Raw genomic sequence first — 115,343 nt, 5'->3', positions numbered from 1 at the left:
TCTTTATCCATATCCACATTGTTTCCATTTGCTTGATAGGAAGTGTTTCCTTGCTGGGTAATCACTCGCTGGGATGAATCGGAAAATGGGATATGTTTTGAATCAGTCTGATATGCTTCTAACTCGTTATGTAATAAATCTCGAAATTCACTCGTACGCGATACTGTTTTCGATTTATAATTTGGAGTATCAACGTTTGCGATATTTTGTGCAATCGTCTGCTGCTTTTGTGACGCGTAGCTAATTCCATTTTCAATTGTTTGAAAAGTAGTTGAAAACAAACTCAATTCTTACACCTGCTTACCTATTCTATTTTTCTCAAAAATGAGACAAATTTCGACTTTAGTACCATAGAACTTATTGTAAGAAAAACTTCATGCAATGTCTATCCTTTTTTAAGAACTTTTGGACTATAAACCAAAATTTTCATTCGATTTCCAAGCATATTTTAACATCAATGCTGTACTTTAGCTCTATTTTTTTAATTTAAATTCAAAATACATACCATAAGTCCTGAACAATATGTAATAAAAGTAACGATTTGTAATCAACTAGTATCTTTTTACTATTTAAAGATTCTATAATATAATTTTTAGATTTTTATATGAAGTTTGTTAAAGATTTATAAAAATAGTGAACGAATCGTCTTAACCCAGAGCGAACCTTTTCATACTGAGAGCATATAAAAAAAGCACACGGGCTTTGCCCGTGTGCTTTTTGGTTCATAAACTTAGTTAGATTTTAATTTTTCAAGCTCTACTAAGAATTTGTTGTTAAGAACTTTAATGTAAGTTCCTTTCATTCCTAGCGAACGTGATTCAATAACGCCAGCACTTTCTAATTTACGTAGCGCATTTACGATTACTGAACGTGTAATTCCAACGCGGTCAGCAATTTTACTTGCGACTAATAGTCCTTCATTTCCATTTAACTCTTCAAAGATGTGCTCAATAGCTTCTAACTCACTGTATGATAATGAGCTAATTGCCATTTGTACAACAGCTTTGCTACGTGCTTCTTCTTCAATCTCTTCTGCTTTTTCACGAAGAATTTCCATACCTACTACCGTTGCACCGTATTCAGCAAGGATTAAATCATCGTCTTCGAACTGACGGTCTAAACGAGATAGTACAAGCGTACCTAGACGCTCTCCGCCTCCGATAATTGGAACGATTGTTGTTAGTCCTGCATCAAATAAGTCTTTATTTTCAACTGGGAAAGCTGTATATTGACTTTCAATGTTTAAATTAGAAGATGTTTCTTGAATGTTAAATAGGCTTTGAGTATATTCTTCTGGGAACTGGCGTGCTTCTAACATATCTTTCATGCGCGCATTCTCAATTTGCTGTTTAACAGCGATTCCTAATAATTTACCGCGACGACTTACTACGAATACGTTTGATTCGATCACTTCGCAAAGTGTTTCAGCCATTTCTTTAAAGTTTACTGGTTTACCAGCTGCTTTTTGTAGCATTGCATTAATCTTTCTAGTTTTCCCTAATAAATCCATTAGTACTCTTCCTCCTGCGATTTCAGTTCTATAAAATAAATTGACTCAAATCTTTGTTTTTAGCGATTTTTTCTAATTTTTCTTCCACATACTGCGGAGTAATCACAATTTTCTCTAATGTTACTTCTGGTGCTTCAAACGATAAATCCTCTAGCAAACGTTCTAAAATCGTATGAAGCCTTCTTGCACCAATATTGTCTGTATCTTGATTTACCTGATATGCAATTTCTGCAATCTTACGTATAGCATCGTCAGAAAATTCAATTTGTATACCTTCAGTTTCCAATAATGCCGCATATTGCTTTAATAACGCATTATCTGGCTCTACTAAAATGTTTATAAAATCTTCAACGGTTAGCTTCGTTAATTCAACGCGAATTGGGAATCGACCTTGCAATTCTGGAATTAAATCCGACGGTTTTGATACATGGAAAGCACCAGCTGCTACAAATAAAACATGATCAGTTTTGACTGCACCATATTTGGTAACAATCGTTGATCCTTCTACAATTGGTAAAATATCTCGCTGCACGCCTTCACGTGAAACATCAGCGGAAGATGAATTACCACTTTTTTGAGCAATTTTATCAATTTCGTCAATGAAAATAATTCCGTATTGTTCTGCACGATTCACAGCTTCTTGCGTCACTTCATCCATATCAATCAATTTTTGCGCTTCTTCATTTGTTAATACTTTTCGTGCATCTTTAACAGTAAGTTTGCGCTTTTTTTGTTTTTTAGGCATAAAATTGCTTAAGGCATCCTGCATGTTCATGCCCATTTGTTCCATACCCGAACCTTGTAACATATCAAACATAGAAGGCTGTTGCTCTTCTACTTCAATTGTGACATAATGACTTTCAAGCTCTCCTAGAGCAAGCTGATGAGCAATCTGCTTGCGCTTCGTTGCAATATTCGTTTCCTCATCTTGATCAGGATCCGCATCGCTTGACTGTGTACCGTTTGAAAAAATCATTTCAAACGGATTTTTAAACGATTGCTGCTTCTTTTTGCTTGGAACAAGAAGCTCCACTATCCGCTTGTTTGCATTTTCTTCTGCACGATCACGCACGCCGTTCATTTTTTCTTCTTTCACAAGTCGAACTGACGTTTCCACTAAATCACGAACCATTGATTCCACATCGCGTCCTACATATCCAACTTCCGTGAATTTTGTTGCCTCAACCTTAATAAAAGGTGCACCGACAAGCTTAGCTAAGCGGCGTGCAATCTCGGTTTTACCCACACCTGTAGGACCAATCATTAAAATGTTTTTCGGCACAACTTCATCACGTAAAGATTCGTCTAGCAGACCGCGGCGATAGCGATTTCGCAGCGCAACAGCGACCGCTTTCTTTGCCTTCGTTTGACCAATAATATACTGATCGAGCTTTTCTACAATTTGTCGAGGTGTTAAATGAGAATTCATAAAAAAATCCCCTTTCCTACAGTTCTTCTACAATAATATGATCATTTGTATAAACACATATCTCACTTGCTACATCTAAAGCTGCTTTTGCAATTTCTTTAGCTGTTAAATGTTCGCCTGCATGTTGTTTTAATGCACGTCCCGCTGATAAAGCATAATTTCCGCCTGATCCAATTGCTAAAATGCCGTCGTCCGGTTCAATAACTTCACCCGTTCCTGATACTAACAGTAAGTTATCTTTGTTCATAACAATAAGCATTGCTTCTAACTTTCGCAATACTTTGTCACTTCTCCATTGTTTAGCAAGCTCCACGGCTGCACGCTGAAGATTTCCGTTATACTCTTCAAGCTTCGTTTCAAATAATTCAAAAAGAGTGAATGCATCAGCTACTGAACCTGCAAAGCCGGCAAGAACTTGCCCTTGAAATAGACGTCTTACTTTTCGAGCAGTATGTTTCATCACAACAGCATTTCCAAACGTTACTTGTCCGTCCCCAGACATGGCACATTGACCGTTATGCTGAACTGCAAAAATCGTAGTAGCATGGAAAGTAGACAAATTAACTCCTCCTTTTATGCGCGAGGATGGTGATTCATATAAACTGCCTTTAAACGATCCTTCGTCACATGTGTGTATATTTGAGTGGTTGATAAATGTTCATGACCTAGCATTTCTTGAACTGTACGTAAATCTGCCCCTTCATTTAACATATGAGTCGCAAAAGTATGCCGCAAAACGTGTGGACTAATATGTATATTCTCAGCGGTTTTCTTTACTAACTGATCAATGACTAAGCGTATGCCTCGGTCTGTCAACGGTGTCCCCTTATAATTTAAAAAGAGCGAATGAGTATCAGAAGGAGCCTTTTTTAAAAGAAGCTTTCTTCCATTATCTATATATACTCTAAGAGCGTCCTTGGCATAACAGCCAAATGGCACGTACCGTTGTTTTTTCCCTTTGCCATATACGAGCAAAGTTTGAAGTGAAAAATCTATATCGCTAAGCTTAATAGATGCACATTCACTCACTCGTATTCCGGTAGCATACAGCAATTCTAAGAGAGACTGATTACGCTGCCCTAACGGAGTTGTTAAGTCATTCATTTGAAATAATTTCACAATCTCCTCTTCATACAGGAAGCGAGGATTTCTCTCTTCCTTTTTAGGAAGGGTAACGAGCGCAAATGGATTATCTTCTACTAATTCTTCTCTATTTAAGTAACGATAAAACGTTCTCAAACAAGAAATTTTGCGTGACATCGATCTTTTTGAATACTGCTTTTCATATAGGCGTGTTAAAAACAGCCTTGCATCAGCATATGTAACACTTTGTAGGTTTTGTATTTGCTCTTCCTGCATAAAAGACATGAGGATACCTATGTCTTTTTCATAGCAGTCAACTGTATATTTTGAATAATTTTTCTCAATTTGTAAATATTCTAGAAAGGAATTTAATACATCTTTAACAAATTCCAATGTTATCACCTCACAAGGGCTACTAAATATTATCACAATTAAGTAGCCCTTGCAAACAATTTTGATTATTTTGTTGTAAAATTCTGAATAGTTTCCAATGCTCGTTTAGCCAGCGTTTCATTTCGTTCTTGTTTGTTTTTGATTCGCACTTCCAATTCTTTGAATAAGCCAAAGTTGGCATTCATCGGCTGGAAGTTTTTGGCGTTTGTATGTGTGATATAGTGAGCCATACTGCCAATCGCTGTTTCCTGCGGCAATACAACCAATTCTTCACCAAGCACAAGTCGAGCCGCGTTCATTCCTGCCATTAATCCGCTCGCAGCTGATTCTACATATCCTTCTACTCCCGTCATTTGTCCAGCAAAGAATAAGTCATCACGCTCGCGATATTGATACGTAGGCTTTAACAATTTAGGAGAATTAATAAACGTATTTCTATGCATAACCCCGTAGCGTACTACTTCTGCATTTTCTAAACCTGGGATTAAGCTTAATACTTCTTTTTGTGCTCCCCATTTTAAATGTGTTTGGAAACCTACAATATTATATAGTGTACCTGCTGCATCATCTTGACGAAGCTGAACAACTGCATAAGGTCGCTTTCCTGTTTTCGGATCTTCTAACCCAACTGGTTTCATTGGTCCAAAGAGCATTGTTTTTTCTCCGCGTGAAGCCATTACTTCAATTGGCATACATCCTTCAAAATAAATTTCCTTCTCAAATTCTTTTAAAGGAACCGTCTCTGCATTGATTAATGCTTCATGAAAGCGCTGGAATTCTTCTTTTGTCATCGGACAGTTTAAATAGGCAGCTTCCCCTTTGTCATAGCGAGATTTAAGATATACTTTATCCATATCAATGCTGTCTTTTTCAATAATAGGTGCAGCCGCATCGTAAAAATATAAATAATCTTCACTTGTTAACGCGCGCAGCTGTTCCGATAAATCTTTTGACGTTAGCGGACCTGTTGCAATAACAGTTGGTCCCTGTGGAATTTCCGTAATCTCTTCATTAACAACCGTTACGTTCGGATGGTTTTTAACGCTTTCCGTCACACGAGAGGCAAATTCGTGACGATCAACAGCCAGTGCTCCACCTGCTGGAACCGCACACTCGTCTGCTGAACGAATAATGACAGAGTCTAATAATCGCATTTCTTCTTTTAGCACACCCACTGCATTTGTTAATGTATTCGCACGCAGTGAATTACTACATACTAATTCAGCAAATTTGTCCGTATGATGAGCAGGTGTTTGCTTTACTGGTCTCATCTCATAAAGACGGACTTTCAAACCGCGCTTTGCGATTTGCCAAGCTGCTTCACTTCCAGCAAGACCTGCTCCAATAACATTAATTACTTGTTCATTCATTGTAAATCCTCCAACTTCATTTCTATCTTTTCTATCATTTTGCTTATTCATTCACTTGTCTTTTCCTTTTTTAACGGGACAAAGAAAATGCGACATTACTCAATGTCGCTAATAACGTTTCCATTTTAGCACATGAAGCAATGTCGCCGCATCTTATATAACTGCTATTTTTAAATTTAAAGTATGGGAATTCATCCCATTCTCTTTTACTGCTGAGCTTCCTCTTTATAATCACAACTTGTACAGACGACTTGAGTTCCTTTTTTCTGTTTCTTCTCTACAAGCAGATTTTCACATTTCGGACATTTTCTTGCAATCGGTTTATCCCAAGATACGAAGTCACAGCCCGGGAATCGATCACAGCCATAAAATGTACGCTTTTTCTTCGATTTTCGCTCAACGATATTTCCTTCTTCACATTTCGGACACTTTACGCCAATCTCTTTTACAATTGGCTTCGTGTTGCGACAGTCAGGGAAATTAGAGCATGCCATAAATTTTCCGTAGCGTCCCATTTTGTATACCATAGGTGAACCGCATTCTTCACAGTCTTCTCCGGCAGGTTCATCTTTAATCTCCACTTCGCGCATTTCTTTTTCAGCATGTTCTAAGCGTTTTTCAAAATCACTGTAAAATTCGTCAATAACACGCACCCATTGAACATTACCATCTTCCACTTCATCCAAATCGTTTTCCATTTTAGCTGTAAACTCTACATCTAAAATTTCCGGGAAAAACTCCAATACAAGCTCTAGTACAATTTCTCCAAGTTCTGTTGGAACAAAACGCTTGTTATCGAGCGCTACGTATCCGCGCTTTTGAATCGTATCAAGTGTTGGAGCATATGTAGACGGTCGGCCAATGCCTAGCTCTTCTAATGTCTTAACTAAACGAGCTTCTGTATATCTTGGCGGCGGCTGTGTGAAATGCTGCTTTTCATCGATGTCCTTAGAATAAGCTACTTCTCCTTCTTCTAAGTCTGGAAGAAGATTTTCTTTTTCCTCCACTTGATCATCATTGCCTTCAACATACACTTTCATAAAGCCTGGAAATTTAACTTTTGAGCCGTTCGCTCTAAATGTTACGTCTCCATTTTTCAAATCTACAGCCATTGTATCCATAATGGCAGGTGCCATTTGACTAGCAACGAAGCGCTCCCATACTAACTTATACAGTCGATACTGATCACGCGATAAGAACTCTTTTACCTCTCCTGGTTTACGAAGAGCTGAAGTTGGACGAATCGCTTCGTGGGCATCTTGCGCATTTGAATTCTTCTTTTCTTTACGCTTTTCCGTTGCCACAAACTGATTTCCGTACGCGTTCGTAATGTAATCTCTAGCTTCTGTTTGAGCTGTTTCTGAAATACGAGTAGAATCGGTACGCATATACGTGATAAGACCTACTGTACCTTCTTTTCCTAAATCAATTCCTTCATATAATTGCTGCGCAATCATCATCGTTTTTTTCGCTCGGAAGTTCAGTTTCCGCGCTGCCTCTTGCTGTAATGAAGACGTGGTAAAAGAAGGAGCCGCATTACGCTTTCGCTCACGTTTTGTTACTTTAGAAATTGAAAATTCGTTTCCATCTAATTGTTTAACAATGTTGGTTACATCATCTTCATTCGATAGCTCTACTTTTTTCCCTTGATATTCGATTAACTGGCCTTCAAACTGGTCGTTCCCTTTTTGAAAAGTTGCTTTTACCGTCCAGTATTCTTCTGGGATAAACTTTGCAATTTCTTTTTCACGATCAATAATTAACCGCACTGCAATTGATTGAACCCTTCCGGCACTTAATCCTTTTTTCACTTTTTTCCACAGCAATGGACTGATATTGTAGCCAACCAGCCTGTCAAGAATACGTCGTGCTTGTTGAGCATCTACTAAATCCATATTAATTGCTCGTGGATGTTTAAAAGATTCTTTAATCGCTTCTTTTGTAATCTCGTTAAACACTACGCGGCAGTCCGATGCAATGTCTACATCCAAACTGTGCGCCAAATGCCATGCAATCGCTTCTCCTTCACGGTCTGGATCGGCTGCTAGGTAAATCTTTTTTGCTTTTTTAGCCGCTGTTTTTAGTTCTTTTAAAACCGGGCCTTTCCCGCGAATTGTAATATATTTCGGGTTGTAATCTTGTTCAATATCAATTCCCATTTGACTTTTAGGTAAATCGCGAACATGTCCCATCGATGCTTTTACTTTATATTTCTTTCCTAAATAACGTTCAATTGTTTTAGCCTTTGCAGGCGATTCTACAATTACTAGGTAGTCAGACATCTATTTGTTCCTCCTCAAGAGGTAGAATAAAATCTTCATTATTATTAAATATTTGGTTCTTGTTTGTCAAATGTCAAAAAGATAAGTCATACGATTTTCCTACGTATCTCACTAGTATTTCATACCATGCAAGAATATGACTACTTTGAAACATTCATCTTATATACATCATTTCATCTGTAATATCAGCAGCGCTTTGCACAAGTTTTGCCCCTAATTGGATTAACTTATTCGTTCCACATGATGTTTCTTCAAAAATAGAACCCGGTATGGCAAATACTTCTCTTCCTTGCTGAAGCGCCTGGTCGGCGGTAATAAAAGATCCACTTCTTTCTTTTGCTTGCACCACCAACGTGCCTCCTGTTAATCCGCTAATGATTCTGTTTCTGCGAGGGAAAAACCATTTCGTCGGCTTCATAAACGGGGCATATTCAGAAAGCAGCAAATGATGCTGCGCAATTTCTCTTGCTAAATTTTGGTTTCCTCTTGGGTAAATATTATAAAACCCTCCGCCTAAAACTGCAATCGTTTTAGCTTTTTCAGCGATAGCCAGTTCATGAGCAGCCTGGTCAATTCCTAAGGCTAGCCCACTCACAACGACAAATTCTTCATGCAGCATCGGCTTAACAATACGAGTTAAAGCTGCAGTTCCATATGAAGTAGGATTTCTTGTTCCTACAACGCTTAAGCTTGCCGGAGCGTGTAAAAGAGACAAGTTCCCCCTTGCAAATAATACCCAAGGCGGATCATAAATATGGCGCAAAAGTTCAGGATATTCATCATCTAAGATGGTGACACATCGAATATTCTCAGCGTCATATTTATCTAGAATATCTCGTATTGGAATAGTTTGCAAATCTTTTTTTATTTGATTAGCACGTTCAATCGAGAGAGTCAATAGTTTTTGAAGCTGTGATGGAGAGTACTCGTAGAGATTTTGTAATGAAGAATTCTGTTGAAGTAGCGTAAAAATTTGTTTCCAATTAACAGATGGACAATGTGCTAAATGAATTAATTTTTCCCGTAAACCAGACATTCTACAATCTCCTTTTTAAATGGACAAAATAGCCCCCGGTCAAAGGAGGCTATATGTCTTCTATTAATGAGTCTTACACTGCTCGTAAATGCCTTGTTCTTTTAACACTTTAATAAGTGTTTCTCCCATAACAGATGGTGTTTCAGCTACTTGGATACCGCACTCATTCATTGTTTTAATTTTTTCAGACGCTGTCCCTTTACCACCTGAAATAATCGCACCAGCATGGCCCATACGTTTTCCTGGAGGCGCTGTTTGACCGCCAATGAAGCCGACAACAGGTTTTGTCATATTTGCTTTTACCCATTCTGCCGCTTCTTCTTCTGCTGTACCGCCGATTTCCCCAATCATAATTACTGCATACGTATCTTCATCTTCATTAAACGCTTTTAATACATCGATAAAGTTCGTGCCATTCACCGGGTCACCGCCGATACCAACAGCTGTTGATTGGCCAATTCCAGCTTCAGAAAGTTGGTGAACAGCTTCATATGTTAATGTACCAGAACGCGAAACTACACCTACATGACCTTTTTTGTGAATGTACCCTGGCATAATGCCAATTTTACATTCTTCCGGTGTAATAACACCTGGGCAGTTAGGCCCTACAAGACGCGTACGTTTTCCTTCCATATAACGCTTTACTTTTACCATATCTAATACTGGAATACCTTCTGTAATACAAATAACTAAATCTAAATCTGCGTCAACTGCTTCAATAATGGAGTCAGCTGCGAATGCTGGTGGAACATATACAACAGAAGCCGTTGCGCCTGTTTTTTCTTTCGCCTCGGCAACCGTATTAAATACCGGAACACCTTCTACTTCTAAGCCGCCTTTACCCGGCGTTACGCCACCAACAATTTTTGTTCCATATTCTAACATTTGCTGTGTATGAAAAAGGCCAACTCCGCCTGTAATTCCTTGTACAATTACTTTTGTATCTTGATTAATAAATACGCTCATTCCTATCCCCCAGCCTTTCTATTTCACTAGTGAAACGATTTTTTGTGCGCCGTCTGCCATAGATTCAGCAGCTGTGATATTTAAGCCTGATTTTTGTAAAATTTCTTTTCCAAGTTCAACGTTTGTTCCTTCTAAGCGAACAACTAATGGAAGGCTTAATCCAACTTGTTTTGTTGCTTCAACAACACCTGTTGCAATAACATCACATTTCATAATTCCGCCGAAAATATTAACGAAAATACCTTTTACATTTTGGTCAGATAAAATAATTTTAAATGCTTCTGTTACTTTTTCAGCAGTTGCGCCGCCCCCAACATCCAGGAAGTTAGCAGGGTCGCCTCCGTAATGCTTAATAATATCCATCGTTGCCATCGCTAAACCTGCACCGTTTACCATACAACCGATATTACCGTCTAGTGAAATGTAGCTTAAGTCGTATTTAGATGCTTCAATTTCTTTAGCATCTTCCTCTTCAAGGTCACGATATTCAAGAATATCTTTTTGGCGATACAGCGCATTTGAATCAAAGTTTAACTTCGCATCCAATGCCATAACGTCTCCGTCACCTGTTACAACTAGAGGGTTAATCTCTGCAATTGAGCAGTCTTTTTCAACAAATACTGTATATAAACCTGTCATGAATTTAACTGCTTTTCCAACTAATTCTTTTGGAATATTAATATTAAATGCAAGTCTGCGAGCTTGGAATGCTTGTAAACCAATCGCCGGATCTACATATTCTTTAAAGATTTTTTCAGGCGTTTTTTCCGCCACTTCTTCAATTTCAGTTCCACCTTCTTCAGAACCCATCAATACAACTTGAGACGTTGCACGATCAAGAACTAAACCGATGTAGTATTCTTTCTTAATATCGCATCCCTCTTCAACTAACAAGCGCTTAACTTCTTTTCCTTCAGGGCCTGTTTGGTGCGTTACGAGGGTCTTTCCTAAAATATCTTGTGCATATGTACGAACTTCATCTAAGTTTTTTGCTACTTTGACACCGCCCGCTTTACCGCGTCCACCAGCATGGATTTGTGCTTTCACCACTGATACTTGTGAACCTAATTCCTTTGCTGCTTCAACTGCTTCTTCAACAGTAAAAGCTACTCGACCGTTTGGTACTGCAACCCCATATTTTCTGAGTAGTTCTTTTCCTTGATACTCATGGATATTCATTTCCCATCCTCCTAACATAATCAACCACAAAACTATACTGCACAAAATAGACTGCGCTTTCATTGTATAAAAATAATTGTCTAATTGTCTACTATTCTAGTGAAAAATATTGAAATAATAAGAAAATTGATATTTTTATGGAGATAGTACTTAACCATACCTTATGAAGTAGATGAGGCTCTGCGGACGTTAAACGTGTGGTTGATCATGTAAATCAACCTTCATAACTAAAGCAGACTGAGAGGAAAATAATTTACGAATTTTTCCCGCTGCAATATCTCCGCTTACATAGGCTATATTCTTTTTAAGCCTAGAATCTCGCATTGAAACATGCGCTAAAAAGCAGAGATATGCTCGGGTATCATGTTCTAGTTTACTTGGTTTTTTATCGGTGCAAAAGATCGGCGGTGTTCTGGCAAAATTCCATATTGTTCGATTGCTTCTAAATGTTGTTTTGTTCCATATCCCATATGTTTTTCGAATCCGTATGCAGGATAGCGTTCACCAAGTTCTTTCATCATTCGATCTCGCGTCACTTTTGCAATAACAGAACTTGCAGCAATTGAAATGCTTGTAGCATCGCCTTTAATGATTGACTGCTGCGAAATAGGCACCGGCAGCTTCATCGCATCAATGAGCAGTTCATCAGGCTGAACTGCCAGCAGTTCAATGGCTTCAGTCATTGCCTTTTTTGTTGCTTCGTAAATATTAATAGAATCAATGACCTCTGCGTCTATAATCCCTATACCGATAGCGACAGCTTTTTTACAAATTTCTTCATAAAACGCTTCTCGCTTTGCTTCTGATAACTTCTTTGAATCCGTCAGACCAGGGAGAAAAAAATCGGGAGGCAAAATAACAGCAGCCGCTACTACCGGTCCTGCTAACGGTCCTCTTCCTACTTCGTCTACTCCGGCAATATAAGTTGCTCCTTGCCTATATAATTCATTTTCATATGCCATCATTTCACCAAACTGTTGCTTCAAGCGCTCAGCCGCTTCAAATTGCCTTTGTTTTTGAATAATAACCTGCTGCACACCTTTACGCTCATCTTGCGCATATGCCTTAAATACAGCATCTTCCGGGCTTCTCACTTGCTTTAGTTCCTCTTTTATTTCCTTAATACTCTTTTTCATTAGCTCCACCTTCTTTATATCAACATTTTCACGCGGCACTTTCACATAAAAAACGCCTCATGCTGAAAAGGCAGAGGCGTTTTTTGCTTCAGTTCGCAATGTGTTGCTTACAGCTGTTGTTCAGCTTCACTTGGATCATCAAATGTAAAGGTGCCAATTTTATCCGTTCGAATTTCTCGAAGAACAAGCTCAGCTGTTTTATCGTAATCCACCATGCCGCCACCCATTAAACAGCCGCGGCGCGACCCAATTGCATCAAAAAGCTCTACAATGTCTTCAGGGATTTCATTTAAATCATAACGCTGCTTTAATTGTTCTGGGTAATGGCTAGTTAAGAAGCGCAGCGCATAAACAGCGACATCTTGCATATTTAAAATGGTATCTTTGATAGCACCCGTTGTCGCAAGCTTATATCCAACTGTTTCATCTTCAAACTTAGGCCACAAAATACCTGGCGTATCAAGCAGCTCTAGCTCGTTTCCTACCTTAATCCACTGCTGTGCCTGCGTCACACCTGGACGATCTCCCGTCTTGGCGATTTTTTTGCTGGCAAGGCGATTAATTAGCGTTGATTTACCGACGTTAGGAATCCCTACAATCATCGCACGGATAGCGCGGGGTTTTTTAACTCCTTTTGCGCGCATGCGGTCAAACTTCTCTTGAAGAAGTTCTTTAGAAGACGAAACAATTTGTTTCATTCCTTTACCTGCTTGTGCGTCAATAGCTAAGGCATAAATACCTTGTTCTTTGTAATAATCTAACCACTGCTGAGTGACGCGCGGATCCGCTTTGTCCACTTTATTCAACAATACGATTCTGGGCTTGTTCACAATAATCTCATCAATCATTGGATTTCGCGATGATTGCGGAATGCGTGCATCAACCAGTTCGTATACAATATCAATCAATTTTAGCTTTTCAGTTACTTGTCTTCTGGCCTTGGCCATATGGCCAGGAAACCATTGAATTGTCATATTTTACTCACCTTTTATATTTTACTTTGCAAAACGCGCTTCTTTAATCGGCCAGTATACGGCACTCGTTTTACCAAGCACCTTGTCCATGCTCACAAAGCCAATCTGACGGCTGTCTTTACTGTAGCGTCGATTGTCTCCCATCACGAACAAATAGCCTTCTGGCACGGTCTTTTTACCCGTTACGTCTTCTAGTTTAAAATCTTCGGTTAAATTACCGTCAATCACTTCTTTTTTATACTGATCTAAATAGGGCTCTTTATAAGCTTTTCCATTTACATATAGCGTATCATTTCGATACTCAATATGATCACCCGGCAGTCCGATAATACGTTTTATGTAATCTTTTTCCGCTGTAGCATGAAAAACAATAATATCAAAGCGATCAGGATCACCAATCTTATAGGAGAACTTATTTACAATCATTCGATTTTGGTCATGCAGCGTAGGCATCATAGAAAGTCCATCTACTACAATCGGTGCAAACAAAAAATAGCGAATTACAACAGCTAACAGTACGGCAATGGCGATTGCTTTTATCCATTCCCACAGTTCATTTTTCTTTCGAGCCATCTTCAGTCCTCCAACTCTTATGTCATACCTTTATTTTAAACGATAATGTTTGAAACGCCTAATAAATAGAATAAAAAAATGATGACTTGTACGTCTATTTTTCACTGTCAGAGAACGAATCGTTCTAAAAAAACATTTGAAAAAAGGAGCTTGTATAAACAAGCTCCCCTTTACTATTATCGAATTTCTTTAATACGCGCAGCTTTACCACGTAATTCACGTAGGTAATAAAGTTTCGCACGGCGTACTTTACCGCGGCGCATTACTTCGATTTTTGCAATTTTTGGCGTATGAAGTGGGAATGTACGCTCTACACCTACACCGTAAGAAATCTTACGTACTGTAAATGTTTCGCTGATACCACCGCCACGACGCTTAATAACAACACCTTCAAATACCTGAACACGTTCACGAGTACCCTCAACGATATTTACGTGTACACGTACAGTATCACCAGGACGGAACGTAGGAAGATCTGTTTTTAATTGTTCTTTTGTAATCTCTTCGATTAATTTTTGCATCGCGTGTTTCAACTCCTTCCAACAGACGCTCATACCAATGCTTTTCAATCATTGCAGCGGAACATCGTTATAGGTGACCAGACATCTGCCCAAGCCACAAAATCTATCTTAGCACACTCTTATACCGTATGCAACAGAGTTTATGCATAAATTTTATGGATTTATGAAAGGTTGTTTTCCTCTTTTAATTGAGCTACTAGTTTCTTTTGCTCTTCCGTTAGCTCCATCTTTTCAAGCATGTCCGGTCTTCGAAGCAACGTGCGCTTTAAAGACTCTTTTTGGCGCCACTGTTCAATTTTTTTATGATTTCCTGACATAAGTACTTCAGGAACTGTTAAGCCTCTAAAATCAGCAGGACGCGTATAGTGGGGGTGCTCTAGTAAACCTGTACTGTGTGAGTCTTGCACAGCTGAATGATTATTGCCAAGGACATCAGGAAGCAGGCGAACAACGCTATCGATCACAACCATTGCACCAAGCTCTCCTCCAGTTAATACATAGTCACCAATTGAAATTTCATCAGTTACCAGCTGCTCACGAATTCGTTCATCATATCCTTCGTAATGACCGCAAATAAAAATTAAATGCTCTTCTGCTGCTAGTTCTTCTGCTTTTGCCTGTGTATAGCGTTCGCCCTGCGGACAAAGCAAAACTACCCGGGGCTTCTTAGCTGTTTCAGTCAGCTTTTCTACAGCGTCAAAAATAGGCTGAGGTGTCAATACCATTCCAGCACCTCCGCCGTAAGGATAATCGTCCACATTTTGATGTTTGTTCGTAGAATATTCTCGGAAATTAACTACATTCAGTTCAACCGCATTTTTTTCCTGTGCTTTTTTCAAAATTGATTCACCAAAAACACCGTCAAACATAGAAGGAAATAGCGATAGTACATCAATTTTCATTAGTCCAATAACCCTTCCATTACTGTAATAACAATCTCTTTTTCCTCTATATCAATAGATTGTACAACGTCGTCGATGTAAGGAATAAGAACTTCTTTTCCGCCTTTTTTAACGACCCACACATCATTAGCTCCCGGCGTTAAAATTTCTTTGACCGTTCCTACCTCTACTCCGTCTTCTGTTTTTACTGTACACCCAATAATTTCGTGGAAATAAAATTCACCGTCTTCTAAACCCGTTAGCTGCTCCTCAGGAATTTTCACTTCGCAGTTTTTGTACTGCTCAACATCATTTACGTTGTGATAGCCTTCGAATGTAAGCAGATCAAAATTTTTATGCCTGCGATGGCTTGCTACCGTTACTTCCACTGGCTCGCTTTGCTTTTCTTTAAAGATATAAAGTTTATTTCCTTTTTCATAGCGCTCATCAGCAAAATCCGTAGTTGATACAATACGAATTTCTCCTTTTACACCATGGGTATTCACAATTTTTCCAACCTTAAACCATTTCATTCTTCTTCACCTCTATCTAATCTCAACAACTTTGCTATCTTTTATAATAATTGTTTTACTTTCTTTTATCTTTTCCCAATCATCGCCGATTTTTACCTCTACTAAGGCATCTAGTTCCGTTTCAACGAGTTCGCTCCCTAAAGGAAGCTTTTCTAATTGCGTCAGCTGAAAGTTCAACACTTCAATTTTTTCAAGGCGAGCGGATTTTTCTTTTTCAAATTGACTATGTAATAAAGAAGAACCTTTATTGGCTTTTTCCATGTGCTTTAACTGAAATTTCAGCTGTTCCATTTCTTTTTCAAGCGCCTGCTTGCGGTTTATAAAACGATTTTCAAGATCTTGTTTGCTTGCTTCAGTTAACACTTGTTTCACAACCACTTTTTGAATAATGTTCAAAACGTTCCCTCCGCCCTCAAGATAGTGACCTTGTGCTTTTTACATGCGTATTGAAATAGCTGCTTCTTGCTCGCAAAAGACTTACTGTGATCAAAACGTTCATCTTATCATAACATAAAAAAAGGGCGAGGTTATCCCTCTCCCTTTTTGATTACTCTTGAATTTTCACATACACTTTTTTACCTTGCTGTGATGCTGCTGCATTCACAACAGTTCGAATCGCTTTTGCAACGCGGCCTTGTTTGCCGATTACTTTGCCGACATCTTCTTGGTGAACAGTAAGGATGTAAGTCACTTGACGTTCATCTTCTTGTTCCTCCACTTTAACATCAGCTGGATAATCAACAAGCGGCTTTACAATTGTTTCGATTAGTGATGTCATCTCGAGTGAAATTATTTTCCTAATTTAGCATTATGGAATTTTTCCATGATGCCTTCGTTAGAGAAAAGGTTACGAACTGTATCAGATGGTTTAGCACCATTTTGTAACCATTTAAGAGCTAGCTCTTCATCGATTTTAACTTCAGCTGGTTGAACTACAGGATTGTAAGTTCCAACTACTTCGATGTAACGTCCATCACGTGGTGAACGAGAGTCTGCTGCTACGATACGATAGAAAGGAGATTTTTTAGCTCCCATACGTTTTAAACGAATTTTTACTGCCATTTTATAAAGCACCTCCGAATATGTTTCAACAAGATAATATAATATCAAATAGGTAAAATGTTTGTAAAGGTTTTTTTCTTAACACTAGAAAAATATTTTATTTTCTTTGGTTTTTTCAGTTCAAATCAAGCATTTTATCATGAAAAGAATGGAAGTTTCATACCCTTTTTCTTGCCTTTTGACATATTTGTCATTTGTTTCATCATTTTTTTCATGTCTTCAAATTGTTTAAGCAAACGGTTGACTTCTTGTACAGAACGCCCGCTTCCTTTTGCAATACGCTTTCTTCGACTTGAATTAATGATTTCAGGGTTTGTTTTTTCCGCTTTCGTCATCGAACGAATAATTGCTTCTACATGATTAATTTGCTTTTCATCAACCTGCAGGTTTTTGAGCCCCTTTACTTTATTGGCGCCCGGAAGCATACCAATTAGCTCATCAAGCGGTCCCATTTGACGCACCTGAGCAAGTTGATCTAAAAAGTCATCGAATGTAAATGACTGCGTGCGCAGCTTAGCTTCAAGCTCTTTTGCCTTTTCAGCATCTACATTTGCCTGAGCCTTTTCGATAAGCGTCAGCACATCACCCATACCTAAGATACGGGAAGCCATACGCTCTGGGTGGAATGCTTCAATAGCATCCATCTTTTCTCCAAGACCGACAAACTTAATTGGTGTATCAGTTACTGCACGAATAGAAAGCGCTGCACCACCGCGCGTATCGCCGTCTAGTTTCGTTAATACAACGCCAGTTAATCCTAATTGCTTATTAAAGCTATCCGCAACGTTTACTGCATCTTGACCCGTCATCGCATCGACAACAAGGAAAATTTCGTCTGGGTTAGAAAGCTCTTTGATCTGTTCTAACTCCTCCATTAGATTTTCATCAACATGCAAACGTCCCGCTGTATCAATTAATACATAATCGTGATGCTCTTCTTTCGCATGAGCAATAGCTTGTTTCGCAATCTCCACAGGACTTACTTGATCACCTAATGAAAAAACAGACATGCTAAGCTGTTTCCCTAGTGTTTCAAGCTGTTTAATAGCTGCCGGACGATAAATATCTGCTGCTACAAGCAATGGATTACGGTTATATTTTTTACGTAATAAATTGGCAAGTTTACCAGTTGTTGTTGTTTTACCTGCACCTTGAAGTCCAACCATCATAATTACAGTTGGAGCTTTTGGAGCTACTGCAATCTTGCTTTGCTCTCCGCCCATAAGTGCAGTTAATTCTTCTTGTACAACCTTAATAACTTGCTGTCCAGGCGTTAAGCTCTTAAGAACGTCTTGACCTACAGCACGTTCGCTTACGCGCTTAACAAAGTCTTTTACTACTTTAAAGTTTACATCGGCTTCTAAAAGGGCAAGTCTAACTTCACGCATCATTTCTTTAACATCAGCTTCGTTAACTTTTCCTTTTCCTTTTAACTTTTGCAGTGTGCTTTGCAAACGGTCGGCTAATCCTTCAAATGCCATATACGCCGCCCCCTAATCTAATTTCTCGAGCGAATCAAGAAGAGAAGAAAGCTTACTGTTCTTGTGTAAGTCGGCTGCAAGTTCGTCTTTCAGTTGTTGAACAATTGATTGACGCTCTTGAAACCGTTGAAATAACAATAGCTTTTCCTCATATTGTTCAAGCATTTGCTCTGTACGTTTTATATTATCATAAACTGCTTGACGACTCACATCAAATTCTTCCGCTATTTCACCGAGGGAATAATCATCCAAGTAATAAAGTGACATATAACTTCTTTGTTTGGGCGTCAACAGCGCCTGATAGAAGTCAAATAAGTAATTCATTCTTGTTGTTTTCTCGAGCATATGTACGCTCTTTTCAACCATCTGACCGCCCCCTTGTTAAGTGAAAAGCCTTTACATGTTATTAGTTTAACTAGGCGAGGTTTGAATGTCAAGTTTTTTCCTTAACACCTCACATTTTTCCACTTAAAAGAGATGGAAACATAACTAAATTACTTCAATTTAAAGACGACTAAATATGAAACCTGCGTCCACCCTACTAATAAAAAGATCCGAACGATTAATCGTTCGGATCTTCCTTCAACGAAGATACTTTTATCCCAGCCTCTTTTTAGATTACGCCTCTTTTTCTGTTTCTTCTTCTACAGCATTGGCAAATAACCCATAGATATATTGCTCCGTGTCAAACGGCTGAAGGTCGTCTACTTTTTCTCCAAGTCCAACGAATTTAACAGGAAGCTTCAGTTCGTTTCGAATGGCAAGAACAATTCCGCCTTTAGCCGTACCATCTAGTTTTGTTAACACAATTCCAGTCACGTTCGTTGCTTCTGAGAATGTTTTAGCCTGACTTAAAGCGTTTTGACCCGTCGTCGCATCAAGTACGAGAAGCACTTCATGCGGAGCACCAGGAATTTCTCGCTCAATAACACGCTTTACTTTCTCTAATTCTTTCATTAAATTCACTTTGTTTTGAAGGCGACCTGCTGTATCACATAATAAAACATCTGCTTTTCGAGCCTTGGCTGACTGAACAGCGTCATACATGACAGCGGCAGGGTCAGAGCCTGCAGATTGCTTAATAACATCAACACCAACGCGTTCTCCCCATACTTCTAACTGCTCAATCGCACCGGCACGGAACGTATCTCCTGCCGCCATTACGACTTTTTTGCCTTCTTGTTTGAATTTATGTGCAATTTTCCCAATTGTTGTTGTTTTCCCAACGCCGTTTACCCCTACAAACAAAATAACCGTTAAATCATTTTGCTGCATATTTAATTCACCAATCTGCTCTTCACCAGATTCATAAATATCAATTAATTTCTCAGAGATGACAGCCTGTACATCTTGAGGGTCCTTAATATTACGGCGTTTCACTTCCGATTTTAAGTCATCAATTAAATCCAACACGGTAGCCACGCCCACATCAGCGCTAATTAAAATTTCCTCTAATTCCTCAAAAAACTCTTCGTCTACTTGACGATAGCGAGACACTAGATCATTCACACGTTCCGAAAAAGAATTGCGTGTTTTTGATAGTCCATCTTTAAATTTTTGTGTAACAGAATCCGTTTGCATTGTAATTTTTTCTTTTAATTTCTTAAAAAAGCTCATTCGTACCACCCTTTCATTCTATGAGTTAAACATATTGCTTTGATTCTTCTAAACGAACAGAGACTAATTTCGATACGCCAGATTCTTGCATTGTCACACCGTACAGTACGTCAGCTTCTTCCATTGTACCTTTTCGGTGAGTAATAACAATGAACTGTGTTTGATTACTAAATTTGCGTAAATACGTAGCGAAGCGATGAACGTTCGCTTCATCAAGCGCCGCTTCCACTTCATCTAGCACACAAAACGGCACCGGACGTACTTTCAAAATAGAAAACAGGAGGGCAATGGCTGTTAACGAACGCTCGCCGCCTGACAGCAACCCTAGATTCTGCAGTTTTTTCCCAGGAGGCTGGGCAACAATTTCCACCCCTGTATTTAATAAATCTTTCGGATCTGTTAATTTCAAATCCGCTTTTCCTCCTCCGAATAGTGAAGAGAACACTGTACCAAATTCATTGCGGATACGAGAGAACGTATCAGAAAAACGTTTCTTCATTTCCTCGTCCATTTCTTCAATCACTTGATACAGGGTATTTTTCGCTTCGTCGAGGTCAGCTCGCTGCGTATTTAAAAATTCATAGCGCTCTGAAACGCGTTCGTATTGTTCGATAGAACCTAAGTTTACGGTTCCTAATTCATCAATTGCCAGCTTAATGAGCTTGATTTTTTTCCTTGCTTCTTGAATATCTAATGTTAAAGGATACTTTTCTTTTGCTGCTTCAAAGCTAATTTCGTACTCTTCTGTCAGCTGCTGGAGACGGCTGTCTAGCTCTACGTCAATTCGATTGATTTTGACTTCTTCATCTTTTAAAGCATCCGTAATTTGTTTGTACTGACGCTGGAGCTCTTTTACAACCCTTTCTTCGTCTTCAAGCTTATTCTGGGCTTTCAACCGCTCTGATCTGCAGTCATCCATTAATTGCAACGTTTCTGTCTTTTCTTTTATTCGCTCATGCGCCGCTTCTTCGAGCTGAAGTTCACCCGAGTCGTTGCTCGTGATTTCACTCGTTAAAAGAGAAAGATCATCTGTAGCTTCAGACAAACGCTGAATGGTTTGATCAAGCTCAAAGCACACTCTTTCGTATTTTTCTTGCTGATTTGTGAGGAACTGTTCTTTTTTCGCAAGAAGCACTTTTACTTCTGTAAGCTCATGTTGAACCGTTTCTTTAGACGTTTGCTGTGTATGCTTGCGTGCAGCTAACTCTTCAATGTTTTTCTCTAATACATTTGCCTGCTGCTGATTTCCCTGCAAACTCGTATGCAGCTCATCAATTCGAGCGGACAAGCTTGTTTGATCTTGTCTAAAGCTAGCAATATCATGATCATACATGGTTAAGCGGTCATTCACTGCTTTTTCTTCGATGTCAATTTGCTTTACTTCTCGGTCAGATTCCTGCTCTTTGTCTTTCAAGCGTTCCACAAATGCCTGCTGTTTATTAATTTCCTGTTGAAGCTCTTCAATCTGTGACTTTTTATCTTTCACATCTTGCTCGAGCACAAGCGTCTTTTGTTCCATCTCTTCTATTTTTGCCGTAATGGCTTCCACTTCACGCTGACGGCCTAACAAAGAGTTGGACTTTTGCTTCATTGAACCGCCTGTCATCGAACCACCGGGGTTGACCACATCCCCTTTAACGGTCACAAAACGATAGCGATGCTGCACAAGGCGGGCAAGTTCATTCGCGCCTTTTAAATCATTGACAACAATAACGGTTCCAAGCAAATTTTTAATAACTCGGTCGTAGGTAGCTTCGTATTTAACAAGAGATGAAGCGATTCCTACATACGCTTCGTGACTCTCTAGCATAGAAATAGTTTGAGCCGGAACATAACGGTCTTTTACAGACGTCAGTGGTAAAAATGTAGCTCTGCCGTAACCGTTTTGTTTCAAAAAGCCAATTGCCTGACGGGCACTTTGTTCGTCTTGAACGACAATGTGCTGAGCTGCTCCTCCAAGCGCAATTTCAAGCGCTGTTTCATACTCTTTTGGGACATTAATTAGCTCAGCAATGGCACCTTTAATACCTGCAAGCTTCCCATCACGCGCTTTTAATACTTCTTTTACACCGTGAAAATAACCTTCATAGTCTTCTTGCATCTCTTCAAGCATTTCTTTTCGTGATTTTGTCTGTTGCACGTACTGATAAGCTTGATAAAGCGTAGACTCTTGTTTACGATAGGCTTGCCTTAATGACTCAAGCTTCTCTCCTTGCTGCTTATACACTTGTACAGCCTGCTGAAGCTCTTGACGAAACTGAGCGAGCCTTTTAATCGCCGCTTCTTTTCGCTGCGTTAATTCACGGCGCTGTTCGACGTATTGCTCGTTGGATTTTGTTAAGCGCTGCTCTTTTTCAAACGTTTGCATTTTTTGCTGCTCTAAAAATGAAATTTCATTTCGAGCGGATGTTTGAGCGTTCGCTAATTCAAAATATTCGCTTTTCATCTGTTCAAGTTTTTCTTCTAGATTCTCACTGTACTGCCTAAACAACTGTTCCTGCTCAGCAAGCTTCAAACGTATCTCTTGCACTTCTTTTTGAGATTGCTCAAGATCTTTTCCTTCGCTGTCTTTTGCTTTACTTAGCTCTTGATGCTTATGAGTATACTCTTTTACTAAACGTTCCAGCTGCTCTTTATTTTGAAAAGCATTTTTCTTACGCTCTTTTAATACTTCTTTTTTGCCTTCTAGCTTTTCTACTTCTTCACTTACATATAGTAGTTTTTTATGTAAAGAGTCTAGCTGTTCATCGATTTGCTGAATATGCGAACGAAGGGTCTGGATTTCTCCTTCACGCGTGCGAATATTGGTCGCGAGAGATTCTTCAAGCTGCTCGTGCTGAGCCATTTCAGCTTTTAATTTTTCCCATTTCTGATGAAGATCTTCAACTTCAAATACCGTAACAGCCACATCAATGTGCTCTAATTCTTCTTTTTTCTGCAAATAATCTTTTGCAATAGACGATTGAATCTGTAAAGGCTCTAACTGACCTTCAATTTCATGAAGAATATCTACTACTCGATTTAAATTTTCTTGCGTTTCGAGAAGCCGAAGCTCCGCTTTTCGTTTACGCGTTTTGTATTTTAATACACCTGCTGCTTCTTCAAAAATTTTACGGCGCTCGTCAGATTTACTGCTTAGTACTTCTTCTACTTTTCCTTGACTGATAATCGAAAAAGCTTCTCTTCCAAGTCCTGAGTCCATAAATAAATCGACAATATCTTTTAAACGGCACGGCTGGTTGTTAATAAAAAATTCACTGTCTCCTGAGCGGTACACGCGCCTTGTAATACTAACTTCATGATAATCAAGCGGGAGAAACTGGTCATCATTTTCCAAAGTCAGCGTTACGTCAGCCACGTTTACCGCACGGCGTGATTCGCTTCCTGCAAAAATAATGTCCTCCATTTTCCCTCCACGAAGCGATTTGGCTGACTGTTCTCCAAGCACCCAGCGTATAGCATCCGTAATGTTGCTTTTTCCGCTCCCATTCGGTCCTACTACCGCCGTTACACCTGGCACAAAATCTATCGATACTTTTTCTGCAAACGATTTGAACCCTGCAATATCTAATCGTTTGAGGAACATAGAAATCCCCCCTCACACATGTAATCTTTTCATAGCAAATCCCCCTTTATAACGAATGCGTTAAGAGGGGGATCATTTTATTTCGTTTGACTTGCTCTAATTTTCGTAATAGCTACTTGAGCTGCTTTTTGCTCTGCTTCTTTTTTCGAACGGCCTACACCAACGCCGAGCTCTTCACCATTTAACGATACGCGAGATAAGAATTCGCGATTATGCGCTGGACCTTTTTCTTGCAAAACTTTGTATTCTAATTGTCCAACTCCATCACGTTGAATCACTTCTTGAAGCTGGCTTTTGAAATCCATCACATGAGAAAAAGCACCTTCATTAATTTTTGGAAAGACAACTTTTTTTAGAATCGTTACTACCGTATCAAGCCCTTGGTCTAAATAAAGAGCTCCGATAAATGCTTCAAACACATCGGCCAGTAAAGCCGGTCTAGATCGGCCGCCCGTCATCTCTTCACCTTTTCCAAGTAACACTAGTTTACCAAAATCCATTTCATTTGCAAAAGTAACAAGCGACGGTTCACACACAACTGCTGCACGAAGCTTCGTTAACTCACCTTCACTCATCGTTGGATACTTTTTAAATAAAAATTGTGATACGGTTAGCTCTAATACGGCATCTCCTAAAAACTCAAGACGCTCGTTGTCTTCATACGGTCTTCTGCGATGCTCATTCACATAGGATGAATGTGTAAATGCTTGAAAAAGAAGCGCTTCATTTGTAAACTGAATACCAATTTCCTTTTGAAACTCGGCAAAATTTTGCTTGAATTTCACGTTCATCTTTCGATCTCGATTTGAATATTGTTTAGGCATAAAATACCTCCGCTTACCTGCTTCAATTGTTTCGTAGTTTTTCCCTACCATCTCTCATTATAAAACGAGGTATCCTAAAAGATACACTACCTTTTCAAAAAAAGAGGTCTTTTTTTGAAATTCTTAAAAAGAAGAGAAAGCCCCGCTGTTTAACGGGGCTTTTCATACATATACTACAGATTAAATTTGGCTCTGTATGTAATTAACTGCATCTCCTACAGTTGAAATTTTTTCAGCTTCTTCGTCAGAAATTTCGATATCGAATTCCTCTTCAAGCTCCATTACAAATTCAACTACGTCTAGAGAGTCAGCACCTAAGTCTTCTTTGAAACTAGATTCTAGTTTCACTTCACTTTTGTCTACACCAAGACGATCAACAATGATTGTTGTTACGCGTTCTAGTACCTCTGCCATTGTTCTTCACCTCCCCTCAAGTCATTATAGATGATTTCCATCTAAAATACTATGGTTGAATAATAAAGTTTATCGGTCGCCTAGTAAACGTCCCTTTGTACTTTATCACCAAATTGCACTTTTCGTAAAGTGCCTTTTTTACATCACCATTCCGCCGTCAACGTGAATCGTTTGACCGGTAATATAACGGCTTGCATCTGATGCTAAAAACGCAACTGCGTTCGCAACATCCTCAGGCTGGCCAAAACTTGCAAGAGGAATTTGCTTTAACATTTCCGCCTGAACTTCTTCATTCAATTTATCCGTCATGTCTGTTGCAATGAAACCAGGAGCAACTGCATTCACTGTAATATTGCGGCTTGCTAATTCTTTGGCAGTTGTTTTTGTTAAACCAATCACGCCTGATTTTGCTGCTACATAATTTGCTTGTCCAGCATTACCGCTGACGCCGACAATTGATGAAATGTTAATGATGCGTCCTGCGCGCTGCTTCATCATTTGACGAGTAACCGCTTTTGTACACAAAAACACGCCTTTTAAGTTTGTATTAATAACATCATCCCATTCGTCTTCTTTCATACGCATAAGAAGATTATCACGTGTGATGCCCGCGTTGTTTACTAAAATATCTACTGAACCAAATGTAGAAATCGCTTCTTTTATCATTGCTTGTACAGAATCACTTTCTGCCACATTTGCTTGTACAGCAATTGCATCCGTTCCTAGTCCTTTAATTTCATCCACAACTTCAAGAGCTTTCGCTTCGCTTCCAGAATAGTTTACAACTACTTTAGCACCAAGCTTTCCCAGCTCAATTGCAACGGCACGACCAATTCCGCGAGAAGCGCCTGTTACAACTGCAACTTTCCCTTGTAACATGTTATTCTCCCCCTTTTAGTGCGTCAATCGTTGATTTTAATGATGTAAGATCATTAACAGCGTAAACAGCCGCACGGCGATTTACTTTTTTCACAAGACCTGATAATACTTTTCCTGGTCCAATTTCAACAAATGTATCTACACCTTCTGCAAGAAGTGTCTCAACTGTTTCTTCCCATCTCACTGGAGAATACAGTTGTTCCACTAGCTTGTTTTGAATATCTTGACTGTCAGTAACCGGCTTTGCTGTTACGTTTGCTATGACTGGAACTTTCGCATCGCTAAAGCCCACTGTTTCTAGCGTATCACGTAATTTTTCAGCAGCTGGCTTCATTAAACTAGAGTGAAACGGACCGCTTACCACTAGAGGAATCACGCGTTTTGCACCTTTTTCTTTGGCAAGAGCTCCTGCTTTTTCTACGCCATTTACCGTACCTGAAATAACAATTTGACCCGGACAGTTAATATTTGCAAGCTGAACAGCTTCGCCTTCGTTTGTAATTTGAGCGGTAACGGCTTCTAGATCTTCCGCAGACATGCCAAGCACTGCTGCCATTGTACCTTGACCTGCTGGTACAGCTTCGTCCATATAGCGACCTCTTTTGTGAACAGCCACAACAGCATCTCTAAACGATAAAACCTCAGCAGCCACAAGCGCACTGTATTCTCCTAGACTGTGACCCGCAACAAAATCGGGTGTAATTCCGCTCGTTTTAAACGCTTCAAGCAGCATTGTACTCGTTGTTAAAAGAGCAGGTTGAGCGTGATAAGTTAAAGTCAATTCTTCTTGAGGCCCTTCAAAAATAATGTTTGAAAGACTGAACCCTAAAGCTTCGTCAGCTGTATGAATCAGCTTTCTTGCTTCCTCTGTTTCATCATATAAATCTTTTCCCATACCAACAGTTTGTGACCCTTGGCCTGGAAAGATAAAAGCAATTTTCCCCATTTCTTATCTCTCCTTTTCTTCATTAGCAGTTTGTTCGATTGCTTTTTGAATAGTGGAAGACACATTGTTTTCCACCATATTCACTGCTTGCTTAATCGCGCTAAATACTGCATTCGCATCCGACGAACCGTGCGCTTTGATAACAGGCGCATGCAATCCAAACAGCCCTGCTCCTCCATATTCACTGTAATCCATTTTCGCTTTTAAACCCTGCAGCTGAGGCTTGAGTACCGCTGCGGCTAACTTGCTTTTTAACGTGCTCATTAATTCTTGTTTAATCATTGAAAACAAGGAAAGCGCCGTTCCCTCAATGCTCTTAAGAGTCATATTTCCTGTAAAACCATCTGTTACAACCACATCGGCTACGCCGTTTAGCAAATCACGAGATTCCACGTTGCCTACAAAATTGAGATCAGCGTTTTTTAGTAGCTGAAAAGCTTGTTTGGTTAAGTCATTTCCTTTTTTATCTTCAGTTCCAATGTTCAACAGTCCCACTCTAGGAGCTTGAATGCCGCGTACTTTTTCGGCATACACCGACCCCATCACAGCGTACTGGAGCAAATGTTCAGGCTTGGCATCAACGTTTGCACCAACGTCTAGCATTAAAAAGCCTTTTCCATCTAGTGTCGGAAGCGTCGGAGCAAGTGCTGGACGTTCAATGCCTTTGATGCGACCTACAATAAAAAGTCCCGCTGTCATTAACGCACCTGTGTTTCCTGCTGAAATACAAGCATCAGCACGACCTTCGGCTACTTCATTTGCCATTAATACCATAGATGCTTGTTTTTTACGGCGCACAGCTCGCACTGGCTCATCAGTTGCATCAATGGTTTCTTCTGTATGAATAATCGAAATACGATCTGGATTCGTTAAATGCTTTTTTATTTCTGATTCGTTTCCAATTAACGTAATATGTAATTCTTTAAATTGAGCAGTAGCTTTTTCTACACCTTCAATAATGGCTTTCGGTGCATGATCTCCGCCCATTGCATCAATAGCTAGTTTCATGTTGCGTCTCATCCTTTTTATTATTTATCCTTTGTAGAACGATACATTTTAAAAGTGCCAGAGAACACTTGCTCTTGCCCTACATAGCTGTTTACCTCAACGGTGGTTCGCACTTCACTAGTTGACAGAACTTTCGCTTTTGCTATCACTCGTTCATGAAGCTTAACAGGGCGATGATAACGGATCGACGCATCTGCTGTGAGCGCTAGTTCGTTGTTAATAACAGCGACAGCTAACGAATTAGCCTGCGCAAAAAGGTGGTGACCACGAGCGATTTGATTACGCTGAAACACATGCTCTGTTTTCACATCAAAAATAGATATCGCTGATTGATCTAGTTCAATGTCGATAACTTCTCCAATGACTTCTTCAATCGGAAGCGAACGCACTTCCTCGTCTAGTTGTTTTGAAGCTACATGCTTAATACGTTCTCGCAGTTCAGGAATCGACAACTCTAGGCGGTCTAATCGAATTGTTTGAACGCTCACTGAAAAACGGTCTGCTAGTTCTTCATCCGTAATAAATGGGTTTTCTTCAATTGTCGTTTTTAATAGCTGCTGTCTTTCTTTTTTACTGCGCTTCATTGTCCACCATCCGAACTTTTAATACTAGGTACTAATAGCAGTATATAATCATTGCCTTCTAATTGCAACATTTTTCACATGCTATATTCTGTGCATCACACTATGGATATTCATGACTATTAACAGCCGCTAAAAGTATCTACATACATGAAACCGACGTTCACCCTACCAATGAAAAAATCCGAACGAGTTGGATTCTTCATCAAGAATCTCGATTCATCGTTCGGATTTCCCTTCAACTAAACTACTTTCAGCCTCTTTTACTAATCAAATTTTTCTCCAGTTAATACGCCCGTTGCTTCTAATTGTATTCTCAGCAGCGCAAACTGCTCTTCTGTCCAAAAACTGTCGGAATTTACAAGCTTAGCAGCATCTTCTCGAGCTACTTCAAGCGCACGGTAATCGTGCACCATGTCTGCTACTTTAAACTCAGGCATCCCGCTTTGTTTTCTACCAAAGAAATCACCAGGCCCACGAAGCTCTAAGTCTCTTTCTGATAATACAAATCCATCGTTTGTTTCCGTCATAATGGTCATTCGTTCTTTTCCAACTTCTGATTTCGGATCCGCGAGTAGAATACAATATGACTGTGCATCTCCTCGTCCTACGCGTCCTCTTAGCTGATGAAGCTGAGATAACCCAAAGCGCTCTGCATCATAAATGACCATTACGGTTGCATTCGGAACGTTCACTCCTACTTCTACAACCGTTGTTGATACTAAAATCTGCACGTCATTTACGCTAAACTGTTTCATCACTTCTTCTTTTTCATCAGGTGACAATCTTCCGTGCATGAGACCAACGCTTGCTTTTCCATTAAAATAGTGAGTGAGTGTTGCATGCACATCAATTGCATTTTGAACATCCAGCTTGTCCGATTCTTCAATCAACGGACAAATAACATAAGCTTGTCTGCCATCGTGTATTTCTTTTTCAACGAAATGTAAAATACGTTCAAGCATATCATGTTTTACCCAGTACGTTTCAATAGCCTTACGTCCTGCTGGCATTTCATCAATAATGGACACATCCATTTCTCCAAACACCGTAATAGCAAGGGTTCTTGGAATAGGAGTCGCCGTCATAAACAGTACATCCGGACTTTCTCCTTTTTCACGTAAAACCCGGCGCTGTCCAACTCCAAAGCGGTGCTGTTCATCCGTAATGACGAGCCCTAAACTATTATATATAACTTCGTCTTGAATTAAGGCATGTGTACCTACTAATACATGAACATCTCCGTCGCTCACTCGCTGAAGCAGCTCTCTTCTTGCTTTTCCTTTAACAGACCCTGTTAGCAAGCCTACGCTGATGCCTACCTTTTCAAGCATCGCAGTTAATGACTCTGCATGCTGTTCAGCTAAAATTTCAGTCGGTACCATTAAAGCACCTTGATGTCCCGCTAAAACAGTGGCGTATAAAGCAACCGCTGCTACGACTGTTTTACCTGACCCTACATCACCTTGCAGCAAGCGATTCATGCGATAAGGCGATTTCATATCGTGCGTAATTTCGTTTACTACACGTTTTTGAGCGCTTGTTAACGGAAACGGCAGCAAGTTCGTGAAGTTTACCAGCTCAGTTGAATCAAATGCTTGCTTCATTCCAGGCGTTTCTTCTCTTTCGCGCTTTCTCAGCGCCTGCATTTTTAATTGAAAAAGCAGAAATTCTTCATAGACAAATCGACGTCTCGCTTGTTTTAAATCTTCATGATCACGAGGTAAGTGAATACTTCTAACCGCTTCTTCACGCGTTACTAGTTTGTACCTAGAACGAATAGAGGCCGGGAGCATATCCTGAATGCTGCTGCCATAATTCTTCAACGCAAGAGAGACGAACTTCCGCATTCCTTTGACCGTTAAGCTGCCTTTAACTGAGTAAACAGGCTCAATCGTTTGATTTTTAACAAACGGAGAAAATTGAAGCTCCTGCAAGTTAATCGTTTGCCGATGCTGATCCCATTTCCCTGTAACCGTAACAGTTTGATCGATTTCTAACTTTGATTTATAGTAAGGGCGATTAAAACAAGTAACCGTAATCAAATAGCGGTTTACTAGCAGCCGAAACGTAAGGCGCGAACGTTTTTTGCCGTAATACGTAAGCGAGGGGACGCTGTGAACCTTTCCTTCTACGGTGACCTTTTCGTCGTGCTTTGCTTCAGCCAAATCTTTTAACTCATAATCTTCATAGCGGTATGGGAAATGTTCTAACAAGTCATGCACACTGTGAATATGCATATCCTCTAATGCTTGTGCTGTTTCATCTCCAATACCTTTAATGGTTTTAATTGAAATAGTTGTTAGTTCATTCACTTTTATTTAATGCAATACCAAAGATCTTCGCTTCAAGCTCGCGACCTGTTGGTGTTGCCGCTAAGCCTCCTTGTGCAGTTTCTCGTAATGCAACCGGCATTGTTTGACCAATTTTATACATAGCATCAATGACTTCATCACATGGAATACGACTTGTAATGCCTGCTAAGGCCATATCTGCTGCAATCATTGCATTCGCCGCTCCCATTGCGTTTCGTTTCACACATGGAACTTCTACTAGCCCCGCTACTGGGTCACATACTAATCCTAGCATATTTTTGAGAGTAATTGCCATTGCTTCAGCTGCCTGACTAGGTGTACCTCCTGCCATTTCAACGATCGCTGCAGCTGCCATACCTGAAGCTGAACCAACTTCTGCTTGACATCCGCCTGCTGCTCCTGAAATAGACGCATTATTGGCTACAACAAACCCAAAAGCACCTGATGTAAATAAAAATTCAATCATTTCTTTACGAGTGGGATTTAGCTTATGTTGCACTGCAAACAGCGTTCCTGGCACTACCCCTGCAGATCCAGCAGTAGGCGTTGCACAGATTGTACCCATTGCCGCATTTACTTCGTTTGTCGCTACAGCTTTGCTAACTGCATCTAAAATTAAATTTCCAGATAAAGATTTTCCGCTTTGAATATAGTTTTGAAGCAGCACTGCATCCCCGCCTGTTAAACCTGTAACAGACTGTACCCCTTTTAAACCGCGTTCAACCGCTTCTTCCATAACCGTTAAGTTCCGGTCCATTTTTTCCATGATTTCTTCACGAGTAACTCCCGTGATATCTATTTCCTGTTGAATCATAATCTCTGCAATTTTTACATTTTGACTTTCTGCTAATTCTACTAGTTCTGCTACATTTCGAAACATAGTAACCTCCGCTATTATTCTGTCTTATTTTCACTTTAGAACCATATATAATTATTCGATTTATTCTCCCAGGCCTTTCCTATTCAACCATTCTTGTTACTTGAATAATGTGAGGCAATGTTTTTAACTCTTCAATTACATCATCTTCAATATTCGTATCCATTTCAATTGCCATAAGCGCTACTTCGCCGCGCTCTTTGCGAGATACTTCCATATGTCCGATATTAATTGAATGTTTCATCAAAATATTTGTAACGGTCGCAATGGCACCAAATCGATCATTATGCACAACGAGAATAGCTGGATTCATGCCTGATAAATTTAATTCAAATCCGTTAAGTTCCGTAATTTGAATTTTTCCTCCGCCAATTGAAATTCCAACAACTTCAATTTCCTTTAATCCGTCGCTCATTTTGATGCGAGCAGTATTCGGATGGTCTGTGATTGCCGCTTCCTCAACAAATGTGACGTCAATTCCTTCTTTTTTAGCCAAGTCCAAAGACTCCGGAATACGCTGATCGAATGTATCAAAATCTAAAATACCGCCAATCAACGCTACGTCTGTTCCGTGCCCTTTATACGTTTGAGCAAAAGAACCGTACAATGAAACCACAACTTTTGTGGGCTGCTTACCAAAGAGTGTTCGGGCAACGCGTCCAATACGCGCTGCACCAGCCGTATGTGAACTAGATGGTCCAATCATTACCGGACCAATAATATCGAAGACAGATTTATATTTCATAAGGATTTTCCCCCTGCTATTTAGACATTGTTATTACTTATATGTTACTTGAGCTTTTGACTTTTTGGAAGCTTTGTTTCACGCTCTTAAAAAATTTAAAAATTCTCATTTTTATTAGAGATTCACGCACAAAAAAAGCGGTGTATTTATCCATAAAAATAGGATAAGCACACCGCTTTTTTTGCTATGTTATGCAGGAAAAGATGAATTACTTACGCTGCTTCTTGCTCTGAAGCTACATCGTCTACTGTTTTAATTTTAAAGTTTTTAAAAACAACTGAACCTATAAACCCAGCTAATGCTCCCGCTAGTGCACAAAGTACTGCACAAATTGTGACCTTCATAGGGTCATTAAACCCAAACATCACTGCAAGTCCTGCGATTGGCGTTGCCGTGCCTGCAGCATCATTTACTAATCCGAACAGAGCCACAACTACACCCGCTAGTGCCCCTCCAACAAAGTTGGTAATGTAAATAGGAATTGGATTGGCTGAAATAATATTCGCTTGTGTTAAAGGTTCAACTGCAACTGAAATGGTTGTACGACGATCCCCAATTTTTAATCGATCAAACAGCACATAGTTCATGAAAGAAGAACCAAACACAGCAAGAGCTCCAATCGCCATAGGCAATCCCGTTAACCCTAGCATAGCCGTTAAAGCCATTGAGCTAAGCGGAGCCGTTGCTACTACTGTAATAACTCCCCCTAAAATAATTCCCATCAAAATAGGGCTAGCACTTGTTGTATCTTTAATAATTCCTCCAATATTTAAAAGCGTCGCATCTACAATAGGTGAGAATGCATTACCAATTAATCTTGTTAAAGGTGCTGCAATTAAGATATTGCCTAATAAGTCTAGACCAGCAGGTGCCTTTTTCTCAATAAATTTCACTACAAATGCCATGAGGTATCCCGCAAAAAATCCAGGGAGCAAGCCTAGTCCCGAACACACCACGCCCATCATAAGAGCATATACAGGAGATACTCCTAACGCCAAAGCAACTAGTGCTGCCGCCGCAACTCCTCCCATTCCTCCTGCAGCCTTTCCAACTTCACCTAAGAATGAAATACCTAGTAAATCTCCTCCTACATATGACTGAAAGGCCTCTACGAGAAACGCAGCCACCGCTCCGCTTGCCAGAGCCCCCATCGCTTTCATGCCATAAGGTGCCTTGTTGCTAAACAACCAAAATAAAAATAAAACTAATAACAATAAACCTGTTCCTTTTAAAATATCCACTGTTGCCTCTCCTCTCATGCTGTTTTCTTTCACATTTGACTCAATCAGTTTTCAAAACTACCATACAAACGGGTTCTTTTCAACTAATATACCTAATATGCCGAACGATTACAACATGTAAAAATAAAATAGTTCGTATTTAACTTAAAAAACACAAAAAAGAAGCGCCCCTTGAGAGGAGTGCTTCTTTTTTTGTTATTCAATTGCAAAAATGTAAGAATATAAAGGTTGATCTCCTTTATGAAGCTCTACCTCAACTTCTTCAAACGTTTCTTCTACAAACGATGTTAGCGCTTCAGCTTCATCGTCTGAGACATCCTCTCCTTGAAGAATCGTAAGGATTTCCGCTTCGTCATCAATCATATAAGTCAATAGCTTTTTCGCTGCTTCTAATTTCTCTGAATCTTTTACGACGATTTTCTTTTCGGCAATACCCATAAAATCGCCTTTAGCTAATTCAAGACCATCAATATTTGTATCGCGAACTGCATACGTTACTTGCCCTGTTTTTACGTGCTGCAGAGCTTCTGTCATTGCTTCCTCGTTTTCTTTTAAGCTTTGCTGAGGATTAAATGATAGCAGCGCTGTCATTCCTTGAGGAACCGTTTTAGACGGGACAACCGAAACGTGACTGCCCGCAACAGCAGCCGCTTGGTTAGCAGCCATTACAATATTTCCGTTATTAGGTAAAATAAGTACCTGTTCTGCATTTGTTTCTTCAATCGCTTTGACAATATCCTCCGTACTTGGATTCATTGTTTGTCCGCCTTCAATGACAACCGTTGCCCCAAGGCTCTTGAACAATTCAGCTATTCCTTTTCCCATTGATACAGTAACAATGCCAAAGGGCTGTTTTTCAGCCTTTTTTACTGCAGGCTTTTCTTCATCTGAAACAATGCTGCTATGCTGTTCTCTCATGTTTTCAATCTTCATTTTAATTAAACTTCCATATTGCTGCCCGTAGTTTAACACTTCTCCAGGATGCTCGGCGTGAATATGAACTTTCACAATTTCATCATCAGATACTACAAGCAACGAGTCGCCCCATTTACTTAAATCTTGGCGAAACGTTTCTTCAGAAAATGTTTTAGCTGCGGGCTTATCCTCTTCCAGCCTTACCATAAATTCTGTACAATAGCCAAATTCAATATCTTCTGTATTCATATGGCTTTGCACATGCTTATGATGCTCAGCATTTACAAGTTCATTCATCGAAGGAGCTGACATGGGTACACCCGGAAGTTTTTCACCTTTTAATTCAGCTAAAAACCCTTCATAAATTAAAACAAGCCCTTGACCTCCGCTATCCACTACGCCTACTTCTTTTAACACGGGTAAAAGATCTGGCGTGCGATTTAACGAAGCATTAGCTTCCTTAAGTACTTCTTCCATGAACAGAATCATATCAGATTGCTTTTTAGCAACAGCCACTGCTTTTTTAGCAGTATCCTTAGCTACTGTTAAAATGGTTCCTTCGATTGGTTTCATAACAGCTTTATAAGCAGTTTCTACACCAAGCTCAAGAGCTTCAGCAAACTCAACTGTTGTAATCGCTGACTTTTGCTCAACCGATTTCGCAAAACCGCGGAATAATTGAGATAAAATAACTCCTGAATTACCGCGCGCACCCATCAATAAGCCCTTAGACAAAGCTTGACTCACTTGACCGATGTGATCAGATAGTTTATTTTTCACTTCTTTAGCACCAGACGTAATCGATAAGTTCATATTTGTTCCAGTATCACCATCTGGTACAGGAAAAACGTTCAGCGCATCCACGTAATCTGCATTGTTAGATAGATGCTGGGCTCCTTGAAGCACCATTTCTCTAAACCGCTTTCCGTCCAACCTTGTCATTGACACGAATCTTCCTCCTTAATTAAACGTTCGTTACACGAACACCCTGCACATAAATATTTACTGAATCAACCGTTAGACCAACCGTTTGTTCCAGCGTGTATTTTACTTTTGTTTGCACATTATGAGCAATTTCAGAAATTTTTGTTCCATAGCTTACGATAATGTACATGTCGATATGTACGTCATCCTCTTCTTGTCTTACCACAATACCTCGTGTAAAGTTTTCTTTGCGAAGAATTTCTGTAAGACCATCTTTAAGCTGATTTTTTGAAGCCATTCCGACAATCCCGTAACAATCAACAGCTGCTCCTCCAGCAATTGTTGCAATTACATCTGTAGAAATATCAATTTGACCATACTTCGTTTTCATTTCGATGGACATACTCGTTCCCCTTTCTACTTTCATAGGTTATAAATATTCTACTATAATCAATCTCGTTTTAAAAGAGGCGTCCAGCTTGTCCCTTTTAAAGATGACAGTATTGGGTATCAACTTGTCTTAAAATAAGTAATTGCCCAAGTTATACCTATTTCTACTCTCTATATTATTGAACATAGATTCATTTTATATGTCAAGGAAAATTTCTTGAAAGCTTTTCTCCAGAACTATTGCATTCTCTTTAAGGCTGTGATAAATTAATATAGTATTTCTCAAAACAGAATTGAGTAGTTTTTTTGGTGTTAGGAGGGAAAATCATGGCACGCAAATGTGTAGTAACTGGTAGAAAAGCTCGTTCAGGTAACGCACGTTCTCACGCAATGAACGCTACTAAGCGTAAATGGGGTGCTAACGTTCAAAAAGTACGTATCTTAGTGAACGGTAAACCAAAACGTGTGTACGTTTCAGCTAGAGCCCTTAAGTCTGGTAAAGTTCAACGCGTTTAATCTTTATAATGAAAAAGCACCATATTTTATGGTGCTTCTTTTATTATTCCGGCGTTGTTAATCTTTTTTAAACGAATTAAGCATGACCTTTACGATCCCACCTAAAAACTTTGGAAGTTTGATTGTATAGAATTTCATACTGTCCCTCCTAACCGTCTCCACACTTTATCTCCTTTTAAAGAAAGCCCTATGTCCTGCTCTCATTTTCCATACTTCATCACAAGCAACGTTTATCATTGCTTCTTACCATCATTAATATGCCTTTTGTAAATGAAAAAGTACCTCTTTGTTGAATAAGTTCATTGCTAATACATAAAGTTGAGCCGAGTTCTACTTCATGCTTATTGAGCGGATATTTGAAACCTTCTAGCGTAAGCTCTTTTACACCGCCTGCAAAAGGAACGAATGAAATATAGTGAAACTCCTTTAAACGATCAACATGATAAGTGCCTGGTTCAAACAATTGAATGATATTTTGATTGTCAATCATTTGTACATTCGCTTTCTTTTTTAAGCCTTTGTACAGGAGCTGAACGCTTCCAAACATGTGGTCAAGTCTTCCACCTGTTGCTCCAAAGATACAAATACTGTCCGGTTTTTGCTCTATTGCCCACTCAAAAGCAAGTTCCAAATCAGTTGCATCTTTTTCCGCAGGATATAATTCAACATCTTGTAATGCTTCTCTCACTCGCTTAAGCTGCGCATTTGTAATGGAATCAAAATCTCCGAATGCTTTCACGGGCAAAATGTCTTGTTGAAGAAGCAGGAATACGCCCCGGTCTACTCCTACCCACTTTACATCATTTGATTGGTGCAGGAGTGGCATATGTTCATCCGGTCCCCCTGCTAGAATATGAATTTTCATTATGTATATGCTCCTTTTCTATTAAAAAATGAACGAAATAAATATGTTTTCTTTATCCTAAAAGAAAAAGCTGCTGTGTACAAGTTCTACCCGTTGTACACAGCAGCTTTTATTACTTACGCTTGAACAGTTGTGCGAATTTGGCTGATTGCGCCAGCTCGATCTTCTTGATTATAAATAGCTGAGCCAGCCACTAAGACATTTGCTCCTGCTTCTACACATTTTCTTGCTGTTTCTTCATTAATTCCTCCATCAACCTCTACTTCAATAGAAAGGTGACGGATTTCAATAAGCTGAGAGATTTGCTCAATTTTCGGCAGTACACTTGGAATGAAGTTTTGTCCTCCAAAGCCTGGGTTCACCGTCATTAATAAAATAAGATCGATATCTTCTAAGATATGCTTTACCACGTCAATTGGCGTTGCAGGATTTAAAGCAACGCCTGCTTTCATGCCGTGCTCTTTGATTAATTGAATGGTGCGGTGCAAATGAGTACACGCTTCAGCATGTACCGTTAAAATATCAGCACCTGCCTTTGCAAACATTGGAACGTATTGATCTGGGTTTTCAATCATTAAATGCACATCTAATGGCAGTGTTGTGACAGGGCGTACAGCCTCAACGATAAGCGGTCCAATTGTAATATTAGGAACAAAATGGCCATCCATAACGTCTATATGGATGTAGTCTGCTCCACCTGCTTCAACTTCACGAATTTCTTCAGCAAGCTTTGAAAAATTGGCAGATAAAATGGAAGGTGCGATTTTTGTCATTTTTAATACCTCGGCTTTCTTTGCTTAATTTCCTCAACAAATTGCAAGTAATGTTCGTAGCGATAACTCGGAATTTTTTTTTGTTCGTATGCTTCTTTCACCGCACATTTTGGTTCTTTCACATGCAAACAACCTCGAAATTTACACTGTTCACTCAAACGCGACATTTCAGGAAAACAATCGGTCAACTCTTCTACTTCTAACGTTAAAAATTCCAGTGAGCTAAAGCCTGGCGTATCGGCTACTAAACCTTCACCAAACGAAATCAGTTCTACATGACGTGTTGTATGCTTTCCTCTTCCAAGTGACATTGAAATATCATTTGTCTTTAACTCAAGCTCTGGTTTAAGCGTATTTAGCAATGAAGATTTACCTACACCTGACTGTCCAGCAATAACCGTTACGCGATCTTCAAATAACGGCTGAATTTGTTCCATGCCTTTTTCTGTGACTGTCGACGTTAAAATGACCTCATATCCTATTTTACGATATTCTTCGGCATATTGCTCGATTTCTTGCTTTTGCTGCTGTGATAAAAGATCTACTTTTGAAATACAAATAATAGGTTCAATATGATTAGACTCCACTAACACTAAAAATCGGTCAAGAAGCATTGTACTAAAATCAGGTTCAATCGCTGAAAAAACAAGCAGCGCCTGATCAACATTTGAAATTGGGGGACGAACTAATTCATTTTTACGTTCTTTAATTTCAAGTATATATCCTTCAAGCTTATTTTCCGCCTGAAATACTACATTGTCACCGACTAAAGGCGTTACCTTCTTTTTACGAAAAACACCTCGTCCTCGACATTGCGTTACTTGTCCGTCATGAAGAACATAATAAAATCCGCTAAGGGATTTAATAATTCTTCCTTCTGGCATAACCTCACTCCTATCACTCTGGATATTCAACGTCTTTTTCTTCAATAACTTCCCCGTCTCGGACAATTTTATAAGACGCTTTTTCATTTTCATCAACTAAAACATCGAATGATTCTTTTGTTGTTTCAGTAATCGTTAGTTCTTTAGCAGGAACCGACATATCGTTATCTGCATCTTCGATATAAATTTGTACTTTTTGCGGCTTTGGCTTTTCCTCTTCTGTTTCAGTGGCATCGCCTGTTTCCGTTGCGTCGCCTTGTTCCGTGCTTGCTTCGGTGTCAGCCTCTTCTTTATACGGAATAGTCACATCCACTGACACCGTTTGAGGAGCTTTTGGCTCTTTGCCCATTGAGACCGTAATGCTGAGCTTATCACCTTGCTCGATACTCTGCTCCGCTGCAGGCTTTTGAGACATCACAAGACCTTTTTCAACGGTGTCGGAATACGCGGTTTTCACGTCCACTTCGATATCTTCATCTGATGCATAATCTTTTACGCTTTTTTCCGTCCAGCCCGAGAAATCCTTTAATGTAATCTTCGGCGGACCTTTACTTACCCATAGCGTAACCGTTGTATCTTCCGGCACGACTTGTTCGGTTTCTTTAGGCGTCTGATCTGTAATATTGCCTTTTGGCTCTGTGCTTTCAACTTCGATGGATTGGATATCTTTATAATTCTGCTTTTCTAACAGACTCTTTACTTCCGTAAAGCTTCTTCCAATGTACCGGTTAAATGCTTCTTTTTTCTTTCCTGTACTTCGATAAATAATGACGTTAGATCCTTCTTTGATCACGTCTCCCGCTTCTGGCATCGTTTTAACCACGTCGCCTTCTTCCACTTCATTATCGGATATATCTTTAGGATTCTTCACTTTAAAGCCTAAAGAAACTAAATCGGTTACTGCTGATTCATAATCTTGATTATGTAAATCAGGAACCTTTACGTCTTTTGGCAGTAATAAAGCCGGAATAAATGTAACGGCGGCTACGCTAGCAGCTGCCAGCAGCAAAAAAATTAAAACAAGCGTTACAATCAGCTTGCTTTTGCCTTTTTTCTTTTTCTTCTTTTTTTTCTTAGGCTTTAATTCTTCTTCTTCTTGTTCTTCACGCTCTAAGTGAGGTGGTTTTCTCACAGGTACGTGCGTTTCTTCAGATTCAACAAAATCCTCCTTAATAACTGGAATGGCTTTTGTCACTTCATCATCATCAGGCACCGTAAACCTTTGTTCATTATAACGATTTGGATGAACAGCAGACTGTAAATCCGCTTCGAGTTCTTCGACGGAACTGTATCGGTAAAATGGATCTTTAGTTGTTGCTTTTAATACAACATTCTCCACGCTTTGAGGGATAGATGGATTCCACCTTTTTGGAGAAGGTGTTTCTGTCTGTAAATGTTTTAATGCAATTGACACAGCCGATTCCCCAGAAAAAGGGACTCGACCCGTTAGCAATTCAAATAGGACGATGCCAAGCGAATAAATATCAGAACGCTTATTCGCAAGCCCTCCCCTTGCCTGTTCAGGAGATAAATAATGAACAGAGCCCAAAACAGAATTAGTATGCGTAATGGTTGTAGAACTTAGTGCTACGGCAATGCCGAAGTCAGTAACTTTAATGGTATCATCATGATCAATTAAAATATTTTGAGGCTTAATATCCCGGTGAATAATTCCGTACTGATGAGCATGGGCAATAGCTGATGTAATCTGCGTCATAATATGTATGGCTTTATCAAGAGATAATGGTGATTCTTGCAGAATGTATTGCTTTAATGTCATACCCGGTACATATTCCATGATGATATAGTAAATATCTTCTTCTTCTCCAACATCATAAATGCTGACAATATTAGGATGAGCAATACTCGTAGCAGATTGTGCTTCTCGATGGAAACGCTTTATAAACGCATCGTCACTTGCAAAGTCTAAGCGAAGCACTTTAATTGCCACATCACGATCCAAAATCATGTCGCGACCTAAATAGACGTTTGCCATTCCGCCTCCACCAATTACTTGCAATACCTTATAACGGTCGTTTAGCCGTCTACCTATTAGCAACACTCTCACCCACTTTCAGATGTAAAGTCCACAATTGCAAGTGTAATATTGTCTTCTCCACCAAGCTCATTTGCTAATTGAATCAGGCTCGTACCCTTTTCGTGAAGTGATGAACTTGTTGATAACGTGTCGTTCAGCTTTTGTTCCGTTACCTTATTTGTCAGTCCATCTGAACATAATAATAATCGATCTTCTTTTTCCACTTCAATTGTTTTTACATCTAAACTAACATTTTCTTCGGTACCTAGTGCTCGCAATAAGATATTTTTTCTCGGATGATGCTCAGCATCTTCTTTTGTGATTTGACCATTTTTTACGAGTTCATTCACAAGAGAATGATCTTCTGTTACTTGTTGAAATCCATATTCATTGGAAATATAGCACCTGCTGTCTCCTATATTCCCAATCGCACAAAACGTATCGGCGCATAAAGCAAGTACAACTGTCGTACCCATGCCTTTACACTCTTCATGCTCCTGAGCATACTGATAAATATCTTGATTAATTTGTGAAACATGCGTACGAATCCACTGGGTCGCCTCATCAGGAGACGTTACTTTGTCCGCTTCTTCCCACGCTATTTGCAATTTTTGAACCGCCATCTCACTGGCGATGTCGCCAGCTCGATGACCTCCCATACCATCAGCTACAATTGCAAGCAGCTGATTGTGTTGGTTCAAAAATACCCCTCCGTTATCTTCATTGTGTTGTCTAACTCTCCCTCGGTCTGTCATGAAGACAGTTGCCATACAATCACCTCGTCTCTTCTTTACGCTCCTTCGCACGTAATTGGCCACAAGCTGCATCGATATCATGACCTTGCTCACGTCGAATAGTCACGTTAACGCCACGCTTTTTAAGCGTACGTTCAAATGCAAAAATCTGTTCACGCGGTGTACGAACATAATCACGCTCAGGCACATAGTTTACCGGAATCAAGTTCACGTGACATTTAACGTCTTTAATCAAATCCGCTAATTCCTCCGCATGCTCTACTTGATCGTTTACTCCTCCGAATAGACCATACTCAAAGCTAATACGTCTTCCCGTTTTATCCGTATAATATTTAATGGCTTCCATCAAATCAGGAAGTTTATACGCACGGTTAATCGGCATTAAGCGTGAGCGGATGTCATTGTTTGGAGCGTGAAGTGAAATCGCAAAATTGATTTGCATTTTTTCATCAGCAAACTTATAGATTTTTGGAATGATTCCACTTGTCGATACTGTGATATGACGTGCACCAATATTTAATCCATCATCACTGTTAATTGTTTTTAAGAAGCGCATCATTTCATCATAGTTATCAAATGGCTCCCCAATACCCATAATTACGACAGAGCTCACGCGTTCTCCTTGTTCATCTAGCGCTTTTTGCACTTTTACTACTTGCGCTACGATTTCTCCAGCTTCTAAGTTACGCTTTAAACCTCCAAGAGTAGACGCACAGAACGTACAGCCGATGCGACAGCCAACTTGAGTTGTTACGCAGACAGAATTTCCGTATTCATGACGCATAAGCACCGTTTCAATCGTATAACCGTCATGGAGTTCGAATAAAAACTTCATCGTGCCGTCTCCAGACGTTTGCTGAACAACTGTTTTTAATGTCGTTAATGCAAATTTGTCTTTTAGTTGTTCACGTAATCCTTTAGATAAGTTCGACATATCGTCAAAGTCCGTTACGCGTTTAACATATAACCAGTCAAAAATTTGTTTAGCACGGAACTTTTTATCCCCGTGTTCCACTAACCAATTTTCTAGGTCGTGCATTTCTAATGAATAAATAGATGGTTTTTGCGTTTTTTCTTCTGCTTTTGCTTTTCTTTTAGCTACTTCTTCCATTTTTACACCTTCTTCTGTAAACATGCAATATAAAATCCATCGCTTTGTGCATCTGGCAGCAATTGAATTTCACCATGTTTTACGTTTTGTTTAAGTCTTTGCGGCATGCGTGCAGCAAGCGTTTCGTCTTTTTGAAAATCAGCATGATCTGCTAAAAATGCTGCTACAACATCCCCATTTTCATCCCGATCAATTGTACATGTACTATATACGAGGGTCCCACCTTTTTTTAATAAAGGCGCAACCGCATTTAAAATATCTTGTTGAATACGCGCCAGCTGCTTTACATCCTGCTCAGTTTTTGTATATTTCAAATCAGGTTTACGTCTCATCACACCAAAACCTGAGCACGGGGCATCTACTAAAATGCGGTCAAACATTTCTTTATCAAACTGTTCACCGGCTTTGCGGCTGTCTTGAACCGTTGGCTCAATATTGGTAAGATGCAGACGCTCTGCCTGCTGGGCAATCAGCTTTACTTTATGGTCATGAATGTCCAAGGAAATAACTCTACCACTGTTTTTAAGCTGCTCTGCAATATGAGTTGATTTTCCTCCCGGTGCAGCACAGCTATCTAAAATCAGCTCTTCTGCTTCTGCGCCTAGTGCATGAGCTACTAACATAGAGCTTTCATCTTGAACGGTAAACATTCCTTCACGAAATGCTTGTGTATGAGCTGCATTTCCTTTTTGAACTTCTAGCGCTTCTTCTACAAAATGGCCTGGTTCTACAACAATACCTTCTTTTTCTAGCGCTTCTTTTACTTCATTTTGCGTAAAGCGTGCACTGTTTACTCGGATTGTTTGTTTAGGGGCCATTAAATTAGCTAAACAGATTCCGCGTGTTTTGTCCAATCCATATTGTTCCACCCAGCGTTTTACAAGCCATACTGGATGACTCGTTTCAATTGCCAAGCGCTCCACAGGATTTTGTATTTCTTCTAAAGAAGGCGTGCCGCTGCGCTGAATATTTCGTAAAACGCCGTTTACCATTGAGGCAATTCCTTTGTGACCACGTTTTTTAGCAATTTCTACTGCTTCATGAAGGATTGCCCGGTCAGGTACTCGGTCTAAATACATCATCTGATAAAGAGATAAACGAAGCAGCACTCGCACCCAAGGCTGAAGTTTTTTGGGATTTTTCAAGAAAGGGGCTAACCCGTAATCTAACGTATCGCGTCTTTGAATCGTTCCATACACGATTTCCGTTAACAGCCCTGCATCTTTCCCTTGAATACCACGTTTTTGTATACTGTTATTTAACAATAGATTGCTGAATGCCTGATTTTTTTCAATAGCTAGTAAAATATCTAAAGCTATGTCTCGAACGTTGTACTTACTCATTGACATCCCCTAATACTGTTCCGACTTCAACAGATGTACCTCGTAAATACTGCGCTGCATCCATACGTTTTTTTCCAGCCGGCTGAAGTTCCGTCACTTTAATAGCTGTTTCATTTCCAGTTGCTACTACAAATCCGTCCTCTTCAAGTGATAAAACGGTACCCGGTTTGCCTGATGCGGATACTTTCTCTCCCCACCAAATTTTCATGACTTGACCGTCTGCTGTTGTATAAGCAACGGGCCAAGGATGAAGTCCGCGGATATGATTATAAATTTCTTCTCCTGTACGGGCCCAATCAATTTTCTCTTGTTCACGCTTAATATTGGAAGCAAATGTCGCTTCGCCATCGTTTTGTTTAACCGGCGTAATTTCACCTTTCACAAGAGAAGGAATGGTTTCTGAAAGCAATTTTGCACCAGCAGCGCTGAGTTTATCGTGAAGTGTGCCCACGTGATCACGTTCTTCAATCGGAACTTCTACCTGTGTTAAGATATCACCTGCATCTAATTTTTCTACCATATACATAATTGTAACACCAGTTTTCGGCTTACCTTGTAGAATTGAATAGTGAATCGGCGCGCCTCCGCGCAGTTCAGGTAACAGAGAAGCATGTACGTTAATACAGCCGTATTTAGGCGCTTCTAAAATAGGAGTTGGTAAAATTTGACCAAAAGCCGCTGTTACAATTAGGTCAGGCTCATACGCTAACACTTGCTGATATTCTTCTTCTAAACGAATCTTTTCTGGCTGCAGTACAGGTATTTCATGTTTTAACGCCTCAACTTTTACAGGAGGAGGTGTTAATACGCGCTTGCGTCCTTTTGGTCGGTCCGGCTGTGTAACCACTGCGACCACTTCATATCCATCTTTAAGTAATGTTTGTAAAACCGGCACTGAAAAATCCGGCGTTCCCATAAATACGACTTTCATCGTGTAAAACCTACCCTTCTAGTTCATCCTCTTCGTAATACTTTGTTACTTTTTCCGTGAACAATACACCGTGTAAGTGATCAATTTCATGTTGAATGGCTCGTGCTAAAAAACCTTTTGCTTCTATAAAATAAGGTTTTCCTTTACGATTTTGCGCACGTACTTTCACATAATCAGCTCGAGCCACGTCACCAAAAAGGCCCGGAAAACTTAGGCAGCCTTCTGGACCGATTTGTTCGCCTCGTTGCTCAATAATTACCGGATTAATTAACTCAATTTTACCGTGTCGATCGTCCACGTCTACCACTGCCACTTGCTGCAGAACTCCTACTTGAGGAGCAGCTAGACCCACACCGTCTGCTTCAAGCATTAAATCATACATGCCGTTTAGTAATTTCGCTAATTTATTATCAAAGTTTTTAACGACTTCACACTCTTGTTCAAGTACTTCATTAGGATGGTAAACAAGCTTAAGCTTAGCCAAATAGGCACCTCCTTTATTCTTTCTATTTATATCCAAAAAGCTTCTTCTTTAACGCCATCAAGACGACTAGTTACATCATCGAGTATGGATTCAAATCAATTGTAATCGTTAAATTTTCCTTCTGCATTTCCGCTTGATAACGTTCTAATATATATTTCAACAGCGGAATCAGGCTTGGTTCCAGCTTGTATTTTAACATGCATTGATAGCGATATCTATCTTTTATCTTAGCAATGGGAGATGCGACTGGCCCTAAGATTGTTGTTTGCGGCGAAAGTTTCTGACCCAGATACTGCGAAATTTTGTCTGTAACAGACACCACTTTTGCAATATTTTCATGAGATACCGTTACAAGCGCCAAGTAAAAGAAAGGCGGATATTTATGCATTTTACGAATTTCCATCTCCTGCTTATAAAACGCATCGTAATCATGCTGACTCGCAAGTTGAATGCTGTAGTGCTCAGGCGTGTACGTTTGAATTACTACTTCTCCTGGAAGCTTGTGGCGTCCTGCTCTTCCGCTTACTTGTGTTAAAAGCTGAAACGTTTTTTCAGATGCACGAAAGTCAGGTAAATTCAGCATCGTATCTGCTGTTAAAACGCCTACAAGCGTGACGTTTGGAAAGTCTAGCCCTTTGGCAATCATCTGCGTCCCTAGTAAAATTTGCGCTTCTCCACTTGCAAACTTGTTCAGGAGCTTTTCATGCGCGCCTTTTCGGCTTGTCGTATCAACATCCATTCGTACAACTCTAGCTTCAGGCAGCACTTTTGTTAATTCTTCTTCCACTTTTTGTGTACCAGATCCGAAAAAGCGGATATGTTCGCTGTGGCATTCTGGGCACTCAGTGTGTACATGTTCTTCGTGTCCGCAGTAATGGCACTTTAATTTATTTTGATAGCGGTGATACGTTAGTGAAATTTCACAGTGCTCACATGTCGGAACGTAACCGCAGTCCCTGCACATAACAAAAGAAGAATGGCCTCTTTTATTTAAAAATAAAACGATTTGCTCTCCTTTTTCCAAACGGTTTTTCATCTTTTCAAACAGCATAGTTGAAAACATAGAGCGATTGCCGCTGCGAAGTTCCTCTCTCATATCAACAATATCCACCGACGGCATCGATGACTTATTCATTCTTTGCTTTAACGTCAGTAGCTTATATACACCTTTTTGCGCTCTTGCAAAGGACTCAAGCGTTGGTGTTGCACTTCCTAAAATGACTGGACACTGATGATGCTGCCCTCGGTAAATGGCTACATCTTTTGCATGATAACGGGGGTTTTCTTCTTGTTTATAACTCGTCTCATGTTCTTCATCGATAATAAGAAGGCCTAAATTTTCAAATGGAGCAAATACAGCAGAGCGGGCCCCTACCACAACGGATACTTCTTTTCGCTGAATTTTTCGCCATTCATCGTATTTTTCTCCAGTAGACAAGCCGCTATGAAGCACAGCAACTTTTGAGCCGAACCGCTCTTTAAACCGCTTGACCATCTGAGGGGTAAGTGAAATCTCCGGAACAAGCATAATCGCTTCTTTTCCTTTTTTTAATACTTGATCAATCGATTGGAGATACACTTCTGTTTTTCCGCTTCCCGTTACTCCATACATTAAAAACACATCGTGAAGATTTTCTTCGATGTCCTGCAGAATCGGTGCAATTGCCTCAGCTTGTTCATCGGTCAATTGAAATGGCTTTGACGGTGTAAAGTATCGATCTTGATAAGGATCACGGTATATTTCAATTTCCGTTTCCTCTAAGAGTCCTTTGTTAATCAGCGCTTTTATAGGAGCGGAGGTAATCTGCAAATCTTCCGCTATTTCTTTTATGGCTACTTCTTCATTTCGCTCGAGCATAAAAGACAGCACTTGCTTTTGCTTTTCTGCCTGCTTATTTAACTCGTTCATAAACTGTTGAATGTCTTCAAGGCTTTGATTCAGTTTTACGCCTTTTGCCGTTTTTTTGTTTCCTTTGTTTTTCACCACGTAGACGACTTCAATTAGACCTTTTTGAATATCACGGTGAAAAGCAGGAGCAGCGGCTGTTTTTTCCACTTCACTCCACTTCAGCGAGGATCTTGACTGAAAAAACGGCTTGACTTGCTCATGAAGCTGTTCGTATGCCTCTTTTGAAAGGAGTGACAGTTCTTTATCATATTTTGCTTTCATCGCCGCAGGCAGCATGACTTGAAAAGCCGATATCATAAAACAAAGCGTTTTTTCTGTTAGCCAGTGCCCAATCTCTAACAGTTCAGGAGTCAGAACCGGCGTTAAATCAAGCAGGTCAGCGATTGGTTTAACACGCTTAACTTCAGCCTCTTCTTTAAGAGCCACCACAAACCCTTGAACTTTTCTTGGACCAAACGGAACGACAACTCGCATACCCGGAACAATAATTCCTTTCCATTTGTCAGGAATGGCGTAGTCAAAAGCTCGATCTGTTTGTTTAGCAGCCACGTCCACAATTACACTAGCTACACTCATTTTCTCAGCCCTTCTAACATTTCCTTCACTTCTTTTAACACCTCGGTAGCTACATCGTGTTTTGAAAGAATGGGAAGTTCTTTAGACTCTCCGCTTCGCTTATAGAGCGTCACAATATTTGTGTCCGTCCCAAAACCTGCTCCTTCTGTCGTCACGTTATTGGCTACAATCATATCCAAGTTTTTAGATGCGAGTTTCTTTTGTGCATATTCATCCACTTGTTCTGTTTCTGCTGCAAAGCCGACTAAAAGCTGGTGTTCTTTTCGCTCTCCAAGCGTGCGTAAAATATCTGTTGTTCTCTCTAGCTCTAATACTGCTTCACCAGGCTGCTTTTTCATCTTTTGATCAAACACATGCTTTGGTCGGTAATCTGCCACTGCGGCTGATTTAATGACAACATCTGCTTCATGATAGCGCTGCATAACAGCTTCAAGCATCTGCTGCGCACTTTCAATTTGAACAACCTGCACCCCTTTTGGATACTCTAAATTCGTCGGTCCCGTTACAAGTGTTACCGATGCACCTAACTTAGCAGCTTGTTCTGCAAGAGCATAGCCCATTTTCCCAGTAGAGCGATTGGTGAAAAATCGGACGGGATCAACGCGTTCTACCGTAGGTCCTGCTGTAACCAATACATTGATACCGTCAAAGATTTTTTGTGTATCTGATACTTTGGAAAAATAAGAGCCGATTAGTGAAACAATTGTTTCTGGCTCTTCAAGACGACCTTTTCCTACATAACCGCATGCTAAATACCCTTCTCCTGGTTCTACAAAAGAGTAACCAAATGATGAAAGAGTGCTCATATTTTTTTTAACAGCGGGATGATCGTACATATGAACATTCATTGCAGGCGCAATCCACACAGGTGCAGTAGCAGCCAGCAGCGTTGTGGAAATCATATCATCTGCAAGACCATTTGCTATTTTCCCTATCATATTAGCCGTAGCAGGAGCCACTAAAATTAAATCGGGCCAATCGGCTAAATCAATATGTGCAATCACAGATGGATCTTTTTCATCAAACGTATCTGTATAAACTGGGTTTCGAGACAGAGCTTGAAACGTAAGCGGCGTTACGAACTCGCGTGCTGAAGCAGTCATCATTACTTTAACTTCCGCTCCTGCTTGTACTAATTTACTTGTTAAAGCTACGGCTTTATATACGGCGATTCCGCCGCTAACACATAATAAAATTCGTTTTCCCTTCATCATTATGCCCCCATCTATTTATCCCGCTCAACCAGCATCCGCTTGTTTACTCGGGTAACTATCTAAAGCTTTTCAATTCAATTATTATACCATTTTTGTAGTGAGACATTCACTATCCTGCTTGAATACAAACAAAAGCATCAAAAAAATAACAACCTATAAAGTAGGTTGTTATTTTTTCACTTACTGATGTTTAGAATCTTCTTCTGCTACACCTTGCTTATAGCTTAATTGTTCAGCATTAATTTCTTCTAAAGCACAGCCTACAAACTTATAAGAAACCGGCTTTTCAATCGGCGTATCATTGTGAAGCTGTAATTGACGAGCGCGTTTTGCAGCTACTGTCACAAGCGTGTACTTAGAATCTAATTTTTCCATTAGGGAATCAATTGATGGATAAAGCATGTTTATTCTACCTCCAGCATTCTTTTATAGCGCGCAGAAATACGATCACGACGGCAGTGTTCAGCCGTTACGATAGCACGGATGCGAGCACAAGCATTTTCTACTTTGTCATTTTCTACAACATAATCGTAGGCGTCCATAAGTTCAATTTCTTCTTTTGCCACGCGCATACGGTTATTGATTAAGTCTTCTGTTTCAGTACCGCGGTTTACGATACGACTTTTAAGCTCTGATAAACTCGGCGGTGCCAAGAAGATGAACAAACCTTCTGGAAATGCTTCTTTCACTTGAAGAGCACCTTGCACTTCAATTTCTAGAAATACGTCTTTTCCTTCAGATAACGTTTGTTCTACATAATCAACCGGGGTACCGTAGTAGTTGCCTACGTATTCAGCCCACTCTAATAATTTCTTATTTTCAATCATGCGCTCAAACTCTTCGCGTGGTTTGAAGAAATAGTCAACGCCGTCTACTTCACCTTCGCGGGGCTTTCTTGTTGTTGCAGAGATAGAATACTGCAATTTAATGTCTTCTTGCTCAAACAATGCTTTTCGTACCGTTCCTTTTCCAACACCTGATGGTCCGGAAAGAACGATTAATAAACCTCTTTCAATCATCGGTTCAAGTGACCTACCCTTCTAATAATTCTTCTTTGTTTATAAGTCGCTGCGACACAGTTTCTGGCTGTACAGGAGCTAAAATAACATGATCGCTATCCATAACAATAACAGATCGTGTTTTACGTCCTTGCGTTGCATCTATTAAAGAGCCTCGATCTTTTGCATCTTGAATAATGCGTTTGATTGGAGCTGATTCAGGATGAACGACAGAGATTATACGATTAGAAGAAATAAAATTTCCAAATCCAACGTTCACTAATTTACCGCTCATAAGAAGCCTCCTGCTATACCAATATAATCTTTATCTTACACGAAGGCTATTCAATATTTTGAACCTGCTCTTTTATGCGTTCTAATTGTGCTTTCATACTAATAACATACTGAGCAATAGTACCATTATTTGCCTTCGCACCGATTGTATTCATTTCACGATTCAGCTCTTGAACAAGAAAATCCAGCTTGCGTCCCACTGAATCAGGTGTATTTAATGCTTGAATAAATTGTGAAACATGACTTTGAATTCGCGTAAGTTCTTCGCTAATATCTGCTTTTTCAGCAAAAATAGCTACTTCAGTCAGCACTCGCTGCTCATCGAAAGTACCTTCTAAATAGTCGCTCAGCTTTCTTTTAATACGCTCGCGATATTGTTCAGCAACTTCAGGAGCAAGCTGTGTAATTTTTTCGCGAATGTCTTGAATGTCCTGTAAGTATCCCATTAAATCGTGATACAGCTCTGATCCCTCTCGTTTCCGCATATCCACTAACTGATGAACAGCAGCTTCAACAGCTTCAAAGATTGCACCATGAATACTCGTCTGATCAGCTTCTTCTTCATAAGTTGTCATCACTTCAGGCATGTGTAAAATGTCTTGAATTTGAACAGATTGTGACAGCCCGTGCTTTTCTTTTACTTGCTGCAACGCATTCATGTATTCATCAAGCAGCTGCCAATCCGTCTGCAGTTTCTTTTTTGCCATTTCTTCACCTGAAATAGTAACAAATACTTCTACTCTACCACGTTTTATGTATGTTTGAACGATTTTTTTTATTTTATCTTCAATTTCAATTAATTGTCTTGGCATACGGATAACAATTTCACAAAAACGATGATTAACAGACTTCATTTCCACTGTTACTGATCGATTTTCCACTTCCGCTTTTCCGCGGCCAAAACCAGTCATACTTTTTATCATTATTATCACATCCACTATGTACATCTTACATAAAAAGTATCGTAAAAGAAAGTGTTAGCAAAAAAAAGAAATCTCTCTTCTTTATTCAACCTGTAAAGGCTGCCTTCATGAGTTTTCTCATTTGGGACAGCCTGTATTAAAGTATAGCACAATTTATGAAGGTTTTCTTGTTAAAAGTGAACCAGCAAGTAAAAAAGTTGGAAGGCTTGCAAGTCCTAAAATAACGAGCCATTCCCGCGGTGCAATGGCCATTGTATGGAAAATAGGCTGCAGCGGCGGATAGTAGATGGCCACCAGCATAAGGATAATAGATGAAATAACAGCCCCTACAAGATATAAGTTCTGAAATGGATTCCGATCAAAAATTGATTTTTCACTTCGGCAGTCAAATACGTGAATAAGCTGTGCCATGACAAGTGTGGCAAATGCAATCGTCTGAGCATACTGCAACCGATCTGGGTCATTGTCGTAAACAATCATAAACGCAGCAAGTGTAGCAGCTCCAATTAAAAATCCACGGCTGACTACTTTCCATCCTAATCCTCTTGCAAAAATACCTTCGCGCGGATGCCTTGGATGGCGCTTCATCACGTTGTCCTCTGGCTGGTCTAAGCCAAGAGCCATCGCAGGCAAACCGTCTGTTACTAAGTTTACCCATAGTATCTGAATGGGCACTAGCGGAAGCGGAAGTGCTAAAATCATCGCAAAGAGCATAACTAAAATTTCTCCTACATTTGATGCAAGCAAGTAACGGATAAACTTCCGAATATTTTCATAGATATTTCGCCCTTCTTTGATCGCTGATTTAATAGTGGCAAAATTATCATCAAGCAAAACGAGTGAAGACGCTTCTTTTGCTACGTCTGTCCCGGTGATGCCCATCGCAATGCCTATGTCTGCTGCTTTAATAGCCGGTGCGTCATTTACGCCGTCGCCCGTCATCGCTACAATGTGATCTTTTGCTTGAAGAGCTTTAACAATTTTAAGCTTATGCTCAGGTGATACCCTTGCATATACATAAACATCATCTACTACTTCTTCTAGCTCTTCCTGCGTCATTTTGGATAAATCCGTTCCTTCCAAGACTTGACCGTTTTTCGGTAAAATTCCGAGCTGTTTTGCAATCGCCTGTGCTGTAATAACGTGGTCACCTGTAATCATAACGGTTTTGATGCCTGCGTCTCGGCATTCTTTGACCGCTTGCTTGACCTCTGGTCTTGGCGGATCAATCATTCCTTGAAGCCCGAGGAAAGTCAGGTCTTTTTCTGCTTCCTTCTCTGTATGAACGCTCTCATGTTCTCCTAACGGTCGATATGCAATAGCAATGGTTCGAAGCGCTTGGCTAGCTAACTGATCAATCGCTCCTTTTACTTCATTATGAACCGTTACCGACAGCGTTTGTTGTCTGCTTTCCCACAAAATATTTTTGCTGTTTATAAGCAGCACATCCGGAGCACCTTTTGTTATCACATAGCGTTTATGAGATGCGTCTTCAATGACTACACTCATCATTTTACGCGTTGAATCAAATGGAAACTCTTCAATAATCGTAAACTGCTTTTGAATATTTTCTTTTGTCAGCCCCGCTTTCATCGCGGCAACAAGCAAAGCCGCTTCAGTAGGATCCCCGTCGATAACATATTCTTTATCTTTTCTCGAGATGGATGTTTGATTGCAAAGCAGACCAAACACCAAAAGCTGCTGAAGCGGTTTTTCACTCCGTGTATCAACTTCTCTTTCCTCTCGTGAAAATACGCCCGTAGGTTCATACCCTGTCCCTGATACTCTCCACGTCATTCCTCCCGACCAGAGGTGGGTAACCGTCATTTTATTTTGCGTTAATGTGCCCGTTTTGTCTGAGCAAATGACTGACGCGCATCCTAGTGTCTCAACAGCAGGAAGTTTGCGAACAATGGATCTTTGCTTAATCATGCGCTGTACACCAAGAGATAGCGCCACGGTTACGATGGCAGGAAGACCTTCGGGTATGGCAGCAACAGCTAAGGAAACTCCCGCTAAGAACATACTGTATAAATCATGCCCTTGCAGCACACCAATCCCAACAACTAATACAGTAAGTGCAAGAGCTACAACAATTAAAATTTTGCCCAATTGCTCTAACTTCCGTTGAAGAGGAGTAATCATGGCTTCAGCATTTTGAAGTAAATCAGCAATTTGCCCCATTGCTGTTTTCATTCCAATCCCTACAACGATACCTGTTCCGCTTCCTCTGGTTACAAGGGTACCCATAAACGCCATATTGTCCTGATCTCCAAGCGGCACTTCATCTCCTGACAATGCTTTTATTTGCTTACCAACAGGCAAAGACTCTCCCGTAAGCGCTGATTCTTCAATTTCTAGACTTTTGGCTTCCATAATCCGAAGGTCAGCTCCAATACGGTCTCCGCTCGAAAACTTTACAACGTCTCCTACTACCAGCTCTTTAGATGGTAACTTAACCCATTTTCCTTCACGCATGGCTGCTACTTGAGGAGCCGAAAGCTCTTTTAATGCATGAAGAGATTTCTCTGCTTTTCTTTCTTGGAAGAACCCAAGAAATCCATTAATTACCACAATAGCAATGATAGCAATTGCATCGATGTATTCTCCTAAAAGCCCTGAAATAAGCGTGGCAGCTAGTAAAACCAGTACCATAAAATCTTTAAACTGCTCTAGAAACACAAGAATGGCTGGTTTTTTCTCTCCTTCAGTCAATTCATTAAACCCTTGTTGCTGCTGACGTGCTTTTACTTCTTTGTGTGTAAGACCATGCTGCCTGTCTGTTTTTGTTACTTCTACTATTGCTTTTTCACCTAATTCATACCATTTCATTGCATCTTTTCACACCCTTTTATTTGTAAATGCACCTATTAGATTGTTACAATCTTATATCGTATGCTTATTCAGACTCGTCCTAAAAAATGCTATACTTTTCTATAGGACAATTTTCAATTACTTAAGGATGTGAGCACTGTGTCATTTGATGGTATTTTTACATATGGCATTTTACAAGAATTATCTGAGACCTTGGTTTCAGGACGAATTTCAAAAATATATCAGCCGTTTCCAAACGAGTTGATTTTACAAGTACGCGCTAAAGGTGAAAACCGCAAACTTTTAATCTCAGCTCACCCTAACTATTCACGCGTTCATTTTACAAATGAGCCCTATGAAAATCCATCTGAGCCTCCTATGTTTTGTATGCTTCTTCGCAAGCATTTAGAAGGAAGCATTATTGAACAAGTGTATCAGCTTGGATTAGACCGCATTTTAGTCATTGAAACAAAAGGACGAAATGAAATTGGCGACGTGACGTACAAGCAGCTTATTATTGAAATCATGGGAAGACATAGTAATGTTGTACTTGTAGATAAAGAAAAACAAACGATTATCGACAGTATTAAGCATGTTCCAATGGCCTTGAACAGGCATCGTACGCTTCTACCCGGAGCTCCTTACGTACTGCCTCCTAGCCAAGATAAGCTTCATCCATTTGAAGCGGACGAGGAAACCGTGGTTAAAAAAATTGATTTTAATAGTGGAAAGCTAGCCAGTCAGCTAGTGCAGACCTTCTCAGGGCTTTCTCCTTTAATTGCAAATGAAGTAGTGTTTCGCTCTGGCTTAGCGAATCGTTCTACCCTTCCAAAATCATTCGTCGAAACCATGACGCTGATCAAAGAAGGTCAGTTTACACCGACTCTGACAACCGTTAATCAAAAAGACTATTTTTATTTACTCGAATTAACGCATTTAGAGGGTACGAAAAAAACGTATGCAACTATCAGCGAGCTTCTTGACCGCTATTACTACGGGAAAGCAGAGCGAGATCGTGTAAAGCAGCAAGCGCATGATTTGGTACAGTTTATTTCCACCGAGAAAAAGAAAAATGAGAAAAAAATAAAAAAACTTGAGCAAACGCTGCAAAATGCAGAAAAAGCATCTGATTATCAGCTAGCCGGTGAACTCCTTACGGCCAATTTACACCTTGTCAAAAAAGGAGATGCGAAAGTGGACGTGATTAATTATTACGATGAAAATAGCGGTACACTTACGATTTCATTAGATTCGCAAAAATCACCGTCTCAAAATGCTCAAAGCTATTTTACAAAGTATCAAAAAGCGAAAAATTCCGTTTCGATTGTAATCGAACAGATTGAAAAAGCAAACGAAGAAGTACAGTATTTTGAATCACTTATTCAGCAAATGGATACTGCTACTCACAAAGACATTGCCGAGATTCGCGAAGAGCTTGTGGAAGAAGGATATTTGCGCAACCGTCAGCAAAAGCAAGCAAAAAAACAAAAAAACACCACGCCTACACTTGAACAATACGTTTCAAGCGACGGCACGACGATTTTAGTTGGAAAAAACAATAAGCAAAATGAGTATTTAACAAATCGCCTTGCTGCTCGTGATGACGTTTGGTTTCATACGAAAGATATACCGGGTTCTCACGTTGTTATCCGCAGCCAAGAGCCTTCAGAAGAAACAATTTTAGAAGCGGCTCACCTTGCTGCTTACTTTAGTAAAGCCAAGAATTCAAGTTCGGTACCAGTGGACTATACAAAAATTCGCCATGTAAAAAAACCAAGCGGTGCTAAACCTGGTTTTGTGACGTATGATAATCAGCAAACGGTGTACGTAACGCCTAGCGAAGAACTTGTACTAAAGCTGCGTCAGTCATAACAAAAACCCCCTTTCTATATAGGGGGTTTTTAGTTTAGTTCATCCATGAAGGATCTGAAGGATTTTCACGCCATTTAAATAGCTTTTCCATCGCTTCTTCTTCAATGTATCCCGCTTCGTTTGCCGCCTCTACTAGCGTAGAGTAGTCTGTTAAAGAATAAACTTGAAGTTCTTTTGCTTTAAACAGCTGACGCGCTTTTTCCAGCTCATATGTAAAGATAGAAACAACTCCCAGTACTTCACAACCCTGCGCTTTTAATGCATCGACTGCGGTAAATACACTTCCGCCAGTTGAAATCAAATCTTCAATCACAACTACTTTTTGACCTTTTGTTACTTTTCCTTCAATTTGATTTCCTTGGCCATGTTCTTTTGCTTTGCTTCGCACATAGCACATCGGAAGCTCTAGCGCTTCACTTACCCATGCTGCATGAGGAATACCAGCTGTAGCTGTACCAGCAATCACTTCTGCATTGGCAAAATACGTTTTAATTAAATGCTGCAGACCTTTTGCAATTTCTTTTCGCACTTTTGGGTAGCTAAGCGTTAGACGGTTGTCACAATAAATAGGCGACTTAATTCCAGAGGCCCACGTAAACGGATCGTTCGGTTGAAGGCTTACTGCCTCAATATCAATTAATTGTTTTGCAATTTCTTTTCGTAGTTTTGTCATCGCGTAATACGCTCCCCTTTCCACTGCTGTAACATCTCATAATATGCTTTAAGCGGGTCTTTTGCTTTAGTAATAGAACGTCCAACCACAATGGCACTTGAGCCATATTCTCTCGCTAGCTGAGGCGTTGCTACGCGGACTTGGTCATCTACTGAATCTGCGCCCATACGAATACCCGGCGTTACGGTCAAAAAGTCCTCTCCTGCTGCTTTTCGAATCGAAGGCACTTCATGAGTAGAACATACAACGCCGTCTAGTCCGCTTTTTTTAGCAAGCGCTGCATAATGCGTAACCACTTCTTGCATCGAGTGCGTAATCAGCTGCTGCTCTTTTAGCATTTCATCCGATGTACTTGTTAGCTGAGTAACCGCAATACAATCCGGACGTTTTTTGCCAGCAGCGGTTCCTAAGTCAAGTCCTTCAACGGCTGCTTGCATCATATTCGTTCCGCCGGCTGCGTGAACGTTAACCAAATCCACTTCAAGAGAAGCCAAAGACTTCATTCCTTGCTTTACCGTATTGGGAATATCATGAAGCTTTAAGTCTAAGAAAATCTGGTGGTTTTGCTCTTTTAATGCAGAAATAATGGATAGCCCTTCTTTATAAAACAGTTCCATGCCTACTTTCACAAATAATGATTCTTGTTGAAAAGGCATTAAAAACTGCTGTACATCGTTAATTGATGAAAAATCAAGAGCAATGATTAACGGTTGCTTCACGCTTTTTCCAGCTCCTTCCGATACATTCTGAAACATGCTCGTATCCTAATGATGTTAATAGCCTTGGCAGTTCGTCAATGATGGTTGGGCATACATACGGATCGACAAAGTTTGCTGTACCAACCGCTACGGCACTTGCACCTGCATATAAAAATTCAAGTGCATCTTCAGCAGTCGTCACTCCGCCCATACCGATAATTGGAATGTTTACTTTTTGGCTCACTTCATACACCATTCGAATCGCTACCGGTTTAATTGAAGGTCCTGACAGTCCGCCTGTGCCGTTCGCTAAAACCGGCTGAGCTGTTTTCAAATCCAGACGCATCCCGAGAAGCGTATTGATCATCGTTAAGCCATCCGCGCCAGCTTCTTCAACAGCCATTGCCATGTCTACAATATTGGATACGTTTGGTGATAGTTTAACATAAACTGGAACATTTGAAACATCTTTTACCGCTTTTGTTAAACGAGCAGCGATGACAGGATCTACGCCAAACGCAATTCCGCCTTCCTTTACGTTAGGACATGAAATATTCAATTCAAGTGCTTTCACATTTGATACGGTTGAAATTTCTTTTGCTACGTGCACATATTCTTCAATTGAAGCACCGGCTACGTTCGCGATAATCGGCACATCATATTGCTGAAGCCAAACGAGCTCTTCATTCATTACTTTTTCTAGCCCAGGATTTTGTAATCCAATCGCATTTAACATTCCTGCAGATGTCTCCGCTACGCGAGGAGTTGGATTGCCAAAACGAGTTTCAGCAGTAGTCGCTTTAATCATAATGGCTCCAAGTGCATCAAGTGAATAAAATTGAGCATACTCACGCCCAAATCCAAAGCAGCCGGATGCTGGCATAATTGGATTTTTCAAATCTAACCCTGGCAATGTCGTTTTTAGCATACTCATAGAAGCACCTCCCCTGCTTGAAAGACGGGACCGTCGCTGCAGATTTTTTTATACGCCGTAGAATCTTCACTTTCCCTGCATACACATGCAAAGCAAGCGCCGATTCCACAGCCCATTCTTTCTTCTAAAGAAATGTAAAGCGGCTTGTTTGTATAATTATTTTCTAGTGCTTTTAACATCGGAGTTGGACCGCATGAAAACATAACGTCATATGAAAACTGATGCTCGTCAATCACCGTTGTGACAAAACCTTTTGTTCCGTAAGAGCCGTCTACCGTTGCAATATATGTTTCTCCTAAAGCTAAAAACTCTCGTTCATAAAATACGTCTGCTTTTGATTGAAAACCCAGGACGTGGATAACCTGCACGCCTTTTTCACGAAGTCTTTTTGAAAGCTCATAGAGCGGAGGCACTCCAATGCCTCCCCCTACTAATAAAGCCGTTTGACCTGACTCTATTGCATCTAATGGAAAACCGTGGCCAAGGGGACCTAACACGTCAATCGACTGGCCGGCTTGTTTTTCGGCGAGCAGCGATGTTCCCGCCCCTTCTGCACGGTAAATCATCGTAAATTGTTCGTGCGTTTGATCAATTTCTGCAATACTGATTGGTCTGCGAAGCAGTGGCAAATAGTCGTTGTTGACGCGGATATGCACAAACTGCCCCGGCTCATTCATGAAACGAACAAGCTCGCCTTGAAGGGTTAATTCATATACATTGTGTGTTAACGGTCGCTGACTGACGACTTGCATCATTTCATGTTTGATCATACGGTTGTCACCTCTTTGGTTGGACGAACTTTTTTCATTGGCGTTGTATGGAAGCTGATCGTTTCAAGCACTCGTAAAATCGCTTCTGCTGTATCAAGTGATGTTAAGCAAGGCACGCCATTTTCAACTGCTTCACGGCGAATTTTAAATCCGTCACGCGCAGGCTGTTTTCCTTTTGTTAGCGTGTTGATGACCAGCTGGGCTTCACCTTTTCGTATCACATCTAAAAGATTGTGATCTTCATGATGAATTTTATTTACTATTTTTACGCGAATGTCTTCTTTTGTAAACGTTGAAGCTGTTCCTTCCGTTGCAATCACCTGGTAGCCAATATTAGCAAAGCGCTTTGCTAACGCTGTTGCCTCTTCCTTATCTTTATCCGCTACTGTCATAAGTACTGAACCGTACGGCTTAATGGACATACCTGACGCAATTAGTCCTTTATATAATGCTTTTTCGTACGTTGAATCTTGCCCCATTACTTCTCCAGTAGATTTCATTTCAGGTCCAAGCGTAATATCTACGCGGCGCAGCTTTGCAAATGAGAAGACCGGCACTTTTACGTAGACGCCTTCTTCTTCAGGGTGCATGCCTGATTCATAGCCAAGATCTTTTAAACTTGTTCCTAAAATTACTTTTGTTGCCACATTCGCCATCGGAATACGCGTGATTTTACTTAAGAACGGCACCGTACGGCTTGAACGAGGATTTACTTCAAGAACAAACACTTCTCCTTTTGATAAGACGAACTGAATGTTAAGCAGTCCAATAATGTTTAAGCCTTTTGCAATTCGTGTTGTGTAATCAATGATCGTATCTTTTACGTCCTGTGACAGAGTTTGCGGTGGGTATACAGCGATGGAGTCGCCTGAGTGGACACCCGCGCGCTCTACATGCTCCATGATTCCTGGAATAACCACTGTTTCACCGTCTGAAATGGCATCGACTTCAATCTCTTTTCCTGTTAAGTAGCGGTCGATTAATACAGGATGATCAGCGTGTACTTTTACCGCGTGTTTCATATAATGAAGCAGCTCTTCTTCTTTGTACACAATTTCCATCGCGCGTCCGCCCAGTACGTATGAAGGACGTACAAGCACCGGATAACCAATTTCTTTTGCCACAACCACTGCTTCTTCAACTGAAGTAACCGTCTTTCCAAGCGGCTGAGGTACTTCTAAACGCGCTAGCGTCGCTTCGAATTTTTTACGGTCTTCCGCTGCATCTAAGCTTTCAAGCGACGTACCTAAGATCTTGACCCCTCTTGCTTCTAGCTCATCCGCTAAGTTGATTGCTGTTTGACCACCGAACTGTACAACCACACCTTCTGGTTTTTCTAAATCGATGATATGCATCACATCTTCAATCGTCAGCGGCTCGAAGTATAATTTATCTGAAATACTGAAGTCAGTTGACACTGTTTCTGGATTGTTATTGACAATAATCGCTTCGTATCCAGCTTCTTTAATCGCCCACACCGAGTGAACCGTTGCATAGTCAAACTCAATTCCTTGCCCGATGCGGATCGGACCTGACCCTAACACTACAACGCTTTTACGATCTGTAACAATCGATTCATTTTCATCTTCAAACGTACCGTAGAAATATGGTGTTGTAGATTCAAATTCTGCTGCACATGTATCTACCGTTTTGTATACTGGCATCACGCCGTTTTGTTTGCGGAAGTCGTATACTTCACGCTCTGTTTGATTCCATAGCTTAGCAATCGTGCAGTCTGCAAATCCCATTTCTTTTGCTTCCTGTAAAACTTCTACATTATGAATCTCTTCTTTTAACACATTTTCAAAAGCAATCACTTTTTCAAGTTTTACTAAGAAGAAAAGATCGATTTTGCTCCACTCGTGAATTTGCTGAATTGTTACGCCGCGGCGAATGGCTTCTGCGACGTAGAATAATCGCTCATCGCCAGCTTTGCGAATACGTTTTTCAATAATGGCATCATCAAATTCATGCGCATCTTTTAGCTCTAAGTGATGAACGTTTGACTCAAGTGAGCGTACGGCTTTTAAAATTGACTCTTCGAACGTGCGGCCAATTGCCATTACTTCCCCTGTTGCCTTCATCTGTGTACCTAGTTTACGGTTAGCTGATTCAAATTTATCAAACGGCCAGCGTGGAATTTTAGATACGATGTAATCTAGTGCAGGTTCGAAACATGCGTATGTCTTCCCAGTTACCGGGTTCATCATTTCATCTAATGTTAACCCTACCGCAATTTTTGCGGCTAATTTTGCAATTGGATACCCTGTTGCTTTTGATGCTAAGGCCGACGAACGGCTTACACGAGGGTTTACTTCAATTACGTAATACTGGAAGCTTTCTGGGTCTAGTGCTAGCTGAACGTTACATCCGCCTTCGATTTTAAGCGCTCGGATAATTGTTAGTGACGCATTTCTAAGCAGCTGATACTCACGGTCGCTTAGCGTTTGGCTTGGTGCTACAACAATTGAATCTCCCGTATGAATACCGACCGGGTCAAAGTTTTCCATATTACATACTACAATCGCATTATCGTTTGCATCGCGCATTACTTCATATTCAATTTCTTTAAAGCCTGCAATGCTTTTCTCAAGTAAGCACTGTGTTACAGGACTGTGTTTTAACCCACTTGTTACAATTTCAATCAGCTCTTGCTCGTTGTTACAAATTCCGCCTCCCGTACCGCCAAGCGTATAAGCAGGACGCACGATTACCGGATAGTTTACTTGTTCAACAAACGCATACGCTTCGTCTAGTGAATGAATGATTTCACTTGCTGGGACAGGCTGATTTAGTTCATTCATTAATGAACGGAACTGCTCACGGTCTTCAGCTTGTTCAATCGCTGATAATTTTGTCCCGAGAATTTCTACGTTAAATTCTTCTAAAATGCCCGTTTCGTGTAATTCTACCGCTAAGTTCAGTCCCGTTTGACCGCCAAGCGTTGGAAGCAGTGCATCCGGGCGTTCTTTACGAATAATTGAGCTTACAAATTCAACCGTTAGAGGTTCAATATATACTTTGTCTGCCATTTCTGAATCTGTCATGATTGTTGCAGGATTGGAGTTCACAAGAATAACTTTGTATCCTTCTTCTTTTAACGCAATACATGCTTGCGCTCCTGCATAGTCAAACTCTGCCGCCTGTCCAATGACGATTGGTCCTGATCCGATTACGAGAATTGTGTTAATATCTTGACGTTTTGGCATTAGCAATTACCTACTTTCTGATTGTTTTTCATAAGATCCATAAATTCGTTGAACAATCCGTTTGCATCTTCAGGTCCCGGTGATGCTTCAGGGTGATACTGAACCGTAAATGCCGGATATTCTTTATGCTTTACTCCTTCAACTGTTCCATCGTTAAGCGCAACGTGCGTCACTTCTAATGGCGTGTTGACAAGAGATGGCTCACACACTGTATAGCCGTGGTTTTGAGATGTAAGAGCTACTTTATTGGTTTTTAGATCCTTTACAGGATGGTTGGATCCACGATGACCAAATTTCATTTTTTCTGTATCTGCTCCGCATGCTAGGGCAAACAGCTGATGTCCTAAACAAATTCCGAAAAGCGGAACCTTCCCTAAAACCCCTTGAATCATCTCGATTGCTTCAGGTACGTCTTTTGGGTCTCCAGGTCCGTTGCTTAACATGATGCCATCTGGATTTAATTGAAGAATTTCTTGCGCAGTTACGTTATAAGGAACCACAATCACGTCGCATTGACGAGCTGTTAATTCACGTAAAATTCCGTGTTTCATTCCAAAGTCAACGAGTACCACTTTTTTACCTCTGCCTGGGCTTGGGTAAGGCTTCACCGTTGATACTTTTTTAACTGAATCAGTTGGAAGTTCATGATTTTGAAGCTGTGCTACCACTTCTTCTACATTGACTTCCATGCTGCATACGCGTCCGCGAAGCGCACCGTGCTGACGAATTTTTCTCGTTAATTTTCGCGTGTCGATTCCAGCTAATCCTGGAATATCTTTTTGTTTTAAAAATTCATCTACTGATAGTTCGCTTCTGAAGTTTGAAGGAGCATCACAAATTTCTTTTACAATCAAACCGTGTACAGCTGGTTCAATCGACTCAAAGTCATCGCGGTTAATACCGTAGTTTCCGATTAAAGGATATGTTAATGTCACAATTTGTGCACAGTATGATGGATCAGATAGAATTTCTTGATATCCTGTCATTCCCGTGTTGAAAACAACTTCTCCTGTCATTTCTTTGTCGCTGCCGAATCCTTTTCCGATAAATACTGTTCCATCTTCTAAAATTAGTTGACGTTGCATGCTTTAACATCCTCCCATACTCGTTTACCTTCTACTAATGTCATTACCGGCCAACCTTTGCATACCCAGTTAGCAAACGGCGTGTTTTTACCTTTGGATACAAATTCTTCTGGATTAATTGCTTTTTCTGTTTCAAGATCAATGATGGTTAAATCCGCTGTTTTTCCCACTTCAATCGTGCCATAAGGAAGATTGAATGTTTCAGCCGGCTTGTTTGTTAAATACGATACTAGCTGCTCTAGCGTCATTACTTCTTTTAATACCAAGTTTGTATAAAGAAGCGGGAAAGCTGTTTCAAGTCCCACAATTCCAAACGGCGCAAGCTCCATTCCTTCTGCTTTTTCGTCCGCTGTGTGCGGTGCGTGATCAGTGGCGATAAAATCAAGCGTTCCGTCTAATAAAGCTTCAATTAATGCCTGTTGATCATCTTTTCCTCGAAGCGGCGGATTCATTTTGAAATTCGAATCAAGTCCCGGGATATCTTCTTCATTTAGTAACAGATGATGAGGCGTTACTTCTGCAGTTACGCGAATGCCTGCTTTTTTCGCATCACGAATGGCGCGAATGGATTCTTTTGTACTTACGTGACACACATGGTAGTGACAGTTTGCTGCTTCAGCAAGCAGGACATCTCGTGCAATTTGAACGGCTTCGCAGATAGATGGGATACCGTTTAGTCCATGTTCTTTTGCAAATTTCCCGTCGTGTACGCAGCCTTTGTTAATTAAATCATTATCTTCACAGTGTGCAACGATTGCTTTGTTTAATGAAGCGGCTTTTTTCATCGCTTCTAGCATCATTCCTGTTGACTGAACCCCTACTCCATCATCTGTAAAAGCAAATGCTCCCGCTTCTTTTAAGCCTTCAAAGTCCGTTAATTCTTTTCCCAATTGACGAGTAGTAATCGATGCGTACGGTAATACGCGCACATGTGCTGTTTGTTCAATGCGCTTGTTTACCCACTCCATTTGTTCAACAGTATCAGGCACTGGACGCGTGTTCGGCATTGCAGCAATTGCTGTAAAACCGCCCTTTGCAGCTGCTAGAGTACCTGTTTCAATTGTTTCTTTCTTTTCTCCCCCTGGCTCACGCAAGTGAACATGAACATCGATTAAACCCGGTGATAAGAAGTTCCCGCCTGCATCAATGACTTCTTCATTCTCTACGTCAATGTGTGAAGCTATTTCAGCAATTACACCATTTTCAATTTTCAGTTCGACTTTTTCAATTTTTCCTTCATTTGACCATGTAGCATTTTTGATAATTGTTGTCATTATTAAGTCCCCTTTCAATTGGTTGTAGCGCTCTTGCTAATACTGCCATGCGAATGTACACGCCATTTTGCATTTGTTTAAAAATTCTTGAGCGTTCACATTCAACGAGCTCATCTGCAATTTCGACTCCTCTGTTCACCGGAGCTGGATGAAGAATAATGCTATGTGATTTCATTTTCCGCTCTCGTTCAACGGTTAATCCGAAGCGGCTATGGTAGTTCTTTGCAAGCTCTGAAGTGTTCTCTTCATGCCTTTCAAATTGAATACGCAGTAGCATCACAACATCGACCGTTTCGATTGCTTCATCGATATCAAGATATGTACCGTGTCTGTTCTCTTCATCTTTCCATTCTTCAGGTCCCGCAAAATATACGGTCGCCCCTAGTTTTGTCAGCATTTCTGCATTCGATCTCGCTACGCGGCTATGTCGCAAATCTCCGACTATTGCGACTTTTAATCCTTTAAACGAGCCGAACTCTTGGCGAATTGTCAGTAGATCAAGCAGACACTGAGTTGGATGCTGACCGCATCCGTCTCCTGCATTAATGATGGGAATCGATACTTTTTCCTGCAGTGCTTCATAATAACGATCTTGCGGGTGGCGAATAACAACTGACTGAACACCGATTGAAGCTAATGTTTCAATCGTGTCATAAAGCGTTTCTCCTTTTTGGACGCTTGAAGTTGTTACTTCAAACGGAATTGTTGTTAATCCTAGCTGCTGTTCTGCCATTTCAAAGCTGCATCGAGTACGCGTGCTCGCTTCAAAAAATAAGTTGGCAACAAACATTTTCTCTTCCGGTTTCCATCCTTGTTTATTCGTTCGATAGTTTTCAGCGCTGTCTAAAATCTCTAGAATTTCATTTGTTTCTAGTGTTGAGACTGTCACTAAATGTTTCATATCGATTCCCTCCATTTTTGCTTTCCTCGCATTTCTTTATAAAAAACACCCTTTCTAACTTAGAAAGGGTGTAAGAAAACAAGCTTCGTCTATAACGCGCTTTTCACACACCCTTAGAAACCTCTCTGGATTTCAATTAAAAGGCGTTCTATGAAATTTTTCGTGCTGACGTTTGTTGAACGTTTTCTGCTTCTTTTATCTTCTCTTTCGGCAGAACTAGATTCAGCAGAACTCCCATGATAGCAGACAGTGCCATGCTATCAATCTTTACATGTTCTGAGATATCTAAGTGTGCTCCTCCGATTCCTAACACTAAGATAATCGAAGCAATCATTAAGTTTCGTTTTGATCCAAGATCTACCTTTGCATCCACCATCATGCGCAAGCCTGATGAAGCAATGATTCCGAATAAGAGAATTGAAATCCCACCCATGACCGGCGTTGGTATACTTGAAATAAGAGCGTTGATTTTGCCGACAAACCCGAACAAAATCGCGAAGACTGCTGCTCCTGCTATTACAAATACGCTAAGCACCTTTGTGATGGCTAACACTCCGATGTTCTCACCATATGTTGTGTTTGGAGGTCCGCCGATCAGCGCAGCAAGCATAGTGGCTACTCCGTCTCCTAAAATCGATCTGTGCAGCCCTGGCTTTTCAATATAGTTTCGATCCACAATCTTATTTAAAACAAGAATGTGTCCAATATGTTCTGAAAGTGTTACGACTGCTACAGGTACCATGATAAGCACAATCCCTAATGAAATGGACGGCGTGTATGTGACGAACGGCACGTAGAAGTGAGGTATTTCAATCCACTCTGCTTTCATTACCTTTGAAAAGTCTACCAATCCTTGTGTATAAGCAAAGATGTATCCGCCGATAATTCCCATCAGTACCGGAATCAGGCTGATAATGTTTTTAAAGAAGATTGAGCAAGCAACTGTTATCGCTAGTGTCACAAGCGCAACCATCAGGTAAGTTAAGCTGTAATTTCCTTTTGCATCGTTCATCGCCATGCCTACTGCTGTATTAGCTAATCCTAAGCCTATAACCATAATAACTGGTCCTACTACAACCGGAGGAAGCAGCTTCATAATCCAATTGATTCCTGTTCCTTTTATAATCAAAGCAACGATTCCATACACAAGTCCGGCTAAGAAACAGCCAACCATCGTTTCTTCAGGTCCAAACGAAGCTTTTGCGAAAATGATTGGCGTGATGAACGCGAACGATGAACCAAGGTAAGAAGGAATTTGACCTCTTGTAATGAGCAGGAAAGCAAGCGTTCCTACCCCGCTTGAAATCAAAGCAATTGCCGGGCTGAATCCGACCAGGAAAGGCACTAACACCGTCGATCCAAACATTGCAAACAAATGCTGCAGACTCAATGTTAACCAATTTACTGCTTTTGGTTTATCATGTATATCAAGTACAAAATCTCGTTGTTGACTCATATGTTTTTCCTCCTATCACTATAAAAAAACCTCTTTACGCAGAGGCAAAGAGGTTTTCAGCATACAAGGAAGACGCTATACCGCAGTATAGTTTTCCTTGTATAGTGACCCCCCTTTTGCAGCCTCACGGGACTACCATTTAAAAGGGTATATAATTTATTTTTCGTAAATAGACACGTGGTCTTTTTCGTCTACTTCCATTAAATGCACCGCAATTTTTTCACTTTTAGCTGTCGGTACGTTTTTGCCAACATAGTCTGCTCGAATCGGCAGCTCGCGGTGCCCTCTATCCACTAAAACAGCCAGCTGAATGAGTTCAGGTCGGCCGATATCAATCAGTGCATCAAGTGCTGCTCGAACCGTACGGCCCGTATATAACACATCGTCTACTAAGATGACGTTCTTATTTGCAATATCTGTCGGAATATCTGATCCTTTTACGAGAGGTTCGTCATTGCTTGTCACTTTCGATAAATCATCTCGGTAAAGCGTGATGTCTAGTTCTCCGACTGGCAATGTGTTTCCTTCAATTTGTGCAATTCGTTCTGCTAAACGTTTTGCGATATAAATACCTCGCGTTTTAATCCCCACTAGCACACAATTTTCGATTCCTTTATTCTTTTCAATAATCTCATGTGCAATTCGAGTTAAAGCGCGGCGGATAGCCTGTTCGTCAAGGACGGTAGCTTTTACGTTCACTGTTTTTCACCTCAAGTTGTTGACATAAAAAAATCCTCTTGCCTTGAGGCAAGAGGATTTGGTTTTAGATATATTTCTTCAAAAAGGCTATAAGTATGCCTTTTCTGCACCGTTTCCTTCTCAGCCTCTCTGGACTGTTCTTAAAGGTTCTTATTAAGTTAATACAAGTATGCCATCACTTATGACAGTTGTCAACTTCTTTTTTCAATAAGCTCGAGCATCTCATTAAACTCTTTTGGAGCCGGTGCTTCAAATTCCATATATTCATTTGTACGAGGGTGAATAAAGCCTAATACACCTGCATGAAGCGCTTGTCCGTCAATCGGAAGCGTTTTTTTCGGTCCGTACTTCGGATCCCCGGCAAGCGGAAAGCCAATATACTTCATGTGAACGCGAATTTGGTGTGTTCGCCCCGTTTCTAGCTTACATTCGACAAGTGAAAAATCTTTAAAACGCTGTAATACAGTAAAGTGCGTCACTGCATCACGACTGTTTTCATCAGTGACCGTCATGCTTTGACGATCTTGCTTATCTCGGCCGATTGGCGCATCAATTGTACCGTGATCGTGCGCAATTACTCCGTGAACGATAGCTTTATAGCGGCGCGTCACTGTTTTAGCTACAAGCTGACTAACTAGTGATTCATGAGCTAAATCATTTTTTGCAACCATAAGTAAACCGGACGTATCTTTATCAATTCGATGAACGATACCAGGGCGCATAACGCCGTTAATACCGGATAAATCTTTACAGTGAGCCATTAAGCCGTTTACAAGCGTGCCGCTATGATGACCTGGAGCTGGATGTACAACCATGCCGCGAGGTTTATTTACAACAAGCACATCTTGATCTTCATAATAAATATCTAAATCCATTTCTTCCGCTACCACATCAAGCTCCTCTAGTTCCGGCACTTCAATAATAATAGCGTCTCCTGTTTTACATTTATAGTTTCCTTTAACGGTTTTATCATTCACTTTTGCATGACCTTCTTTGATCCACTGCTGCACTTGTGAACGTGACCATTCTGCATTTACAGTCGAAAGTACTTTATCAATACGTTCTCCCGCTTGTTCTTCATTTATAACTGTTTCAATTACATTCATTCTTTGTGCTCCTTCTTCATTTTCCCTTCAAACAGCGTCATAATAAACATGATGATTACTCCGACGACAAGTGCCGAATCAGCTACGTTAAAAATCGGAAAATCATACGTAAAGATGTATGTATTTACGAAATCAACTACTTCTTTACGGACCACTCGATCAATAAAGTTTCCAATGGCGCCGCCTAACATTAATGCTAGCGCAATACCGAACCATTTATCTTGTTTTTTGAGCTTTTGAATATAAATTATTAAACCGACTACCACAACCACCGTAATGAGATAAAAGAACCACATCTGTCCTTGTAGAATACCCCACGCGGCTCCTCTGTTACGATGAGAGGTAATGTAAAGAAAGTTTTCAATTACGGTAATGCTTTGTCCATAATACATTTCTTTTACAATCATCCATTTTGTTACCTGATCAATAAGTATAACAGCTAAAGCGATAAGATAATAAAACACAAACGTTTTCCTCCCGCAATAAAATCAAACGAATCCATACTAAAGCATTTTAGCACATAATTCATTTTTTTTCTCGCTTCTCACCAGAAAACAAATAAATCTTCGTTTGTGCGGGCCGTCGGCATTACTTTTAATTTATGAATAGACATCACTTCGCCAGTTAGTTCATCAATTCCAAACGCACCAACGTCAAGCTTTGCTAGCGCGTGTTCTACATCTTTTAAATCGGCTTTAATCATTTCTATTACGTAACGTTCCTTTTCATCTATATAACCAGATTGTTCTGTAGCATATCTCAATAGGCGATCTTGTAATTCTTCTTTGATAAGAGCTAATTCCTGTCCAATGGAAAGATAATTTTCATACATGCAAACGCCTCCTGTGCTGATAAGATGAAGTATTAATGATGTTAGGTTTACCGAGTTTTCCATCGAATCTACAACACAAGTTTTTCCTAAGGCTTTGAATGCTTTATACCATTGTATTTGGGAATTTCGTACAGCAAAAAACACGCCCAAAAAGGACGTGCTTTTGTTCATTACTGCTGAACGTAGTGATTTTTCACAACATCCGCACAGCGTGTACATAAAGTTGGGTGATCTTGATCTTCGCCAACTGTTGGTGATACTACCCAGCAGCGCTCACACTTCTCACCTTCTGCTTTACTTACAACAATTGAAGCATAGCTGAATTTTTGTGCTTCAGCAGGCGCTTCACCTTCTGCTACTTCAAGATCTGAAACGATGAAGAGTTGACCTACATTTTCAGAAATAGAGGCTAACAGCTCTTTCGTATCTGCTGTTGGATACAGCGTTAATTTTGCTTCTAAAGACTTACCGATTACTTTTTCATTACGAGCTTGTTCTAGCGCTTTTAAGACTTCATCGCGAAGCTCCATGAACGCATCCCATTTCTCTACTAATTGATCTGCTCCTTCAATTTCTTGAACCTCTGGCATATCAACTAGCTGCGCGCTTTCTTCCGTTACGTTCGGAATGTGAACCCATACTTCGTCTGCTGTATGAGAAAGAATTGGAGACACTAATTTCGTTAACGATAATAACGTTTCATAAAGAACCGTTTGAATGCTGCGACGCTCTACATTATTTTCTGCTTCAATGTACAATACATCTTTTGCAAAGTCTAAGTAGAATGAACTCATATCAATTGTACAGAAATTATGCACTGCGTGATAAATGCTTGAGAATTCATATGAATCATAAGATTTTTTCACTTTATCAATTAATTTGTTCAGCTTCACAAGCATGTAGCGATCTACTTCACGAAGGTCTTCAACGGCTACAGCGTCAGTTGTTGGATTAAAATCCGCTAGGTTTCCTAGTAAGAAACGGAACGTGTTGCGGATTTTACGGTATACTTCTGCTACTTGTTTTAAAATGTTATCAGATACACGAACATCCGCTTGGTAATCTACAGAAGCTACCCATAGACGTAAAATATCCGCACCTAGTTGTTTCATTACTTTTTCTGGAATTACAACATTCCCTAATGACTTACTCATTTTGCGACCTTCACCGTCTAAAGCAAATCCGTGGCTAAGTACGCCTTTATAAGGTGCTTCACCTGTTACAGCTACACTTGTAGAAAGACTTGAATTAAACCAGCCGCGGTATTGGTCAGAACCTTCTAAATACAAATCAGCCGGACGCTGTAAGTCTTCACGCTCTTCAAGAACAGCTTGATGTGAAGAACCAGAGTCAAACCATACGTCCATGATGTCTGTTTCTTTTGTGAAACGGCCATTTGGGCTTCCTTCATGAGTAAAGCCTTCTGGAAGCAAGTCTTTTGCTTCACGCTCAAACCATACGTTTGATCCATGTTCTCTAAATAGATTTGATACGTGCTCAATTGTCTCGTCCGTAATGATTGGCTCATCATTTTCAGCATAAAATACTGGAATCGGAACGCCCCATGCACGTTGACGAGAAATACACCAGTCTCCGCGGTCACGCACCATGTTATAAAGTCGAGTTTCACCCCAAGTAGGCACCCATTCTGTTTTTTCTACTGCTTTTAATAAATCTTCACGGAAATCTTTAATAGACGCAAACCACTGTGCTGTTGCACGGAAAATTGTTGGTTTCTTCGTACGCCAGTCATGTGGATATGAGTGGGTAATGAAACTTAATTTTAACAGCGCGCCTTCTTCTTCTAGTTTGTCTGTAATCGGCTTATTCGCTTTATCATAGAATAATCCTTCAAATCCTGGTGCTTCATTCGTCATATGACCCTTACTATCAACTGGACAAAGAACTTCCAAACCGTATTTTTGACCAACGATAAAGTCGTCTTCCCCGTGTCCCGGTGCTGTATGAACACAGCCAGTACCAGCATCAGTCGTTACGTGATCGCCAAGAACAACTAAAGAATCGCGCTTGTAGATTGGATGTTCAGCTACCACGCGTTCAAGTTCTGAACCTTTTACTGTACGAAGTGTCTTATAGTCAGCCCATTCAATTTCTTTAGCAACTGTTTCAATAAGTTCAGTTGCTACCACATATTTTGCTCCATCTGCTTCAACTACGCTGTACTGAAGCTCGGGATTGACAGCAATCCCTTGGTTAGCTGGCATTGTCCATGGTGTTGTCGTCCAAATGATGAATTTTTCATCTTGTTCAAGCACGCCTTTACCATCTTTCACATTAAACGCTACGTAAATAGAAGCTGAACGCTTGTCATAGTATTCAATTTCCGCTTCTGCTAAAGCAGATTCACTTGAAGGAGACCAGTATACAGGTTTTAATCCTTTGTAGATATAGCCTTTTTTCGCCATATCGCCAAATACTTTGATTTGCTGCGCTTCGTACTGTGGCTGAAGCGTTACATATGGATTATCCCAATCTCCGCGTACGCCTAAACGCTTGAACTGCTCACGCTGGCCGTTTACTTGTTCCCAAGCATACTGTTCGCAAAGCTTACGGAATTCAGCTACTGTCATTTCTTTGCGGTTTACTTTTTTATTTTTTGTTAAAGCCGTTTCAATTGGCAAGCCGTGTGTATCCCAGCCTGGCACATAAGGTGCGCAGAAGCCTGACATCGACTTATAGCGAACGATAAAATCTTTTAAAATTTTATTTAAGGCATGTCCCATGTGAATATCGCCATTGGCATATGGAGGTCCATCATGCAGGACGAATAGCGGGCGGCCTTCCGTACGTTTTTGTACTTTTTCATAAATATTCATTTCAGCCCACTGTTCTTGCATTTTAGGCTCGCGGTTCGGTAAATTTCCACGCATCGGAAATTCAGTTTTTGGCATCAATAATGTATCTTTATATTCCATGTTTTACCCTCCAAAAAAAAACGTAAATTTCATATCTTTTTGCACCATAACAAAAAGACCTCCTCATCCCAAAAAGGGACGAGAAGGCCTCCCGCGGTACCACCCTAGTAGATTTGCTGCACGCAAATCCTCTTTGCATTCGTAACGTGAATAAACCGCCACTGCTTACTATCATCATTTCAGCAATGGTACTCTAGGGTGATTTTCACTTTTTTGTTTGTTATCGAGCTCGCACCATCCTCGATTCGCTTTGACAAACTAAAAAAGCTACTGTCCCTGTCTCCGTACTGTTTGATATGAAATTTCATCTGTTACCAAATTATATGACAACAAAACGTGAGAAGTCAAGATGATGTCTTGACTAGTCAATTTTTTCTTCTAGCGCTGGCATCTCATAATCCATCAACTGATCCCAGTCATCGCTGTTTAACATTTCAAGCTGTGCTTCAATTAACATTTTGAAACGAGTTCTAAATACTTTAGACTGCTTTTTCGTCTCCTCAATGTCCATCGCAATTTTACGAGACTTAGACAGTGCTTCATTAATAATACGGTCCGCATTTTTTTCTGCTTCTTTTATAATGAGCTTCGCTTCTTTTTCAGCGTTTCGCTTTACATCTTCCGCTGCTTCTTGAGCAATTAAAATTGATTTATTTAACGTTTCTTCGATGTTAGTAAAATGTCCAAGACGATCTGTTAATTCAGATACCCTTCCTTCTAACTCCTTTTTATCACGCATTACCAGCTCATAGTCTTTAATTACTTGGTCAAGAAACTCATTTACTTCATCTTCATCATATCCGCGAAACCCGCGATTAAACTCTTTGTTATGAATATCCAAAGGGGTTAAAGGCATCTAGGCCACCTCCGTGTTGTCTCATTACATCATTAGTAATGGTTTATTCGACATATTTTTAAAATTTCCTGCTAGTAGATTTCTTTATTTCTGCTTCCCTACAACAATTCGCCATTTTTCTTTTTTGGTTTTGCCTTCAAGTGAAACGATACGACTTCTGCCGTGGCCACGAAGCGACAAAATATCACCTTCATGACATTCAAAAGAAGGCTGTTCAATGACTTTAAAATTTACTTTTACCGCTCCATTTGCAATAAACGGCTGGACTTTTTGTCTTGATAGATTGTGAATGGTCGACAGCAAAACATCAAGCCTCATTGAAGAAACTGTATAAACGTGTTCAATCAGCTCTTCTTTTACCACATGCAGCTGCTCTCTTTGAATAGAAGAAAGTGAAACTTTGGCTTTTCCAATTGATGTTAAATTCATCTCAATATAAGAAGAAATTTCCTCTGCAGCTACAAGCTGAATATCGTCTCCCGCGACCAAAATATCGCCAAATTTTGAACGGCGCAGTCCTAAGGACATCGCCGAACCAAGAACTTGAGGATGTTCAATCGTCACAAACTTTTTAGGATAATTCAATTCGTACATATGCAACTGAAAATCTTCGCTTTCAGGCACATAGTAATCCGGATATAGCAGCGCACGCTTGCGTTCAGCAAACGGTTGTCCACCATCAAATGAAACTTGAACCTCTCCTTCAGTCCCAACAATAGCCGTCACAATCTGCTGCTCTCTTGGATCTAAAAAGTCCGTTAATTTTGGGCTGTATTGATGTAGGACATCTTCTTTCCACTGAAGAACTTGATCAATAAACCCATGTTCTTCTTGCCTAAAATGTTCATAAATAGACATATTATTACTCCTACTATTGGTATGTAAAAAAGGAATCCAGCGATTCCTTTTTTAAATAAACCCCATCACATTATTAAGTGAATACACGCCTCTTTCCGCAAATCGTAGTAAAAAGATTGCAACAAGAGGTGAAATATCAATCATGCCAATAGGCGGAATGATTTTACGAAAAGGCTCTAAGTAAGGCTCGCAAATACTGCCAAGCAGCTGACCAAACTTAGAGGCCCTTACATCGGGTACCCAAGACATCAAAATGTAAATAATCAGTGCCCATGAGTAAAGCCCAATCAATTTTGCGAGAATCCCAAAAACGATGTCCAAAAACTACCACCTCTTTACGTTTGTTGTATCGTGTTCTCCCATCATATCTGAAATGCTTCCGCTTACGTCTACATTATCAGGTGTACATAAAAAGATGTCGGTTCCAATTTTTTGAATGTCCCCGCCTAAAGCATAAACTGTACCACTTAAAAAGTCGACAATTCTCACTGCTTGATCTCGTTGAATGCGCTGTAAATTAACAACTACGACTTTACGATTTTTTAAATGATCCGTAATTTCTTGTGCTTCGGCATAGACGCGAGGTTCGCAAAGCATCATTTTTGATGATTTTTGAACGCTTTGTAAGCTAATCACGTTTTGCTGCTGATTCGGCTGCTGACTAGCTTTCACTGCTGGTCTCGACTGCTGTACAGGCTCTTCTACCGACTCTTCTTGTTCGTAATGTTCTTCTACATATTCAGTATCGTCATCAAGAGCAAAGAAACTTCTAAAGCGATTTTTCATACTCATCTTGAATTACACCTCCTTAACGTTCATTCCCAACTAACGTGGTTCCTAGTCGAATGAATGTTGCTCCTTCTTCAATTGCAATTGCATAATCGTTTGACATTCCCATTGATAGCTCCGTACACGGTGCATATTGCAAGTTTAGTTCTTGTATACGACTCTGCAATTTTTTTAGACCTTGAAAACAGCTGCGAAGCAAGGACTCGTCATCTGTGTGAGGAGCCATGGTCATTAATCCAACTACTTGGATATTTGTAAATGTTTCAAGAGATTGAATAAATGGAATTACCTCTTCTACAGCAAGGCCATGCTTTGATTGTTCTTCGGCAACATTAACTTGTACAAAACATTTTATACGATGTCCTGCACGTTTATCAATTTCTTTTGCTAAAGATAATCGGTCTAGTGAATGAATATAGTCAACTTTATCAATCACATGTTTTACTTTTCTTGTTTGTAAGCTTCCGATAAAATGCCAGGTCGCTTTCTCACCGATTGATTCATACTTTTCTAGAAGACCTTCATCCCTGTTTTCTCCAAGATGTAAAATGCCTGCATCCACTGCTTCTGCTGCTCGTTTTGTGGAAACATATTTTGTTACAGCAATCAGCTCTACATCTTCTCGATTTCGATTAACTTTTTTACATGCTTCAGCAATTGTTTGTTGAACTGCTTCTAGATTTTCACTTACGCTAGCTGTCACTATGTAATTACTCCTCCTTAAAGCCTATGAAGTTAAACATGCGTCCTGTTTTCCCTTGGTCGCGGCGATGTGAGAAGAACAGGTCATCTTCACAGCTTGTACAATACGACGATGTTAAAATTCGTTCCGGCAATACGCCTGCGTTTTGAATCAGCAGCTTATTGACTTTTTTTAAATTAAGCGCGTATTGTCCAGGGCTTACTTCTTGATATCCATTTTGGCCAACTACTTCGTTTACTTGTGTAATGACGCGGTTATCGACAACATAACAGCAATCTTCAATCGAAGGGCCAATCGCCACGTAAATATCTTCAACCGGAACATTTTCTTGCTCTACCCACCGCCGAATCATATTTTTTGCAATATCTTTTACTGTTCCCTTCCACCCAGCATGAGCAAGACCAACTAAATGGTGATCAGGCGCATAGAAGTACAGCGGAACGCAATCTGCATAACATAAAGCTAACAAAATATCAGATTCATTTGTATAAATGCCATCCGCTGCTTTTATGCCCTCTTCATACTTGTAGAGTCCTTTTGTACAGTCGGCTTTTGTTACTTTTTGAACAGTTGCTTCATGTACTTGTTCAGCACATACAAAGCTTTCAAAAGACATGTCTAGTTCGGCTGCTAAAATTTTTCTATTTGTAATAACATCTTCTACGTTATCGTTTACGTGAAGCCCTAGGTTAAAAGAAGCAAATGGAGGTTTACTCACGCCACCATTTTTTGTGGTGAAACCAACAACAAGCATATCATTCTTTTCTACCCAAGGGCTCAGCCACATAAACGACTCGTGATGGCTTTTTTTTAATGGCTCAGGATTCATGTATGTGACACATCCCTTGTTTCATTTATTCTCACATATTGTACCACAGATTGCTAGGTGCTGTTGACAAAAAACTAATTCTCTTCAGGCTGAAATGCGTCTTTATAACGTACTAAAATGACATCGGAACCAATTTTCACAATATTTTTCCACGGAATCACAATTTCATCATCTTTTCCAAAGAAGCCCAATACACGAGAGCCTCCGATAATGACGGCCTGTATTTTTCCCGTTGTTAAGTCAATATCAATATCCCCTACATTTCCAAGTTTTTTGCCATCAGCTACATTCACTACATCTTTCAGCTGAAACTCTGAAATCTTTAACATGCTCTCTCCTCCTATAGCCAACTTTATTCCTTAGCCTATATATATTTTCAAATTTTCATTTCATGAAGGAAAAGCTTATTTTTTCTCTGCCATTCTCTTTCTATAAGCATTTTGTTCACTAATTACACAGTTTTTCATCAAGAGACATTCTCAACAAGCAGCGAGAAGTCCTCATAGCAATAGGAAATCTAACATGAATATCTTTTGGTCATATATTCATTGATACATACAAAATAAGCACCGTGTCCGTTTTTATAGACACGATGCTTATTAAGTTGAACATCAAATAAAGTGAATGGTATTGATTGTATGAACACGGGCAGCTGCCAGTTTAGAGAGCTTTTGTTAACTTTGAATATTTTTATTCATCTGTTTAATAGCAGCTTTTTCTAAACGAGAAACCTGCGCTTGAGAAATACCAATTTCTTCAGCCACTTCCATCTGTGTTTTACCTTGGAAGAAGCGCTTTCGTAAAATTAGTTTTTCTCGCTCGTTCAATCTTCTCATACCTTCTTGCAAAGCAATTTCTTCAATCCAAGTTGAATCACGGTTGCGTTCATCGCTTAGCTGATCCATCACATAGATTGGGTCTCCGCCATCATTGTAAATAGGTTCAAATAAAGAAACCGGATCTTGGATAGCATCTAAAGCAAACACAATTTCTTCATGCGGTACTTCTAGGACTTTTGAAATTTCCTCAGCTGTAGGTTCCTTGGATGTTTCACTCATAAGCCTTTCACGAACTTGAAGAGCTTTATAAGCAATATCACGAAGGGAACGAGAAACACGGATTGGATTATTGTCACGTAAATAGCGGCGAATTTCCCCTATAATCATTGGGACAGCATATGTAGAAAACTTCACGTTTTGACTTAAATCAAAATTGTCAATGGATTTCATTAATCCAATACATCCAACCTGAAATAAGTCGTCAACAAATTCTCCACGATTGTTAAAACGTTGGATCACGCTGAGTACGAGACGTAAATTTCCGCTTACTAGCTTTTCTCTTGCTGTTCCATCTCCAGCCTGCATTTGTTTAAACAACTTTCGCATTTCTTCATTTTTTAATACGGGAAGTTTCGAAGTATCTACTCCACAAATTTCTACTTTATTTCTTGTCAACTCTTTCCCTCCTAACAGGAGATGATGTTCTGAATTCAGTATCTCCTCAGAAGGAAAAAATATGCACTTTTACAATTCTGACAATTCCACGCTAAAAAAGCTGATTGTATAAGATGCTTCTCAGCCCTTATACAATCAGCTTTTTTACTTAAACCATTTTATTAAATTCTTTTCGCAGCCGTTTAATAATTCGTTTTTCGAGCCTTGAAATATAAGACTGAGAAATGCCTAGCATATCAGCTACATCTTTTTGCGTTTTTTCTTCTCCGCCGGCTAGCCCAAAGCGCAGCTCCATAATTTGCTTTTCGCGATCATTTAATTGGTGCAGTGCTTTCAACAAAAGTTTTCGATCTACATTGGCTTCCAGGTCTTTTGTGATAATATCTTCTTCGGTTCCCATCACGTCAGACAATAACAGTTCGTTTCCATCCCAATCAATATTTAACGGCTCATCAAATGAAACTTCAGATCGAATTTTATTGTTGCGGCGCAAATACATTAAAATTTCATTTTCAATACAGCGAGAGGCGTACGTCGCTAGCTTAATTTTCTTTTCAGGATTAAACGTGTTTACTGCTTTAATTAAACCGATGGTGCCGATGCTAATTAAATCCTCAATATTGATTCCCGTATTTTCAAACTTGCGGGCAATATAAACAACCAGTCGCAAATTACGCTCAATCAACAGTGAACGTGCTGCTTCATCTCCTGATGGGAGTTTTTTCAGGAGCACTTCTTCTTCATCTTTTGTCAGCGGCGGTGGAAGAGCTTCACTTCCTCCTATATAGTACACTTCATCTGTTTTTAGCTTAAGTTTAATTAATAATTTGTACCACCATAATTGAAATCGAATTCGATATGTAGCCATTCTGTATCCTCCTTTATTTGTTCACACCTTTTACGATGCGGAACTTACTTCTCCAATAACAATGAGCTTCGGATGAACAATACATTCATATTGCTTCTCCACTGAAAGCGTTGTATGACTAATACCTACTAATACTTTAGTGACTTCAATCGTATTGGACTGATGCACCAGCCTTACCATATCTGGCTTTAGAGCAAGAAGCAGCTGATTGGCTTGGCCCACGCTTCGATAAGGGACAAAGCGGACTTTTGAATACCACTCTTGATCAATATCTTCGCTGTGTGAAAAGGATTGGACATTTTTGCTTAATTCCATTAAGCCTTCAGGCAATATTTCTTTTAAAGAATCTGCTGTAACAATCATAACCGGGGTTTTCGTCAGCGGATCTACAAGCTGATTCCCACTATCAATAAGTCCTTTCATCGACAGCGTCTGTTCGTTTAAAATAACTTCTACATCTACCAGCTGATCAAATGTAATATTTTTCATTCGCAAATCATCAACTCGTGCTTTTGAAAAATAAGATAATAGCGGAAAACCAATAAGAACAAATATCCAGCTAATAGGATCACCAAACTGTGGAGATTTCGTATCAACCATTTGATTAAGAACAAGGAACTGATCTTGAAATAAAAAGTGAACGCCCATTAACCCTCCACCCACAACAAAGGTTGCAAAATAAAACGTTAATAAATTCTCAAAGAAAAAGCGCAGTCGTTTATAACCAAACGCCATCAATACCATAAAAAACGAGAATAAAATTTTAATAGCAGGATGAACCATAAGATGAGAAAAAGGTGTAAACATAAGAAGGACAATCAATGAACCGATAAAGCCGCCAAGCAAAAGCCGCCACCACTTGTAATTCCGTTTAAGTACAACAGCACATAACATTAGTAAGATCGTATCTAACCCAAAATTCAGCATCCATATTAAATCTAAATAGATTGGCAATGTTTATAACCTCTCCATTCTTTCTGAATTTTTCTGTTAAAAATTAGTATATAGTACATCCTATTAGAAAGTCTGTCAGTTCATGCCGAGAAACAAGCAGTATTTTTGAGGAAATCATTCGATATTTGTCACACCACTTTTAGAAAGAAAACACAAACCCTTTGAAGGCGTCATATTGACCATGTCGAATGTTTTTTATACTCTTTTTGAGTTTTCTAGATTCATTGCATAAAAAAAGACCTCTGTATAAAACAGAGGTCTTGGCTTTTTATTTTCTTAGCGTCTACGATTACGGTTTCGTAAGAATGTTGGAATATCTAGCGCATCTTCAGACTGCGGCTGAGATGGACGCGTATATTCTTGCTGTACAGGTTCTTCACGCTTTACTTCACGCTTCGGCTGTGGAGCCGGTTGCTGTGTCGATTGCTGCATGCGATTCGCCGATAACGAAGGACGACCTGGTTTTGGCTGTGATAAATCTTGGTCACTAAAGCCAGTTGCAATAACTGTAACAACAATCTCATCTTTTAGGTTTTCGTTAATAACAGATCCAAAGATCATGTTCACTTCTTGGTCAGAAGCCGAAGCAACGATATCTGCAGCTTCTTGTACTTCGTAAAGACTTAGGTTTGTACCGCCTGTGATATTCATTAACACACCTTGAGCTCCATCGATAGATGTTTCAAGAAGTGGACTTGAAATAGCTTTTTTAGCTGCTTCAGCAGCGCGGTTTTCACCAGTCGCAATACCGATACCCATAAGTGCAGATCCTTTGTTAGACATAATTGTTTTCACGTCAGCGAAGTCTAAGTTAATTAATCCAGGAACTGCGATTAAATCTGAAATACCTTGCACACCTTGTCGTAATACGTTATCAGCTTCACGGAACGCTTCTAGCATTGGCGTGTTTTTATCAACGATTTCTAATAAGCGATCATTTGGAATAACAATCAGCGTATCCACTGCTTCTTTCATTGACGCGATGCCGCCTGCCGCTTGAGTAGAACGCTTACGGCCTTCAAACGTAAACGGACGAGTAACAACACCTACCGTTAGTGCTCCTAGCTCACGAGCAATTTGGGCAATGACTGGAGCTGCACCAGTTCCAGTTCCTCCACCCATACCAGCTGTTACGAAAACCATGTCTGCACCTTTTAGTGCTTCTTGGATTTGTTCCTTACTTTCTTCAGCTGCTTTTTTACCAACTTCCGGATTAGCACCTGCACCTAATCCTCTTGTTAATTTAGCGCCGATTTGCATTTTTGTTTCAGCTTTTGATAAATTTAATGCCTGTGCATCTGTATTAACTGCAATAAATTCTACACCTTGGACGCCATGTTCAATCATTCGGTTAACCGCGTTGTTACCGCCGCCTCCGACACCGATTACTTTAATCGTCGCTAATTGGTCTACACTTGTATCAAACTCCAACATGATAGTTCCTCCTAATTCTTCGAAATTACCAATCCGTAACGTTAATCAAAGAAGTATCCAAAAAACTTCTTCATTAAATTTTGGTCATTTTTCTTTTTCGGCTGCTCAGCTGATTGTTGCGGCTGCTGTGGTTTCGGGCTAGGTTTGATCATTTCTTGCTCAATCGGCTCTTCTTCCACAACTGGCGCTCCAATTTCCCGGCCTTGTATTTTAGCATTTTTGTATGCAAATTTTATTAATCCTACGCCTGTTGTATAATGCGGCTCACGTACTCCAATATAATCAGGCACTGCTATGCGCACGTTATTCTTTAAAATCACTTGAGCTAGCTCAAGAATACCAGGCATCGCTACTACTCCGCCTGTTAGAACAAATCCTCCTGGAATATCTTTGTATCCTAGGCGGTTTATCTCCTGCGTAATCATATCTAAAATCTCTTCTAATCTAGCTTCAATAATATCAGAGATTTCGAGCTGATTAAACTGCTGATGCTGATCGCTTCCAATGATCGGTACACTAAATACTTCTTCTTCAGAAGCATGATCGTAGAAAGCATGTCCATGCTTTATCTTAATATTTTCCGCATCTTCAGTCGATGTGCGAAGGCCAATCGATAAATCTTTGGTAATGTGCTCTCCGCCAACAGCTAGTACATTTGTTACTTTCAAATGTCCTTGGTCAAAGATCGCAACCGTTGTTGAACCCCCACCGATATCTACCAGTGCGACACCTAAGTTTTTTTCATCACGAGATAATGCAATTGAACCAGCGGCTAGAGGCTGTAAACAAATATCACTGATTTCTAAACCAGCTCTTTCTACACAGCGTAATAAGTTATGTAAAACCGTTCTAGATCCCGTTATGATTGTGCCTTCCATTTCTAAACGTACCCCAATCATACCTCTAGGATCGTTAATACCTTCTAAGCCATCTACAATAAATTGCTTTGGAATAACATCAATGATTTCACGATCTGGCGGGATAGACATGACTTGAGCAGCATCAATTACTCGATGAATATCTTCGTTTGTAATTTCACGATTTTCGCTTGACACGGCTACTACTCCGTGACAATCCTGTAAAAATACATGATTTCCGCTTATGCCCACTACAACCTTTTTAATTGTAATGCCTACCATTCGTTCAGCTTGTTCTACTGCTTTTCTAATAGATTGAACTGTTGCATCTATATCAACGATAGAACCTTTTTTTAGTCCGTGTGATTTAACATTCCCTACACCAATGATATTCAATGAATCGTTACTCATCTCTCCGATGATTACTTTCACACTGGATGTACCGATGTCTAAACTAACGTATATTTCATTGCTGTTCATTCTTTGGCACCTCCTTTTTCTTTCTGCACATGTCATCTTAATAAATTAAGAAGAACAACAATATTAATTTTTTATTATATGAAAATATTCAACAAATACATCTGTTTCCCTTTTGTAAAATCAATTTTTTTCAAGTTTTTCACAGACTTTATCTCTTTCAAAGAACAAAACGTTCTGGTTTTGACTTTTTTTTAGATTTAAGCCTAAAATTCACTGAAAAAAGCTATTTAACTACAAGTCTACACTAAGATGTACACTGAGAAAAGCGAAACTTACCTAGAACAAATATTACATTTCCATTTCACAGCACCGGAGAAGAAAATCATATGTATGCAGAATACTTGCATGTGATTATACAATGTACAAGGGCTAGTTTGCCAGTCTCAACTCATCTATTTCCTTTAATTAACACTTATAAAAAATAATTACTGCTTGCTCTTTTTATAAGGTTTAAATGCATATCCTTCTTCTAAATCAATAATACCTTTTTGATCATCACTCAATTTACTTGCAATAGCTGGGTAATGAACAATTTTATCAGAGAAGTTGCTAATTTTCCCGCTTACTTCACGCGTATCATTCATAAACACCTCGATGTGAAGAGGTTCTGATTTTGTCGGCGCATAGTAAATCTCAGAAATAGCCCCTTTTATGCTCTTAGGCGTTTTAGCTAATTCTTGAACCATGCTTTGTATAGCGTCTCCGTCTTTCCAGTCAATTAGCAACGGAGCGTCGGATGACACTTTCTTAGCACTTACTTCTTTTAAAACTTTTCCATTTTCATTCACAGGGAAATATTTATTCCCCGAGGTTACATATGCAATTCTTGCGTACTCTTTTACGTCGATTACAACCTTATTAGGAAATGTTTTATGAATGACAGCTTCCTTTACCTCAGGGTTTTTTTCGACTTTTTCTTGAATTTGATCAGCGTCAGCTTTCCAGTAGCTGGTTTTTTTGGACAGACCACTCGCTTTGACAATATCCTTATCACTTACATGTTTATTCCCTTGTACTTCAATGTTAGAAACATTACTCAGAGAAGATTGAGAATATACAATAAATAAAATAAGGATGAAAAAGAGTGATAAATACAAAATAAGCCGTCTATTTGCTTTTTGCTTTCGCTGTTCTTGCAGCTTCGGTACACGATCTTCTAAAACAATTAACTTACCTTTTTCCATTTTTTTCACCCTTATCCATTTGAGAAAATAAACGAGGACTTACCATCTATTTATTTCCAATCTTTGCTTCATGAGAATATCCCCATTATAGCATAGAATAAACACATAAAAGCTACCTTTTCACGCATAGCCATACAGCGAAGGGCTGAGTAATTAGCGACCGATAATCTCAACTTCTGTATGAATATCAATATCGAATTTCTCTTTAATTGTTTTCTTAACATGAGCAATTAAATTCAGCACGTCTGAAGCCGTTGCATCTCCTGTATTGACAATGAAGTTCGCATGCTGTTCACTAATTTGCGCACCGCCTACTGAAAAACCTTTTAAGTTGGACTTTTCAATTAAGTCTCCTGCATAATTTGGAAGCGGATTTCTAAAAATACTTCCTGCACAAGGGAAATTCCAAGGCTGTGTTTCACGGCGATAGTCTTTATTTTTCTGCATGACCGCCACAATATCATCTTTCGTTCCCTTTTTCAAACGCAGCACAGCTTCTACACATACTCCAGGACGGTCTTTTTGTAGAATGGAATGACGATACGAAAATTGAAGCTCTTCATTTGTCAGCCACTCCAGAGTGCCATCTTCAAATAAAATCAGCGCTTTTTCGACTACATGAGACATATCAGAACCATGGGCACCTGCATTCATATAAACAGCGCCTCCCACAGATCCAGGAATTCCACTTGAAAACTCCAATCCAGACAGACCTTGTTTTGTAATAACTGTTGCAAGCTTGATGCTAGGGTATCCCCCACCTACAGTAACCGTCTCTCCATCTACTGTTAAATCATCTAATCCGGCTCCGAGCTTAATGACCACACCTTCAATTCCCTTATCAGAAACAAGAAGATTAGATCCTCGACCAATCGCTCTCCATTTCACGCCGTGTTTTTTAATCATATCCATTGTAACTTTTAAGTGATCAACAGAATCAGGTTCTACAAGCACATCTGCTGGACCACCAATTTTCATTGTTGTATGTTTTGCTAGCGGTTCATTTTCACGAACCTTTCCAATATTCGCTTCGACTAACTCTTTTACTAACGCTTCCATAAGAACCTCCTAAAACCCTCTTTGCTGTTATAAAACTTTCATGTCAATGCGCCCTTACTTCTAATGCATAAGAATAATAAGAACAGATTCATAACTAAGCAGCAGCACCTTGTAAGATACCTTTTTTCTACGAAGGCACTCTATTCTGTTGTCAATTTCATCATTTTTATTTATCGTATGACATTCACCCATAGAATGTACGTTCATCTGCTATATAAAGTAATTTTGATTGTTTTTTTATCGTTTTTCATTTAGAAGTTAAACACATGCTGACAGTCATAAAAAAACGCTACGCTCATAAGTGCACATACGTTCACCTACTCACTAAGATAAAACATTTAACCTTACACATCATACCATAGTTGGACTCAAAATTGGTTATCACAACATTACATTTTAAAAACATTTCATACAAAAATATCATCTATCTGTAAAAAATCGAAAATAAACCGCCAACAAAATCCGGCGTGCACTTGGATTTAAGATGACGGTTTACTTCAGTAGACCATTGCCTACTTGACATTATACAATTTTTTTCAATTAATAGCGAGAATATCTACTAACATTTAACAAAACTCCAACTGCTGCCAGCATGAGCGTCAGCGACGATCCGCCGTAACTTAAAAATGGAAGCGTAATTCCCGTAACAGGCATAAGACCTGTTACCACGCCTATATTGATCATGACTTGAATCGCAACCATTGAAATAATTCCTAAGGCTAAGAACGTTCCGTAAAGATCAGGTGCTCCCAGCGCTACTTTAATTCCTCTCCAAAGCAATAAGCTAAACAAAAGCAGAACAAGTGTTCCTCCGATGAAACCAAGCTCTTCTGCCAGAATAGCAAAAATAAAATCAGTTTGAGGTTCCGGCAGATAAAAGAACTTTTGTCTACTTTGCCCTAACCCTAATCCAAGCAATCCCCCCGGCCCAATTGCATAAAGAGATTGAATGATTTGAAACCCGCTTCCAAGCGGATCTTCCCAAGGATTTAAAAATGAGGTGATGCGTTTAATCCGATAAGGAGCTGATAAAACAAGCCCTACAAAACCGGCAACGCCAAGCAACCCAAGACCTGCAAAGTGACTTACCTTTGCTCCTGAAACAAAAATCATGACTAAACAAGTTCCAACAAGCACCGTTCCAGTTCCTAAATCCGGCTGCATCATAATAATGCCAAACGGTAAGAAAACCAGTAATAACGCCGGTAACATTCCTTTTCTAAAGGATGTAATTTTCTTCTGGTTTTCTGATAAATATTTCGCTAAAAATATAATCATAGCAAACTTCATAAATTCTGAAGGCTGAATCGAAAACGCTCCAACTCCTATCCAACTTTGCGACCCATTCCGTACTAGCCCTACTCCCGGAATCAATACAAGTACCAGCATAACAAAGCAAATGATTACAATTGGCTTTGCCCACGTACGCCACATCCAATAATCAATATTCATGATGACAAACATCGCGCATACTCCAAGCCCTGCAAATAAGAGCTGGCGTTTAGCAAAGAAAAAAGAATCATTAAACTTGTATGTAGCCCATACCGCACTTGCACTGTATACCATGATAAGGCCGATGGTTAGCAAGGAAAGCGTAACGATTATGAGAAAAAAATCTGGGGTAGACCTTTTTGTCGACACTGTCACACACCTCTAAAAATAGATTAGGGCTAGTGTATTTTCTAGGTGTTTAGACAAGCCCTTATTTCAGTTTATGCACAGATTCAATAAAGATGTCACCACGTTCTTCAAAAGTTTTAAATTGATCCCAGCTTGCACAAGCAGGAGATAATAAAATAACATCTTCTTCATCTGAACAAGCATATGCTTCTGAAACTGCTTGTTTAACATTATCGACACGTTTTACAATTTGTATTCCCTCTTCTTTGGCTACGCGTTCAATTTTAGGAGCCGTTTCACCAAACGTAATAACAGCTTTCACATTTTTAAACTCTTCTTTTAAATCATCAAACTCATTGCCGCGATCGAGTCCGCCTGCAAGTAGAATCGTCGGCTGTGAAAAAGCGGAAAGAGCTACTTTTGTAGCAAGCATATTTGTAGCTTTAGAGTCATTATAAAACTTACGTTTGTTGATTGTCGTGACATATTGAACGCGGTGTTTAACACCAGCAAACGTTGTGAGCACGGAGTAGATAGCTTCATTTGAACAGCCGTACAGCTTCACAACGGATACAGCTGCTAAAATATTTTCTTGATTATGTTTGCCTGGCAGCACCACATCTTTTAACGACATCACTTCTTCATCTTTAAAGAAAATCGTTTCGTTTTTAATATACGCTCCTTCTGTCGTTTGAGCTGTAACAGAAAAAGGTACTTTTGTCGCTTTAATATTTGCACTAGCTTTCATCACTAGCTCATCATCCGCATTAATAACGGCAAAGTCTTCACTTGTTTGATTGTTAAAGAGATTTGCTTTCGCTTTAATATATTCCTCTTTTGTACCATGATAGTCTAAGTGAGCATCAAACAAATTCAATAATAAAGAGATTTTCGGACGGAATTTTTCAATTCCCATCAGCTGAAAAGAAGAAAGCTCCGTTACAATTACATTGTCCTTTGTTGCTTTTTGCGCTACTTCACAAGCTACTGTTCCAATATTTCCAGCAATCAACGGCTGCTTTTGATCTTCTTCTAACATTTTATAAATGAGCGTTGTTGTTGTTGTCTTCCCATTGCTTCCCGTAATTCCGATAAAAGGAGCTTCGCTAATTTCATAAGCTAATTCTACCTCTGTTAAAATCGGAATATGTCGCTTTAATGCTTCTTGCAATAGAACATTTGAATACGGAATCCCAGGGTTTTTTACAATAACGTCCGCTTTGTCTAAAAGCTCAAGCGGATGATGTCCACAGACAACTTCAATGCCCGTTTTTTCTAATTCCTGTGCTGCTGCGTTCTCTTCGTACGGTTTTTGATCATTAACGACTACTTTAGCACCAAGCTGTTTAACTAACTGAGCGGCTGCTAAACCGCTCTTGGCTAATCCTAAAATAAGTACTTGTTTACCTTGATACGTATTGACTGATTTCATTTAAATCCACACCTCGATATAAATTCCAAGCATTGCAAATAATAGTCCTACAGCCCAAAAAGTCATAACTACGCGCCATTCCGACCAGCCGCTTAGCTCGTAATGGTGATGAAGCGGGCTCATTTTAAACACACGTTTTCCTGTTGTTTTGAAAGATGCGACTTGAATAATAACAGATAATGTTTCAATAACAAACACACCACCGATAATAACAAGCAAGAATTCCATTTTCATTAAGACAGCCACCGTAGCGATAGCTCCTCCTAGCGCTAAAGAACCCGTATCTCCCATAAACACTTTTGCAGGATGGGCGTTAAAAACTAAAAATCCTAACACAGCTCCTACTACAGCAACTGAGAAAATAGATAGTTCAAACTGCTCTGCATTCCAGGCGAGAACTGCAAATGCACCAAAAGCAATCGCACTTGTACCAGATACAAGTCCGTCTAATCCATCCGTTAAGTTGACCGCGTTTGAAAAACCAACAAGCCAGATGATGAGGAAAACAACATAAAACCAACCTAAATCGATTGGGTCTTTAATTCCTGGAATCGTCACTTCAGTTGAAAACTCAAACTGTCTTGCAATAAAGTAAAAAATAATTGAAATGACAACCTGACCTAAAAACTTTTGTTTAGATGTTAATCCAAGGTTACGCTTTAACACTACTTTTATAAAATCATCTAAAAATCCTAATAAACCAAATCCGATTGTGACAAATAATAATAGAAACGTCTTATATGTAAGTTCTGCATATTGATTGACCATAATAAGAGTTGCCACAATAATAGATAATAAAATCATGATACCGCCCATTGTAGGTGTACCTGATTTTTTTTGGTGAGATTTCGGGCCTTCATCACGAATACTTTGACCAAACTTTAATCTTCTTAAGAAGGGAATAAAAATCGGCGACAATACAACCGTAATCAAAAAGGCTACGCCGATTGTCAATAAAATTGATTGTTCTAGCACGATGCCCCCTCCTTAACTTCCAACTCATTCCGACTCATTTTGTTCTCTACCCATTTCATTACTACTTTCGCTCCTCAATCATTTTGCGTGCTACTTCTCGATCGTCAAAATCGAATACTTTTTTACCAATAATTTGATAGGTCTCGTGCCCTTTTCCAGCAATGACAATAACATCATCTGCATGCGCTGTTTCCACTGCATAGCGAATAGCTTCTGCACGATCAGCAATCGTCACATAGTTATCTGTATCCAAACCTTCTTCCATATCTTTTAAAATAGCCAATGGATCTTCACTTCGTGGATTATCAGATGTCAAAATAGCTTGTGTACTGTATTCAGCTGCAATCCGAGCCATGATTGGTCGTTTTGTACGATCTCGATCTCCGCCACAACCAACAATAACATATATATTGCGTTTTGCGAATTCTTTTACAGTTTTTAACACGTTCTCTAAGCTGTCCGGCGTGTGGGCATAATCCACGATAACCGTAAAATCTTGCTGCGCATCAACCACTTCAAAACGCCCAGACACACCTTCTAACACTTTTATTTCCTCGACAATAACTGACAGAGGGAGACCAGATACTAAACATGCAGCCGTAGCCGCTAATACGTTGTAGACGCTAAATTTCCCAATAAGCTTCATTTCTACAGAAACCGTTTCTGTCGGTGTTGTCAAATCGAACGTTGTGCCGCTGTTTGTAATTTGAATATTCGTTGCACGAATATCACTTTCACGGTCAATACCATACGTAATCACTGTAGCAGCCGTGTTTTTAATATATTCCTCGGTTGCCGCATCATCGACATTAAGAACAGCAAATTTAGGACGAGTATGGTTATAAGCATTTCCTAACTGTGCAAATAGCAACCCTTTCGCACGACGATAATCTTCCATTGTATGATGATAGTCGAGGTGATCTTGCGTTAAGTTACTAAATACTGCCACGTCAAAGTCGCACCCGTGTACGCGTCCTAAGTCAAGCGCGTGAGATGATACTTCCATCATCGCTACTTCTACATTCTCTTCCACCATTTGATTAAATGTTTTTTGAAGAGTCAGCGATTCAGGCGTTGTGTTTTTCACATCATAAGACGTATCACCAATACGAATTTCAATCGTTCCAATTAGACCCGTCTTTTTATACTGTGATTTAAAGATATGCTCAATTAAATGTGTAATCGTTGTTTTTCCATTTGTGCCTGTTACACCAATTAAATGCATTTTTTGTGTGGGCTGATTGTAGAAAGCATCCGCCAGCACTGCCATTGCTCGCTTTGTACTCTTCACGCGTACAACGGGCACTTCTACATCCACAGGCTTTTCTGCTAAGATTGCTACTGCCCCTTTTTCCACAGCCATCTGTGCAAAGCTATGACCATCAACCGTATAGCCGTCTATACAAATGAACAATGCTCCGGGCTTAACTTCTCTTGAATCCATTTCAATTGACGTAATATCAATATTCTGTTCAGGAAGCTGAACAAAATCATGTAAATGTGTTAGTAGTTCTCGTAAATCCATTCCTACCATGTCCTCTCTATTTGTAAAGTGAAACGTTTGTTATAAGACGCTATGGCAACTATTCTTCTTTTTCTAGCACCTAACCTATTACATTTTACAGAAAAAGAAGCCCGGAGGGAACACCCCCAAGGCTTATTTGTTGATTTCATGTTCACACGCAGCGTAACCTGCTGATTATCATGCAAGGAAGAATAATAGTTTATAGAGATTTTTATTTTCCCATATAAATTCTAACCGTTTCGCCTTCTTTAACTTTCGTTCCGGCTGCAGGAGACTGCTTGACCACTTTATCTCCTTCGCCACTCACATCTAATTTTAAATTAAGTAGCTGTTCTTGTAACTCTTTTTTTGACATTCCTACGACATTTGGTACTTTTATCATTGGTGTGTCCAGCCACGTTAACTCTTTTTCAATTTGTCCTTTACGCGGTTTAACGTCCATCACACGCAAACTGTCTTCAATCATTTTACCTACAATCGGAGCTGCTACCACTCCACCAAACTGAATGGTGCCCTTTGGATTATCAACCGCAACATACACGACAATTTCAGGGTTATCTGCTGGTGCAACACCGATAAAAGAAACGATGTGATTATTTTTTAAATACTTTCCATTTTGAGCTTTCTGCGCCGTACCCGTCTTTCCTCCAACGCGGTACCCTTCCACAAAAGCTCCTTTTCCGCTTCCTTGTGCGACTACACTTTCAAGAGCAAAACGCACTTGCTTAGACGTTTCCTCGGAAATAACTTTTCGCTTAGCAACCGGTTTATGACTGCTTACAACTTTTCCGGTAGTTGGATCCACCCACTCTTTTGCAATATAAGGTTCATAAAGCGTTCCACCGTTTACGGCTGCTGAAACAGCAGCTACTTGTTGAATAGGAGTAACAGCAACCCCTTGCCCAAAAGCTGTTGTAGCTTGTTCAACCGGCCCCACGCGCTCAAGCGGGAACAAAATTCCTTTTGCTTCCCCTTGTAAATCAATACCTGTTTTTTGACCAAAGCCAAATTCTTTAATGTATTTGAACAATTTCTCTTTTCCTAAACGTTCTCCAAGCTCCACAAAACCAGGGTTACATGAGTTCTGTACAACTTCTAAAAAAGACTGCTGTCCGTGTCCGCCTTTTTTCCAGCAGCGAAGTCTCGCTCCTCCAACTTCCGCGGCTCCATCATCGTAGAATTGATCTTTTAGTAAATCCACTTTCTTTTCTTCAAGAGCAGCTGCCAGTGTAATAATCTTAAACGTTGATCCGGGCTCATATACGCTCCAGATTGGAAGATTGCGATTATACACCTCAGGCTTCACATTTTTAAAATCCGTCGGATCAAAGCCCGGACGACTTGACATACCTAAAATTTCACCGTTTTTAGGATTCATGGCAATGGCAATCATACCATCTGGATTATAAGCTGTCTGAGCATTATCCAACTCACGCTCCATGATTGTTTGCACACGTGAATCAATGGTCAATCTCAAATCGAGCCCGTCCACAGGCGCTGTGTAGTCATCGGCTATATTGGGCATCTTTTTACCTTTAGCATCAGAATACAATTTAACTGAACCTTTTTGTCCTTTTAGCTCTTTATCATAATATAATTCAAGGCCCGTTAACCCTTGATTATCTACTCCCGCAAAGCCTAATACATGCGACAAATAACTTCCAAACGGATAGTACCGCTTCGAATCCTCAGCTATATATACGCCTTTTAAATTTAAATTTCGCACTTCATTTGCTTTCGCATGTGAAATTTTTCTTCCTTCAGGACGCAAATATACGCTAGAAGAAGCTTTTGTTATTTGTTCATATACTTTTTCTTTTGATGCTCCCAGCACTTTTGCTAACTTTTCAGCCGTAACAGCTGGATTTTCAACTTGTCTTGGCATAACTAAAACGGTCGGTGCACTTTTATTTGTAGCAAGTGCCACATCATTGCGATCTAGTATCTTTCCTCTTTCAGGTTCAAAAGGAATATTCCGACTCCATAAGTCTTTGGCTTTTTCAGTTAGCGTATCCCCAGTCAGCAACTGTACATATCCAAGCCTTGTATCAATAATCAAAAACACAATAAAACCGACAAACAAAACAATGGCTAGCCTTTTACGAACTGTGACTCCTGATACCCGCATATATTAGAACCTCCTCTGAATCGGCTCGTTCCAATATATGCTTGTACAGGATTCACTAGAACTTATTTTCTAGTCAAGTTGCTTATCGTCTTTTTTACTGTCAGATTCACTTTTTTCTGTTTCTTTTAACTTATTTAACGTGCTTGAAAATTCTTTAGGCGTTTCAAGTTCCACTTTCAGGTACGTTCCTGATTTTAGCGGATCTCCTGCTTTAATACTTTGACTTACAACATAACCATTTTCAAGTGCGCTAGGTCGAACGTTGACAAATTCACTAAAGCGAATAACGTCACGATGTGAAAAACCTGTTAAATCAGGCATTGTGGCTTTTCCGTTTGTCTTAATGAACACGCGCTGTCCAGTAATAATTGTATCAGCAGTCGGTAATTGGCTTTCTACCGTATCTCCTTTACCTATTACAACAGGAATAAGGCCTTTTTGTTTTAAGTCTTTCACGGTACTATCAACTGATTCATTAACGTAAGATTTAAGCTTAATTTCTGAATCCACTTTCTTCTCTTCCGTTTCTTTCCCGTCTTCATCCTTCTTAGTAGGCTCTACACCTAAGTACTGTAAACTATTCTTCATAACCGGATTAAATACAGCAACAAGGGGTTCACTCCCTGCCTCTTGGGGCTTGAGAGTCGGATTTTTAACGGCTACATAGACAAGCAGCTTTGGATCTTTTGCTGGTGCAAAGCCCATAAAGGAAATAAAGTTTTTCCCATGTCCATGCAGGTAACCTCCGCTAGGACCAGGAATTTGAGCTGTACCGGTTTTTCCAGCAACATCATACCCTTCAATTGCGTATGGTTTTCCTGTTCCGTTCTCTGAAGAAACAACGGTTTCTAAAATACCTAGCGTCTCGTTCGCTGCTTTTTTAGAAATTGGTTGTCCTACCACGGTAGGTTTCGTTTTTTTAATCGTTTTTTTATTTGTTTCATCGACTACTTGTTTAATCACGTAAGGCTTCATCATCTTGCCGTCATTCGCAATCGCAGTAGCCGCTTGAATTTCTTGAATAGGCGTAAAAGCAGATGCCTGTCCAAACGCAGTGGTAACTCGGTCTCTCGGGTACTTCGTTACTAATTTGCTGGAAGCTTCGTTTGGCAAGTCAATCCCCGTTTTATCCATAAATCCAAACTTATCTAAGTATTTATACAAACGATCGGTGCCCAGTTTCTCATTTGCCAAAATAGCGACCGCTACGTTTGAAGACCTTTGGATTCCTTCATTAAATGTAATAGCTCCCCAGCCGACCCCAGCGTTGTGATCGTTAATTGGAACGCTGTTTTTCGTTACTTTATAAGACCCAGACTGATAGCGGTCTTCGCCGTTATAAACGCCTGCATCAATCGCGGCTGCTAGCGTAAAGATTTTCATCGTTGAACCAAGCTCATAGCTGTTTTCAACAAACGGATTGCGATAAGAAGTGATATCACGAATATTTGGATCAAATGAAGGTCGATTTGACATCGCCAAAATTTCACCAGTTTTCGGATTCACTACCGTTGCCATTAGTTCTTCTGGTTTGTACTCTTTAGCTGCTGTTGTCATCGCATCTTCTAAGAACGTCTGAATTTTTTCATCAATCGTAAGCGTAACGCTGTCTCCGTTTTTAGGAGCTACAATTGACTCTTTTGGATCCGGAAGCTTAATTCCGTTTTTAGCAGCTTCGTATTTCACATATCCATCTTCTTCAGAAAGCTGCTTATCAAATACTTTTTCAATTCCCATTTTCCCTACGATTTTGCCCGTATCATCTTTTTGTGCATATCCTAAAATACTTGAGGCAAATACACCGTTTGGATAGAAACGCTTCGAATCACGTAAAAACGTAATACCTGGGAGGTTTAGTTTCTCAATTTTTTGCTTTAGCACGTTATCAATGTCACGGCCTCCAGGACCAAGTTCGACTTGGAATGCCTTCCTTTTAATTCCTCTCGTTAACATGCTTTCAATTTTTGATTCGTCCATATTCAGTAGCGGCGCTAGCTTTTCAGCTGTCTTTTCAGGGTCTACCACGTGCTGTGGATGTTTTTTATCTTCTGACTGCGACTCCTTCAAAATTGCCACAACCGTATAAGCACCCGTGTCTTGGGCGATTGCTTCTCCATTTCGATCGTAAATCGTACCGCGCTGTCCTTCAATTTTGGACGTTCGCGTATGCTGTTTTTGTGCAATTTCGGCTAAAACTTCTCCATTTGCTTTACCCGTCGCTTGGATGTAAAAGAACCTGATGGCTAATACAAAAAAGAGCAATGCAAATATTAAAATTAATATTGCTGCTCCTGTACTAATATTGCTATTTTTTCTTGGCGTAGTCATCGCAATTAATCGTTAACGACTTTTACGTTATTTTCATTCAATTTTAGTCCAAGTTCTTTTGCTTTTGTCCAAATACGATCGTATGCACTTAACTCTGTTACCTGTAATTTTAACTCATTGTTTTTTGCTTCTTGCTTGTCAATCTTTCCATCGAGTGATTGCACTTCTTCACTGATGCTATAAAGCGAAGATTGATTTGAAATGATTTGCACAGACCCAAACAGCATGAGTGCGACAAACCCAGAATACACAATTTTTTCACCAACCGTGATTTTTCTTTTTGTCTTTCGAACAACTTGACGTACCGTCTTTTGCTGCTTCTGCTGCTGATCTTGCTCTCTTACTTTGTATGCTGCATTGTTCATTCTGGTCCCCTCCTCTTTGATTAAACCCTTTTATTAGACTAATTTCTCAACAATTCGAAGCTTTGCCGAACGCGCGCGCTTATTTTCTTCTACCTCTTCTTCTGAAGGTAAAATAGGTTTTCTTGTAATGACTTTCATTTTAGGTTTAAATTCTTCTGGAATAACCGGCAGTCCATGAGGAAGCTGCGGAACCGTGCTTGCATTTTTAAACGCTACTTTACAAATTCGGTCTTCAAGTGAATGGAAGGTAATAACACTTACACGTCCACCTTTTTTGATTACATCCATGGCCTGTTCAATTGCATCTTCAAATACTTGAAGCTCATCATTTACAGCAATTCGAATAGCCTGGAAAATCCGTTTTGCCGGATGTCCGCCCGTTCGTCTAGCTGGCGCTGGAATACCATCTTTAATAAGATCAACCAGCTCTAGCGTTGTTTCAATTGGTTTAGACTCTCGATATGCCTCAATTTTGCGGGCAATTTGTTTCGAAAACTTTTCTTCTCCATATTGGAAAAAGATTTTTACAAGTTTTTCATAAGGCCATTCATTTACTACGTTGTACGCAGAAAACTTTGAGTTTTGATCCATGCGCATATCAAGCGGGGCCTCATGATGAAAGCTGAACCCTCGCTCTGGTGTATCCAACTGAGGAGACGAGACGCCTAGGTCAAACAATACTCCATCTACTTCTTCAATTCCATGTTTCATTAGCTGCTCTTTTAAATAGCGAAAATTACTTTTGATTAGAATAACTCTGTCTAGATACGGGGCTAATTTTTCTTTTGCATTTTCAAGAGCAACATCGTCTTGATCAAACGCAATTAATTTCCCTTTTTCTGATAGCTGTTTTACGATATATTCACTATGACCTGCTCCGCCAAGCGTGCAGTCGACATATACTCCATCCGGCTTAATATTTAAGCCTTCCGCTGCTTCTTTAAGCAAAACAGTTGTGTGATTAAACATTATGACACCTACTTCTTTCTAAACTACTTAGTTATGTATACAAAAAGCAAAAAACGGTGTTTTTCTTTGATATATATACACGTTTATATTATATATCAAAGTTCAACATTATTTCAGCTATTTATATAAGAATTAAGTAGAATTTTGTCTTTTTGTCACAAATAGTGTCATTTTGTTAAAAGTAGGACATATTCGTAGAATAAAATGTAAGGAATATAAGGTTTTTTTGTGTAATTAGAAATAAATACCTTATAAGGATTCAATTGGCTGACATTCACCTTGTAAACTTGTTCTCTTTTTCAAAATAAAAATCCTGCTTTTCAGCAGGATTTTATTAGACATAACAGACTTTTAACTGGTGATTTAATTCGACTTCAGCACTTAGTAAATCTGACACAAATTGCATACCATAGCCGTTTAAATAATACATAATATTCCACATGCGTTCTTGTGGAGCATTGTAGGGACGAAGAGCAAGTTCAATTTGAGCATATTTTGAATGCTTCACATCGTGCTTAATGAGCTGTTTGGATTCGACAATCTTTTGAATGGTTTCAAACTGCTTTTGAATAATCGCTCGATTTTTAAGCATGACTTCATCAAATGTTTTGTCTTCTTTTTGAATATTTTCACGAAGAGTTTTATGAATTTTTTCAAAATCTTCTTTCGCTTTTTCAAAATACATTTCGTACGGGTTGTGAACTTCTGTCTTAAGCCAGTGCTCCCTCTCTGCATCTACGCCTTTGTTAATGACATTCGAAAGGTCTAACTGAAGTTCATCCATATACTTCTCGATATGTCTTTCTACGATTGCATAGGATAACCTCGGAACCACGGGAGGCATTTTAAAGCTAAATAAAGAAAATGCTTTTTCAAGCTCTGCCCAATACGCTACTTCCCCTGGACCTGCAATAAACGCAAGGGTAGGAAGTAAGTACTCCTGCATAAGGGGTCTAGTCACAACGTTATTACTAAGAAGCTCTGGCGTTTGTTTAGCAATTTGAACCAGCTCTTCTTTAGACAGCGCGAGTTCATTTTGCTTTCCAACAAACTGCTCTTGCTCTGCGTCTCTTTCTAAAAGTACTCTGTTTTCGTTGTGTGAATAAAAGACATGGGCCGTTTCTTCTCCCACTTCAATCATTCGTCCGTATTGTTTTTGAATCTCTGTTTGCTGTTCCATAACGGCTGACGATAATTTGTCATTTTGTTCAATTAACGTCACAAAGAAAGAAGATTCAATGCTGCGCACTTCTTTAGAAGCTGCATCCATTAAAATAAGACCTGATTCTGCAAACAATGTGGTAACCAAATGAGCAAAGAAATCGACATAGGTACGTGATTTATCTAACGCCTCTAAAACAAAGTGTAACACCTGATTTGTATGCGCCGTTTCGTTAAACGTTTGAAAAATATCACGAACCCAGCTTCTACAGGCTTCATGATCTAATTCGATTTGAGAAACCATTTGCTTTTTCTTTAAAGAATGCTTTAACGTTTTCTTTAAAAGCTGGTTTTTATGCTCTGTGTATACATGGTTGATCTCAGCAAAATCATGATCTTCTCCAGCAATCCAAAATACCGGAAGCACGGGCACGTTTAGAGCTGCCTCTTGTTGTTTAGCTAGCAGCACAATTGAAATCACTTTATGAATGGTGTACAAAGGACCCGTAAGCAGCCCCGCTTGCTGACCTCCAACGACCACTACGCTGTTAGGATCTTTTAGCTTTTCAATATTTTCAATCGTCTTAGAAGATGCTCCGTAGCGCTTATTAAAATCAAGCAGATACTCAGCAAGCTGTTCTCTTGGATAAGACTGCTTTTGAACGTCCGCTAAACGTTTTTCATATACGTCTTTTTCGTGTATATTATAATGAAAAAAGGAAAGTGCTTGCTTTTCACCTTTTATGTAATCGTTCGTTAGTTTGTTTCCCGCCTTTAAAGAGACGTCTGTAATCTCCATGAAAGAACTTCCTTTCTTTTCCTAATACTTATATTCTCTACATATAGCTTCATTATCCATAATGTAACTGCTCACGTCTAGTAACATGCTTTACAGAGAGGAAATACGAAAAGCGATTCCACCTATATTTAACACAATATGTGCAATAAGAAACAAAACGAAATTCATCCGAAAGAACCCTTTCGCAATAAGCTTCATTTCTAAGTCATGTTTGACTTTCCAATGTACAAACATCATAATCATTGCCACAACTAAAAGGACTAACGCAATCAACCACAAAAAAGAGTGCCCAAAAATTTCCACAGCTGCATAATGCACGGACAAAATAAGAAAAACCGTAGTAATGTACGTTGCTATGTGGACAGATTTCCTTTTATTTTTCGTCAGTTTGCGTAAAAGCATGTATAGAATAAAAAAACCGACGAGCGGCAGAGTGACAAACGTCGCAAAAACGCCAGCAATAAAACTTCCCATGTTACTCACCCTTTTCTTCTTCGATTCCTTTTATTGACCTATATAAAAAGTCAACAATAGGCGTCGACGTTCTTTTTTCAGCAGCTTGTGTTTGGATATAACCTAAGATAGCATCAATCTCGGTTTGCCGCCCCTCCTGTATATCTTTTAGCATAGAAGATTGATTTGTACTCGTGCGCGAACAAACCCCCATCGCATTTTCCCAATAATTAAAAGCTGAATCCAGTTTTAACACATCTGCAATCTCTTCATACAATAGACGCATCGTTTTATAAAAGTAGCTGTTGTAAATCAGCTGCCCATTTTTCACGCGATACAGCGCCGTAAGAGGATTAATGAGCGCATTTACAACTAATTTCTTCACCAGCATCGCATACCAATCTTTTTCAATTACCCAAGGAAAATTCACAATCGGTAAGATAGACTCCATTTCTCCTCTGTACAAAGCAATACGGGTTGTTCCTATTCCTGTATGATGGACGCTATCCATATTTGTACGCATTGCCCCATGTTCAACTGTACCCAAATAGAGAGTGCGCTGCGGGAGGTTTTTGAGAATTTCAATATGGCTCATACCGTTTTGGATAAACAAAAGGGGAGTATGTATAGTAAGGGTTTTAATAAAAGGAATAATCTCTTTTAAATGATACTGTTTTACAGTAATAATGATTAAATCTGCTTCTTTTATGTTTTTTTCCAGAGGGATAGCACTGACTTTTTTCGTGTGATGTTCCCCTTGTCTATGTAAGGTAATTCCATTTTCGTTAATACACTTTGCTTGAGTTGGTGTTTTCGTGTACAAGGTTACATCATAACAATCTGATAAATACGCGCTAAACAACAGACCTAATGATCCGCCTCCAATAATACCTATAGTTTTCATCGTATTTTTTGTTCCTCTTTCTATTATTGAGTTTCATTTTAGCAAAAAAATGCTTTGAATTAAATGCATTCTTTAAATTTTACCTATTCATATAGCCCGTGTGATTAAAAATCACCGGGCTTATTGTAAATTATTTAGAGTGATCCCGTTTTTTTCTATTATACGGGATACACCGGATGTTTACGACGGCTAAAGGTCACATTCTTTGTTTCATATAAGCGAAAGCGGTCAATTAACGTTCGACGCAGTTCGTTAGCAGGAACGATATCGTCAATAATAAGTTCAGATGCCAGCGTATAGATATCGATGTGTTCTTTATACTCTTGCTGTTTCTGTTTAACAAACATGAACCGCTCTTTCGGATCTTCAATTTCATTAATTTTATTAGAATAGACGGCATTTACTGCAGCTTCAGGACCCATTACGGCAATTTGAGCAGTAGGCAATGCAATGCAGCAATCTGGTTCAAAAGCCGGACCAGCCATAGCGTAAAGCCCTGCGCCATAAGCTTTACGCATGACTACGGAAATTTTAGGAACTGTAGCTGAACTCATCGCTGCAATTAATTTGGCTCCATGTCTAATGATGCCAGCTCTTTCTACTTTGGTTCCAATCATAAATCCAGGCACGTCAGCTAAAAACAGCAAAGGAATATGGAATGCATCGCACAGTTGAATAAATTTTGCGCCTTTATCTGCTGAATCTACAAACAGCACTCCCCCTTTAACTTTTGGCTGATTAGCAACAATCCCCACTACTTTTCCATCTATTCGTGCAAGCCCTGTTACCAATTCGGCGGCAAACAGTTTTTTTATTTCAAAAAAGCTCCCCTCGTCAATAAGGGTATCAATTGCTTCATAGATATCAAATGGAACATTTTGATTCTCCGGAATTAGTTCTACTAAATCCTTTGTCTGCTTAGGCTCTTTAGCTTTTTGTACTTTAGGCTTTTCTTGATAGTTTTGTGGAAAATAGGTTAAATAAGATTTGGCATACGAAATAGCTTCTTCTTCAGAATAAGCCAGTACATCTCCACATCCGCTAACGCTGCAGTGCATATGTGCTCCTCCCATTTCCTCTAGCGTAACCTTTTCTCCAATAACGGCTTCGGCCATACGCGGCGAACCTAAGTACATAGAAGCGTTTCCATCTACCATCACAACAATATCACAAAATGCAGGGATATAAGCCCCTCCAGCTGCTGACGGACCGAAAAGCAAACAAATTTGAGGAATGACGCCGGAAAGTTTTACTTGATTGTGAAAGATCCGTCCAGCTCCTCTGCGGTTTGGAAACATATCTAATTGATCCGTAATACGCGCTCCAGCAGAATCCACTAGGTACAGCAAAGGCACATGCAGTTTTTCCGCTACTTCTTGAATCCGAATAATTTTCTCTACTGTTCTGGCCCCCCAAGACCCTGCTTTTACAGTAGAGTCATTAGCCATTACACAAACCGTTTCACCGTTTACTTTTCCAATTGCGGTTACAACACCGTCTGCCGGCAACCCTTGGGCTTTATTATTTGCAAACATACCGTCTTCTTCATATTTCCCGTCATCGAATAAAAGGGCTAAACGATCTCTTACAAAAAGCTTCTGTTGTTTTGCAAGTTTCTCTTTGTACTTTTCAGCGTTGCCCCGCTCTACTTTTTGACGGTTTTCATCATATTTTTTCTGAGATTCACCTGTATGTATCATGATATCTCCCCTTTATGAGTTATGAAATAGTCACCAAAACGTCGCCTTCGTTAACAAAATCCCCCACCGCTATATGGACCGTCTCTGCAATACCGGCTTGATCGCTTTCAATAGGAATTTCCATTTTCATAGATTCTAATACAACAACAACTTCTCCTTTAGTTACACTTGCTCCTTGCTGAACAAACACATTAAATACCATGCCTGCCATTGTCGCTTTGATTTCACTCATTGTGGTGCTCCTCCTTTATTTAATACTGTTGATAATAACGATGTGTTGTAGGCGCCTTTTTCATATAACTCTTCATTTAACAACTGCTTAAATAGAGGAATATTTGTTTTGATTCCCTCTACAACAGCTTCTGTAAAATATGATTTAGCTAGTTCAATTGCATTTGAACGCGTACGACCAGTAATGATAACCTTTGCAATCATTGGATCATAAAAAGGTGTAACCGCATTCATATCACTGTAGCCGCTATCCACGCGCGCGTAGGTTCGCTCCGGCAAGTGATAACCCGTAATTTTCCCCGGAGCCGGTAAAAAAGTAAACGGATCTTCTGCATAAATTCGAAATTCAATGGCGTAGTTATTTGCTGCTATTTCCTCTTGCATACGAGGAAGCTTTTCACCGCGCGCAGCTAAAATCTGCCACTTAACTAAATCGACCCCTGCAATTTGCTCGGTGATCGGATGCTCAACTTGCAGCCGCGTGTTCATTTCAAGAAAATAAAAATTTTCGTCTTCATCCACGATAAACTCCACCGTACCCGCATTATAATAGCCGATTGCTTTAGCCGCTTGAACGGCTTGGTTTTGCATGGCTTGTCGCGTACTTTCTTTTAAAGCAAGCGCAGGGGCTTCTTCAATCACTTTTTGATTTCTTCTTTGTACGGAACAATCGCGTTCAAAAAGATGAACGACATTACCATGCTGATCTCCAAACACCTGTACCTCGATATGTTTTGCGTTTGTGATAAGCTTTTCAATAAACATTCCTTCATGACCAAAATATGCTTTTGCTCTTGCTTTTGTTGAGGCATATACTTGTTTTACTGCTTCTTCGTTATCGCAGCGCACCATCCCAATTCCTCCGCCGCCTCCGCTTGCTTTTAACATAACGGGATATCCAATTACCCCCGCTACTTTACAAGCCTCTTCAACTGACGTCACATCGCCCTCGCTGCCGGGGACAACGGGTACACCCGCTTCTTTCATCGCAGCGCGGGCAGCGATTTTGTCGCCCATCATCGAAATGATTTCGGGAGAAGGACCGATAAAACAAAAACCTTCATCAATCGCTCTTTTAGCAAATGCACTATTTTCCGATAAAAATCCATATCCAGGATGAATGGCGTCTACTTTTTCTTCATGACTAATTCTAAGCAGCTCTTCCACATTCAAATATGACTTTTGCACAGGAGGCTCTCCAATTCGACGTGCTTTTGTAGCCGCTTGAACATAAGGAAGTTCTGCATCTGCATCGGAATAGACAGCCACCGTTTCAATACCCATTTGTTTGCATGTATGAATAATACGAAGAGCAATTTCTCCTCGATTTGCAATCAGTATTTTTTTCACCTTTCTCTCCCCTTTCCTCAAATTTCTACTTTCCCCCATATAATTCTACAATAATTTTAAAACTCCTCTACAATTTTTGAAAACGCTTTCTATTTGAATTCTGTTTCCCTTTTGCCTCCTTTCTAAAAAGTGATGTTTATAGTAATGTATTCTTCGTATTTAACCGAAAGAATTCATTTTTCTTTGTGCGCATTGAATATTCGTTCACCAATCACGAAAACAGAATATTTTGTATTTTTGTTATATAATATTAGATGAACGAACCAATCCAGTTCGTTCATCTAGCAAGGAGACATAACAAGGGGGATATGGGATGAATTACGAAGTGAAGCATTTAAAAATTAATTTTAAAACGCTAGAAGAGTTCAAGAAATTCAAAGAATATGGCATTCAAGAACTTTCAATGCTAGAAGAATTACATGCCAAGATTTCCGATAATGAAATAAATTCTCCGTTTTACGGCATTTATTTTGGAAATAGCTTAGTGGCTCGCATGAGTCTCTATAAACGAAACAAACAGTACGATCAATATTTCGAGCCGCCTCAAACGTATATTGAAGTGTGGAAACTTGAAGTGCTCAGCGATTTTCAGCGCAAAGGATTAGGTCAAACGCTCGTTGAATATGCCAAATCCTTTCAATTACCTATCAAAACAAGCCCGCGAGTAAAATCGAGTGATTTTTGGTCAAAAATGGGGTTCGTACCTGTAACGTATGATATCGATCGTGATTTGGGAGAAAACCCTCTTATTTGGCTACCAAACGGTGTAAGCGAACAAAAATAAACAGCTGATTTCCAGCTGTTTATTTTATATCTATGTGGTATATATGATTAACATGAGGTAAAGAGCATTCAAGCTTTCGCTTTACTTTTGAACTTTTTCTAAATTTAAATTTTTATCCACTTGAAATTTCACTTTTCTACTTTTTTCATCCTCTTTTAATACAACCATTTTACGAGCCCTCTCCATAATTTCAATAAGAGCTTTATAGTCATCTTCCACAATTAACAAATTGTTTTGCAAAGCTTTTTTTTCTTTTTCCAAAATCGTTACTTTCTCTTGTAAACGTTCAATCTTTTGCTGCAGTTCTTCATTAGCTTCGAGAAGCTCCGACGAGTGTTTTTGCCCTTGATCTACATTTTCTAAATACTTAATTACCTCATTAAGCGAAATATGTTTCTCTGCTTCCATATATGATAAGCGTGCAGGCTGCTCGTCGTCTTTTGAAACAGTTCTTGCTTTTAATTCTTTTCTCTGTTTTTTCGCAAGGTCAATACCAGTCTTGTATTGTTTGCGCACAAAAGAATTCCAGCGGAAGCCACAAGCTGCTGATGTTCGTGTAAGTTTCTTCCCCACTTCTTCAAATGCAGCTAGCTGAGTGCCACCTTCACGTATATGACGCAGTACAATTTCTGCGAGTAATAAATCTTCATCATGAGTCCATGCATCTTGACGAGAAGAAGTCATTTTTCTATCCCTCCTTATCCGTACTTATTAAATGAATATGCACCTACTAGATAAGATAGACTATTGTTCCTCTTCTCAATCAAGAAAATCTTTCATATACTTTGAAGCAAAATGGGAAATCCGTGATTCTTTCATCTTTTGCTTATTAACTATATTGCTATGGAAATGCAGTTCATAACTATGTTTTTTTAATGATGACCTTTTGAACCGCTTCTTCATGCTCAGGCGATTCCCACAATATCGAACAGCGATGAATTTCTTGTTCCATTCGATTCCAAACCCGGCTTTGCTCCCATTTCTCAATAGCGATTTCTTTGTAAGCTTGCAATACTTGGGTCGATTTATGAGTAATAGGAGCTAACCACTCCTCACACCTCATAGTTAGCTCTTTAAACGACGTAACATAGGAAAGAAATCCAATTTGCTTTGCTCGTTCTACTCCATACAGCTGAGCACTGTAGATCATTTCCATCGCTTCTTGATACCGCAGCTTTTCAAGAAGAATGGTTCCTCCTCCCCAGCCTGTTGTAATTCCTAAATTCCCTTGAATAAAGCCCATTTCGCTATGTGTTGCACTTATACGGAAGTCACATGCAATCGCAAGCTCACATCCCCCCCCAACCGATGTTCCATTCAAAAGGGCAACTGTTGGTTTTGGGAGCGTTAAAATTTCATAAAGAATTCTCCCCATTTTCGTTAACATTTGAGACGCCTCTTTCGAAGTCTTTAGCTCATGAAATACGCTTAAATCTCCTCCACTGCAAAATGCGTCTGAACCAGCACCTGTAATTACAAAAGCTTTTACTAACTGATTATGTTTCACATAATCTACAGCTTGCTGCAGTTCATTCATCACATCATAATCAATGGCATTACGCTTTTCAGGGCGATTAATCACAAATGTAGCAATGCCTTGGCTTGTAGTAAACAGCTCGCTTTTTTTCATGCTTTTTCCTCCTTATGGACAAGGTATGAATCCTTTTACAACAGTAATTGTTTATTTAAAAAGAGTTCTTGTTCTATAAGAAAAATCCTTCTCTTCCAAAGGGCAGAGAAGGAAAAAAGGCAAAAAAAATAAAAGACCCTTTAAGAGGGTCTTTTATTTAAATAAGCAATTATTTGCTTACTACGTCATTTCCTTTGTAAGTACCACAAGCTTTACATACGCGGTGTGATAGTTTCATTTCACCACAATTTGGGCACTCTACCATACCAGGAACTTGTAATTTAAAGTGCGTACGACGCGTTCTTTTCTTCATTTTAGATGTTCTTCTAAAAGGTACAGCCATTATTCCCACCTCCTTAAAAGAATTTTAAAATCATATGAAGGCCCGAAAGCCGGATCTTCGCATTTTTATTTCTTTTTGTCTTTAAAGAAATTTTCGAGTACGGCTAAGCGGGGATCTACTTTTTCCTGCTGTTCTTCTTCGGTAACAACTTCCCAGTCTTTTCCTGACTGTGGAGCTGCTCCTGCCGCTTGCTGATTTTCACTAAATACCTGCAGAGGAATTTCAACAATAATTAACTCTTGAATCAAAGGTTGTAAATCAACCGTTTCTCCCTCTACAATGCGTACTTCAGCATCTTCTTCATAATCAGCATTCACATTCAATAAAAACGTTTCAGTTGCGTTAATTTCAAACGGATACGGAACGTCAACTAATGTACGAGCACAAGGCAACGTCATTTCTCCTGAAATTTTAAGGTGAAACGTTACTTTCGAAGAGCTAATGTCGGCTCTTCCTTTCACGTTTACATCTGACATTCTACGAATTTGAGGATCAGCATTCATAAACTCTTTGCCGTCAATCACTTCGTCAAATGTTAGACCTTTATTTTGCAACTGATACAATTGATGTATTGTCCATTTCATTGTTAATCACCTCAAGGCAACAAAGGTTATTATAGCTTTCACAAGATTATTTGTCAATATTTTTTCTTTACACTATAATGTACTTAAATATGCTTTTTTGTAAAAATTTCTTACTTTCATAAAAAAACGTTTTTAAAACAAAGAGCTAGACTAAAAATAATAAATTAAAAGGAGACATTATGCAAGCAGTTGGAATAATTGTCGAATATAATCCTTTTCATAACGGACACGCTTATCATTTGCAACAAGCCAAACAACAAACCGGAGCAGATTGTGTGATTGCTGTGATGAGCGGGCACTTTTTGCAGCGCGGAGAGCCTGCTCTTGTATCGAAATGGTCCCGCACAAGAATGGCTTTAGCCGCTGGTGCAGACTTAGTCGTTGAATTACCCTATGCTTTTTCTACTCAAAAAGCTGAAACATTCGCAAGCGGCGCTATTTCTATTTTGGAATCCCTTCACGCTGACTTTGTATGCTTTGGCAGCGAAGATGGCAATATTGACTCATTTACCCGCACCGCTGATTTGCTCGAAGCTCATGAATCAGAACTATCTGCCTTAATTCAACAAGAGATGAAAAAAGGAAACAGTTATCCAAAATCAGCTTCCAATGCTTTCTTACAGCTTTTCACGGAGGCTCCTATTGATCTATCTCAGCCAAATAATGTGCTTGGAATGAGCTATGTAGCTGCCATAAAAAAACAGCATGCATCTATTAAACCATATACAATCACTCGAATTCAATCACATTATCACGATGATTCCCTGTCTTCCTCTTTTATTTCAAGCGCTACAAGCATACGTAAAGCTATTTTTGACAGCAGCAGCCATGGGGACCTGGGCAAGCATATGCCAGTTAGTACAGCAAACGAATTAGCAGCTTACAAACAAGCACACGGACAGTTTCATCATTGGGAGCACTATTTCCCATTTTTGAAATACAAATTATTAACTACTCCACTTTATGACTTACAGCGTATTTATGAAATAGAAGAAGGTATTGAACATCGACTGCTATCTTATATTTCTTCATCTACTTCATTTGAAGATTTTTTAACAAATGTTAAAACGAAGCGATATACGAGAACCCGTTTACAGCGCATGTGCGTTCACCTTTTAACCAATACAACAAAAAGTGAGATGCAACAAGCTGATCCTTATATTCGCTTATTGGGAATGTCAAAGACCGGACAAGCCTATTTAAAAACAATTAAGAAAAAGCTGTCCCTTCCTATTGTATCCACTGTATCGCAATGTAAACTAAAAGAAATTGATACCGATATTAAAGCGACACATGTTTATAGTACGCCGTTTCAGGAGCCTCTGCGCTCTCAGTTTATGAAACAAGAATATACGCAGCCTCCTATCATTTGGCCATAAAAAAATCGTCTGCAAGAGACGATTTTTTTATGGTTTCAGCTTTTCTAAATAGGTTACGGCATCCGAAAATGAATCTACGGGTACAATTTTCATATCACTGTTTATTTTTTTGGCTGTCTTCACTGCTTCTCGGTAGTTAGAGCCAGCAGCCCCTTTTTCATTTGGTGCAAAGAAAATCTCTGCTCCTTCTTTATCTGCGGCTACAATCTTTTGTGAAATACCTCCGATTGGTCCTACCTCTCCTTTATCATTGATAGTCCCTGTACCTGCAACGCGGTGGCCTTTTGTCATGTCCTCTTTAACAAGCTGATTATAGATTTCAAGTGAGAACATCAGTCCCGCTGAAGGCCCTCCTATTTTTTCAGTATCAATATGTATATCGGGCTTGACTTTTAATTCTTGGTTCGTTTCTAAGGCAATTCCTAGGCCTACTCGTTTCGGCTCGTCAGGAAATGCTTTAACTTTTAGAGTATGTTTGCTTTCTTTGCCATCTCTTTTTACATAAATTAATACTGAATCTCCTGCTTTTTTAGTCGATACGTAGTTGATTAAGTCCTCAGCAGTTTGAATTTTTTTCTCATCTACTTTTGTCACGACATCTCCAACATGAAGTTTTCCATGTGCAGGCATATTTTCTACAACATATGTAACATATACGCCTTTATTGTGGTAGGAAACGCTCTTTCCAGCTGCTTCATATGCTACTGAAATAGCGGCATTTTTTGACGTATCCATCATATGTAATTGCCTTGTCGAGTAATCTTCATCGCTTTCACCCTGCTGCAAAATTTGCTTTGTAGGGAAAATTTCATGAAAGTCCTGTATTTTCGCAAGACCATATGAAAGAGGAGTTGCTCTGCCCATTCTTACAGTTGTAAGCATAAACGTCCCTTTTTCATGGTATCCATCTTCTACCTTAATAATAGGCGCAAGTTCTTCTGCCATTCCAGGCTTTGTAATGTAGTACGGTAATGGATAAAAACAAAGCATTGCCACCACTGCAATAACAGCCAAATATACCAAAATTCTAATTCTAGATTTCACTTTTTTTGTTCTCCTTCCAATGATCAATTGCTTGTAGAATAGAAGGCAACTGCTCATGTGCTGCTTGTTCACCAATTGACATCATTTCTTGAATGTTTGTAAATGCTCTGGAACTAAAAGTATCGAGATTAGGACGAATCATAACGTCTGAAGCAATAGTTCGGTGAGCTACTAGCTCATCTTGCAAAATATCTAAACTTTGCATAATGACATCAAAAATGGAGCTGATTTCTGCATTCACTTTCGCTTTTGATACATCGACTCCAATGACAATATCAGATCCCATCTCTTTTACAACCGATACAGGAATACGGTCCACTACCCCGCCGTCTACAAGCAATCGCCCATCAATTACTTCGGGAGCAAAGATTCCTGGAATTGAAATACTTGCTCTCACCGCTTCAGCGATAGGTCCTTTTTTAAACACCACTTTCTCTCCTGTTTTCAAATCTGTCGCTACAATGGCAAACGGTATAGATAACTGTTCAATGTTTCTATTTTGCGTAAAAGTGCGAACCAACGACTTTACTCTGTTGCCCGTAATAAATCCCATTTTTGGCACGGTAAAATCCAAATAATACTTTCGTTTGAACGTTAGCGCCATTTTATAAAGAGTTGCCAGTTCAATACCTGACGCATATAGTGCACCAACTAAAGCTCCCATGCTGCTGCCAGCTAGAAAATCAATAGGAATGTTATTTTCTGTTAGCGCTTTGATTACTCCTAAATGTGCAAAACCTCTAGCTCCACCTGAGCCTAACGCAACTCCTATTTTTGGGCTTTCCACTTTACCTGCCCCCTCGTTTTACCTTATAGACTTCTAAAAATGTAAAAATGTAAAAACTTTTGATGAGCTTCTCTATCATTGTTGCCCTGTCTTCAATAGGACTATTCTTCATTTTCTATTTGTTCATTTTGTATGAAGCTAAAGATATGTTTTGCTCAATTAACGGTGGTTATTAAGCATTATACTATACTGAAGGTTGTTTTAAGAAATTCTTACTCTTCTCTTGCTGCGTATACGTTTTTTTACTCCTTGACTATTCTAGAAGTGCATTGATTTATGTATATGAATTGTATTTCCAAATGTGACAAGACGCCTTTTTATTCAGTATGAATTTATTTTCTCCTTACACATAGGCATAAAGTCGATGCATAGCTTCGTATATTGATATATAGAAGAACTTGTACATTTGCCTAAAACTCCTCATTTCATTCCTATCAAAATGACGTGAGCTTAGAAAAGGAGATGAATCGTTCGTTGAATAAATCGATGGTGAAAACACTTCTGCTCGGGACGAGCGTAACACTTCTCGCTATTGCGCTTATTGTATATCCAAAAGAAGCGCTAGAAGGTTCAGTAAGAGGTCTCAACACATGGTGGAAGGTCGTCTTTCCTTCTCTGCTGCCCTTTTTTATTGTTTCAGAAATGCTTATTGGGTTTGGCGTAGTGAAGTTCATTGGGATCTTATTAGAGCCGTTTATGAGGCCTTTATTCCGAGTACCTGGAGTAGGGGGTTTTGCTTTAGCAATGGGCATGGCTTCTGGATTTCCTTCAGGTGCAAAAATCACTTCCCGGCTGCGCCAAGAAAAACAGCTAACAGCTATTGAAGCTGAAAGACTCGTATCATTTACTAACTCATCTAACCCTATTTTTATTTTTGGAGCTGTGGCAGTTGGCTTTTTTCACAATCCAGCTGTCGGTATCATATTAGCTCTCTCTCATTACATAGGGAATATTTGTGTAGGACTGGTGATGCGGTTTTATGGATCAGCAAAACCTAAAGGACAAGTAATTCAAAAACCTTCTTTATCGTTAGCTTTTCACGAAATGCATAAAACGCGATTAAAAGATAAGCGTCCTATCGGGAAGCTTTTAGGAGATGCGGTTACTTCTGCAGTTCAGTCTCTCTTAATGATTGGCGGTTTTATCATTTTATTTTCTGTATTAAACAAACTTTTATATGTGACTCATATCACGGCCGTTTTAAGCAGCGGTCTAGCTTATTTATTTTCCCTTTGTCATATAGGGACTGAGCTGAGCCTTCCCTTTATTTCGGGGCTTTTTGAAATTACGTTAGGAAGCCGCCTAGCAAGCGAAGCACCGGACACGCTGCTGTTTCATCAAATTATCATCGTTAGCTTTGTATTAGGCTTTAGCGGTTTCTCTGTTCAAGCACAAGTAGCTAGCATACTCGCCGAAACAGATATTCGATTTTTCCCGTTTTTTATTGCCCGAATTTTTCACGGCTGTTTTGCGGTAGTATTCACTATCTTTCTATGGGGTCCTCTTCGGGAATCCATTACTACTTTTCAAGCATCTGAAGGAGCACTGCCGGTTTTTTCTCACTTGGAGTCCGTTACGATTCTATCGCAGTGGCTAAACGTGTACGGCCCGCTCCTAACGATTTTTACGCTGTGCTGCTATATTTATCTATATTCAAAACGAGCGTTTCTTCATCGTTCCTAGTAAAAAAAGAACGTGACGTTTTCTTATCGGCAAAGAAAACGTCACGTTCTTTTTTATCTTATTTTTGAGACAGCTGTTCAAATTTTTCTGCAAGCGCTTCTCTAACAGGGGGAGGAACTAATTCAGAAATATTCCCGCCATATTTAGCTACCTCTTTTACAATACTAGAACTTAAAAACGAGTATTGATTATTTGTCATCATAAATAACGTTTCGATTTCTTTATCTAATACGCGATTTACAGATGTGATTTGCATTTCGTACTCAAAATCTGATACTGCACGCAAACCTCTTAAAATGGTCTTTGCCTGCTTTTCTTTTGCATACTCCATTAATAATCCGCTGTACGACTCTACTACCACATTAGGAAGTGATTTTGTTACTTCTTTCAGCAAAGCTACTCGCTCTTCCCCTGTAAATAGAGGACTTTTTGAGGAGTTATTTAAAACAACCACATAAATCGTATCAAATACATTTGCGCCTCGTTTAATAATATCAAAATGTCCATTCGTAACTGGATCAAAGCTTCCTGGACAAACAGCTATACTGCCCATACGTATCCCCTTTCTACATCTAACAGCTCATTGATTTATTCAACTGATTCTTCTTTCTTGTATGTATAAATAGAAACACCAATGATACCGTACGTTTCGCTTTTTATTTTTTCAAATAAACCAATCTCATTATCTAAATGTACATCATGAGAATGCTCCGCTACAATAATTCCTGTTTTTGCCAGAAGGTTTTCTTCACTTACCGTTTCGATAAGCGCTTTCAACTTTTGTGCTTTATACGGTGGGTCAAGCAAAAGTAAATCGACAGTCAGCTCCCTTTTCTTTATCGCTTTCAGTGCACGCTCTGCATCATTTCGATACACTTCAGCGCGGTCTTCTAACCGACAGGATGCTAAGTTTGCTTTAATCGTCTGAATCGCTTTGCCATCCCGATCCACAAAAATGACTTTATCTATTCCTCGACTTAGAGCTTCAATTCCCAAGCCACCGCTTCCACCGAACAAATCAAGAGCTGTTCCACCTTCAAAAAACGGTCCAATCATATTAAAAATAGCTTCTTTCACCTTATCTGTTGTAGGGCGGGTTGAGTATCCTGGAACCGCCTTTAACGCATGGCCTTTATATAAACCTGCTACTACTCTCATCCTTATCACTACCTTACTTTTACTTCCTTATTCTTCATTATCCTAACATATTTTGAATTACAAAGACTAGCAAAAATCCTCAATTTATTCAATGCTGTATGCATTCTGTGCAATAACCCAGCAGCTTGCTTTTATGCTGGACTTTTACAACCGTCTCCTTACATACACCTATGCAGATCATTCGGCATTTCGTTCGTAAAAGATTTCCTTTACTTTAATATGTCATCATAAACGTAAATTCACCCTTTTTCTCTGTCATGTTATCAGTCTTTTATGTTTTAAAAAGTGAATTTCACGAGACAGGTATATGAACGTTTAAAACGGACATACTGACTAGTAACAACATCATCTAACCGATGTTGTTGCCAACCGCGGAGAAGACTTACGTTTCCCCATAAGTTCTTCCTCCGGTTTCTCCTCTCCCTTTGCCTTCATCAAGGTGCTTGTAATCGCAGAGGTGATTACACCCCTTTATTGAAGGGCCCTACAATGAGTAGTTGTAGGGATTTTTTTATTTACTCCTAAAATATTCAGTGATACATTAAACTACGTGAGTTTGCTTTTTTAATACATAGAGGGGGAAATACATATGATTCAGCGTTTTATTGAGCTCGGAGAAGGGTATTCAGATATTTATGAGCTGTTAGAGATTGTCAAAAGCAACAAACATCGTCTTGCCCATCTTATTATGCTGCGAACAGTAAAAGAAGATCGACAAGTAGCTTCTTTTGTCGCTGTCTTGCATCCAACAGCTGAAGGGAATTTCCAACCGCTTTACGTTTGCCGAGAAGGAATTGTTTTAAAACAAAACGACAGCAAGCGCGTTGAGTTATTTAAACGAGCAGCTGAGGAAGCGGGAAAAGAAATTGTGGTACTCGATGTCAAACCGTCTACTACCTTTCCAGAAACAGCACTATACTATCAGCACCTTATTGGCATTTTGCGAATGAACCGCTTTATTCCGCCAATGCAATAACCTCATCCCTGCCTATTCGTTTGCTAAGGCCAAGTAAAATAAAAAAAGGAATGTACATTACATTCCTTTTTTGTTTAAATTCCTATCTTATAGTCATATTCCTTCGCTTTATCCGGCTTTGAATTTTCGAATTCTGTTTTTAAAAACGGCCGATAAGAAGGATCTACTTTCTTCACAAAAGGTAGAGACTGAAGTTTATGGATTGTTTTTTCAATGCCATCTTGGTTGCAATATAAGACAACATACTTTAATTCTTTAGATACGTAATGTACATTTCCGTACTTTCGCAATGCTTTTGCTTGCTTAACAGAATGCACATACGCCACAATTCCTTGACGTTCAACAAACATATTTAGTTCCCCTTTTGCATACGTTATATTGGTTTTCTTTATCATAAATTCTTTTATATGAAGTAGGTGCTTTATGTATGAATTTAGATGATATCTGGATGCTCTTTCTTACTCATTTTAACGAGCACAGAGCTATTGAACAAGTCATTTTCAAAAAAATCACAAATATACCCTTTTTGTATATAAACACATCAATTGAGCGTAGAAAAATAGATGAGCTTCTAGAAGCTTCATCTATTTTTGCTACATCCAATACAAATGCTATGTGGCGCTCAAGTTTTGTCAGAAGTCAGCATCTTACTTATGTCTATCAGCACAGGTTTTACGTTCCACAGCGTAAAATGGCCTGCTGCGGAAATTCCTGTGCTGATTGCGTTCGATTTATACAGTGAACGGCTTATGCGCTGCACCCGCAGCTTCCACCAGATCCGCAGCCACCGCCGCAGCTGCTTCCCGTATCAAAAAACGGATTTCCCGTCGGTACTTTAACATGCTCTGAAACAGCTTGACCAAGGATAACGCTAATTTCATCAAGCAGTTTTTGCAATTCATTTTCTGCTTTTTTGAACGCAGCGATTGTCGCATGTAAATCAACTTGACGCTTTACATCACGTACTTGTCTCGTAATGGTTTTATAGTCAGGATGATATTTTCCAAATCGCTGAACATCCTCATACTGTTCCTTTATTTTCACAAATTGAGCAATTAATGCCTGTGCATGTGAATCTTTATTTAATCTATATAAACATTGACGATAGTTCTCGGCTACGTCTGATTGTAACACCATGTTCGCTACGTGATCAGACTCGTCGAGTAATTCAACAGTTCTCATTGTTGTCAGCATGGCTGTGCACCTCCGTTTTTATCTTATCACGTTTTGGATCTAAAGAAAAAGAACTTGCTAAAACAGCTTACACTGATTTACTACAAGTTCTACTTTTTAACTATATAATTTCAACCGTAAAGGTATTCCTCACTTGATAACTTTCTTCTTTAGATTTCATCAGTTCAATCGTAACAGTATGAGATCCTTTTGGAAGATCACTTAAAACAAAGGCTGCTTGCTTCATTTCTTTAAATGGTTTTCCATCTACTGTGATTTGAAGGAATCCACTCTCTGTTGAAAATGAAAACCCGCTTAGAATACATTCGACGTATACGTTCTGTCCTTTCACATGCTGGTGTACCATCAGTGAAGGTTTTGTATTCATTGCACCAAACGTTTCAGCTGCCCACGGTTGAGAGGAAGTTTTAGTCTCAGGTTTTGGTTTATCATGGTTGCATCCTAGCAGAGAAACTACACATAAGGCCGTCGTTAATAGTAAGCGCATAATACCATTCCTTTATCATTCGTTTCTCCATAGTGTTTACAAACTCTTTATTTTTACTCATGACGTGCAAAAATCTCTGCATCGCTATGTATGCAGAGATCATTGATTTTTCATGGATTGAAACATATGAAACATCATGTTTGCCATTTGAATCGAATTCGAAAACTTTTCAACTTTATGAGGAATGGTTTGTTTGTAGTAGTGTTTGGATTCTAATTCAAATTTCTCCAGTTCTTCAGGATTCCTAGATAAACGCCGGTACCACATTGGCTGTTCACGAACGAAGTCGTTGAGTTTAGGACGAGACTGCATATACTCGTATATATCTTTTCTCATTGCGTTTAATCTTTCCTAAAGCCAAATGGATTCCCTGGCCCGGAAGCTGCTCCTCCACCGGATGGCTTAGATGGCTGAAATTGCTGCAGTACTTGTTGAATATTCGAAATAGCGGAATTTACATTTGTGATATGATTTTGCATTTGATT

Annotated in this window: 114 protein-coding genes and 1 other annotated feature (2 of these 115 only partly in view); of the genes, 7 read left to right on the top strand and 107 right to left on the bottom strand. The window is 39.6% G+C overall.

Annotated elements, in window-relative coordinates:
- From flgB to SCI76_RS19395, 35 genes are all read right to left on the bottom strand, one after another.
- On the bottom strand, positions 1-287 hold the 5' portion of the coding sequence (gene flgB, locus SCI76_RS19565; protein WP_049166143.1) for a flagellar basal body rod protein FlgB. It extends 103 nt beyond the left edge of the window; 287 of the gene's 390 nt are visible here — the first part of the coding sequence; it begins with the start codon at positions 285-287; its stop codon lies beyond the left edge, outside the window.
- A gap of 443 nt (positions 288-730) precedes the next feature.
- Positions 731-1,510 (bottom strand): GTP-sensing pleiotropic transcriptional regulator CodY, encoded by a 780-nt coding sequence (gene codY / locus SCI76_RS19560; RefSeq protein ID WP_013058882.1) that lies wholly within the window; start codon positions 1,508-1,510, stop codon positions 731-733.
- A gap of 28 nt (positions 1,511-1,538) precedes the next feature.
- A complete protein-coding gene (gene hslU, locus SCI76_RS19555) occupies positions 1,539-2,939 on the bottom strand; it encodes an HslU--HslV peptidase ATPase subunit (RefSeq protein ID WP_243495121.1) in 1,401 nt (466 codons plus the stop codon).
- Between the two features lie 16 nt (positions 2,940-2,955).
- The gene (hslV, locus tag SCI76_RS19550; protein ID WP_013058884.1) at positions 2,956-3,498 is read right to left on the bottom strand and encodes an ATP-dependent protease subunit HslV; all 543 of its coding nucleotides are present in this window, start codon (positions 3,496-3,498) and stop codon (positions 2,956-2,958) included.
- Between the two features lie 14 nt (positions 3,499-3,512).
- Positions 3,513-4,415, bottom strand: a complete 903-nt coding sequence (xerC, locus tag SCI76_RS19545) for a tyrosine recombinase XerC (protein ID WP_243495122.1) — start codon at positions 4,413-4,415, stop codon at positions 3,513-3,515.
- A gap of 65 nt (positions 4,416-4,480) precedes the next feature.
- The gene (gene trmFO / locus SCI76_RS19540; RefSeq protein ID WP_028411436.1) at positions 4,481-5,785 is read right to left on the bottom strand and encodes an FADH(2)-oxidizing methylenetetrahydrofolate--tRNA-(uracil(54)-C(5))-methyltransferase TrmFO; all 1,305 of its coding nucleotides are present in this window, start codon (positions 5,783-5,785) and stop codon (positions 4,481-4,483) included.
- Positions 5,786-5,991: 206 nt separating this feature from the next.
- Entirely contained in the window at positions 5,992-8,067 is a 2,076-nt protein-coding gene (gene topA / locus SCI76_RS19535) for a type I DNA topoisomerase (RefSeq protein WP_028411437.1), read from the bottom strand.
- Between the two features lie 154 nt (positions 8,068-8,221).
- Complete coding sequence (gene dprA, locus SCI76_RS19530; RefSeq protein ID WP_033579776.1) at positions 8,222-9,103, bottom strand: DNA-processing protein DprA; 882 nt, start codon at positions 9,101-9,103, stop codon at positions 8,222-8,224.
- Between the two features lie 63 nt (positions 9,104-9,166).
- Positions 9,167-10,069, bottom strand: coding sequence for a succinate--CoA ligase subunit alpha (gene sucD / locus SCI76_RS19525; protein WP_013058889.1), 903 nt, complete (start codon positions 10,067-10,069; stop codon positions 9,167-9,169).
- Positions 10,070-10,087: 18 nt separating this feature from the next.
- Positions 10,088-11,248 carry an ADP-forming succinate--CoA ligase subunit beta gene (gene sucC, locus SCI76_RS19520; protein WP_013058890.1) on the bottom strand — a complete coding sequence of 387 codons (1,161 nt, stop codon included), beginning with the start codon at positions 11,246-11,248 and terminating at the stop codon, positions 10,088-10,090.
- Positions 11,249-11,616: 368 nt separating this feature from the next.
- Positions 11,617-12,384: a ribonuclease HII gene (locus tag SCI76_RS19515; RefSeq protein ID WP_328175202.1), complete on the bottom strand. Its 768-nt coding sequence runs from the start codon at positions 12,382-12,384 to the stop codon at positions 11,617-11,619.
- 107 nt (positions 12,385-12,491) lie between these two features.
- A complete protein-coding gene (gene ylqF, locus SCI76_RS19510; RefSeq protein ID WP_025750333.1) occupies positions 12,492-13,358 on the bottom strand; it encodes a ribosome biogenesis GTPase YlqF in 867 nt (288 codons plus the stop codon).
- 21 nt (positions 13,359-13,379) lie between these two features.
- Entirely contained in the window at positions 13,380-13,931 is a 552-nt protein-coding gene (gene lepB / locus SCI76_RS19505) for a signal peptidase I (RefSeq protein ID WP_013058893.1), read from the bottom strand.
- 176 nt (positions 13,932-14,107) lie between these two features.
- Positions 14,108-14,452, bottom strand: coding sequence for a 50S ribosomal protein L19 (gene rplS / locus SCI76_RS19500; RefSeq protein WP_013084808.1), 345 nt, complete (start codon positions 14,450-14,452; stop codon positions 14,108-14,110).
- A gap of 161 nt (positions 14,453-14,613) precedes the next feature.
- Positions 14,614-15,354: a tRNA (guanosine(37)-N1)-methyltransferase TrmD gene (gene trmD / locus SCI76_RS19495; RefSeq protein WP_014458419.1), complete on the bottom strand. Its 741-nt coding sequence runs from the start codon at positions 15,352-15,354 to the stop codon at positions 14,614-14,616.
- Complete coding sequence (gene rimM / locus SCI76_RS19490) at positions 15,354-15,866, bottom strand: ribosome maturation factor RimM (RefSeq protein WP_328175203.1); 513 nt, start codon at positions 15,864-15,866, stop codon at positions 15,354-15,356. Before rimM ends, trmD begins: the two co-directional genes overlap by 1 nt.
- A 12-nt stretch (positions 15,867-15,878) precedes the next feature.
- Positions 15,879-16,262: a YlqD family protein gene (locus SCI76_RS19485; protein WP_013058897.1), complete on the bottom strand. Its 384-nt coding sequence runs from the start codon at positions 16,260-16,262 to the stop codon at positions 15,879-15,881.
- A 151-nt stretch (positions 16,263-16,413) separates the two neighbouring features.
- Positions 16,414-16,644: a KH domain-containing protein gene (locus SCI76_RS19480; protein ID WP_013058898.1), complete on the bottom strand. Its 231-nt coding sequence runs from the start codon at positions 16,642-16,644 to the stop codon at positions 16,414-16,416.
- An 11-nt stretch (positions 16,645-16,655) separates the two neighbouring features.
- Positions 16,656-16,928 carry a 30S ribosomal protein S16 gene (gene rpsP, locus SCI76_RS19475; RefSeq protein WP_013058899.1) on the bottom strand — a complete coding sequence of 91 codons (273 nt, stop codon included), beginning with the start codon at positions 16,926-16,928 and terminating at the stop codon, positions 16,656-16,658.
- A gap of 137 nt (positions 16,929-17,065) precedes the next feature.
- A complete protein-coding gene (ffh, locus tag SCI76_RS19470; protein ID WP_028411443.1) occupies positions 17,066-18,409 on the bottom strand; it encodes a signal recognition particle protein in 1,344 nt (447 codons plus the stop codon).
- Positions 18,410-18,421: 12 nt separating this feature from the next.
- Positions 18,422-18,754 carry a putative DNA-binding protein gene (locus SCI76_RS19465; RefSeq protein ID WP_025750337.1) on the bottom strand — a complete coding sequence of 111 codons (333 nt, stop codon included), beginning with the start codon at positions 18,752-18,754 and terminating at the stop codon, positions 18,422-18,424.
- Positions 18,755-19,027: 273 nt separating this feature from the next.
- Positions 19,028-20,026: a signal recognition particle-docking protein FtsY gene (ftsY, locus tag SCI76_RS19460; protein ID WP_013058902.1), complete on the bottom strand. Its 999-nt coding sequence runs from the start codon at positions 20,024-20,026 to the stop codon at positions 19,028-19,030.
- A gap of 25 nt (positions 20,027-20,051) precedes the next feature.
- A complete protein-coding gene (smc, locus tag SCI76_RS19455; protein ID WP_221832072.1) occupies positions 20,052-23,612 on the bottom strand; it encodes a chromosome segregation protein SMC in 3,561 nt (1,186 codons plus the stop codon).
- A gap of 77 nt (positions 23,613-23,689) precedes the next feature.
- A complete protein-coding gene (gene rnc, locus SCI76_RS19450; RefSeq protein WP_013058904.1) occupies positions 23,690-24,436 on the bottom strand; it encodes a ribonuclease III in 747 nt (248 codons plus the stop codon).
- Positions 24,437-24,616: 180 nt separating this feature from the next.
- Positions 24,617-24,850 carry an acyl carrier protein gene (acpP, locus tag SCI76_RS19445; protein WP_013058905.1) on the bottom strand — a complete coding sequence of 78 codons (234 nt, stop codon included), beginning with the start codon at positions 24,848-24,850 and terminating at the stop codon, positions 24,617-24,619.
- A gap of 138 nt (positions 24,851-24,988) precedes the next feature.
- The gene (gene fabG, locus SCI76_RS19440; RefSeq protein WP_013058906.1) at positions 24,989-25,729 is read right to left on the bottom strand and encodes a 3-oxoacyl-[acyl-carrier-protein] reductase; all 741 of its coding nucleotides are present in this window, start codon (positions 25,727-25,729) and stop codon (positions 24,989-24,991) included.
- A gap of 1 nt (position 25,730) precedes the next feature.
- Positions 25,731-26,675, bottom strand: a complete 945-nt coding sequence (fabD, locus tag SCI76_RS19435) for an ACP S-malonyltransferase (protein ID WP_048019842.1) — start codon at positions 26,673-26,675, stop codon at positions 25,731-25,733.
- Positions 26,676-26,678: 3 nt separating this feature from the next.
- Positions 26,679-27,683 carry a phosphate acyltransferase PlsX gene (gene plsX, locus SCI76_RS19430; RefSeq protein WP_048019841.1) on the bottom strand — a complete coding sequence of 335 codons (1,005 nt, stop codon included), beginning with the start codon at positions 27,681-27,683 and terminating at the stop codon, positions 26,679-26,681.
- 20 nt (positions 27,684-27,703) lie between these two features.
- On the bottom strand, positions 27,704-28,267 hold the full coding sequence (gene fapR, locus SCI76_RS19425; RefSeq protein ID WP_013058909.1) for a transcription factor FapR: 564 nt from the start codon (positions 28,265-28,267) through the stop codon (positions 27,704-27,706).
- Between the two features lie 263 nt (positions 28,268-28,530).
- Entirely contained in the window at positions 28,531-30,579 is a 2,049-nt protein-coding gene (gene recG / locus SCI76_RS19420; RefSeq protein WP_048019840.1) for an ATP-dependent DNA helicase RecG, read from the bottom strand.
- Positions 30,572-31,459 carry an L-serine ammonia-lyase, iron-sulfur-dependent, subunit alpha gene (sdaAA, locus tag SCI76_RS19415; protein WP_013084817.1) on the bottom strand — a complete coding sequence of 296 codons (888 nt, stop codon included), beginning with the start codon at positions 31,457-31,459 and terminating at the stop codon, positions 30,572-30,574. Before sdaAA ends, recG begins: the two co-directional genes overlap by 8 nt.
- Before the next feature lie 79 nt (positions 31,460-31,538).
- Positions 31,539-32,201 carry an L-serine ammonia-lyase, iron-sulfur-dependent subunit beta gene (gene sdaAB, locus SCI76_RS19410; RefSeq protein ID WP_028411448.1) on the bottom strand — a complete coding sequence of 221 codons (663 nt, stop codon included), beginning with the start codon at positions 32,199-32,201 and terminating at the stop codon, positions 31,539-31,541.
- 212 nt (positions 32,202-32,413) lie between these two features.
- Entirely contained in the window at positions 32,414-33,442 is a 1,029-nt protein-coding gene (locus SCI76_RS19405) for a PTS sugar transporter subunit IIC (protein WP_016765419.1), read from the bottom strand.
- Positions 33,443-33,637: 195 nt separating this feature from the next.
- Positions 33,638-35,305 (bottom strand): DAK2 domain-containing protein, encoded by a 1,668-nt coding sequence (locus SCI76_RS19400; RefSeq protein WP_048407589.1) that lies wholly within the window; start codon positions 35,303-35,305, stop codon positions 33,638-33,640.
- 16 nt (positions 35,306-35,321) lie between these two features.
- The gene (locus SCI76_RS19395; RefSeq protein WP_013058913.1) at positions 35,322-35,684 is read right to left on the bottom strand and encodes an Asp23/Gls24 family envelope stress response protein; all 363 of its coding nucleotides are present in this window, start codon (positions 35,682-35,684) and stop codon (positions 35,322-35,324) included.
- A 314-nt stretch (positions 35,685-35,998) separates the two neighbouring features.
- Here SCI76_RS19395 and rpmB point away from each other — a divergent pair, with 314 nt between their 5' ends.
- Complete coding sequence (gene rpmB / locus SCI76_RS19390; RefSeq protein ID WP_013058914.1) at positions 35,999-36,187, top strand: 50S ribosomal protein L28; 189 nt, start codon at positions 35,999-36,001, stop codon at positions 36,185-36,187.
- A gap of 57 nt (positions 36,188-36,244) precedes the next feature.
- Here rpmB and spoVM read toward each other — a convergent pair whose 3' ends face one another.
- The 17 genes from spoVM to SCI76_RS19305 all read right to left on the bottom strand — a co-directional run bounded on the left by spoVM (position 36,245) and on the right by SCI76_RS19305 (position 54,117).
- The gene (gene spoVM / locus SCI76_RS19385; protein WP_016765421.1) at positions 36,245-36,325 is read right to left on the bottom strand and encodes a stage V sporulation protein SpoVM; all 81 of its coding nucleotides are present in this window, start codon (positions 36,323-36,325) and stop codon (positions 36,245-36,247) included.
- A gap of 79 nt (positions 36,326-36,404) precedes the next feature.
- Positions 36,405-37,052 carry a thiamine diphosphokinase gene (locus tag SCI76_RS19380; RefSeq protein WP_048019838.1) on the bottom strand — a complete coding sequence of 216 codons (648 nt, stop codon included), beginning with the start codon at positions 37,050-37,052 and terminating at the stop codon, positions 36,405-36,407.
- A 116-nt stretch (positions 37,053-37,168) separates the two neighbouring features.
- The gene (rpe, locus tag SCI76_RS19375; protein ID WP_013058916.1) at positions 37,169-37,825 is read right to left on the bottom strand and encodes a ribulose-phosphate 3-epimerase; all 657 of its coding nucleotides are present in this window, start codon (positions 37,823-37,825) and stop codon (positions 37,169-37,171) included.
- 2 nt (positions 37,826-37,827) lie between these two features.
- Positions 37,828-38,709 (bottom strand): ribosome small subunit-dependent GTPase A, encoded by an 882-nt coding sequence (gene rsgA / locus SCI76_RS19370; protein WP_048019837.1) that lies wholly within the window; start codon positions 38,707-38,709, stop codon positions 37,828-37,830.
- A gap of 13 nt (positions 38,710-38,722) precedes the next feature.
- Positions 38,723-40,768: a Stk1 family PASTA domain-containing Ser/Thr kinase gene (gene pknB, locus SCI76_RS19365; protein WP_328175234.1), complete on the bottom strand. Its 2,046-nt coding sequence runs from the start codon at positions 40,766-40,768 to the stop codon at positions 38,723-38,725.
- Between the two features lie 5 nt (positions 40,769-40,773).
- Complete coding sequence (locus tag SCI76_RS19360) at positions 40,774-41,517, bottom strand: Stp1/IreP family PP2C-type Ser/Thr phosphatase (protein WP_048019836.1); 744 nt, start codon at positions 41,515-41,517, stop codon at positions 40,774-40,776.
- A 4-nt stretch (positions 41,518-41,521) separates the two neighbouring features.
- Entirely contained in the window at positions 41,522-42,613 is a 1,092-nt protein-coding gene (gene rlmN, locus SCI76_RS19355; protein ID WP_028411453.1) for a 23S rRNA (adenine(2503)-C(2))-methyltransferase RlmN, read from the bottom strand.
- Between the two features lie 2 nt (positions 42,614-42,615).
- A complete protein-coding gene (gene rsmB / locus SCI76_RS19350; RefSeq protein WP_028411454.1) occupies positions 42,616-43,956 on the bottom strand; it encodes a 16S rRNA (cytosine(967)-C(5))-methyltransferase RsmB in 1,341 nt (446 codons plus the stop codon).
- Positions 43,949-44,887, bottom strand: coding sequence for a methionyl-tRNA formyltransferase (gene fmt, locus SCI76_RS19345; protein WP_028411455.1), 939 nt, complete (start codon positions 44,885-44,887; stop codon positions 43,949-43,951). Before fmt ends, rsmB begins: the two co-directional genes overlap by 8 nt.
- A 10-nt stretch (positions 44,888-44,897) precedes the next feature.
- Positions 44,898-45,371 (bottom strand): peptide deformylase, encoded by a 474-nt coding sequence (def, locus tag SCI76_RS19340; RefSeq protein WP_013084828.1) that lies wholly within the window; start codon positions 45,369-45,371, stop codon positions 44,898-44,900.
- Positions 45,372-45,441: 70 nt separating this feature from the next.
- Entirely contained in the window at positions 45,442-47,856 is a 2,415-nt protein-coding gene (gene priA, locus SCI76_RS19335) for a primosomal protein N' (RefSeq protein WP_028411456.1), read from the bottom strand.
- Positions 47,853-49,070 (bottom strand): bifunctional phosphopantothenoylcysteine decarboxylase/phosphopantothenate--cysteine ligase CoaBC, encoded by a 1,218-nt coding sequence (gene coaBC, locus SCI76_RS19330; protein WP_063248574.1) that lies wholly within the window; start codon positions 49,068-49,070, stop codon positions 47,853-47,855. The genes priA and coaBC overlap by 4 nt, the downstream gene beginning before the upstream one ends.
- A gap of 180 nt (positions 49,071-49,250) precedes the next feature.
- A complete protein-coding gene (gene rpoZ, locus SCI76_RS19325) occupies positions 49,251-49,472 on the bottom strand; it encodes a DNA-directed RNA polymerase subunit omega (protein ID WP_013058926.1) in 222 nt (73 codons plus the stop codon).
- Between the two features lie 2 nt (positions 49,473-49,474).
- Entirely contained in the window at positions 49,475-50,089 is a 615-nt protein-coding gene (gmk, locus tag SCI76_RS19320) for a guanylate kinase (protein ID WP_013058927.1), read from the bottom strand.
- A 13-nt stretch (positions 50,090-50,102) separates the two neighbouring features.
- Complete coding sequence (locus SCI76_RS19315; RefSeq protein ID WP_013084831.1) at positions 50,103-50,363, bottom strand: DUF370 domain-containing protein; 261 nt, start codon at positions 50,361-50,363, stop codon at positions 50,103-50,105.
- 46 nt (positions 50,364-50,409) lie between these two features.
- The gene (locus SCI76_RS19310) at positions 50,410-51,285 is read right to left on the bottom strand and encodes a YicC/YloC family endoribonuclease (protein WP_028411458.1); all 876 of its coding nucleotides are present in this window, start codon (positions 51,283-51,285) and stop codon (positions 50,410-50,412) included.
- Positions 51,286-51,438: 153 nt separating this feature from the next.
- Positions 51,439-54,117, bottom strand: a complete 2,679-nt coding sequence (locus tag SCI76_RS19305; RefSeq protein WP_028411459.1) for a cation-translocating P-type ATPase — start codon at positions 54,115-54,117, stop codon at positions 51,439-51,441.
- A gap of 141 nt (positions 54,118-54,258) precedes the next feature.
- Here SCI76_RS19305 and SCI76_RS19300 point away from each other — a divergent pair, with 141 nt between their 5' ends.
- Positions 54,259-55,971, top strand: coding sequence for an NFACT family protein (locus SCI76_RS19300; RefSeq protein ID WP_196763275.1), 1,713 nt, complete (start codon positions 54,259-54,261; stop codon positions 55,969-55,971).
- A gap of 34 nt (positions 55,972-56,005) precedes the next feature.
- On the opposite strand, the gene pyrE is transcribed toward SCI76_RS19300, so the two are convergent.
- The 42 genes from pyrE to SCI76_RS19090 all read right to left on the bottom strand — a co-directional run bounded on the left by pyrE (position 56,006) and on the right by SCI76_RS19090 (position 102,809).
- Positions 56,006-56,644 carry an orotate phosphoribosyltransferase gene (pyrE, locus tag SCI76_RS19295; RefSeq protein ID WP_063248572.1) on the bottom strand — a complete coding sequence of 213 codons (639 nt, stop codon included), beginning with the start codon at positions 56,642-56,644 and terminating at the stop codon, positions 56,006-56,008.
- The gene (pyrF, locus tag SCI76_RS19290) at positions 56,641-57,363 is read right to left on the bottom strand and encodes an orotidine-5'-phosphate decarboxylase (protein WP_028411462.1); all 723 of its coding nucleotides are present in this window, start codon (positions 57,361-57,363) and stop codon (positions 56,641-56,643) included. The genes pyrE and pyrF overlap by 4 nt, the downstream gene beginning before the upstream one ends.
- A complete protein-coding gene (locus tag SCI76_RS19285) occupies positions 57,335-58,276 on the bottom strand; it encodes a dihydroorotate dehydrogenase (protein ID WP_013058933.1) in 942 nt (313 codons plus the stop codon). Before SCI76_RS19285 ends, pyrF begins: the two co-directional genes overlap by 29 nt.
- On the bottom strand, positions 58,273-59,046 hold the full coding sequence (locus tag SCI76_RS19280; RefSeq protein WP_034265289.1) for a dihydroorotate dehydrogenase electron transfer subunit: 774 nt from the start codon (positions 59,044-59,046) through the stop codon (positions 58,273-58,275). Before SCI76_RS19280 ends, SCI76_RS19285 begins: the two co-directional genes overlap by 4 nt.
- On the bottom strand, positions 59,043-62,255 hold the full coding sequence (gene carB, locus SCI76_RS19275) for a carbamoyl-phosphate synthase large subunit (protein WP_014458390.1): 3,213 nt from the start codon (positions 62,253-62,255) through the stop codon (positions 59,043-59,045). Before carB ends, SCI76_RS19280 begins: the two co-directional genes overlap by 4 nt.
- Positions 62,255-63,340: a carbamoyl phosphate synthase small subunit gene (locus SCI76_RS19270; RefSeq protein WP_028411464.1), complete on the bottom strand. Its 1,086-nt coding sequence runs from the start codon at positions 63,338-63,340 to the stop codon at positions 62,255-62,257. The genes carB and SCI76_RS19270 overlap by 1 nt, the downstream gene beginning before the upstream one ends.
- Positions 63,325-64,614: a dihydroorotase gene (locus SCI76_RS19265; protein ID WP_063248571.1), complete on the bottom strand. Its 1,290-nt coding sequence runs from the start codon at positions 64,612-64,614 to the stop codon at positions 63,325-63,327. The genes SCI76_RS19270 and SCI76_RS19265 overlap by 16 nt, the downstream gene beginning before the upstream one ends.
- Positions 64,577-65,515: an aspartate carbamoyltransferase catalytic subunit gene (locus SCI76_RS19260; RefSeq protein WP_028411466.1), complete on the bottom strand. Its 939-nt coding sequence runs from the start codon at positions 65,513-65,515 to the stop codon at positions 64,577-64,579. The genes SCI76_RS19265 and SCI76_RS19260 overlap by 38 nt, the downstream gene beginning before the upstream one ends.
- Positions 65,516-65,663: 148 nt before the next feature.
- A complete protein-coding gene (locus tag SCI76_RS19255) occupies positions 65,664-66,971 on the bottom strand; it encodes a uracil-xanthine permease family protein (RefSeq protein ID WP_028411467.1) in 1,308 nt (435 codons plus the stop codon).
- Between the two features lie 156 nt (positions 66,972-67,127).
- The gene (gene pyrR / locus SCI76_RS19250; RefSeq protein ID WP_013058940.1) at positions 67,128-67,670 is read right to left on the bottom strand and encodes a bifunctional pyr operon transcriptional regulator/uracil phosphoribosyltransferase PyrR; all 543 of its coding nucleotides are present in this window, start codon (positions 67,668-67,670) and stop codon (positions 67,128-67,130) included.
- A gap of 191 nt (positions 67,671-67,861) precedes the next feature.
- Positions 67,862-68,776: an RluA family pseudouridine synthase gene (locus SCI76_RS19245; protein ID WP_013058941.1), complete on the bottom strand. Its 915-nt coding sequence runs from the start codon at positions 68,774-68,776 to the stop codon at positions 67,862-67,864.
- Entirely contained in the window at positions 68,773-69,240 is a 468-nt protein-coding gene (gene lspA, locus SCI76_RS19240) for a signal peptidase II (RefSeq protein WP_013084844.1), read from the bottom strand. Before lspA ends, SCI76_RS19245 begins: the two co-directional genes overlap by 4 nt.
- Positions 69,241-69,320: 80 nt before the next feature.
- Entirely contained in the window at positions 69,321-69,608 is a 288-nt protein-coding gene (locus SCI76_RS19235; protein WP_028411468.1) for a conjugal transfer protein TraR, read from the bottom strand.
- 170 nt (positions 69,609-69,778) lie between these two features.
- A complete protein-coding gene (gene ileS / locus SCI76_RS19230; RefSeq protein WP_014458384.1) occupies positions 69,779-72,544 on the bottom strand; it encodes an isoleucine--tRNA ligase in 2,766 nt (921 codons plus the stop codon).
- A gap of 71 nt (positions 72,545-72,615) precedes the next feature.
- Positions 72,616-72,836, bottom strand: a binding site (T-box leader).
- 69 nt (positions 72,837-72,905) lie between these two features.
- A complete protein-coding gene (locus SCI76_RS19225) occupies positions 72,906-73,400 on the bottom strand; it encodes a DivIVA domain-containing protein (protein WP_013058945.1) in 495 nt (164 codons plus the stop codon).
- A gap of 84 nt (positions 73,401-73,484) precedes the next feature.
- Positions 73,485-74,258 carry an RNA-binding protein gene (locus tag SCI76_RS19220; protein WP_013058946.1) on the bottom strand — a complete coding sequence of 258 codons (774 nt, stop codon included), beginning with the start codon at positions 74,256-74,258 and terminating at the stop codon, positions 73,485-73,487.
- 51 nt (positions 74,259-74,309) lie between these two features.
- Positions 74,310-74,579 carry a YggT family protein gene (locus tag SCI76_RS19215; RefSeq protein WP_028411469.1) on the bottom strand — a complete coding sequence of 90 codons (270 nt, stop codon included), beginning with the start codon at positions 74,577-74,579 and terminating at the stop codon, positions 74,310-74,312.
- Positions 74,580-74,582: 3 nt separating this feature from the next.
- Positions 74,583-75,050: a cell division protein SepF gene (locus SCI76_RS19210; RefSeq protein WP_014458381.1), complete on the bottom strand. Its 468-nt coding sequence runs from the start codon at positions 75,048-75,050 to the stop codon at positions 74,583-74,585.
- A gap of 16 nt (positions 75,051-75,066) precedes the next feature.
- Positions 75,067-75,750 (bottom strand): YggS family pyridoxal phosphate-dependent enzyme, encoded by a 684-nt coding sequence (locus SCI76_RS19205; protein WP_048019827.1) that lies wholly within the window; start codon positions 75,748-75,750, stop codon positions 75,067-75,069.
- 7 nt (positions 75,751-75,757) lie between these two features.
- Complete coding sequence (gene pgeF, locus SCI76_RS19200; RefSeq protein ID WP_063248569.1) at positions 75,758-76,579, bottom strand: peptidoglycan editing factor PgeF; 822 nt, start codon at positions 76,577-76,579, stop codon at positions 75,758-75,760.
- A 74-nt stretch (positions 76,580-76,653) separates the two neighbouring features.
- Positions 76,654-76,908: a YlmC/YmxH family sporulation protein gene (locus SCI76_RS19195; protein ID WP_013058951.1), complete on the bottom strand. Its 255-nt coding sequence runs from the start codon at positions 76,906-76,908 to the stop codon at positions 76,654-76,656.
- 345 nt (positions 76,909-77,253) lie between these two features.
- Positions 77,254-78,033, bottom strand: a complete 780-nt coding sequence (sigG, locus tag SCI76_RS19190) for an RNA polymerase sporulation sigma factor SigG (RefSeq protein WP_013058952.1) — start codon at positions 78,031-78,033, stop codon at positions 77,254-77,256.
- Between the two features lie 148 nt (positions 78,034-78,181).
- Positions 78,182-78,901 (bottom strand): RNA polymerase sporulation sigma factor SigE, encoded by a 720-nt coding sequence (sigE, locus tag SCI76_RS19185; RefSeq protein WP_013058953.1) that lies wholly within the window; start codon positions 78,899-78,901, stop codon positions 78,182-78,184.
- Positions 78,902-78,931: 30 nt separating this feature from the next.
- A complete protein-coding gene (gene spoIIGA / locus SCI76_RS19180) occupies positions 78,932-79,855 on the bottom strand; it encodes a sigma-E processing peptidase SpoIIGA (protein ID WP_014458377.1) in 924 nt (307 codons plus the stop codon).
- 276 nt (positions 79,856-80,131) lie between these two features.
- Positions 80,132-81,289 (bottom strand): cell division protein FtsZ, encoded by a 1,158-nt coding sequence (gene ftsZ / locus SCI76_RS19175; protein ID WP_013058955.1) that lies wholly within the window; start codon positions 81,287-81,289, stop codon positions 80,132-80,134.
- 41 nt (positions 81,290-81,330) lie between these two features.
- Positions 81,331-82,626, bottom strand: a complete 1,296-nt coding sequence (gene ftsA / locus SCI76_RS19170) for a cell division protein FtsA (RefSeq protein WP_168761254.1) — start codon at positions 82,624-82,626, stop codon at positions 81,331-81,333.
- A gap of 425 nt (positions 82,627-83,051) precedes the next feature.
- The gene (locus tag SCI76_RS19165; RefSeq protein ID WP_016765445.1) at positions 83,052-83,810 is read right to left on the bottom strand and encodes a cell division protein FtsQ/DivIB; all 759 of its coding nucleotides are present in this window, start codon (positions 83,808-83,810) and stop codon (positions 83,052-83,054) included.
- 153 nt (positions 83,811-83,963) lie between these two features.
- Positions 83,964-84,869, bottom strand: a complete 906-nt coding sequence (gene murB, locus SCI76_RS19160) for a UDP-N-acetylmuramate dehydrogenase (RefSeq protein WP_028411473.1) — start codon at positions 84,867-84,869, stop codon at positions 83,964-83,966.
- Between the two features lie 540 nt (positions 84,870-85,409).
- Complete coding sequence (spoVE, locus tag SCI76_RS19155) at positions 85,410-86,510, bottom strand: stage V sporulation protein E (RefSeq protein ID WP_013058959.1); 1,101 nt, start codon at positions 86,508-86,510, stop codon at positions 85,410-85,412.
- A 61-nt stretch (positions 86,511-86,571) separates the two neighbouring features.
- On the bottom strand, positions 86,572-87,921 hold the full coding sequence (murD, locus tag SCI76_RS19150; RefSeq protein WP_028411474.1) for a UDP-N-acetylmuramoyl-L-alanine--D-glutamate ligase: 1,350 nt from the start codon (positions 87,919-87,921) through the stop codon (positions 86,572-86,574).
- Entirely contained in the window at positions 87,922-88,896 is a 975-nt protein-coding gene (mraY, locus tag SCI76_RS19145; RefSeq protein ID WP_013058961.1) for a phospho-N-acetylmuramoyl-pentapeptide-transferase, read from the bottom strand.
- A gap of 61 nt (positions 88,897-88,957) precedes the next feature.
- Positions 88,958-90,421 (bottom strand): UDP-N-acetylmuramoyl-L-alanyl-D-glutamate--2,6-diaminopimelate ligase, encoded by a 1,464-nt coding sequence (locus SCI76_RS19140; RefSeq protein ID WP_407544125.1) that lies wholly within the window; start codon positions 90,419-90,421, stop codon positions 88,958-88,960.
- A 211-nt stretch (positions 90,422-90,632) separates the two neighbouring features.
- Complete coding sequence (locus SCI76_RS19135) at positions 90,633-92,549, bottom strand: stage V sporulation protein D (protein WP_013084856.1); 1,917 nt, start codon at positions 92,547-92,549, stop codon at positions 90,633-90,635.
- A 69-nt stretch (positions 92,550-92,618) separates the two neighbouring features.
- Positions 92,619-94,877 carry a penicillin-binding protein gene (locus SCI76_RS19130; RefSeq protein WP_168761255.1) on the bottom strand — a complete coding sequence of 753 codons (2,259 nt, stop codon included), beginning with the start codon at positions 94,875-94,877 and terminating at the stop codon, positions 92,619-92,621.
- A gap of 5 nt (positions 94,878-94,882) precedes the next feature.
- Positions 94,883-95,242: a cell division protein FtsL gene (gene ftsL, locus SCI76_RS19125; protein WP_028410764.1), complete on the bottom strand. Its 360-nt coding sequence runs from the start codon at positions 95,240-95,242 to the stop codon at positions 94,883-94,885.
- A gap of 33 nt (positions 95,243-95,275) precedes the next feature.
- Complete coding sequence (gene rsmH / locus SCI76_RS19120) at positions 95,276-96,211, bottom strand: 16S rRNA (cytosine(1402)-N(4))-methyltransferase RsmH (protein ID WP_028411477.1); 936 nt, start codon at positions 96,209-96,211, stop codon at positions 95,276-95,278.
- A gap of 334 nt (positions 96,212-96,545) precedes the next feature.
- Positions 96,546-98,171, bottom strand: coding sequence for a bacillithiol biosynthesis cysteine-adding enzyme BshC (gene bshC / locus SCI76_RS19115; protein WP_407544122.1), 1,626 nt, complete (start codon positions 98,169-98,171; stop codon positions 96,546-96,548).
- 90 nt (positions 98,172-98,261) lie between these two features.
- Positions 98,262-98,645, bottom strand: a complete 384-nt coding sequence (locus tag SCI76_RS19110) for a DUF3397 domain-containing protein (RefSeq protein ID WP_013058968.1) — start codon at positions 98,643-98,645, stop codon at positions 98,262-98,264.
- 1 nt (position 98,646) lies between these two features.
- A complete protein-coding gene (locus SCI76_RS19105) occupies positions 98,647-99,528 on the bottom strand; it encodes a 2-dehydropantoate 2-reductase (RefSeq protein ID WP_407544120.1) in 882 nt (293 codons plus the stop codon).
- A 158-nt stretch (positions 99,529-99,686) separates the two neighbouring features.
- Positions 99,687-101,228 (bottom strand): acyl-CoA carboxylase subunit beta, encoded by a 1,542-nt coding sequence (locus SCI76_RS19100; RefSeq protein ID WP_048019821.1) that lies wholly within the window; start codon positions 101,226-101,228, stop codon positions 99,687-99,689.
- 19 nt (positions 101,229-101,247) lie between these two features.
- Positions 101,248-101,460, bottom strand: a complete 213-nt coding sequence (locus SCI76_RS19095; RefSeq protein ID WP_033579761.1) for a biotin/lipoyl-containing protein — start codon at positions 101,458-101,460, stop codon at positions 101,248-101,250.
- Positions 101,457-102,809, bottom strand: coding sequence for an acetyl/propionyl/methylcrotonyl-CoA carboxylase subunit alpha (locus SCI76_RS19090; RefSeq protein WP_028411481.1), 1,353 nt, complete (start codon positions 102,807-102,809; stop codon positions 101,457-101,459). The genes SCI76_RS19095 and SCI76_RS19090 overlap by 4 nt, the downstream gene beginning before the upstream one ends.
- Before the next feature lie 313 nt (positions 102,810-103,122).
- On the opposite strand from SCI76_RS19090, the gene SCI76_RS19085 reads away from it, so the two are divergent.
- The gene (locus SCI76_RS19085; RefSeq protein ID WP_013058973.1) at positions 103,123-103,593 is read left to right on the top strand and encodes an N-acetyltransferase; all 471 of its coding nucleotides are present in this window, start codon (positions 103,123-103,125) and stop codon (positions 103,591-103,593) included.
- Between the two features lie 81 nt (positions 103,594-103,674).
- Here the strand turns inward: SCI76_RS19085 and SCI76_RS19080 are convergent, their stop codons facing one another.
- The 4 genes from SCI76_RS19080 to SCI76_RS19065 form a co-directional block, all read right to left on the bottom strand.
- The gene (locus SCI76_RS19080) at positions 103,675-104,277 is read right to left on the bottom strand and encodes an RsfA family transcriptional regulator (RefSeq protein ID WP_028411482.1); all 603 of its coding nucleotides are present in this window, start codon (positions 104,275-104,277) and stop codon (positions 103,675-103,677) included.
- 178 nt (positions 104,278-104,455) lie between these two features.
- Entirely contained in the window at positions 104,456-105,223 is a 768-nt protein-coding gene (locus tag SCI76_RS19075; protein WP_275210757.1) for an enoyl-CoA hydratase/isomerase family protein, read from the bottom strand.
- 169 nt (positions 105,224-105,392) lie between these two features.
- Positions 105,393-105,566, bottom strand: a complete 174-nt coding sequence (rpmF, locus tag SCI76_RS19070) for a 50S ribosomal protein L32 (RefSeq protein ID WP_013058976.1) — start codon at positions 105,564-105,566, stop codon at positions 105,393-105,395.
- Positions 105,567-105,631: 65 nt separating this feature from the next.
- A complete protein-coding gene (locus SCI76_RS19065) occupies positions 105,632-106,150 on the bottom strand; it encodes a DUF177 domain-containing protein (protein ID WP_014458367.1) in 519 nt (172 codons plus the stop codon).
- A 179-nt stretch (positions 106,151-106,329) separates the two neighbouring features.
- Between SCI76_RS19065 and SCI76_RS19060 the strand changes: the two genes are divergently transcribed.
- A complete protein-coding gene (locus SCI76_RS19060; RefSeq protein WP_407544115.1) occupies positions 106,330-107,529 on the top strand; it encodes a nucleotidyltransferase in 1,200 nt (399 codons plus the stop codon).
- A 27-nt stretch (positions 107,530-107,556) separates the two neighbouring features.
- On the opposite strand, the gene SCI76_RS19055 is transcribed toward SCI76_RS19060, so the two are convergent.
- A complete protein-coding gene (locus SCI76_RS19055; protein ID WP_279401088.1) occupies positions 107,557-108,573 on the bottom strand; it encodes a SepM family pheromone-processing serine protease in 1,017 nt (338 codons plus the stop codon).
- A complete protein-coding gene (locus SCI76_RS19050) occupies positions 108,563-109,360 on the bottom strand; it encodes a patatin-like phospholipase family protein (protein ID WP_028411486.1) in 798 nt (265 codons plus the stop codon). The genes SCI76_RS19055 and SCI76_RS19050 overlap by 11 nt, the downstream gene beginning before the upstream one ends.
- A 474-nt stretch (positions 109,361-109,834) precedes the next feature.
- Between SCI76_RS19050 and ylbJ the strand changes: the two genes are divergently transcribed.
- Positions 109,835-111,043 carry a sporulation integral membrane protein YlbJ gene (gene ylbJ, locus SCI76_RS19045; protein WP_033579758.1) on the top strand — a complete coding sequence of 403 codons (1,209 nt, stop codon included), beginning with the start codon at positions 109,835-109,837 and terminating at the stop codon, positions 111,041-111,043.
- Between the two features lie 58 nt (positions 111,044-111,101).
- Here the strand turns inward: ylbJ and coaD are convergent, their stop codons facing one another.
- Both coaD and rsmD read right to left on the bottom strand, forming a co-directional pair.
- A complete protein-coding gene (gene coaD / locus SCI76_RS19040; RefSeq protein ID WP_013058982.1) occupies positions 111,102-111,596 on the bottom strand; it encodes a pantetheine-phosphate adenylyltransferase in 495 nt (164 codons plus the stop codon).
- Between the two features lie 35 nt (positions 111,597-111,631).
- Positions 111,632-112,201, bottom strand: coding sequence for a 16S rRNA (guanine(966)-N(2))-methyltransferase RsmD (gene rsmD / locus SCI76_RS19035; protein ID WP_013084870.1), 570 nt, complete (start codon positions 112,199-112,201; stop codon positions 111,632-111,634).
- A gap of 589 nt (positions 112,202-112,790) precedes the next feature.
- On the opposite strand from rsmD, the gene SCI76_RS19030 reads away from it, so the two are divergent.
- Entirely contained in the window at positions 112,791-113,177 is a 387-nt protein-coding gene (locus tag SCI76_RS19030; RefSeq protein WP_013084871.1) for a hypothetical protein, read from the top strand.
- A 74-nt stretch (positions 113,178-113,251) separates the two neighbouring features.
- On the opposite strand, the gene SCI76_RS19025 is transcribed toward SCI76_RS19030, so the two are convergent.
- Positions 113,252-113,527, bottom strand: a complete 276-nt coding sequence (locus SCI76_RS19025; RefSeq protein ID WP_013058985.1) for a YlbG family protein — start codon at positions 113,525-113,527, stop codon at positions 113,252-113,254.
- A 77-nt stretch (positions 113,528-113,604) separates the two neighbouring features.
- Here SCI76_RS19025 and SCI76_RS19020 point away from each other — a divergent pair, with 77 nt between their 5' ends.
- Positions 113,605-113,919 (top strand): hypothetical protein, encoded by a 315-nt coding sequence (locus SCI76_RS19020; protein ID WP_221832053.1) that lies wholly within the window; start codon positions 113,605-113,607, stop codon positions 113,917-113,919.
- 5 nt (positions 113,920-113,924) lie between these two features.
- On the opposite strand, the gene SCI76_RS19015 is transcribed toward SCI76_RS19020, so the two are convergent.
- The 4 genes from SCI76_RS19015 to SCI76_RS19000 form a co-directional block, all read right to left on the bottom strand.
- On the bottom strand, positions 113,925-114,371 hold the full coding sequence (locus tag SCI76_RS19015) for a YlbF family regulator (protein ID WP_028411490.1): 447 nt from the start codon (positions 114,369-114,371) through the stop codon (positions 113,925-113,927).
- 100 nt (positions 114,372-114,471) lie between these two features.
- Positions 114,472-114,858 carry a hypothetical protein gene (locus SCI76_RS19010; protein WP_221832051.1) on the bottom strand — a complete coding sequence of 129 codons (387 nt, stop codon included), beginning with the start codon at positions 114,856-114,858 and terminating at the stop codon, positions 114,472-114,474.
- Between the two features lie 99 nt (positions 114,859-114,957).
- Positions 114,958-115,194 carry a YlbE-like family protein gene (locus SCI76_RS19005; RefSeq protein ID WP_013058988.1) on the bottom strand — a complete coding sequence of 79 codons (237 nt, stop codon included), beginning with the start codon at positions 115,192-115,194 and terminating at the stop codon, positions 114,958-114,960.
- Between the two features lie 5 nt (positions 115,195-115,199).
- On the bottom strand, positions 115,200-115,343 hold the final stretch of the coding sequence (locus SCI76_RS19000; RefSeq protein ID WP_033579755.1) for a YlbD family protein. The gene runs 267 nt beyond the window's last position; 144 of the gene's 411 nt are visible here — the last part of the coding sequence; its start codon lies off the right edge, out of view; the stop codon is at positions 115,200-115,202.

Source organism: Priestia sp. HNGD-A6 (assembly GCF_045784335.1).
Taxonomy (GTDB): domain Bacteria; phylum Bacillota; class Bacilli; order Bacillales; family Bacillaceae_H; genus Priestia; species Priestia zanthoxyli.
The sequence above is the reverse complement of the archived record's forward strand: the minus strand, read 5'-3'. Positions and strand labels throughout refer to the sequence as shown.

Bases quoted from the DNA above. Each gene is read 5' to 3' on its own strand.
- codY (WP_013058882.1), bottom strand. From the start codon at position 1,510: ATGGATTTATTAGGGAAAACTAGAAAGATTAATGCAATGCTACAAAAA.
- hslU (WP_243495121.1), bottom strand. From the start codon at position 2,939: ATGAATTCTCATTTAACACCTCGACAAATTGTAGAAAAGCTCGATCAG.
- trmFO (WP_028411436.1), bottom strand. From the start codon at position 5,785: ATGAATGAACAAGTAATTAATGTTATTGGAGCAGGTCTTGCTGGAAGT.
- topA (WP_028411437.1), bottom strand. From the start codon at position 8,067: ATGTCTGACTACCTAGTAATTGTAGAATCGCCTGCAAAGGCTAAAACA.
- dprA (WP_033579776.1), bottom strand. From the start codon at position 9,103: ATGTCTGGTTTACGGGAAAAATTAATTCATTTAGCACATTGTCCATCT.
- sucD (WP_013058889.1), bottom strand. From the start codon at position 10,069: ATGAGCGTATTTATTAATCAAGATACAAAAGTAATTGTACAAGGAATT.
- sucC (WP_013058890.1), bottom strand. From the start codon at position 11,248: ATGAATATCCATGAGTATCAAGGAAAAGAACTACTCAGAAAATATGGG.
- SCI76_RS19515 (WP_328175202.1), bottom strand. From the start codon at position 12,384: ATGAAAAAGAGTATTAAGGAAATAAAAGAGGAACTAAAGCAAGTGAGA.
- ylqF (WP_025750333.1), bottom strand. From the start codon at position 13,358: ATGACAATTCAATGGTTTCCTGGCCATATGGCCAAGGCCAGAAGACAA.
- lepB (WP_013058893.1), bottom strand. From the start codon at position 13,931: ATGGCTCGAAAGAAAAATGAACTGTGGGAATGGATAAAAGCAATCGCC.
- rplS (WP_013084808.1), bottom strand. From the start codon at position 14,452: ATGCAAAAATTAATCGAAGAGATTACAAAAGAACAATTAAAAACAGAT.
- trmD (WP_014458419.1), bottom strand. From the start codon at position 15,354: ATGAAAATTGATGTACTATCGCTATTTCCTTCTATGTTTGACGGTGTT.
- rimM (WP_328175203.1), bottom strand. From the start codon at position 15,866: ATGAAATGGTTTAAGGTTGGAAAAATTGTGAATACCCATGGTGTAAAA.
- SCI76_RS19480 (WP_013058898.1), bottom strand. From the start codon at position 16,644: ATGACATCACTAATCGAAACAATTGTAAAGCCGCTTGTTGATTATCCA.
- rpsP (WP_013058899.1), bottom strand. From the start codon at position 16,928: ATGGCAGTAAAAATTCGTTTAAAACGTATGGGAGCTAAAAAATCTCCT.
- ffh (WP_028411443.1), bottom strand. From the start codon at position 18,409: ATGGCATTTGAAGGATTAGCCGACCGTTTGCAAAGCACACTGCAAAAG.
- SCI76_RS19465 (WP_025750337.1), bottom strand. From the start codon at position 18,754: ATGCTCGAGAAAACAACAAGAATGAATTACTTATTTGACTTCTATCAG.
- ftsY (WP_013058902.1), bottom strand. From the start codon at position 20,026: ATGAGCTTTTTTAAGAAATTAAAAGAAAAAATTACAATGCAAACGGAT.
- smc (WP_221832072.1), bottom strand. From the start codon at position 23,612: ATGTTCCTCAAACGATTAGATATTGCAGGGTTCAAATCGTTTGCAGAA.
- rnc (WP_013058904.1), bottom strand. From the start codon at position 24,436: ATGCCTAAACAATATTCAAATCGAGATCGAAAGATGAACGTGAAATTC.
- acpP (WP_013058905.1), bottom strand. From the start codon at position 24,850: ATGGCAGAGGTACTAGAACGCGTAACAACAATCATTGTTGATCGTCTT.
- fabG (WP_013058906.1), bottom strand. From the start codon at position 25,729: ATGTTACAAGGGAAAGTTGCAGTTGTAACAGGCGCTTCTCGCGGAATT.
- fabD (WP_048019842.1), bottom strand. From the start codon at position 26,675: ATGGGGAAAATTGCTTTTATCTTTCCAGGCCAAGGGTCACAAACTGTT.
- plsX (WP_048019841.1), bottom strand. From the start codon at position 27,683: ATGAAACTAGCTATTGATGCAATGGGCGGAGATCATGCACCGAAAGCC.
- fapR (WP_013058909.1), bottom strand. From the start codon at position 28,267: ATGAAGCGCAGTAAAAAAGAAAGACAGCAGCTATTAAAAACGACAATT.
- sdaAA (WP_013084817.1), bottom strand. From the start codon at position 31,459: ATGTTTCGAAATGTAGCAGAACTAGTAGAATTAGCAGAAAGTCAAAAT.
- sdaAB (WP_028411448.1), bottom strand. From the start codon at position 32,201: ATGAAATATAAATCTGTCTTCGATATTATTGGTCCGGTAATGATTGGA.
- SCI76_RS19395 (WP_013058913.1), bottom strand. From the start codon at position 35,684: ATGTCCATCGAAATGAAAACGAAGTATGGTCAAATTGATATTTCTACA.
- rpmB (WP_013058914.1), top strand. From the start codon at position 35,999: ATGGCACGCAAATGTGTAGTAACTGGTAGAAAAGCTCGTTCAGGTAAC.
- spoVM (WP_016765421.1), bottom strand. From the start codon at position 36,325: ATGAAATTCTATACAATCAAACTTCCAAAGTTTTTAGGTGGGATCGTA.
- SCI76_RS19380 (WP_048019838.1), bottom strand. From the start codon at position 37,052: ATGAAAATTCATATTCTAGCAGGGGGACCGGATGAACATATGCCACTC.
- rpe (WP_013058916.1), bottom strand. From the start codon at position 37,825: ATGACAAAAATCGCACCTTCCATTTTATCTGCCAATTTTTCAAAGCTT.
- rsgA (WP_048019837.1), bottom strand. From the start codon at position 38,709: ATGCCAGAAGGAAGAATTATTAAATCCCTTAGCGGATTTTATTATGTT.
- SCI76_RS19360 (WP_048019836.1), bottom strand. From the start codon at position 41,517: ATGGCAACTGTCTTCATGACAGACCGAGGGAGAGTTAGACAACACAAT.
- rlmN (WP_028411453.1), bottom strand. From the start codon at position 42,613: ATGGAAGAAGTAGCTAAAAGAAAAGCAAAAGCAGAAGAAAAAACGCAA.
- rsmB (WP_028411454.1), bottom strand. From the start codon at position 43,956: ATGAGTAAGTACAACGTTCGAGACATAGCTTTAGATATTTTACTAGCT.
- fmt (WP_028411455.1), bottom strand. From the start codon at position 44,887: ATGAAAGTCGTATTTATGGGAACGCCGGATTTTTCAGTGCCGGTTTTA.
- priA (WP_028411456.1), bottom strand. From the start codon at position 47,856: ATGAGTGTAGCTAGTGTAATTGTGGACGTGGCTGCTAAACAAACAGAT.
- coaBC (WP_063248574.1), bottom strand. From the start codon at position 49,070: ATGATGAAGGGAAAACGAATTTTATTATGTGTTAGCGGCGGAATCGCC.
- rpoZ (WP_013058926.1), bottom strand. From the start codon at position 49,472: ATGCTTTATCCATCAATTGATTCCCTAATGGAAAAATTAGATTCTAAG.
- gmk (WP_013058927.1), bottom strand. From the start codon at position 50,089: ATGATTGAAAGAGGTTTATTAATCGTTCTTTCCGGACCATCAGGTGTT.
- SCI76_RS19315 (WP_013084831.1), bottom strand. From the start codon at position 50,363: ATGAGCGGTAAATTAGTGAACGTTGGATTTGGAAATTTTATTTCTTCT.
- SCI76_RS19310 (WP_028411458.1), bottom strand. From the start codon at position 51,285: ATGATAAAAAGTATGACTGGTTTTGGCCGCGGAAAAGCGGAAGTGGAA.
- SCI76_RS19305 (WP_028411459.1), bottom strand. From the start codon at position 54,117: ATGAAATGGTATGAATTAGGTGAAAAAGCAATAGTAGAAGTAACAAAA.
- pyrE (WP_063248572.1), bottom strand. From the start codon at position 56,644: ATGACAAAACTACGAAAAGAAATTGCAAAACAATTAATTGATATTGAG.
- SCI76_RS19285 (WP_013058933.1), bottom strand. From the start codon at position 58,276: ATGAGTATGCTAAAAACGACATTGCCAGGGTTAGATTTGAAAAATCCA.
- SCI76_RS19280 (WP_034265289.1), bottom strand. From the start codon at position 59,046: ATGATCAAACATGAAATGATGCAAGTCGTCAGTCAGCGACCGTTAACA.
- carB (WP_014458390.1), bottom strand. From the start codon at position 62,255: ATGCCAAAACGTCAAGATATTAACACAATTCTCGTAATCGGATCAGGA.
- SCI76_RS19270 (WP_028411464.1), bottom strand. From the start codon at position 63,340: ATGCAACGTCAACTAATTTTAGAAGATGGAACAGTATTTATCGGAAAA.
- SCI76_RS19265 (WP_063248571.1), bottom strand. From the start codon at position 64,614: ATGACAACAATTATCAAAAATGCTACATGGTCAAATGAAGGAAAAATT.
- SCI76_RS19260 (WP_028411466.1), bottom strand. From the start codon at position 65,515: ATGAAACATTTAGTGACAGTCTCAACACTAGAAACAAATGAAATTCTA.
- SCI76_RS19255 (WP_028411467.1), bottom strand. From the start codon at position 66,971: ATGAGTCAACAACGAGATTTTGTACTTGATATACATGATAAACCAAAA.
- SCI76_RS19245 (WP_013058941.1), bottom strand. From the start codon at position 68,776: ATGAATGTAATTGAAACAGTTATAAATGAAGAACAAGCGGGAGAACGT.
- SCI76_RS19235 (WP_028411468.1), bottom strand. From the start codon at position 69,608: ATGTATGAAAATTATCTTTCCATTGGACAGGAATTAGCTCTTATCAAA.
- ileS (WP_014458384.1), bottom strand. From the start codon at position 72,544: ATGGAATATAAAGATACATTATTGATGCCAAAAACTGAATTTCCGATG.
- SCI76_RS19225 (WP_013058945.1), bottom strand. From the start codon at position 73,400: ATGCCTTTAACCCCTTTGGATATTCATAACAAAGAGTTTAATCGCGGG.
- SCI76_RS19220 (WP_013058946.1), bottom strand. From the start codon at position 74,258: ATGTCTATTTATGAACATTTTAGGCAAGAAGAACATGGGTTTATTGAT.
- SCI76_RS19210 (WP_014458381.1), bottom strand. From the start codon at position 75,050: ATGAGTATGAAAAATCGCTTTAGAAGTTTCTTTGCTCTTGATGACGAT.
- pgeF (WP_063248569.1), bottom strand. From the start codon at position 76,579: ATGAATCCTGAGCCATTAAAAAAAAGCCATCACGAGTCGTTTATGTGG.
- SCI76_RS19195 (WP_013058951.1), bottom strand. From the start codon at position 76,908: ATGTTAAAGATTTCAGAGTTTCAGCTGAAAGATGTAGTGAATGTAGCT.
- sigE (WP_013058953.1), bottom strand. From the start codon at position 78,901: ATGGCTACATATCGAATTCGATTTCAATTATGGTGGTACAAATTATTA.
- ftsZ (WP_013058955.1), bottom strand. From the start codon at position 81,289: ATGTTGGAGTTTGATACAAGTGTAGACCAATTAGCGACGATTAAAGTA.
- ftsA (WP_168761254.1), bottom strand. From the start codon at position 82,626: ATGAACAGCAATGAAATATACGTTAGTTTAGACATCGGTACATCCAGT.
- SCI76_RS19165 (WP_016765445.1), bottom strand. From the start codon at position 83,810: ATGGAAAAAGGTAAGTTAATTGTTTTAGAAGATCGTGTACCGAAGCTG.
- murB (WP_028411473.1), bottom strand. From the start codon at position 84,869: ATGGAAGCGTTAGTAAAAGAGTTAGTCGAAGCGAATATTGGAAAGGTT.
- murD (WP_028411474.1), bottom strand. From the start codon at position 87,921: ATGAAATCAGTCAATACGTATCAAGGTAAACAAGTACTTATTTTAGGA.
- SCI76_RS19140 (WP_407544125.1), bottom strand. From the start codon at position 90,421: ATGGATTTACGAGAACTACTAACACATTTACATGATTTTGTTCAGCTT.
- SCI76_RS19135 (WP_013084856.1), bottom strand. From the start codon at position 92,549: ATGCGGGTATCAGGAGTCACAGTTCGTAAAAGGCTAGCCATTGTTTTG.
- SCI76_RS19130 (WP_168761255.1), bottom strand. From the start codon at position 94,877: ATGACTACGCCAAGAAAAAATAGCAATATTAGTACAGGAGCAGCAATA.
- ftsL (WP_028410764.1), bottom strand. From the start codon at position 95,242: ATGAACAATGCAGCATACAAAGTAAGAGAGCAAGATCAGCAGCAGAAG.
- rsmH (WP_028411477.1), bottom strand. From the start codon at position 96,211: ATGTTTAATCACACAACTGTTTTGCTTAAAGAAGCAGCGGAAGGCTTA.
- bshC (WP_407544122.1), bottom strand. From the start codon at position 98,171: ATGGAGATTACAGACGTCTCTTTAAAGGCGGGAAACAAACTAACGAAC.
- SCI76_RS19110 (WP_013058968.1), bottom strand. From the start codon at position 98,645: ATGGGAAGTTTTATTGCTGGCGTTTTTGCGACGTTTGTCACTCTGCCG.
- SCI76_RS19105 (WP_407544120.1), bottom strand. From the start codon at position 99,528: ATGAAAACTATAGGTATTATTGGAGGCGGATCATTAGGTCTGTTGTTT.
- SCI76_RS19100 (WP_048019821.1), bottom strand. From the start codon at position 101,228: ATGATACATACAGGTGAATCTCAGAAAAAATATGATGAAAACCGTCAA.
- SCI76_RS19095 (WP_033579761.1), bottom strand. From the start codon at position 101,460: ATGAGTGAAATCAAAGCGACAATGGCAGGCATGGTATTTAATGTGTTT.
- SCI76_RS19085 (WP_013058973.1), top strand. From the start codon at position 103,123: ATGAATTACGAAGTGAAGCATTTAAAAATTAATTTTAAAACGCTAGAA.
- SCI76_RS19080 (WP_028411482.1), bottom strand. From the start codon at position 104,277: ATGACTTCTTCTCGTCAAGATGCATGGACTCATGATGAAGATTTATTA.
- SCI76_RS19075 (WP_275210757.1), bottom strand. From the start codon at position 105,223: ATGAAAAAAAGCGAGCTGTTTACTACAAGCCAAGGCATTGCTACATTT.
- rpmF (WP_013058976.1), bottom strand. From the start codon at position 105,566: ATGGCTGTACCTTTTAGAAGAACATCTAAAATGAAGAAAAGAACGCGT.
- SCI76_RS19065 (WP_014458367.1), bottom strand. From the start codon at position 106,150: ATGAAATGGACAATACATCAATTGTATCAGTTGCAAAATAAAGGTCTA.
- SCI76_RS19060 (WP_407544115.1), top strand. From the start codon at position 106,330: ATGCAAGCAGTTGGAATAATTGTCGAATATAATCCTTTTCATAACGGA.
- coaD (WP_013058982.1), bottom strand. From the start codon at position 111,596: ATGGGCAGTATAGCTGTTTGTCCAGGAAGCTTTGATCCAGTTACGAAT.
- rsmD (WP_013084870.1), bottom strand. From the start codon at position 112,201: ATGAGAGTAGTAGCAGGTTTATATAAAGGCCATGCGTTAAAGGCGGTT.
- SCI76_RS19030 (WP_013084871.1), top strand. From the start codon at position 112,791: ATGATTCAGCGTTTTATTGAGCTCGGAGAAGGGTATTCAGATATTTAT.
- SCI76_RS19025 (WP_013058985.1), bottom strand. From the start codon at position 113,527: ATGTTTGTTGAACGTCAAGGAATTGTGGCGTATGTGCATTCTGTTAAG.
- SCI76_RS19020 (WP_221832053.1), top strand. From the start codon at position 113,605: ATGAATTTAGATGATATCTGGATGCTCTTTCTTACTCATTTTAACGAG.
- SCI76_RS19015 (WP_028411490.1), bottom strand. From the start codon at position 114,371: ATGCTGACAACAATGAGAACTGTTGAATTACTCGACGAGTCTGATCAC.
- SCI76_RS19010 (WP_221832051.1), bottom strand. From the start codon at position 114,858: ATGCGCTTACTATTAACGACGGCCTTATGTGTAGTTTCTCTGCTAGGA.
- SCI76_RS19005 (WP_013058988.1), bottom strand. From the start codon at position 115,194: ATGAGAAAAGATATATACGAGTATATGCAGTCTCGTCCTAAACTCAAC.